The organism is Streptomyces sp. NPDC050988 (assembly GCF_044456225.1).
In the GTDB taxonomy this organism is placed as follows: Bacteria; Actinomycetota; Actinomycetes; order Streptomycetales; family Streptomycetaceae; genus Streptomyces.
In genome coordinates, this window is sequence record NZ_JBITFQ010000001.1 from 557,922 (window position 1) to 672,514 (window position 114,593).

Sequence of the window (114,593 nt, forward strand, 5' to 3'; positions counted from 1 at the left end):
GCTCGCGGTGGTGTGGGCGGACGAGCCCGTGGTTGCCGGGGGCTCAGCCCTTCACCGCGCCCTCACCGACACCGCGGAAGAAGTACCGCTGGAGGCAGGCGAAGAGGGCGATCAGCGGTGCCACGGCGATGATCGTGCCCGCGGCGACGAGCCGTTCGTCGTTGGCGAAGGTGCCGTGAAGGTAGTTGAGGCCGATGGTCAGGGTGAACTTGTCCGGGTCGCTGAGCACGATGAGCGGCCACAGGAAGTCGTCCCAGGCGCCCATGAAGGCGAAGATCGCGACGACGGCGAGGGTGCCCTTCACCGAGGGCAGGGCGATCCGTAGGAACCGCTGCCAGACGTTCGCCCCGTCCACGTAGGCCGCCTCCTCGATCTCGTAGGGAAGGTTGAGGAACGCGTTGCGCATCAGCAGGACGTTCATCGCGCCGATGCAGCCGGGCAGGACGACCCCGACGAGGGTGTTGTTCAGACCGAGCTCACGCATCGTCGTGAACTGGGCGATGATGATGCCTTCCACGGGCACGAGCATCGCGAGGATGAACACGAGCGTGGTCACCTTGCGGCCGCGGTAGCGCAGCCGGGCGAGCGCGTAGCCCGCGAGCGCCGAACCGACGCAGTTCGTCACGACGTTGGCGGTGGCGACCTTCAGCGAGTTGAACGCGTAGTCCCATACGGGGATGGTCTGGGCCACCCGGTCGTAGTTGTGCAGGGTCGGTTCGCTCGGCAGGAACCTGGGCGGCGAGCTGAAGATGTCCTCGGTCGGGCCCTTCAGCGAGGTGGACAGCTGCCACACGAACGGGCCGACGGTGAGCGCGAGGACGGCGATCAACAGCAGGTAGCGCAGGGCGAGTTCCCACACCCGGACGCTCCGGCCGTGCTCGTCGGTGACGCGCTTGCGGCGGGGCGCCGCCTCGGCGACGGTCGGTTCCTCGCGCACCTTCTCGGCGATGCTCACGCGTCCTCCTTCCGGTCGGCGCGCAGCACGAGCAGCATCAGCGCGACGGTGACGACGAAGACGACGACCGAGATGGCGGAGGCATAGCCGACGCGGCCGGTCAGGCCGGTGCCGGTGCGCTGCACGAGCATCACGAGCGTGGTGTCCTCGCCCGCGGGGCCGCCGTCCGGGCCGGCCATCAGGTAGACCTCGGAGAACACCTTGAAGGCGGCGACCGAGGAGAGCGCGCCGACCAGCACCATGGTGGAGCGGACGGCGGGCACGGTGACCGTGAGGAAGCGGCGGATCGCGCCCGCGCCGTCCACCGCAGCGGCCTCGTGCAGCTCGCGCGGCACGTTGGCGAGCGCGGCCAGATAAATGATCATGTAGTAGCCGAGGCCCTTCCAGACCGTGACGGCCATGGCGCTCAGCAGGAGCAGCCACTGGTCGCTGAGGAAGCCGACCCTGCCGACGCCGATCGTCTCCAACAGCGAGTTCACCAGGCCGCGTTCGTCGAGCAGCCACACCCAGATGAGTCCCACCACGACGATCGACGCGACGACCGGGGTGTAGAAGGCCGACCGGAAGAAGGCGATGCCGGGGATGTTCTTCTGGACCAGGAGCGCGAGCAGCAGGGGCAGCAGGACGAGCGCGGGGACCACCCCGAGGACGTACAGCGTGCTGTTGCGCAGGCCGATCCAGAACATCTCGTCGTGCAGCAGCTCCCGGAAGTTGGCCAGGCCCACGAACTCGCCGGGGATCAGGGTCCGGCGGTCGGTGAAAGCGTTGACCAGCGTCGAGACGAAGGGGTACAGGATGAAGATGCCGACGACCAGCAGCCCCGGGGCAGCGAACAGCCAAGGGCTGGTGGGCAGTTGGCGCCGCACCCGCGCGATCTCGGAAGAGGCGGCACGGTGAGGGGCTGCGCCGGAGGACGCGGTACTGGAGGAACTCGCCATGTCTGTCAGCCCTGCTGCTTGAGCAGCCGGTCGCACGCCTTGACAGCGTTGTCGAGGGCTTCCTTGGGGCTCACCTTGCCCTGGAGCGCCTTGGCGACGGAGTTCCGCAGCTCGGTCTTCATCTGTTCGCTGAACAGGACCGGCGTGTAATTGACCGCGTTCTTCAGGGACTTGGCGGCGGCGATCCGGACGCGGGTCTCGTCCGTGCCGTCCCCCTCCGTGAAGTACGGGTCGTCCAGCGAACCGGCGGTACTCGGGAAGATCGCGACCTTCTTGGCGAACGACATCTGGTTCTGCGCGTCCGTGACGAAGTGCGCGAAGGCGACCGCGGCGGGCGTCCGCTTGGTCCGGGCGTTGACCATCACGCCCATCACATACATGTTGACCTTGCCGGTGCTGGTGATCTGGTCGGTGATGCCGATGTTCTTGTAGAGGTTCGGCGCCTGCTTCTTGAAGTTGCCGAGGTCCAGGGCGCTGCCCGGGTTCATGGCGACGGCCCCGGTCAGGAACTTCTTGCCGGACGACTCGGGGGTCGCGGTCAGCGCCTGCGAGTCGAGCGCCTTGGCGTCGTACAACTCCTTGTACTTGGTGAGGAGTTCGACCCCCTTGGCGTCGTTGAACGCGAAGGCGGTGCCCTCCTTGTTCATCAGCTCGACGCCGTAGCGGCCGAAGTCCTCGACGGTGGGCACGTTCGCGAGCGTGGCGACCTTGCCGTCGCTCTTGTCGGCCAACTCCAGTGCGTCGTCGAAGAGTTCGTCATACGTCTTCGGAGGCTTCGACGCGTCCAGGCCGGCCTCCTTGAACAGCGACTTGTTGTAGAAGAGCGGGCCGGTGTTCAGATACCAGGGGAAGGCGTACGTGCCCTCCATGCCCGGTATCTCGTGGCTCGCCCAGGCGCCCGGCAGGTACTCCTTCTTGTACTTCGCGGCGGACTTGTCGAGGTCGAGCGCGAGGCCGGCCTTGGCGAGCGGGGCGACGAGGTCCGGCGAGACGTTCACGACGTCGGGCAGGGTGCCGCCGGCCGCGTCCGCGCTGATCTTGTCGGCGTAACCCTCGGCGGGCTGGTCGACCCACTTCACCTTCGTGCCGGGGTACTTCTTCTCGAAGTCGGCGATCAGGCCCTCGAAGTACGGCTTGAAGTTGGCCCTCAGGTTCCAGGTCTGGAAGGTGATGTCGCCCTCGACCTTGCCGGAGGCGTCCGTGGAACCTCCCTCGTCACCTCCGGAGCCGCAGGCGCTGAGCGGCAGGGCTAGGGCGACGACAGCGGCGGCGAGTGCTCTGCGAGGCATGCGCACGGTGACCGGGCTCCTTTGCGACGGTGTGGGTCGGAGGTGACGGGCAGACCTTGCATCCATCCCGGTGGGGAAGTCAATGGATTCCGCCTCGCTAAATTCATTAGCTGGATATCAGCCCAGGTCATAGGCTTTCAGATCGCCTCTTGCAACCGATCACTAATGCGCTTTAGAGTGACCTGACTCAAGCGCATTAGTGCGGAGCCCCATTGAGCAGGGCTTCATTGAGCAAGGCTTCATGAAATGGGGAGCAAGGTTGCCAGCCAAGCGGTCTCCCGCGCGCCGGCCGACGATGAAGGACATCGCGCAGCGCGCCGGGGTCTCCGAGAGCGCGGTCTCTTTCGCGCTCAACGACCGGCCGGGGGTCTCCGAGATCACCCGCGACCGGGTGCGCCGGGTCGCCGAGCAACTGGGCTGGCGGCCCAGCACGGCGGCACGCCAGCTGTCGGGAGAGGGCGCGGCGACGGTCGGTCTCGTCCTCGCCAGGCCCGCGGACACCTTGGGCGTGGACTCGTTCTTCCTGCAGCTCATCTCCGGCATCCAGGAGGTCCTGGCCGAGCGTCATCTCGGCCTGCTCTTCCAGGTGGTCGAGGACGTCGACGACGAGTGCGCGGTGTACCGGCGCTGGTGGGCGGAGCACCGCGTGGACGGGGTGCTGGTCGTCGACCCCCGGACGGACGACGCGCGCCCGGACCTGCTGGACGAACTGGGTCTGCCCGCGGTGGTCATCGGCGGTGCGCCGGACGCGCGGCACCCGGGTCTGTCCACCGTCTGGGCGGACGACGCGGGCGCGATGGCCGCCGTCGTGGACGAGCTGTCCGCGCTCGGGCACCGCCGGATCGTGCACATCGCGGGCCTGCCCGGCCTCGCGCACACCGAGCGCCGGATCCGTACGCTGCGTGCCGAGGCCGATCGGCGCGGGCTCGCCGAGGTGCGCTCGGTGACCACGGACTACTCGGACGCGGAGGGGGCCGCCGTCACACGGCGGGTTCTGGCAGGCGGGGTTCTGGGGGGCGCGGTTCAGGGGGGCGCGGTTCAGGGGGGTGGCGCTGTGGAAGGCGGCGTCGCGGAGGGCGGTTCGCGGCCGACCGCGCTCATCTACGACAACGACGTGATGGCCGTCGCCGGAGTCGCCGCGGCGACGGAGCTGGGCTTCTCCGTGCCGGGTGACGTCTCGGTCGTCGCCTGGGAGGACTCGGCACTGTGCCGCATGGTCAAGCCGTGGCTGTCGGCGTTGTCCCGGGACACGGTGGAGTTCGGGCGGATCGCCGCGAAGGAGCTGACCTCGCTGCTGGACGGGGGGCCGGCGCGGGCTGTGCGGGTGCCGGTGCCGCGGTTGATCTCTCGGGAGAGTACGGGGCCCTGCGGGGCTTGAGCGGGAGGGTGTTGGAGTGGTCGTCGCTGGGCGGCGGCCACCCCCTATCCGCGGGGGCGGGGCGGTGGGCGTGGTGTGGTCTCTGCGGGCCGGTGGGGGCTGGTCGCGCAGTTCCCCGCGCCCCTAGAAGGGGCGCGGGGCCACCCCAGCACCCCTGTCAGAGGCGCGAGCGGTGCAGCTCGAACTTGGACAGGTGTGGCGTCCGGCGTGAGCTCGTTACCCGTATGCGCCATCGGCGGGCCCGTACGGGGGCCAGCAGGAGCAGGATGCGGCTCGCGCCGAGCGTGCCCGCTTCGGCCACCCGTGTCCAGACACCGCCGGACTGGGCCTCGACCACGAAGCCCTCCACCTGTTGCCCGTGCCGGATGTCCTCGGCGAGGCGGATGCGGTTCACCTCGCGGGCGCGGCCGAGGTCGACCGTGATCGTGCCCGGGGAGGTGGTGACCCGGGCGCCGTGGGCCAGGTCCTCGGGCAGTTCGCGGTCGATGCGTTCGCGGAACTCCCGTAGGCGCGTGACGTCGGCGGCCGGGAGGAGGCCCTGTTTGTCCGGGGGCACGTTGAGCAGAAGTACCGAGTTGCGGCCCACCGAGCCGAAGTAGATGTCCGTCAACTGCTGTACGGACTTGGGCTGTTGGTCGGCGTGGTAGAACCAGCCGTCCCGGATGGAGACGTCGGCCTCGGCCGGCCACCACTGCAGGTAGTCGGCCACGGGCTGTGCGGCGACCAGGGCGTCCCGGCCGCCCATGTCGGGCGCGTCGTACGAGAGCGCGAAGTCCATGCGTCCGTTGTCCTTCTCCTGGACGGGGACGACGCTCCACTCGTTCTCGCGGGCGAACCCGCCCTCGTTGCCGACCCAGCGCACGTCGGGTCCGGACACGGCGACCGTGGCGTCCGGAACGAGGGTCCGGATCAGCGTGTACCAGCTGTCCCAGTCGTACTTCTCGACCTTGTCCGGCGGGATCCGGCCCTGGGCACCGTCGAACCAGACCTCGTCGACGGGCCCGTACTCGGTGAGGACCTCGTAGAGCTGGTCGAGCATATGGGCGCCGTAGTCGGTGGCCGGGAGAGTGAAGGTGGGCCCGTCCGGGCGGTCGTCACCCGGGACCGGGGTGGGGATGGTGCGCTGGGAGCGGGCGCTGCCGTTGGCGTACACGCCGTGCAGGTACTGGTTCTCGTCGGCCGGTGAGATGTAGACGCCGACCTTGAGACCGTGGCGCCGCATCGAGTCGGCGAACGAACGCAGGACATCACCCTGGCCGCCCTGCCAACTGCTCGACGCCACCGAGTGGTTGGTGTAGCGGGACTGGTAGAGCACGAAGCCGTCGTGGTGCTTGACGGTGAGGATGGCGAGCTTGAAGCCGCCGTCGCGCAGGGCGCGGGCCCACTGGTCGGTGTCGAGGCCGGTCGGCTGGAAGACGTCGGGGTCCTCGTCCCCGGTGCCCCATTCGAGGCCGGTGAAGGTGTTCACGCCGAAGTGCAGGAAGGCGGTGCGTTCGAGGGCCTGCCAGGCGATCTGCCGTTCCGTGGGCCGGACTTGGGAGGCCTTGCGGACCAGTTCCTCCGGGGTGTCGTCGGGGCTCACGGGGATCCGGTACCACGGTTCTTCGGGAGCAGCTGTGGATGCGAAGGCGGAGGACGCGAGGGCCAGGGACGTACCGCTGGACGCGACGAAAGCGGCGGCGGCCGTGACGAAGAGACGTCTGGAGACTGGCATGCGGGTCGGACTCCTCAGGTCGGCAGGTCAACGGGCTTACGGGCTACGGCTCTGTGGGTCATCCGGAGGTCAACCGCCATACGGTGGGCGGTTGTTGGTCCGGCGGGAACTGCGCCAGCCGACCGTCGTCGGTCACGTGCACTGCCATCTGCGTGATCGCGTTGACGAGCCGGTAGCCGTCCTGCACGGGCGCCAACTGCCAGCGCTGCACGGTATTCGCGGGGTCACAGGTCTGCCGGGACACCTCGACACCGGGCTGGAGCGGTACGTTGAGGGTGAGCTTGCCGCCGCGTACTTCGAGGCAGCCGTTCGCGGTCTTCAAGGTCGCGTAGCCGTCCGGGGTGCGCTTCACCTCGGCCGTCACGGTCGTGCTCCCCGTGCGGAAGGTGTACGTCCCGTCCGCGACCGGCACACGGGTGAGGTCCCGCCATCCGGGCGCGTGGCCCACGGCCGCCGCGCGAGCGGTGAACTGCGCGTACGTGGCGTCCGGGTGGGGGCTGCCCCACGTTGCCTGCGCGACGTGCCGCAGTGCCGGATCCGTGTCGACCGCGACCTCGTTCTCGGTCTCGCCGCGACCGTTGTCGGGCCAGAGGCTGATCTTCGCCCCGGTGATGCCCTGGCGCGAGGCGAGCTTCTCGCCCTCGAAGCTGCGCGGGTCCCAACTCTGGTCGTACAGGCCCTTGGTGTCCGAGTGGAAGCCGCCGCGGACCAGGTAGAGGGCGTAGGCCGCGTTCATCAACGGGTAGCCCTGGGCGCGAAGTTGGCTGGGCTTCATCGCCACGTTCAGCCAGTGCTCGACCGTCGTCCCGGCCGTGACGGGCACGGTGTTGGCGCCAGTGAGGCCGTCGTTCCAGATGCGCAGCTTCCTGCCCTTGTCCGCCGCGTAGGCGTGGACGCGGTTGACGAAGTCGATGAACGCGTCCTGCGGGGTGGCGTTCGCACCGTACTTCGCCCGGGCGTACTCCAGGACCTGCGGGTACTTGGCGAAGTCCGAGCCCAGCATGTACTCGTCGGCGCCCATGTGCCACGAGTCGGCCTTGAAGACCTCCGCGTACTCGTCCATCAGGCTCGTGTAGTAGGCGAAGGCCTCAGGACGCGTGATGTCGAGCCGGGACGGCTGCTTGTTGCCGTCGGAATCGGTGAGCTGGAGATCCGGGCGGTTCTCGATCCAAGGGTCCATGTGCCCCGGGGAGTTGATCTCCGGAATGATCGTGACGTGGTACTTCTCGCCGAGGGAGACGAGACGTCGTATCTCGTCCTTGGTGTAGTAGCCCCAGGTGTTGGCCTCGGGGTGCGCGTCGCTCTTCACCTTCAGTTCGAGCAGCAGTTGGTTGAGCTTGTTGTACGCCATGTCGCGTACGAGGTTCTCCAGCCAGGCCGTCGTGATGTGGATGTAGCAGGCGCAGACGCCGACGCCGCGCTCCTCGTACTGCGGTACGTCGACGGTGCGTCCGGCGGGCAACCGGTCACCCTGGGCGAGGAGTTGGAGAATGGTCCGGGTGCCGTAGAAGGCGCCGGTCTCGGTGGCACCCGTCACGGACAGGCGTTTGCCCGCGCGGAGTTCGTACCCCTCCTTGCCGAGCCCCTCCTTGCCGAGCGCGGCCCGCTCGGGCGCGACATCGACAACGATGTCCCCCGTACGCGCTCCCCCGCCGACGACGGGGACGCTGCCGTGGCCCGCCGCGCGCAGGTCGTCGGCGAGGGTGTCGGCGACGCGGCGCTCGGCCTTGCCGTCCGCCACGAGGCGCGTGCCTCGCCCGTAGACGTACTGTCCGGATTCCGGCGCCCAGTCGGACAGCGCGGGAACGGTGACCGGGGTCGCCGGGCCCGCCTTCTCGTCCCCGCCTGCCGCCTGGGCCACCGGGACCGGGGCCACGAGCAGCAGCAGCGCCGCCATCACGCCGACCAGCCGGGACCGTCTTGGATACGTACTCCTGGCATCCGTACGCACGGGCACCTCCCAATCATCGGAGGTGTGATGATTGAGCTGGCTTCAGGGCCTGTCAATGGGGTCTGAAGTCAGCCAAGTTGACCCAGTGGTCGGATGACCTGCCACTCCACGCGAACAGCGGGACAGCCTCGGCGCGAAAAGTCCAAGAGGACCGGAGCGAATGTCCAAGCGCGGTGGCTCTCGACGGGATGGCTCGCGCCGGGGCACAGTGCTCCTCGTAACTCGCTCGTACTCACCGGTAATCACACGCCCCCGAGGAGCCACCGTGACCAGCTGGGCCGGCCGGACCGCCGCCGAGATCGCCGCCGCCGTACGGGAGAAGCGGGTCACGCCCCGCGAGGTGGTGGCCGAGCACCTCGCCCGGATCGAGCTGCTCGACGCCCGCGTGGGTGCCTTCCGCACGCTGCGCGCGACGGCGGCGCTCGCCGAGGCGGACGAGGTGGCGGCCCGCGCCGACCTGGCCGAACTGCCCCTCGCGGGCGTGCCGGTTGCAGTCAAGGACAATCTGGCGGTACGCGGCGAGTCCACCCGCAACGGCACCGCCGCGAGCCCGGACACTCCGGCCGCCGAGGACCATGTCACCGTGGCGCGGCTGCGCGCGGCGGGCGCGGTCGTGGTGGGGCTGACGAACTGCCCGGAACTCTGCGTCTTCGGCACCACGGAGGGCGTGCACGGCACGGCCCGCAATCCGTGGGACACCACGCGCACCGCGGGCGGCTCGTCCGGCGGCAGCGCGGCCGCGGTCGCCGCCGGCATGGTGCCCATCGCGCTCGGCAACGACGGCATGGGGTCGCTGCGCATACCCGCCGCCAACTGTGGGCTGGTCGGGCTGAAGCCGGGGCACGGCGTCGTCCCGGCGGGCATCGGCCACGGTGACTGGTTCGGGATGTCCGAGAACGGGCCGCTCGCGACGACGGTCGAGGACGCGCGGCTGATGTTCTCGGTCCTGGCCGGGACGGAGGCCACGACTGCGGGTTCGGCGGAGGGCTCCGCGGTGGCCGCGACCGACGTCGTACGGGCCGGGGAGCCCGTCACCCGGACGGTCGCCGTCTCCGTGCGGAGTCCCCTGGTGGGGGTTACCGTCAGCCGGCCCTACGCCGACGCGGCCCGTGCGGCGGGCGAGTTGCTGGCGGGTGCGGGACATCGGGTCCGGCGGGCGGATCCGCCGTATCCCGTGTGGCTGGGGACGACCTCGCTCGCGCACTGGACCGCGGGGACGGCGGTGGATGCGGAGGGGCTCGATCCGCGGCGGCTGGCTCGGCGGACTCGGGTGCACGCGGCCCTGGGGCGACGGTTTGTGGGGTCGGTGCGGGGTGGGGTGCGGCGGGAGCAGTTGCGGGAGCGGTTCGAGCCGTTCTTCGCGGAGCACGAGGTGCTGCTCACGCCTGCCCTTGCCCGGCGGGGGCCCGCCGCCGCGGAGTGGCACCGGCGGGGGTGGCTGCGGAATGTGTTGGTCAACACGAACTATTCGCCGTTGACGCCGCCGTGGAATCTGACGGGGTGGCCGGCTGTGGCTGTGCCTTTTGGGACGCTGGCGTCGGGGGTGCCGGGGGCTGTCCAGCTGGTGGGGCGGCCCGGGAGTGAGGCTGTGTTGTTGGAGTTGGCGGGGCAGTTGGAGGAGCTGCGGCCTTGGAAGCGGACGGCTCCGCTGGGGGGTTCGGGGGATTTGGGGGATTTGGGGGAAGGGTTGTAGGTCGGCTGTGGCTGGTCGCGCAGTTCCCCGCGCCCCTAAAAGATGGGGGTTGCCCGTAACCCTCGTAAGAAGTGTGCCGCCCGCGATCCTCGAAGTAGGGCCCTGACCCGTCAGAGGACCCGGTGCATCACATGCAAGCCCACGCTGCCCTTGGTCGGGTGGGCGTAGGCGTCCGGGATCGTGCCCACGATGGTGAAGCCCAGGGAGAGCCAGAGGTTGACGGCGGGGTTGGTTTCGACGACGGCGTTGAAGACCATCGCCCGGTAGCCGTCGGCCTTGGCCGTTTCGAGGACGTGGTTGGCCAGGGCCCGCCCGATGCCCCGGCCCGAGTGGTCCGGGTCGACCATGAAGCCGGCGTTGGCGATGCGGTCGGCGGGGCCGCCGTAGTTGGGCGTGACGTAGGCGGAGCCGACCACCGCTCCGGTGGCGTCCTCGGCGACGTACACGCGCTTGCCCGGGGCCATCCACAGGGCGCGGGCGTCCTCTTCGGACGTGTCCGGGGCCCAGGCGTAGGTCTCGGCGGCGGCGACGATGCGGTGCCAGAAAGGCCAGATCCGCGGCCAGTCACCGGCCGCGGCTTCTCTGATCAGCATGGACGTGAGTCTGGCACGCCCATGCCGATCAGCGATCGTGAGGGTCCTGCGGATCCTGCCGTGGACCTGGGCGGTCAGTCCACGCTGGGCAGGATGTGGGGCTCGGCGAGGTCGTCCTCGTAGCCCGCCAGGCGGATGGGTGCGGACCTGGCCCAGACGTCCAGACTGCCGAGCTTCTCCGCCCGGCCTGCTTGCTCTGTACGTTCCTTGGGGCCCTGATCGAGATTCGTCTTCTCCGGTGTCACCGCGCACTCCTTATGTGTCGGTCACCCTCGGGGCGTGCAGGACCACTCTGCTACCGGTCGCCTGACGCCCGCTCGGGTCTGAGTAGAGGCCGTTCGGACGCGGTGGCGCCGGTCAACTCGTATGAGAGCAGGCCGTGGTGACCGGCTTGTCCCGGGACGGACCGTGGGTGTGGGTGGGACCCAAATAAGCTGTCCGTCCCGTACAGGGTAACCAAATGAGCGGGCGTCCGCTCGATGGGGCTGAAAACTAGGTGTAACCGTCTGAAGTCTTTCAGGGTCCGTTCAGGCCCCGGTCGGGCGTGTTTCACTCGGTTGTCCACAGGCTCGGATCCACTCGACCGGCCCTGTGCCAACATGATCAACGCCCCATTGTCCACGCGAAGGAGCCCGACATGGCCGCCCAGCAGGTACGCGGTGTCATCGCCCCCGGTAAGAACGAACCGGTGGAGATCCGGACGATTCTCATCCCGGACCCGGGTCCCGGCGAGGCCGTCGTGAAGGTGCAGGCCTGCGGGGTCTGTCATACCGACCTGCACTACAAGCAGGGCGGCATCAGCGACGACTACCCCTTCCTTCTCGGCCACGAGGCGGCCGGTGTGGTGGAGGCGGTCGGCGAGGGCGTCACCGACGTGGCGCCCGGTGACTTCGTCGTCCTCAACTGGCGTGCGGTGTGCGGCCAGTGCCGTGCCTGTCTGCGCGGCCGCCCCTGGTACTGCTTCAACACGCACAACGCCAAGCAGAAGATGACCCTGGAGGACGGCACGGAGCTCTCCCCCGCCCTGGGCATCGGCGCCTTCGCCGAGAAGACCCTGGTCGCGGCCGGCCAGTGCACCAAGGTCGACCCGTCCGTGTCCCCCGCGGTCGCGGGCCTCCTCGGCTGCGGCGTGATGGCCGGCATCGGCGCCGCCATCAACACCGGCAACGTGGGCCGTGGGGACTCGGTGGCCGTCATCGGCTGCGGCGGCGTCGGGGACGCGGCGATCGCCGGCGCGAACCTCGCCGGCGCCGCGCGGATCATCGCCGTCGACATCGACGACCGGAAGCTGGAGAAGGCCCGCACGATGGGCGCCACCCACACGGTCAACTCCAAGGAGACGGACCCCGTCGAGGCGATCCGCGAGCTGACCGGCGGCTTCGGCGCCGATGTCGTCATCGAGGCGGTTGGCCGCCCCGAGACGTACAAGCAGGCGTTCTACGCCCGGGATCTCGCGGGCACGGTGGTCCTGGTCGGTGTGCCGACGCCCGAGATGAAGCTGGAGCTGCCCCTGCTGGACGTCTTCGGCCGCGGCGGCGCCCTCAAGTCGTCCTGGTACGGCGACTGCCTGCCCTCGCGCGACTTCCCGATGCTGATCGACCTGCACCAGCAGGGGCGCCTCGACCTGGCGGCCTTCGTGACGGAGACGATCGAACTGGACGCGGTGGAGCAGGCCTTCGACCGCATGCATCAGGGCGACGTACTGCGCTCGGTGGTGATGCTGTGATGGCCGCCCGTATCGAGCATCTGGTCACGTCGGGCACCTTCAGCCTGGACGGCGGCACCTGGGACGTCGACAACAACGTCTGGATCGTGGGTGACGACTCCGAGGCGGTGGTCATCGACGCGGCGCACGACGCCGACGCCATCGCCGAGGCGCTCGGCGACCGCACGCTGCGGGCCATCGTCTGCACCCACGCCCACAACGACCACATCGACGCGGCCCCCGCCCTCGCGGCCCGCACGGGCGCTCCGATCCTGCTCCACCCGGACGACCTCCCCCTGTGGCAGCAGACCCACCCGGACCGTCTGCCGGACGGCGAGCTCACCGACGGGCAGCAGCTCTCCGTGGCGGGCGTGGAGCTGACCGTCCTGCACACGCCGGGCCACGCGCCGGGCGCCGTGTGCCTGTACGCCCCGGAGCTGGGCACGGTCTTCACCGGGGACACCCTGTTCCAGGGCGGCCCGGGCGCGACGGGCCGGTCGTTCTCCCACTTCCCGACGATCGTCGAGTCGATCCGGAAGCGGCTGCTCGCCCTGCCCCCGGAGACGGTGGTCCGTACGGGTCACGGCGACTCGACGACGGTCGGCGCCGAGGCCCCGCACCTTCAGGAGTGGATCGACCGGGGGCACTGAGCCGAGGCCGCCGAGAGACAGCACTGCCCGTCCCGGGAACCGCGGCCCGGGGCAGGCGGTGCGGGGTGGAGCCGGGCGGGGCGGGGCATCCCGGGCATTCCACGGCTCGCAGTTCAGTTCCCGTTGGCTCGGTCGAAAGCTGGCCATGATCTGCTGACGCGTGGCAACGGCCTTTCTCGCCCGCAGGGAGGACTGGCGCATGGAGCTGCGCAGTGTCGAAGAGCTGATGGATCTGCTGCACGCCTGCCGAGGTTCCCGGAACTCCGCCGGTCACGGCGGCGCTCCGGTCGATCTCCACGATCACGCGCTGCAGACCGCGGCGCTACTGCGCCGAAGTCGCCCCGCCGACAAGGAACTCCAGGTGGCGGGCCTGGTGCATGTCATCGGGCAGCTGTTGCGGCCCGGTGATGTCGCGGCGCACGCCGACCACGCGGCCGACACGGTTCGCCCGCTGCTCGGCGAGCGCGTCTCCCGTCTCGTCCGCCTCCACAGGGACGGGTGGGAGGACGACCCGGTCATGGAGGACGTCCAGATCCTGCGACAGGCGGACGAGGCCTCGTGGGCGTCCGGCCTCGATGCCGGGGTCCTGGAGGACTGGCGCACGGTGCTGGAGCTGGTCGCGGCACGTCACGCACGACCCAGGACAGTCGGCTGACGCCCACACGCCCGCGCCCGCCACTCAAGCACGGTCCAGCGGAGGTCTGTTGACTGACGATCCGTCATGAGACCGTACGCGGATGACGTCGCCGTACGGACTTCAGGGCAGGGTCGCCGTCGTCACCGGGGCCTCGCGCGGGATCGGGCTGGCCGTCGCCGAGGGGCTCGTGGCCGCGGGGGCACGGGTGTGTGTCACGGGTCGGGACGCCGAGGGGGTACGCCGGGCCGCCGCGAAGCTGGGTGCCGTGGGGCTGGCAGGCACCGTGGCCGATCCGGCGCATCTGCGGGAGCTGACCGAGCTGGCGATGGACGAGTTCGGCCGTATCGACATCGTGGTGAACAACGCGGCGACCAACCAGCCGTACGGCCCGCTCATGGACGCCGACCCGGACCTCTGGCGCGAGGCGTTCACGGTCAACGTCGAGGCACCACTGCGGCTGGTCCAGTACGCGTGGCGGGCCTGGATGGCCGACCACGGCGGCTCGGTGATCAACATCTGCACCGAGGGCGCGACACACGTGGGCCCGAACGTGGGCGCCTACGGCACAAGCAAGGCAGCCCTCCTCCACCTCACCCAGCAACTCGCGGGCGAACTGGCCCCCGGGGTCCGGGTCAACTCCGTCTCCCCCGGCCTCGTCCGCACCGAGATGGCCCGCTTCGTATGGGAACAGGCCGAGAACGAACTCGCGGCCGCACTCCCCCTGGGCCGCATCGGCGAACCGGAGGACATCGCCCGCGCGGTGGCCTGGCTGGCCTCGGACGCGGCGGAGTGGATCACGGGGACGGACTTGCTGGTGGACGGCGGCACGAGGGTGCGCGCGGCAGCGACGACCACGCCGTACACCGTCCACGACCAGCTGCGGGCACGGGCCCCAGGGGCCTCGCCCCGATAGGGGCGCGGGGAACTGCGCGACCAGCCCCCACACACCCGCAGACTCACCACTTACCGGGCGCGTAGTCCTTCAAGAACACCCCGAACAGGTCCTCACCCTGTTCCCCCCGAACGATCGGGTCGTACACCCGAGCCGCCCCGTCGATCAGATCGAGCGGCGCGTGAAAGCCCGCGTCAGCGAGCCGCATCTTGTCCGGATGCGGCCGCTCATCGGTGATCCACCCGGTGTCGACGGCGGTCATCAGGATGCGGTCCTTCTCGAACATCTCCTGGGCACTGGTGCGCGTGAGCATGTTGAGCGCGGCCTTGGCCATGTTGGTGTGCGGGTGGCCCGCACCCTTGTAGCCGCGGTTGAAGACGCCCTCCATGGCGGAGACGTTCACGATGTACGTGCGGTCGGCCCCGGCGGCCGACATCGCCGCCCGCAACCGGCTGATGAGGATGAACGGCGCGGTGGAGTTGCAGAGCTGGACCTCAAGCAGCTCGACCGGCGTGACCTCCTCGACGGCCTGGATCCAGCTGTTGGTGTCGTGCAGGTCGGGCACGAGGCCGCCCGCGTCGATCGCCGTACCGGCCGCGATCCGCTCAAGGGACGCCGAGCCGGAGACGAGGGCCAGGCCAGTGACGTCGTCGGCGGTCAGCGCGCCACCCCCGGCGACCGGAAGCGCGGACACCGCTCCGGAGCCGAACGTGCCGATCACCTCGGCGGGCGGCAGTTCACCGGCGGGCAGCGGCCCCGACTCGGCGGCGAGCAGCTCGCTGTAGGCCCCCGGGGAGCGGCGTACGGTCTGGGCGGCGTTGTTGATCAGGATGTCGAGCGGGCCCTCGGCGGAGACCGAGTCGGCGAGCGCGACGACCTGGGCGGGGTCGCGCAGGTCGATGCCGACGATCTTCAGGCGGCCGATCCACTCGTCGCTGTCGGGCATGGCCTTGAAGCGGCGAATGGCGTCGTTCGGGAAGCGCGTGGTGATCGTGGTGTGCGCGCCGTCCCGGAGCAGCCGGAGGGCGATGTACATGCCGATCTTGGCGCGGCCGCCGGTGAGCAGCGCCCGCTTGCCGGTGAGGTCGGCGCGGGCGTCGCGGCGGGCGCGGTTCTCGGCGGCGCAGTTCTGGCAGAGCTGGTGGTAGAAGTAGTCGACCTCGACGTACCGCGCCTTGCAGATGTAGCAGGAGCGGGGACGTTGGAGTATCCCCGCGATCTGGCCCTCGTCCGTCACCGATGACGGCAGGATGCCCTCGGTCTCGTCGTCGATGCGCTGGGCGGAGCCGGTGGCCGTGGACTCGGTGACCGCCTTGTCGTGGGCGGTCTTGGCGGCCCGGCGTTCCTGGCGGCGGCGCTGCTTGACCGTGCGGTAGACGCCGGCGGTGGCGCGGCGCACGGCGATGGCGTCGGGGTGGTCGACCTCGATCTTCTCGAGTTCGTCGAGCACGCTGAGGCAGACGGCCAGCCGCTCCGGGTCGATGCCGGGACCGTACGAGCCCTCCGGAGCCTTAGCCGTGTCCACGGCGGGGGCCGCCTGGCTGTCCTCTGTCACCGTCATCGCCGTTGCCGTTCCTAAGGTTCCGCGCCGCGCTCGAACCGCGCTCGCTTTCGAAGGCGGAATTTTACGGAGCCCAGGGCAAAGGCACCAAACCCGAGATGATCACCGGTCTCTTCCGGGCCCGTGGCGGGTGGTCCACGGGACCCGGAAACGGCGCTTCAGGGCGTGCAGGCGGCGAGCAGTTCCTCCACCTCGGCGGTGAGCGACTTGGCGAACCGGTCGAGGTCCGGCACGGCCTCCGCGTCGGCGACGAGACCGTAGTGGACCCGTCCGCGGAAGGTGGAGACCGCGACCGCGAGGGACTGTCCGCGGGCCAGCGGCGCGAGCGGATAGACCTCGGTGAGCGGGCAGCCGCCGAGCTTCATGCCGAGGCTGGGCAGCGGCACGCTGGTGACCAGGATGTCGAAGAGCAGCCGGGCGGCCTGGCCGACGACGGGCCCGCCGATGCGGTGGCCGAGCGCGGGCACGTGGTCGGCGAGCAGTGCGACGGCGCCCGCGCCCCGGTTGGGGCCCGCGTCCTTGTTGCGGTTCATGGCCGTTCGGACCGTGTCGAGCCGTCCGAGCGGGTCCGGGTCGTCGACGGGAAGCCTTATCAAGTAGCCGGAGAGCCGGTTGCCCTGCGGGTGGGCGGTGCGCGGGCGGCGCCGTGAGACGGGGATGAGGGCGCGGGGCGCCACGCCGTCGCTGCCGTCGCCGCGCTCGTCCAGCCAGCGGCGCAGGGCTCCGGCGACGACGGCGATCAGCACATCGTTGACGGTGCCGCCCGCGCTCTTGCGGATCTTGTGGATCTCGTCGAGGTCCACGTTCACGCCCGCGACGCGGCGGGTGCCGGTCGGCTCGGAGACCAGGGCGGCACAGGAGCGTACGCCCCAGGTGGCGCGGGCGACGGAGGCGCCGATGTCGAGGGCCCGGCCCACGTCGGAGAGCGTGCCGCGGACGAGTCCGGGCAGCTTGCGCACGTCGGGGAGTAAGCCGCGCGAGGCCTCCTTGGGGCGGGGGCGGGGCGTCGGCATGTCCATGGGGTCCATGAGCGCCGCGGCGAGCGTCAGTGCCCGCAGTCCGTCGGCCAGGGCGTGGTGGAACTTGAAGAGCACGGCGAACGAGGTGCCGTCCACGCCGGGCACCACATGGGCCTCCCACGGGGGCTTTCCGCGCTCCAGGGGGCGTTGCATGATCGCGCCCGCGGCGGCGTGGAAGTCCGCGACGGGTGCGTGCAGTCGGATGTGGTCGAAGGGTTCGAAGTCGTTCGCGGGTTCGCGGGCCGCGCCACCGAAGGCGAAGGCCAGCGGCTGCCGCGGGTCGAACGGCTGCCAGATGTCGCGGATCCGCATCCGCAGCCCGGGGACGCCGGCCGCGCGGGCCGCGAGGAGGTCGGCGGCGTGCGCGGCCGCAGCGGGCGAGTTGGCCGCGAAGATCCCGAGGGCCCCGAGGTGCATCGGATGCTCCGCGGACTCGATGTTCCAGAACGCCAGGTCGAGAGGTGCGAGAAGGTCAGAGGTCAAGGGCTTGGCTCTCGCGTCGACGACGGGTGAGCAAGCAGTCAATCCCGGGCAGGCGATTACGGTCAAGTACGATCAAGCTACGCTCAGTTAACAGCAGATTAAGTCCCGCCACCGGTGGCGGTGGCGGGACTCGTGTGGTCTATGGGGTCAGCTCAGTGGGCGATGTCACTTCAGGACGGGCGGCGCGGCGTCCGGGGCCGTGCCCCAGTCGGACGGTTTACCGCCCACGGTGAAGGCCAACTCGCGGATGCCCCGCAGCTCGCCGGTCGTCAGGTACGTACGGTCGTGTGCGGCCCCGTCACCACGTACCGACCGGATGTACCGGCGCCCGTCGGAGACGTCCGGCCCGGCTGTCACGGTCAGCGCGCCTAGCGGGTGGTAGCGGCGGTCGAGCGTGATGTCCACCCGTTCGAAGACCGGTGTGGACAGGCCCCAGGTGTCGAATCCGGGCTGCACCGGGAAGATCCCGATCGACGACAGGACGTGCCAGGCGGACATGGTCCCCAGGTCGTCGTTGCCGGTCATGCCGGTCGGCGCGTCCGTGAAGAGGGTCAGCGCGGCGTGCACCACGTCGGTGGTCTTCCAGGGCGTACCGGTCGACAGATAGGTGTAGGGGGCGATCAGGTCGGGCTCGTTCTGGGGGTTGTACTTGTCGGCGTTGTAGTAGGCGTAGGGCCCGTTGACCCACACCTCGCGGGCGGTCTTCGCGGGGTCCTTCATCATCTGGTCGTAGGCGAAGAACGCGTCGAGCCGGTCGTTCGCCGCCTGCCTTCCGCCGATCAGGTCGATCATCCCGGGCAGGTCCTGCGGAACGAGCCACTGGTACTGCCAGGACGTGCCCTCGTGGAATCCCTCGGTCCTGGCCGGATCGGCCGCGCCGGTGAAGGCGCCCGAGCCGTCCCGTGCCCGGAAGAAGCCGGTCGAGGGGTCGAAGATCCGCCGGTAGTTCTGGGCGCGGGCGGCGTACCGCTCGGCGTCCGCCTCGTGTCCGAGATCCCGTGCCATCTGCGCGAGCATCGCGTCGGACAGGGCGTACTCCAGCGTCGCGGACGCCCCGTGGTCGTAGTCCGAATCACCCGGCTTGGCGTGCGGGCGGCCCTTGAGGCGGGGCACGAATCCGTCGGCGATGTACTCCTTGTTGCCCTCCCGGCCCAGCGCGGGCGAGCCCGCGGGCGGCACCCCGTCGGCGTTCTTCTTCAGCGCCCTGTAGGTCTCCTCCTCGTGCCCGTCCAGCAGGCCCTGCTGGTAGGCGTTGGTGAGGAACGGGGTGACCGGATCGCCGGTCATGATGTTGGTCTCGATCGTCCCGTAGCCCCACTTGGGCAGCCAGCCGCCCTCCTCGTCGATCTTCAGGACGGAGAGCGCCATGTCACGCGACTCGCGCGGCGCGAGCAGGGCCAGGAGCTGCGCCTGGGTGCGGTACGTGTCCCACAGCGACCAGTTCTGGTAGTAGGTGAAGCCCTTCTCGCGGTGGACCTTCCCGTCCCAGCCGGTGTAGCGGCCGTCCGCGTCGCTGCCGATGTTCGGGGCGAGGAAGGACCGGTAGAGAGAGGAGTAGAAGGTGCGCCGTTGCGTGTCCGAGCCTCCTCGCACCCGTACGTCGTCGAGCCGGGCCTCCCAGGCCCGCCGCGCCGAGTCCCGGACGCTGTCGAAGGAGCGGCCTCCTTCGGAGCGGAGGTTCACGGCCGCGCCCCGCGCGTCCACGTACGACAGCGCGGTGGTCGCCTCGACCGTGCGGTCCTTCGTCGTGTCGAAGCGGAGGTACGCGCCGTTGCGGCCCGTGCCGGCCGAGCGCGTCGAGCCCTCGGTGACCGTGTCGCCCTGCCACGTGCCGGACGTGGTGAACGGCCGGTCGAAGCGGGTGAGGGTGTGGACGGTGTACGGCCCGGTGGCGCGGCAGAAGCCGCTGCCGGTGATCGAGCTGCGTACCGTGCGGTCGTCGAGGATCTCGATCGTCGTGGAGACCGTCTTGTGCAGCGACTGGCCGGCGTTCAGGAGGACGTTCGCCTTGTCCGTGGCCGGAAAGGTGTAGCGCTGCACACCGGTACGCGCGGTGGCGGTCAGCTCGGCGTCGATGCCGCTCTTCAGGCCGACATTGTAGTGGCCGGGGCTCGCCTTCTCCGAGTCGTGGCCGAACTCGGCGGCGTACTTCGCGTAGTCGGTCTGTGTGACGTCACCCGTGGTCGGCAGGACCGGCAGATCCCCGCCCAGGCGGCAGCCGACACCGGACAGGTGGACGAGGGAGAAGCCGCGGATGTGGCGCTGCGAGTAGTCGTAGCCGGTGTTGTGCCCGGTGTCCGGGGACAGCTGCACCATGCCGAAGGGCACGGCGGCGCCCGGGAAGGTGTTGCCCTCGTTCTGGGTGCCGATGAACGGGTTGACCAGCTCGGTGAGCCGGTCCTCCCCCGGCTCGGCGGCCCGGACGGCGGGAGCGGTGAGGCCGCCGACCAGCCCGAGCAGGGCGGCAGCGATCACCGCCGCCGTACGCGGGCGCGGGCGTCCGGTCCATCTCATACGCGGGTCCTCCGTGTCGGGCTTGATCACCGTGCGGTCGTACTTATGAGACCGCTCGGCCCGCCCGTCACCTCGGACCCGCCGGGGTGGGCCGCGCCATTGCCACCCCGGCAGCCCAACGTGCCCGGCCGCTACGACACGTGCTGGCCCTTCCCGAGCCCGATCACACCGCCCTTGGAGACCGTGTAGAGCTCCTGGTCCCGCTCCGGGTTGACGCCGATCGTGGCTCCCGGGGGCACCTGTACGTTCTTGTCGAGGACCGCGCCGCGCACGACCGCGCCCCGCCCCACGTGCACGTTGTCGTGCAGCACCGAGCCCTGGACGACCGCGCCCGGGTCGACGACGACGCCCGGCGAGAGGACCGAACGGGTGACCTGGCCGCGGATCAGGCAGCCCGCGCTGATGATGGACTCGCTCGCCATTCCACCTGCGTTGAAGCGGGCCGGCGACAGCTGGCCGGAGTGGGTGTAGATGGGCCAGCTTCGGTTGTAGAGGTTGAAGGCCGGCCGCTCGGCGATCAGGTCCATGTGGGCGTCGTAGTACGCGTCGAGGGTCCCGACGTCCCGCCAGTAGCCCTGATCGCGGACCGTCTCGCCGGGCACGTGGTTCTGGCTGAAGTCGTACAGCTGGGCCTCGCCGCGGTCGGTGAGGGTCGGCAGGATCGAGCCGCCCATGTCGTGCACGGAGTTCTCGTCCTCGGCGTCCCGGTGCAGCGCCTCCACCAGGGTCTTGGTGGTGAAGATGTAGTTGCCCATGGAGGCGAAGACGCACTCCGGGTCGTCCGGGAGGCCGGGCGGGTCGGCGGGCTTCTCCAGGAAGCCCCGCACGCTCTGGCCGTCCGTCCCGGGAGAGATGACCCCGAAGGCCGACGACTCGCTCCGGGGCACGCGGATGCCCGCGACGGTCACTCCCGCACCGCTGTCGATGTGCTGGGTCAGCATCTGCCGCGGGTCCATGCGGTAGACGTGGTCGGCGCCGAACACCGCGATGTAGTCGGGCTGTTCGTCGTGCACGAGGTTCAGCGACTGCAGGAGCGCGTCGGCGCTGCCCAGGTACCAGCGGGGGCCGAGCCGCTGCTGGGCCGGGACCGGCGTCACGTAGTTCCCGAGCAGGCTGGACATCCGCCAGGTCGTGGTGATGTGCCGGTCGAGCGAGTGCGACTTGTACTGCGTCAGGACGCAGATGCGCAGGATGTCGGCGTTGACGAGGTTGGAGAGTACGAAGTCCACGAGGCGGTACGTGCCGCCGAAAGTCACCGCGGGTTTCGCCCGGTCCGCGGTCAGGGGCATCAGCCTCTTGCCCTCGCCGCCCGCCAATACGATTCCCAGTACCGAAGGTCCACCGCGTCGCATGCCGCCGCCCCTCTACCGCCCGGTTCGGGCCACGTTCTTGAACTACACCTGCCAGAGGACTACCCCCGTGAGAGGGCGATCCGCGCCCGCGGACTACCCCTGTTTGAGGATTTCCTCGTACAACTGGACGGTTCGCCGGGCCACGGCGTCCCAGCCGAACTCCCGCACCGCCCGTTCCCGTCCCGCCTCGCCCATACGCCGGGCGGCCCCCGGGTCGGCGAGCAGCGAGTCGAGGGCACGCGCGAGCTGCGCCTCGAAATCGTCCTCGACGGACACCAGCAGCCCGGTCTCGCCGTCCGCGACGACCTCGGGAATCCCGCCCACCCGCGAGGCCACGACGGCCGTGCCGCAGGCCATCGCCTCCAGGTTGACGATGCCCAGAGGCTCGTACACGGAGGGGCAGACGAACACGGCGGCGTGCGTGAGCAGTTGGATCACGTCCGGACGCGGCAGCATCTGCGGGATCCAGTGCACGCCCTCGCGGACGCCGCTGAGCTCCTGGAACAGGTCGCGGAACTCCTGGTCGATCTCCGGTGTGTCGGGGGCTCCCGCGCACAGGACGACCTGGGCGGCCGGGTCGATGTCCCGGACCGCGCGCAGCAGATGGGGCACGCCCTTCTGGCGGGTGATGCGGCCGACGAACAGGACGTACGGGCGGCCGAGGTCGAGGCCGATGCGGTCGATCACGTCCGTGCCGTGGTCCGGCGCGTAGAGGGAGGTGTCGATGCCGTTGTGCACGACGCGCACCTTCGCCGGGTCCAGGGAGGGGTAGCAGCCGAGGATGTCCTCGCGCATGGCCGTGGAGACGGCTATCACGGCGTCGGCGGCCTCGATGGCGGTCCGCTCGGCCCAGCTGGAGAGGGCGTAGCCGCCGCCGAGCTGCTCGGCCTTCCAGGGGCGCAGTGGCTCCAGGGAGTGTGCGGTCATCACATGCGGGATGCCGTACAGCAGCTTCGCCATGTGGCCCGCGAGGTTGGCGTACCAGGTGTGCGAGTGGACGAGCTCGCGGCCTTCGAGGGCGGCGGCGATGGCGAGGTCCACGGAGAAGGTGCGCAGCGCGTCGTTCGCGCCGTCGAGCGTGGGCCAGGGCCGGTGGCGTACGACTCCGCCCGCGGCGCCCTCGCCCCAGCAGTGCACGTCCAGGTCGGTGAGGGGCCTCAACTCCCGGGCGAGGAACTCGACATGAACCCCCGCACCGCCGTACACATCCGGCGGGTACTCCCGGGAAAGCAGTCCCACACGCACCCGGAACCCCCTGTCTCAGCGGTTGGTTCCCACATGGTCACCCAGAAGTGGCCCTTGGGGAAGACCGCGAGGCAAGGCATGCCGCACGGCTCGGCACCTCGCTGCTCAGAGCGGCACCGTCGCGCTCAGAGCGGCACCATCGTGCTCAGGGTCGGCGAGGAGGCCGTACGAAGCAGCAGTCGCCGCACACGCCCCCGCCGGGGACCCGGTAGTAGAGGCAGCAGCTGCGCCGGCGGAACGCCGTGCCGTTCAGGGTGCCGGTGTCCCGCAGGTCGGGGTGGTCGAGGAGTTCGGCGGCGAGTGAGCGGGCCCGGTCGCCCACCTCGGGGTGGCCGTTGGCGCGGGCCCAGCGGTCGAGTTCGCGTGCGGCACCGGCGAGCGCCGAGGCCGCGTTGCCCCACAGCAGTCCCGCGGAAACGGGCTGCCGGGCCCGCAGGGCCGCCGCGAGGGGTTCGAGATGGCCGTCCTGTACGACCCGCCGGACGGTGGCCGCGTCGCCGGGCAGGGCGCGCGTCTCGGCCAGCCACAGGTCGTCGGGCGCGCTGCCGTCCGCGTCCCAGCGCACCAGCCGGGGATCGAGGTCCGGAATCTGTCCGTAGAGGGCTGCCGACCCCAGGGCCACCGACCACAGCCGGGCGGCGAGTCCCTGCTGCGTCACCGAGACCCCGATACGCGTCTCGGGCGCGTCCAGCAGCCGCACGACCTTACGGACACGGAAAGTGAGCGGATCCGACTCTCCGGTGACACTCCGTATCCCATACGCCTCCGCGAGGGTCGGCAGCGACGGCCGTCCCGTACGCAGGGCGAAGAAACCTTCGAGAGAGGCGAGTCGATTGAGATCCGGATCGAGGTTCACGGAGACCAAGTACACCAAGGGGGCATAACGGAGCCACTAGGGGGGTTGTACCCGGTGTCACCCGACCTGGGGAGGACTAGGCCCAAGACGTACTCCATCGGCAGTAGGACCCAATGACTGCTCAGGTACGACGACACGGGCGCTTTCAAAAGGGATCGTATTAACCATGGAAGCCGACCGATCGCCGCACCGGACTCCCCGCCTTCGGGAGAACGTCCGTCACATGCAGAGGAGGAGCGACACATGAACGCACTCGTGCTGTCTGTGCTGCTCTCTCTCGTCTCCGCCGTCGCGTACGCCGGCGGTGCGATCGTGCAGGAACGGGTCGCGGCCAACACGCCCGGCACGACGTACGCACCCATGCGCCAGCTCGCCTGGTGGATCGCGGTCGGCCTCAACGCCCTCGGCGGGCTGCTGCACGTCGTGGCGCTCGCCTACGGACCGCTCAGCCTGGTCCAGCCGCTGGGCGCGCTGACCATCGTCTTCGCGCTGCCGATGGCTGCCGTCTTCGTACGCCGCAAGGCCGGTGCGACGGCCTGGCGCGGCGCCATCATGGCGACGGTCGGTCTGGCCGGTCTGCTCGCCCTGGTCGGCACGGCCGACTCGCAGTCCCTGAACAGCACCCAGCGCGTGGTGGTGGCCCTTGTCACCGGCGGTGCCGTGGTGGCCCTGATGATGGCCGCCCGCGCCGTGCACCGGCACCCGGCCGTGCGCAGCGTGCTGCTCGCGACCGCGGCGGGTGTCGCCTTCGGTATGTCGTCGGTGTTCACGAAGACGGTCGCGGTCGACTGGACGGGCGGCGTCTCGCTCGCCGATGTGCCGAGCCTCGCCGTGATCGGTGTCCTGGCGACCGCCGGAATGCTCCTGTCGCAGGCCTCCTACCGGGGCGCCGGACTCGCCGCGCCGCTGGCCACGCTGACGGTCATCAACCCCATCGTGGCCGCGGCTGTCGGTATCACGATGTTCGGCGAGACGTTCCGCTACGGCGAGACGGGCACCGCCCTCGCGCTGGGCTGCGGGGTCGTCGCCGCGGGCGGCCTGATCCTGCTCACGACGGAACGTATCAGCGGTTCGGAGCGTACGACTCCGGTGTCCGTACCCGCACCTGCACCCGTGCCTGTCCAGGCAGTGGCCGGAGCGATGGCGGACGCGGCCGTCAGGACCGAGCCGGGACCGGCGGCCGCCGAGCCGAGCCGCGTCGAGGAGCCCGCCGCCGTTCCCGACCGCGCTCTACCGGAGCAGCTTGTCCCGGCGGAGCGGCTGGTGGTCTCGGCGGGGGTACGGGACGAGACGCGCACCCGGGAGGAGACGCTCGCGCACGCCGGGATGTTCGCCTCCGCCTCGGCGCGGCAGGACTCGCTCCTGCCGCCGCCGGGGTCCAACGGCCCCCCGCCGCCCGGCGACACGCCGGACGACATCGAGGGCATCGACGAACCGTCCTGGCCCCGCGGCGGGTACTACGGCCTTCCCTTCCTGCCGTTGCTCCCCGCCCCGGTCGTGGTCCGCTCCAGCGTCAAATCGTGACGCCACCCGCGCGCAGATAGGCGACCGGATCTACGTCGCTGCCGAAACCGGGCCCCGTCCGCACCTCGAAGTGCAGATGCGGGCCCGTGCTGTTGCCCGTGGACCCGGAGCGGCCGATGCGCTGGCCGGTCACCACGCTCTGCCCGGCCTTCACGGAGATCGCCGACAGATGGGCGTACTGGGTGTAGCGGCCGTCGCCGTGCCGGATCACCACCTGGTAGCCGAAGGAACCGCCCCAGCCCGCGGTCACGACGCTGCCCGCGCCTACCGACTTGACGGACGTGCCGGTGGGCACCGGGAAGTCGACGCCCGTGTGGTAGCCCTTCGACCAGGAGGAACCCGCCGCGTGATACGGCGTTCCCGTACCGGCGCTCACCGGGGCGGTGAGGCCGCGCGTGGTCGACTGGGTCCTCTTCTCCGACTTCTCCTCGACCTTCGCCTTGGCCTGGGCCTTTTCCTTGGCCTTGGGCTTCTTCTCCGTCTTCTCCGACGTGTCGGAGGTGGATCCCGCGTCCGGCGACGCCTTCGGCTTCAGGCTCAGCCGCTGACCGGGAACGATCATGTCCGGGTCGGCGCCGACCATCCTGCGGTTGGCGTCGTACAACTGCCGCCAGCCGCCTGGGACCTCGCGTGCGCCCGCGATGCCCGAGAGCGTGTCGCCACGGACGACCGTGTACATCTCGGCGGTACCGGCCTGCGACTGGGGCGTGGTCTGCGGCTGTACGTCGCGGACGGTGCGCTTGGGCGTTTGCGTGGACTTGCCCGAGGGGTTGATGTCGGGGGTGTCGCCGCCGCGGGTGAGGCCCGCCCGTACCGAGCAGGTCGGCCAGGCGCCGGGGCCCTGGCCCTTGAGGACCTTCTCGGCGACGGCTATCTGCTGGTCCTTGGTGGCGAGGTCGGCGCGTGCCGCGTAGGCCCTGCCGCCGTACGCCTCCCAGGTGGACTGGGTGAACTGCAGCCCGCCGTAGTAGCCGTTGCCCGTGTTGATCTTCCAGTTGTTGGTGGACTCACAGGCGGCCACCTTGTTCCAGGTGTCCACGTCTGCCGCGTTCGCGACGCCGGTACCGATGAGCGGTATCGCCATCCCGGCGCCGCCCACCGTGACGGTGAGTGAGGCGCGGTTGATCCTGTTCGGCTGATACCGGCGGTGCCGGCCGCGTACGGCCATGAAGGTGCCCCCTCGACAAGCGTCAGGAGCCGCAAAAGTAAACGCTCCTAACAGGCCGTGACAAGGGGGCAATCGGCCGCCCTATCCCGCCAAGTGACCAGGAATCGACCTTCGTTGGCGGCTGTCGACGCGTATGCCCGGGGCAGATGTGACGGCGAAGTTCGGCGGGGCACTGAGGCAGGGGCGGCTCCGCTGCGTACACACCGTCGGAAAGTCAGGATGTGCGGTCGGCGAACCTGCAAGTCAGGATGGTCGGTGGGGCAAACTGGCAGGCAGGACCGGCACTACCGATTCAGCACCTCTAGGAGCCAACCGTATGAGCACTTCAGCCCAGATCGGCGTCACGGGACTCGCGGTCATGGGGCGCAATCTCGCCCGTAACTTCGCGCGCAACGGATACGCGGTCGCCCTGCACAACCGGACGGCGGCGCGTACGCACGCGCTGGTGGAGGAGTTCGGCAGCGAGGGCACCTTTGTCGCGACGGAGACCGCCAAGGAGTTCGTGGCCGCGCTGGAACGCCCGCGGCGCCTTGTGATCATGGTGAAGGCCGGCGAGCCGACCGACGCGGTCATCCAGGAGTTCGCCCCGCTCCTGGAGCCCGGTGACATGATCATCGACGGTGGCAACGCCCACTTCGCGGACACCCGGCGCCGGGAGCGCGAACTGCGCGAGCAGGGCATCCACTTCGTCGGCGCGGGCATCTCCGGCGGCGAGGAGGGCGCGCTGCACGGCCCGAGCATCATGCCCGGCGGTCCGGTGGAGTCGTACGAGTCGCTCGGCCCGATGCTGGAGAAGATCTCCGCGAAGGCCGCCGACGGCGCCCCGTGTGTCACGCACGTCGGCCCCGACGGCGCCGGACACTTCGTGAAGATGGTGCACAACGGCATCGAGTACGCCGACATGCAGCTGATCGGCGAGGCGTACCAGCTGCTGCGTGACGTGGCCGGCTACTCCCCCGCGCAGATCGCGGACATCTTCCGCACCTGGAACACCGGGCGGCTGGACTCCTACCTGATCGAGATCACCGCCGAGGTCCTGTCCCACGTGGACGCGGCGACGGGCAAGGCCTTCGTGGACGTGGTGCAGGACCAGGCGGAGCAGAAGGGCACGGGGCGGTGGACCGTGCAGATCGCCCTCGACCTGGGCGTTCCCGTGTCGGGCATCGCCGAGGCGGTCTTCGCGCGGTCCCTGTCGGGTCACACCGAGCTGCGTGAGGCCTCGCGGGACCTGGCCGGGCCCAAGGCCACGGCGCTGAGCGAGGCCGAGGCCGCGGCCTTCGCCGACCAGGTGGAGCAGGCGCTGTACGCGTCGAAGATCGTGTCCTACACGCAGGGCTTCCACGAGATCGCGGCCGGCAGCGCCGAGTACGACTGGAACGTCGACCTGGGCGCGGTCTCCGCGATCTGGCGTGGCGGGTGCATCATCCGCGCGGCCTTCCTCGACCGGATCCGCGCCGCGTACGACACGCGCTCCGATCTGCCCAGCCTGCTGGCCGACGAGACCTTCGCGCAGGAGATCGCGGCCGCGCAGGACGACTGGCGGGCCGTGCTCGTCTCCGCCGTGCAGCAGGGGGTGCCCACGCCCGGGTTCGCGGCGGCACTGGCGTACTACGACGCGCTGCGTGCGGAGCGGTTGCCTGCGGCGCTTACTCAGGGGCAGCGGGACTTCTTCGGGGCGCACACCTATCGGCGGACCGACCGGGAGGGGTCGTTCCACACGCTGTGGGGCGGGGACCGGTCCGAGGTTGCGGGCTGAGGTTCGGGTTCGGGCTGCGGGTGTGTGGGGGCTGGTGGCGCAGTTCCCCGCGCCCCTGAAAGATCGGGTTGGCCCGGGGGGGTTTTCCCCACCGCGGCACCCCCTAGTTTTTGGGGGGGGAGCCCCCATGTTACCGCCGGGGGGGCCGCGCGGGGGGCGGGGGCGGCTGGGGGGGGGGGGGGGGGGGGGGGGGGGGGGGGGGGCCCCCCCCCCCCCCCCCCCTGGCGGGGGGGGGGGGGGGGGCGCCCCCCCCCCCCCCCCCAACCCGATCTTTTGTGGCGGCTCAGCCCAGAGGATCCGGCTGGGGCTCCGGCGATGGGGCCGGGGACGGATCGGGGGGCTGAGGCACGGGGGACGGGGACGGTTCTGGGACCGGGTGGGGTTTGGGGGACGGGACCGGGTCCGGTTCCGGGAAGGGTTGGGGGTGGTCGGGGCCCGGGCCCGGTGTGGGGCCCGGCTTCACGGGGTCGGGGTACGGGTGCGTCATGGCGTCCTCCAGCCAGTCGGTACGTCGGCCCTGGACTTCTCCCACGCGTACCCGTGCCCCGCGCGCCCACTCACCCCGTCGCGGGACGAACGAGGGACCAGGTGGGCCTACGCCCCGCCGGCCGCCACCGCTCCCGCGGCCAGGCCGGGGCGCGGGCTGGACAGCACCGGTACGGCTGTCGTGGTGAGGTGCTGGGCCGGGGTCATCGAGGCCTGGGCGAGGACGATCGCGTCGGCGTCCGTGACGCTGTCGGCGGCGGACGCGACGGCCCGGGCGTACGCGTCCATGTCGCCCGCCGCGAAGTGGTCCCAGGCGTCGGCGGCCAGCAGGGTGCGTACGGCGGTCGGGGATCCCGCGCGGGCGGCCTCCTCCTCGACGAGGGCCACCGTCGGGCCGAGGGTGCTCTCCACCGTGGCGAGCACGACGACGCGCGGGCCGGTCGCCACCGCCGCGGCCGCCATCGGACGGTCCACCCGGAGCACGGGCACACCGGGGCGGGCGGCCTCGGCGACCGCGCCGATGGTGGAACAGGTGCAGAGGACCGCCACCGCCCCGTCGGCGACGGCCCGGTCCAGCATCGCGCGCACCTCGACGGCCACCGCCTCCGGTCCTTCCGCCCGGGCCCGCTCCAGGAGCTCCTCAGACACGAAGTGCCGTAGTTCCAGGGCCGGGTGGTCCTCGTCGCGGAGCGCGTCGAAGACGGGGATGTGGACGGGCGAGGTGTGCAGCAGGGCGAGCCGGCTCATCAGAAGCGGCCCGGGTGGGCGGCCAGCCATGCCTTCGCCGCGCTCAGCAGCTCGGGGTCGGCCGACGGGGCCTCGTCGGGGTGGCGTGCGGCCCACTTGACGACGTACGGGCAGAGCGGGGCGACCGGGACTCCCTCGCGGGCCGACATGACGTACAGCTCGCGGGCGAGGGAGCCCGCGATGCCCTTGCCCTCGTGGGCGGGCTCCACGATCGTGTGGACCGGGACGAGCGCGCGACCCGGGCTTTCGAGGACGAAGTACTCGATGTGGCCGACGACTTCGTCACCGGCGTACGCCTCCAGACGGCCGGCCGCCCGGTCGTCGCGGATCGCGATCTCGCTCATGGTCTCTCCTTGCGGATGCCGATGCGGATGGCGGTCAGGCCGGGACGGCCTGCGGGCTGCGCTCCTGGTCCGAGCCCGGCACCGGCTCGGACGGGTCCGCGCCGAGGGCCACGATCCGGTTCCCGGCGTCCACGTGCACGACCCGCGGGCCCAGCGTCCGGGCCTCGGCGTCGGAGACCTGAGCGTAACTGATGATGATCACCAGGTCTCCGGGGTGCACGAGATGTGCCGCAGCTCCGTTGATGCCGATGACTCCGGACCCGCGCTCCCCCTCGATGACGTACGTCTCCAGGCGTGCGCCGTTGTCGATGTCGACGATGTGCACCAGCTCTCCCGGCAGCAGATCTGCGGCGTCGAGGAGCTCGGCGTCGATGGTCACGGATCCCACGTAGTGCAGATCGGCCTGGGTGACCGTGGCACGGTGGATCTTGGACTTGAACATGGTGCGCAGCATGGACAGACTCCCGGACCTAGGCTCCCTGCCTGCGTTTTTGCAGGTCAAGGGCTGTTTCCTTACCTTACGAAGAGTCGCGCGCACGGGCAGCGTTCGCTCTCTCAGACCCGTGCCCGACGACGGTTCGACCAGCCTACGCATCGGGCTTGACCGACAGTCGTGACCTTCGCCACTGCGAGCACCGGTTCTTCGTGCGGCTCGAAACGGGCCCGGCCGGGAGAATTCCCGCCGGGCCCCCTTCCGTGATCATCGTCCGGCGTTCCGGACCGCCGGGCGAGGTGCTACCGCCTCATCGCGACGTCAGGCCGGAGATCCGCCACAGTCCGTCGTGGCCGGCACCGCTGGTGTACGCGTCCCCGGACGCCGCCAGCGAGAAGCTGAAGGAGTTGATCCCGACGATGTTGGTGACGTGGGACTGCACCCCGGTGGCGGCGTTCACCCGCTTCACCTCGCCGGCGACCATGAAGTAGACCAGACCGTCGCCGCCGACCGAGATCGACGTGGGTTCGTAGGCCTGGCCGGCCAGCACACGCGTCGCGCCGGTGGCCACGTTCGTCTGCAGGATGCGGCCGGCCATCATGTCCGCGGTGTAGGCGAGCCCCGCCTTGTCGAACGCGAGGCCGTAGGAGAAACCGAGCCCCGTGGCCACCACGCGTGCGGTACCGCCGTCCGGGACGGCGACGATCTCTCCCTTGCCGTCGGTGACATAGGTGGTGGTGCCGACACGGGCCACGCCGAAGAGCGAGGGCAGACCGGACGCCAGGGTACGGCGACTGCCGGTGGCGAGGTCGACCTGCTGAAGCATGCCGTCGAAGTTGGTGATGTACGCGCTGCCGCCGTCGACGGCCACCCCGCGGAGGTTGCCCAGACCGGTGGTGACCGTGGTGAGCGCTCCGCTGGCCAGGTCGAGCTTGAGCAGATCGCCGCCCGAGTACGCCAGATACACAGCGCCCGCGTTGTCGGGGGCGATGGCAACCGGGGAGCCGGCCGCCGGCGCGATACTCACGCAGTCCGCGGACGGGCAGCGGACGTCACCCGCCGCAGCAACCGCCGGAGCGGCAAGGGTCATTGTCGCGCCCGACGCCAGTAACGCACCGAGAGCCAGCGCCACGCCCAGCGAACGCCCGCGTCTGCTGAGCGAGCGGGCGGGACGGTCGAGCGGGAGTCGCGTCGCGGTCCTAGATCTCATCATTGAGTCCATCCGTTCCTGTCCGTCGACGATGGGTGGCCCACGGGATCGCCGCGGGCACTGCACGGGCTACGTACGGGGGAATGGAGAGGTTCACCAAGTGGGACCCGGACTTTCGAGGCGGGCGATACCGGCCGGCACCGAGGCGTCACCATCACCGCCCGGTCGCCGACGCCACGAAGCGTGGCGCGGGCCACCCCCTGCGGGCTGATGCGGGGGAGTTGGAGGCGTACGACCGGCCCGGTTTCGCCGACCGGCCGCGGGGCGCGGGGCGGAGGCCGCGGGCGCGACGCTGAGGCGACCGAGAACTGCCCGCCGGCCACTACCGGTCGGCGGGCACTGCCATGAGCGTTGCTCCTGGGGTGAGGAGGGGGCGCGTCCCGGCAAGCGGGTACGCGCCCACGCCGTCAGGTAAGGCGGCCGTCGTGCGCGATGCCTATGCCACCGCCTCCTCCGTCACATGGATCTCCGTCACGCCGTCCTCGGTCGTAACCTCCTCGGTCGTGCCGTTCGAGGACACGTTCTCCTCTGGCCCGTCGGCGCGTGCCGGTTTCTCGAACTGCGTCCGGTACAGCTCCGCGTACCGTCCGTTCGCCGCGAGGAGTTCCTCGTGGGTGCCGCGTTCCACGATGCGGCCCGCCTCGACGACGAGGATCTGGTCGGCGGCCCGTACCGTCGAGAGCCGGTGGGCGATGACGAGTGCGGTGCGTCCTTGGAGGGCCTCGGCGAGAGCCTCCTGGACCGCGGCCTCGGAGGTGTTGTCCAGGTGGGCCGTCGCCTCGTCGAGGACGACCACCCGCTGACGGGCCAGCAGCAGCCGGGCGATGGTCATGCGCTGGCGTTCGCCGCCGGAGAGGCGGTAGCCGCGCTCGCCGACGACCGTGTCGAGGCCGTCGGGCAGGGAGCGTACGAGGTCGTCGAGGCGGGCCCGGCGCAGGACGTCCCACAGTTCGTTCTCGTCGGCGTCGGGCCGGGCGAGGAGCAGGTTGGCGCGGACCGAGTCGTGGAAGAGGTGGCCGTCCTGGGTGACCATGCCGAGAGTGGCCCGCATCGACTCGGCGCTCAGGTCACGGACGTCGACGCCGCCGATGCGTACGGAGCCCTCGTCGGTGTCGTACAGCCGTGGCAGCAGTGACGCGACCGTGGACTTGCCCGCCCCGGACGAGCCGACCAGGGCGACGGTCTGGCCGGGTTCGGCTCGGAAGGAGACGCCGTGCAGGACCTCGGCGCCGCCGCGGGTGTCGAGTGCGGCGACCTCCTCCAGGGAGGCGAGGGAGACCTTGTCGGCGGACGGGTAGGCGAAGCGGACGTCGGTGAACTCGACGGAGGCCGGGCCCTCGGGGACCGCGCGGGCGTCCGGCTTCTCGTCGATCAGCGGCTTCAGGTCGAGGACCTCGAAGACCCGCTCGAAGCTGACCAGGGCGCTCATGACCTCGACGCGGGCGCCGGCGAGGGAGGTCAGCGGCGCGTACAGGCGGGTCAGGAGCAGGGCGAGCGAGACGACCGCGCCCGGTTCCAGGCTGCCGCGCAGGGCGTGCCAGCCGCCGAGTCCGTAGACGAGGGCGAGCGCGAGGGCGGAGACGAGGGTCAGGGCCGTGATGAACGCGGTCTGCGCCATCGCCGTGCGCACGCCGATGTCCCGCACCCGCCGGGCCCGCACCGCGAACTCCGCGGACTCCTGGCCCGGTCGGCCGAAGAGCTTGATCAGGGTGGCGCCGGGCGCGGAGAAGCGCTCGGTCATCCGGGTGCCCATGGACGCGTTGAGGTCGGCCGCCTCGCGCTGGAGCTTCGCCATCCGGCTGCCCATCCGGCGGGCGGGCACCACGAACACCGGGAGGAGTACGAGCGCGAGCAGGGTGATCTGCCAGGACAGGGTGAGCATCACGGCGAGGGTGAGCAGCAGGGTCACCAGATTGCTCACCACTCCGGAGAGGGTGTTGCTGAACGCCCGCTGGGCGCCGATCACGTCGTTGTTGAGTCGACTGACGAGCGCGCCCGTACGAGTGCGTGTGAAGAACGCGACCGGCATGCGCTGTACATGATCGAAGACCGCTGTCCGCAGATCCAGGATGAGTCCCTCGCCGAGGTTCGCCGAGAGCCAGCGGCCCACCAGTCCGATCGCGGCCTCCGCGAACGCGATCAGGGCGATGAGCAGGGCGAGTCGTACGACCGTGCTCTCGTCGCCGCCGGACACGATCGCGTCCACGACGCGTCCGGCGAGGACCGGGGTGGCCACGGCGAGCAGCGCCGTCACCACGCTGAGGACCACGAACTGGGCGATTCGGCGGCGGTGCGGGCGGGCGAATCCGGCGATGCGACGGAGGGTCGCCCGGGCGAAGGGGCGGCGTTCCTGCTCGGCGTTCATGACGCTGTGGAGCTGCGTCCAGGCTGTGGTCTCCATACTCATGGGACCGACCGTAGAACCTCAAGCAATCTTGAGGTCAAGGGGTGATCGATGACATTGACCGAGCCCACTCCCCTCACCGGGACAGTGGATCCCACCGGGACAGCCGCGCCCACCGGCACCAAGTCCCTCACCGGGCCCGGCGACCCTCTGCCGTGCCCCGCGTGTCAGCCGCTGTCCCCGTGCCCGCAACCCCACGTTGGTGCGGTGTGGAAACCCTCTCCCGATGTGACGGTCGAACGCTTTCCCCAGGGCTTCGCCAGACGCCTTCCGGTCCGGCAGATCCTGTGCCTGCTCCCGCTCGCCCTCGTGGCCGTGGTGGCGGTGCAGCACCGGTCCGTGCTCGCGGAGGGCTTCGGGCATCTGGCGTCGGCGAAGTGGCCGTGGCTGCTCGCCGCGGTCGCCGCGACCTGCCTGACCTGGGTGGCTGCCGCCGTCACCCGGCAGGGCGCACTCGTCGAACGGCTGCCCAAACGGCGGTTGCTGGCCACGCAGTTCGCTGCTGGCGCCGCCAACCATCTGCTGCCGACCGGTCTTGGCGCGAGTGCCGTGAATCTGCGGTTCATGACGGTGTGCGGGGTGCCGCTGGCCCGTTCGTCGGCCGCGCTCGCGCTCTATCTCCTGGCGGAGTCCATCGCCCGGGTCGGGCTGCTGCTGGCCCTGTTGATCGCCTTCCCCGACGCACTGCGGGTCGGCGCGCTCCTGCCGGACGGGGCGGTCGGCCCGCTGCTGCTCGTGGTCGGAGCGGTGGTGTGCGTCGCGGTGACGGTGCTTCTGCTCGTCCGACGGGTGCGTACGGTCGTGTTCACCTTCCTGCGGACCGCGCTGGGCGAGGCCCGGTCCGTGCACACGCGGCCGGCCCGCGCGCTCGCGCTGTGGGGCGGCTCGCTCTCCTTCCCGATGTTCCAGGCGGCCGGGCTGGCCGCGGTGGGGCAGGCGCTCGGCCTGCCGGTGCCGCCGCTGCACATGGCGCTCGCGTATCTGGCGGCCACGGTGGCGGTCGCCCTGGTGCCGACGCCGGGCGGGATCGGCTCGGTGGAGGCCGCGCTGATCCTGGCGCTGGTGGCGGCGGGCGGTCCGGTGGCGGTGGCGACGGCGGTGGTGCTCGCCTACCGCATCATCACGGTGTGGCTGCCGCTGCTGCCGGGGGCGTTGACGCTCGGTGCGCTCGTGCGGCTGAAGATGATCTGAGCGCGTCGGCCGCCGGGCCGGAAACCACCCTTCCCATACCGCCCGAAAGTTGACGGGGGCGGCCTGAACCCGCCCGTGTGACTGGGGAGTAACCTGCTGGCGTCGCCACACGAGGTCGCCACACCAGGTCGCCACACGAAGGGGTCCGAGCGATGCCGGTCCGGATCGAGCGTCAGGAACACGTCACCACCGTCGTCCTCTCCCGCCCCGAGGTCCGCAACGCGGTGGACGGTCCCACGGCGGCCGACCTCGCCGACGCGTTCCGCGCGTTCGAGAGCGACGAGACGGCCCGGGTGGCGGTGCTGTGGGGTGAGGGCGGCACCTTCTGCGCGGGCGCGGACCTCAAGGCGCTCGGCACGGAACGCGGCAGCCATGTGGCGGAGGACGGCGACGGCCCGATGGGCCCCACGCGGATGCGGCTGTCGAAGCCGGTGATCGCCGCGGTCGCGGGCCACGCCGTGGCGGGTGGTCTGGAGCTGGCCCTCTGGTGCGATCTGCGGGTCGCCGAGGAGGACGCGGTCTTCGGGGTCTTCTGCCGCCGCTGGGGTGTGCCTCTCATCGACGGCGGCACGGTACGACTCCCCCGTCTCATCGGCACCGGCCGGGCGATGGACATGATCCTGACCGGCCGCCCGGTGGCGGCACCCGAGGCGTACGAGATGGGCCTCGCGAACCGGGTCGTCCCGTCGGGCCGGGCCCGTGCGGAGGCGGAGGCCCTGGCCGCGTCGATCGCCCGCTTCCCGCAGGCCTGTCTCCGCGGCGACCGCGCTTCCGTCCTCGACCAGGAGGGGCTGAACGAGCGCGCCGCCATGCGGGGTGAATTCCGTCACGGGACAGGTGTGTTGGAGGAGAGCCTTGAGGGGGCGGCGCGGTTCTCGGCGGGTGCGGGGCGGCACGGTTCGTTCGGCGAGAACTGAGCGTCCCCGACGACGTATCCAGGCCAAGTTGGGGCGGGATCCTCAACGGGCCGGGGGCCGCCCGCCGGGCCGGAGGACGAGGGGGCCTCGGCACTCGTCCGAGGAGGGGAAGAGGCGAGGAAGACGCCAACATGCCTGCGGGCATGGCGAGTTGGCGGCGGTACTGGTGGGAGATGGCCTGACCCGAGCGGTCCTGGCACGGAACACCTGTGCGCATGTAGCAAGATGAGCGAACCCGCCGGTCAACGACTTGACGTTCCCGGTGGGGTCGTACATCCAGGAATCGAGCAGCAGGTGGCAACAAGGTGACGACACATCACATACCGGGCGTGAACGCCCTTCGTGGCACGACGGGAGGCAGTTGGTGAACCGGGACCTCACTGTGCACGACTGGATCGTCGCGGGTGTCTGGCTGGCCGTCGGGCTCGCGGCGGGCGTCCTGCTGCGCCTCCTCCTGCGCTGGCTGGGCAAGCACGCGACCCGCACCAGCTGGAGCGGCGACGACGTCCTCGTCGACGCGCTGCGCGCGCTGATACCGGTCGCGGCCCTCACGGGCGGCATCGCGGCCGCCGCGGCGGCGCTGCCGCTGACCGGCAAGGTCAACCACACCGTCAACCAGATCCTGACGGTCCTGCTCATCCTCGCCGCCACCATCACGGCGGCCCGCGTGATCACCGGGCTGGTGCGGGCCGTCACCCAGTCCCGCTCCGGGGTCGCGGGATCGGCCTCGATCTTCGTCAACATCACCCGGGTCGTCGTGCTGGCCATGGGCTGCCTGGTCGTCCTGCAGACCCTGGGCATCTCCATCGCGCCGCTGCTCACTGCCCTCGGCGTCGGCGGTCTCGCGGTCGCCCTGGCCCTCCAGGACACCCTCGCCAACCTCTTCGCGGGCATCCACATCCTCGCCTCGAAGACGATCCAGCCCGGCGACTACATCCGCCTCACCAGCGGGGAGGAGGGGTACGTCGTCGACATCAACTGGCGCAACACCGTCGTACGCAACCTCTCCAACAACCTCGTCATCATCCCGAACGCCCAGCTCTCCAGCACCAACATGACCAACTTCAGCCGTCCGGAACAGGAGATGACGCTCACCGTGCAGGTCGGCGTCGGCTACGACAGTGACCTCGACCATGTCGAGCGCGTCACCTCCGAGGTCGTCACCGAGGTCATGACGGAGATCGAGGGCGCGGTTCCGGAGCACGAACCCGCCATCCGCTTCCACACGTTCGGGGACTCGCGGATCAGCTTCACCGTCATCCTGGGTGTCGGGGAGTTCAGCGACCAGTACCGGATCAAGCACGAGTTCGTGAAGCGGCTGCACAAGCGGTACCACGTGGAGGGCATCCGCATCCCCTCTCCCGCGCGCACCGTCGCCCTCCAGCAGAACGGCGTGGCGATTCCGCCCCAGCGCGACGGATCCCTGTCGATCCCGTAGAACATCGGGGTGGGGCGGTCCGTGAAGGCCGCCCCATACCGGGCCGGGTCGGGCGTCCTGAGCCGGGCCGGTTGGCTAGTGAGCGGGGAGACTTGAGCGTATGACGGTGATCGGGGTCGACATCGGTACGTCCAGCAGCAAGGGCGTGCTGGTGGGCGAGGACGGAACCGTCCTCGCGACGGCTGTCCGCCCGCACACGGTCGACCGTCCGCACCCCGGGCACGTCGAGATGGACGCACGGGTGTGGTGGGACGAGTTCGCCTCCATCACCCGGGAGTTGCTGAAGTCCGCGCCGGACGGCACCTCCGTCACGGCGGTCGGCGTCAGTGGTATGGGCCCGTGTGTCGCCCTCACCGACGGGACGGACACACCGCTGCGCCCGGCGATCCTGTACGGCGTCGACACCCGGGCCACCGAGCAGATCACCCGCCTGGACGACGAGTTGGGCCGTGACGCCGTGCTGCGGCGCTGCGGATCGCTGCTCTCCACCCAGGCCGTCGGCCCCAAGATCGCCTGGCTGGCGGAGCACGAGCCCGATGTGACCGCCCGGGCCCGGCGGCTCCACATGCCCAGCTCGTACCTGGTGGTCCGGCTCACCGGGACCTGCGTACTCGACCACCACTCGGCGAGCCAGGCCGTCCCGCTGTACGACTCCGTGACCCAGGAGTGGTACGAGCCATGGACGCGCCACATCGCGCCCTGGCTCGAACTGCCCCGCCTGCTCTGGCCCGGAGACATCGCCGGCCAGGTCACGGCCGAGGCCGCCGATGCCACCGGTCTGCCCGCCGGGATCCCGGTGATCGCCGGCACGATCGACGCCTGGTCGGAGGCGCTGAGCGTGGGGGCGCAGCACACCGGTGACCTGATGCTCATGTACGGCAGCACCATGTTCCTGATCAACACCCTGTCCGAGCGTCTGCTGGTGCCCCAACTGTGGAGCACCGTCGGCGCGTTGCCCGGAACACGCAGTCTCGCGGGCGGCATGGCCACCTCCGGCATGATCACCGACTGGCTGCGGGAGCTGTTCGGCACGCCCGAGCACACCGAGCTGCTCGCCGGGGCGGAGGCGTCCGGGCCCGGTGCGCGCGGGCTGCTGATGCTGCCGTACTTCGCGGGCGAGCGGACACCGGTGGCCGATCCGCACGCCCGCGGGGTGATCGCCGGGCTGACGGTGGAGCACACCCGCGGCGACCTCTACCGTGCCGCCCTGGAGGCGACGGCCTTCGGCGTACGGCACAACGTCGAGGCGATGCGCGCCGCCGGCGCGGACATCCGCCGTGTCGTCGCCGTGGGCGGCGGCACCCGGGGCGGCCTGTGGACCCGGATCGTCTCGGCCGTGACGGGCATGGAGCAGGAGATCAGGACCGTCACCCTCGGGGCGAGCTACGGCGCGGCGTTCCTCGCGACGAGCGCGGTCGGCCGCCCGCTCATCGACGAGTGGAACCCGGTACGCGAACGCGTCGTCCCGGACCCTCAACTACGGTCCGGCTACGACGAGTTGTACGAGCTGTACCTCCGGCTCTACCCGGCGACGCGTGACATCGCCCATGAACTGGCCGCACGGCAACGGGGCTAGACCGAGGCTGCCTGCCCCGGCCCCACCCACAAAACCACCGGTGGCTCAGTTGCCCCGTGCCGAACGGCAGTCCAGTCCAGTCCCACCTCGTCCCATCAGGTCAGACGATCGGCGTCGGCGGAGTGATCCCGAACCGCTCCGCGCTCTCCGTCAGTTCGCGCCACACCTTCGGTGCCACCGGCACTCCCTTCTCGGCCCGCTCCGCGGCCACGGCGGCGCTGCGCTCACCCGGGTAGAACACACCTGCCGCGCCGTCCGCCGACGGCAGTCCCTTCAGGGTGCTCAGGGTGGTGTCGACGTCCGCGGTGAAGCGGTCCGGGTCGCCGAAGGCCGCCGGGTCCAGGGCGATGAGCAGGGCGTTCTGCCGGTGCTTGCGAGCCTTCGGGGCGTCCGAGTGGAAGGCGGAGAAGATCGGCGCACCGACGAGGACACTCGTGAGCAGCTCGAACGCGAGTGACATGCCGGACCCCTTGGCGCCCCCCAGCGGCAGCGGCATGACGGCCTTCTCCGGATCGGTGGTCGGGGTGCCGTCCTCGGTGGCGGCGGCACCCGCGGGCAGCGGAGTGCCGCTCGCCCTGGCCTGACGGATCCTGCCGAGGGCGATGGTGGCGGTGGCCATGTCGAGCAGCAGCGGTGCGTGCCCCGACGACGCGGCCGTGGGTACGGCGATGGCGAGCGGGCTGGTCGCCACGGCGGCGCCCTGCACCCCCGTATAGCCCATGTTCGGCATGCCGGCGACGAACCCGAGGCCGACCAGGCCCTGTTCGGCGATCTTCGCGACGTAGTAGCCGATGGCGCCGGTGTGGACGGTGCCGCGTACGCCGACGGAGGCGATGCCGGTGGTCCTCGCCCGGCTCACGGCCTCCTCGGCGGCGGTGGTGAGGGCCACCGGGCCGGGGGCGCGGTCGGCGTCCAGGACGGCGGCGGACGGCGTGGTCGACGCCACCGTGATCTCGGCCCGGGCGTTGGCCACGCCCTTGGCGAGCAGTTCCAGGTAGGCGGGGACGCGGGCGATGCCGTGCGAGTCGACGCCGCGCAGGGCGGCCCAGACGAACACGTCGGCGGTGGTGGCGGCGTGCTCGGCGCTGAGCCCTCCCTTCTCCAGGAGGGCGGCGGAGAAGGTGCGCAGGTCCTCGGCTCGGACGCGGACCTTGCCCGGCTTGGCGGTCGGGGTGTCGGTCATGGTGGCGGGAGCCTCCTGGGTCAGCGGGTGACGAGGACGTCGACGACGGCGGTGGTGCCCTGGGACACGGCCTTGAGGGCACGCTCCAGCGCGGAAGCGAGCGCGTCCGGCGTGTCGACGGTCTCGGTGTGCATGCCGAACGGCTCGGCGAACGCGGCGAGTCGGGGCAGCCGCCGCAGATCGGTGCCGAGCCACTCCCCCGTCTCGGCGGCGGCGCCCTCGGGGTAGAACCTGCGATGGTTGAGGTTCATCGACTTGTAGACGCGGTTGTTGAACACCACGATCAGCAGCGGGAGTTCGTACGACTTGGACGCGTCGTACGACGGGATGACCGGGTTGTAGGCGAAGGCGCCGTCGCCGATCGTGAGCACCACCGGGCGCTCCTGGGCGGCGAGTTTGACACCGAGCGCGACGGCGATGCCCTGGCCGAGGCCGCCCTGCACGTAGAAGTACGAGTCGGGTGCGTCGGTCCGCAGGTGGCGCCTGACGATCCGGCTGTGGGTGATGGTCTCGTCGACGACGATCCCGTCCCGGCCGTCGAGCAGCTTGCGCAGGGTGGCTGCGAGGAGGACCGGGTCGATGCCCTCGGCCTGTTGCTCCGCCCTCGCCTCCGCGGTGGCCACGGCAGTTCGCTCGGCGGTGGACCGCGCCTCCTGTGCCGCGCGGCGCTCCGCGACCGCCGTCCCGTCGAGGCCCTTCGCCCGTTTGGTGAGCTGGCGCAGGGTGTTGGCGACGTTGCCTTCCAAGTAGGCGTCGGCGAACAGGACTTGGTAGACGACGTGCGGGCGTTGTGGCACCTCGTCGATGACGACGATCCGCGCCTTGGACGGCCGGCGCGAAGGCGGGTAGAAGGGCGCACGGCAGTTGACGAGGAGGATCAGGTCCGCCTCGTCCATCCAGGGCCCGATGTCCGAGCCCGCGTGCAGCGGGTGGGTGCGCGGGAAGTTGCCGCACACCGCCGAGTCCGGCTCGACGACCGGGATGTGCCAGGCCTCGGCGAAGGCGACCAGGGCCTCGAAGCCGCCCGCCTCGCGGCCGGACGTCTCGGTCACGATCACGGGATTGCGGGCCTCCCGGATCGACTGCGCCACGGAGTCGGCCTCTTCGGGCGAGCTGTGTGTGGAGCCCGGCGGCACGACGGGCTTGGCCTCGCGGCCGTCCCACTCCTCCAGGAGGATCTCCAGCGGGATGTTGAGGTACGCCGGTCCGGCCGGGGCGCGCCAGGACAGTTCCGCCGCCCTCGTGATCATCGTGGGCAGGGTGTGGACGCCGGCGGCCTCGTTGGACCACTTGGTGAACGGCTGCGCGATGCCGTGCGGGCCGCCCACGATCGACAGGTTGCGGTACCACTGGCCGCCCGGGTCCTGGCCGGGCCCGTCGCCGTACGTGGTCGACTCCGATGAAGCCACAACCATCGGCACACCGGCGAGCAGCGCCCCGTGCACGGCCATGGAGCCCTGCAGCAGGCCCGGTGCCGCGTGCAGCAGCACACCCTGCGGGCGGCGTCTGACGAGTCCGTAGCCGGTGGCCATGCCGACGGCGACGGTCTCGTGCGTCAGGTCGAGGTACGCCGGGCAGGGCAGCCCGTCACGGTGGCGCCGGGCGAGGGACTCCCACACCGGGGCCCACTCGGAACCGGAAGAACAGAAGAGGTAGTCGGCGCCGGCGGCCTGGAAGGCCGATACGAAGGCGTCACCGCCGTGGGTACCCGAGTTTTTCTGGGTGTCCGTCATCTCCGGCGCTTCCTCAGCCCTCGATCGGCCAGTCGAGGACCTCGGAGATTCCGCGGCCCATGATCCACTCAAGCTCCTCGGGCGTGAAGTCCCAGTGCTTGGTGAACTGCTCGATCGTGTCGGTGTAGGTGATGCCGTGGCCGAGCAGCCGGGTGATGTCGGTGCCGTAGAAGCAGCGCCGGGGGCCCATCCTGTCGACCATCTCGCGCACGTACTTCTCGATGTTCTTGTTCGGGAAGGGCTGCGTCGAGTAGCCGGGCAGGGCCGAGACCTTGACGTAGATGTTGGGGTGCTCGGCGAGGTCTGCGGTCTCCTGGACCCAGTAGCCGATCGCGTCGTCCACGCAGCGGGCCATGATGCCCATGTGATCGATGATGATCTTCAGCCCGGGATGCTTGGCGGCGATCTGGCCGAGCTCGCGCTTCCAGATCGGGGCGTGGACCATGGTCGGGATACCGAGTTCCTCGGCTATCGGCCAGTACCAGTCGTTGGTTCCGTCGATCATCCAGTTGCGGTCCTGCGGGCGGTGGAAGGTGAGCCGGGTGCCCTTGATGTACGGGTTCCCGGCGAAGTCCTTCAGCAGGGCGGTGCCCTCGACCGGGTCGTCCTGGGGGACGCGGGCCATGATGCCGAAGCGGTCCGGGTACGCCTCGCAGGCCTCCAGGGCGTAGTCGATGCGGTTGCCCTCCCATGAAGGGGGCAGGATCAGCGCCCGGTTGACGCCCGCCTCGTCCATCAGCTCCAGGGCCTCCTCGTACGAGAAGGGGTCCTCGCGGTGGCCGTTGAGGCGGATGCGCTCCCGCGCCCCCGGGACCCAGGGGCGGTCCGGGGTCTCTTCCTTCCAGATGTGGATCTGCGTGTCGACGACGAACATGTCTTCAACTCTTCCTCTGGGACGGCGTATTGGGGTGGTGCGGAAGGAACGCTAGGCGGGACGTGAGGTCTTGCAGAGCGCTGGGAGCGCAAGCTGTTGTTGCGCGGAAGTGCGGTGTGAGCAGGGCATTTTCAGGGTGCGGAGGCGTCGTCGAGGACGGCGTCGACGATGTGCTCGGCGATCGCCATGGAGGCGGTGGCGGCCGGCGAGGGCGCGTTGCGGACAGCGGTGATCCGGCCAAGACGGTGGATGCGGAAGTCGTCCACGAGCGTGCCGTCCCGGTCCAGGGCCTGGGCGCGTACGCCGGCCCCGCCGCGCACCACGTCCTGGACGCCGACGCCGGGCACGTACAACTGGGCGTCCTTCATGAAGGCCGCCCTGGACAGTGAGCCCCGGTACTCCTTGATGCCCGTCCGCCAGTGCCGGGCGGCCATCCTCCAGGTGCCGGGGTAACCGGCGAGTCCGGCGAGGTCCCTGGGCGAGACGCTGCCCAGCCGGTAGCCCTCCCTGGCCAGGGCCAGGACGGCGTTCGGACCGACCTCGACGGAGCCGTCGACCCGCGGGGTGAAGTGCACGCCGAGGAAGGGGTAGCGCGGGTCGGGCACCGGGTAGACGAGCCCGCGGACCAGGTTCCTCGACTCCGGTCTGAGCAGCAGGTACTCGCCCCGGAAGGGCACGATCCGCGGCTCCCGGCTGTCCTGGGCCAGCTTGGCGACGGAGTCCGAGTGGAGCCCCGAGCAGAGGATCAGCCGGTCGACGCGGACCCTCCGCCGGTCTTCGTCCCGGGAGCCCTGCCGCTGCCCGGAGGTCACCTCGATGCCGCCCGGGACGTCGGTGATCGCGGCGACCGGGAAGCCGAGCCGCACCTCGCCGCCCGAGGCCTCGACGTCCTTGGCGAACTCCCCGGCGATCGCCGGGTAGTCGGTGATCGCGGTACGCGGGGAGTACAGGGCCGCGATGCCCCCGGCGTGGGGCTCGATCTCCTTGATCTCCTCCCTGGAGATCCGCCGGAGGTCGGGCACGTGGTTGCCTGCGGCCCGTCGGTAGAGGTTCTCCATCCGGTCCAGCTCGTCCTCGCGCACCGCCATGACGAGCTTGCCGGTCTCCTTGTACGGCAGGGACCGTTCCTGGCAGTACTCGCGGAGCATGGACACGCCCCGGACGCACAGGTCCGCCTTGAGGCTGCCGGGGGCGTAGTAGATCCCGGCGTGCACGACGCCCGAGTTGTGGCCGGTCTGGTGGACGGCGATCCGCTGTTCCTTCTCCAGCACCACGACCCGGGTGCCGGGGCGGCGCAGGGCGATCTCGCGGCCGGTGGCGAGGCCGATGATGCCTGCGCCGACGATGCCGATCGTCTCGTCAGCCATCGGCGTCCTCCTCTCTGCCTTTTCCCCTTCTGCCGCTCGCCACCGTCACGCCCGTCACGCCCGTCACGCGCCGAAGTGGACGGCGACGGTCTTGACGCGGGTGGAGAAGCGCAGGACCTCGTCGCCCTGCTCCTTGTAGGCCGTGCCGGAGTCCCGGAACCCGCCGAAGGGCAGGTGGACGTCCCAGCCGGTCGTCGTGGTGTTCACCGCGACCTGCCCGCACTCGGCCTCGTCGACGAAGCGGTACGCGGCCGTGAGGTCCCGGGTGAAGACGGCGGCGGCGAGCCCGAAGCCGGAGTCGTTGACCGCGTCGACGGCCCGGTCGAAGTCCTCGACCACCCGGACGGCGAGGACCGGGCCGAAGACCTCCTCGCGCCAGATCGCCGTCTCGGGGGTGATGTCGGCGAGGACCGTCGGCTGTACGTAGCAGCCGTGGGCGCGGTCGCCCTCGATGTCCGCGCCGCCGCCGGTGAGGACGGTGGCGCCCTGGTCGATCGCCTTGTTCAGGTCGGCGAGGACTCCGTCCCGCTGCTGTGGGCTGGACAGCGGGCACAGGGTGGTGGCCGGGTCGCTGCCCGGACCCGTCGTCAGCGCCTCGACCTCCGTGACGAGGAGCCTGGCGAACTCCTCGTACACCGGCCGCTCGACGACGACCCGGCTGGTGGCGGTGCAGCGCTGTCCGGCCTGGCCGAAGGAGGCCGCGACGACGGCCCTCGCGGCGGCCGGCAGATCGGCGTCCCGCAGGACGACGGAGGCGTTCTTGCCGCCGAGTTCGCCCTGGAAGCGGACGTTGCGGTCGGCGAGGCGGCGGCGGATCCGGTTGCCCACCGCGTTGGAGCCGGTGAAGGTGATGCCCGCGATCCGCGGGTCGTCGAGCAGTGCCTCCTCGATCTCGGGCGTACGGCCCGTCACCACGTTCAGGACACCGGCCGGCAGGCCCGCGTCGTGCAGGGCTCGGGCGAAGTGCAGACCGGAGAGCGGTGTCCCGGTGGCCGGTTTGAAGACGGCCGCGTTGCCGGTCGCGAGGAGCGGGGCGAGCTTGCGGGCCGGGGTGATCAGCGGGTCGTTCCAGGGGCTGATCACGAGGATCACGCCGATCGGTTCCCGTTGGGTGTGCGTACGGGTGTCGGGGCGGGCGTCGTGCAGCAGTGTGCCGTAGCCCTGGCGGGCCAGGCCCGCGTAGTAGTCAAGGAAGTCGGCTGCCTTCAGGGTCTCGCCGTGTGCCTCGGCGCGGGTCTTGCCGTTCTCGGCGGTGACGTCGGCCGCGATCGCGTCGGCCCGCTCCCGGATCAGCCGCGCCGCGTCGGTGAGGATCCGGGCGCGTTCGAAGGGGCTGGTGCGTTTCCAGGCGGCGAACCCGCGCTCGGCGTGGTCGTAGGCACGGGTGACGTCCTTGGCGGCGAGGGCGGGGACGCGTGCGAACGGGGTGCGGACGTCGGCGGGGTCGTGGACGTCGATCCACTCGCCGGTCGCCGCCCACTCCCCACCGGAGAGGGTTTCCAGGGTTCGCATGAAGATCACTTCCTTCGTCCGCCGCGGAGCGGGTCCGCGGTCTGCACAGGGAGCACCCGTACGGGCCGGATGCGACAACACACCATGTGGGAGCGGGCCACCAGTCCCGCGGCGGCAGTCATTGGTTGCGCCGCGCGCAGGTCGGCGTGCGGTTGATCCGTGCTGGAATCTGCTGGCCGGAGGCCTGTTGCGGGCCGCCGGGAGCCGAGATTCCGCTGAGGAGAGACAGACATGGCCTACGCAGTCATCGCCCGCTACCACTGCGAGCCCGCCGACGAGGCCTCGGTGCGTGCCGCGCTCCTGAAGGCGCGCGAACACACCCGTGCCGAGCCGGCGAACCTGGCGTACGAGGTGCACGCCGAGGCGGACCGTCCGGGGAGCTTCGTCCTGTACGAGCAGTACACCGACCGGGCGGGTTTCGACGCTCACAAGGCCGCCGGGCACTTCGACGAACTGATCGTGGGGACGGTGTGGCCGCTGCTGACGGAGCGGACGGTGACCTTCGCCGAGGTCCTGTAAGGCCCTGCCCCCGCCGGGAAGCGCGGGCGCGCTTCCCGGCCGTTTCCGGACCGCATAGGGGCTGCATAGGGGCCGCATCGGGGTCATCGGCTCAGAACTCGTTGCCCCAGCAGTAGCGGGCGACGGTCTCCACCAGGACCAGTTTGCGGCGCTGATCCTCGGCGCTCAGCAGCGGTCGGGCGGCCGAGTCGGCGAAGCCGCGCGACGGTGCGACGGCCATGTCCTCGATGTCCTTGACCTCGGCGCCGGCGTCGATGCGGGCCAACACCGTGTCGATGTCCTCCAGTTCGGGCACGGCCGGGTCCACGACGCCCAGGCAGGCGTCCCGGTCCTCGGGCAACGCCCTGAGCAGGTCCAGCTCGGCGGCGGTGCCTTTGTCGTACGGCAGGATCCAGCGGTCGGCCGGGACCTCGCCGTAGAGGCTCTCGGCCCCGGCCCGGTCCACCACCGCGGGCGCCGCCCAGCCCGGGCAGACGCCGATGCGCACGCCTGCCGGTCGCACGTCGAGGCGTACGGCCTGTGCCTCCACGGCCAGCGCGTCCACGAAGGAGAGCGGGCCGGGCTCGGCCGGGTCGGCGGCGACCTGGCCGAGGAGGAGCGGGTTGTTGAGCTGGATCAGCCGGACGCCCCGGGAGACCAGCAGCTCGATCTCCGCGTGGATGATCTCCGCGAGGGCCTCGCCGAGTTCGCGGGCCGAGGCCGGGCCTCCGGAGCCGGCCAGCTCCGGGGCGAAGGTGGTCGCGGCCAGGTAGGCCGGTGACGGCAGGGTGACCTTGGGCGCGATCACCGTCAGGTCCGCGATCCGCCCGGCCCAGTCGGCGAGCAGCGGGCCACTGGCCTTGGGCAGGGCCTCCGCCACCCAGCGGGTCAGCCCGTCGGCGGTCCGCTCCTCCGTACGCCGGAAGCCGGAGACCGCGTCGAGGACTGCCCCGCGGAAGTCCTCGCGTGGGAAGTCGCCGTCGGTGACGACCGTGGAGCGCAGCCTGCGCTGGTAGGCCACCGCCTCCTCTACCGCGGTGAGTTCGGCCTTGTGCAGGGCCTCGGGGTCGGCGGCCGCCCTGGCCGCGAGGAGTTCGGCGGGGCGGACCAGGCTGCCGTGGTGGTCGATGCGGTAGTTGAAGGTGTCCGCCATGGCTCAGGCCCCCCTTTCCGTGGTCCGGTTTTCCGAGGTCCCGTTTTCCGAGGGCGCGGCGGTCCCGTTATCCGTAGGCCCGGCGGTCCCGTTTCCCGTGGACCCGGCCTGCGTGCCCGCGACACCCCAGGCCGCGAACTCCAGCTCGTAGCCGAGGGATTGGAGTACGTCGTCGGCGACCTGCTGGTCCTCTTCGGCGGTGCCGCCCGCGATGCCGAGGCCGCCGATGATCTCGCCGTCCTTCTTGATGGTGACGCTGCCCTCGGTGGCCATGATCGGCAGGGCCGCGCCCGGGAGTTGGGAGAGCTGGGCGAAGAAGACCGGCTGGCTCTCCTGCCACTTCTTCAGCATCTTTCCGGGGCGCTGCATGACGGCCGCGGTGTACGCCTTGGCGCGGGCGATGTCCGGGGTCAGCGGGCGGGCGCCGTCCGAGCGGCGGACGCTGATGACGAAGCCGCCCGCGTCCACCACCGCGACGCTCACCGCCTTTCCCAGGGACTGGGCGCGCTTCAGTGCGGCGTCGACCATCTCGTCGGCGGCGTCGAGCGTGAGGCTGCTCATGCTGCTTCCTTCGATACGGGGGTCATACGGCTTCCTTGGAGGTGGTGCTCATGCGGTTTCCTTCGGTGCGGTGAGGGTGCGGCGCAGACGGGCGACGGCCGCGTTGTACTTGTCGGGCGTCTCCCAGTACATGGAGTGCGGGGCGTCCGGGACGATCTCCAGGTGGGAGCCGGGCAGCAGTTCGTGGGCCCGGGTCACGGTCTTCACGCCGAGCACCGCGTCCCGCTCGCCGGCCAGGAAGGCGACCGCGACTCCCGAGGCCCGGATGTCGCCAAGAGACGGTCCGTCGGTGTCGAGGTTGCGCAGGTCGGCCATCTTCGCGACGTTGAAGGTGCCCATCTGCTGGAAGAGGAAGGTGAGGTCGGGGCGCTCCTCCTGGAACCGCTTGGTCAACAGGCGGTCGATGACGGGGAGTTTGACGGCCTCGGCGCGGTCGGCGGCGGCCAGTTCCCTGAGTTCGGGGTGGCTGATGCCGCCGAGGGAGTGCCCGAGGGCGACGGAGGAGACGCGTTCCGGGCGCAGGAGGGCGGCACGCAGGGCGGCGACGGAGCCGATGGACTGGCCGACGAGCATGACGTCGGTGAGGTCCTCGGCGTCCAGTACGGCGACCACGTCGCCGGGGAAGTCCTGGCCGTCGAACTCGGACATGGAGGAGTCGGACTTGCCGAAGCCGCGCAGGTCCACGGTGACGACCGTGAACTCCTCGCGCAGTGCGGTGACTTGCTGCCACCAGGCGGCATGGTGACCGCCGCTGCCGTGTACGAACAGGATCGCCGGGCCGCTGCCGTGGCGTTCGTAGTAGATGGAGGTGCCGTCGGAGTCGGCGAGAGGCATGTGGGTGAACTCCCGGTCTCGCGCTGTCAGTTGGGGCGCTTGCTGTGCCAGACCAGCTCGATCATGGTGTGGTCGGGGTCGTGGATGTAGCAGAACTTGGACTGGTTCTCCGGGCGTTGGATCGGGCGGGTGTGCCGGATCCCCAGGTCCTTGAGGTGGTCGAGGAATTCGTCCCAGTCGTCGACCTCGACGGCGAAGTGATAGGGCGCCATGCGCTCCATCTCCTCGACCGGCGTGAAGTGCAGATCGAAGTTGCCCCGGGTCATCAGCACCACACGGGTGTTGGACTTGGGCATGATCCGCTTCATTCCGAAGACCTTGGTGTACCAGTCGGCGGTCCGGTCGGCGTCGGTGGTGGGGAAGTTGACGTGGTGGATGTAGCGGGGTGCGTTGCTCATGACGGAATCCCTTCGCTGTGTACGGGGTTGGACAGGACGCCGATGCCGCTGATCTCGATGTCCACGGTGTCCCCGGGTTCGAGTTGGCAGGTGGACTCGGCGCCCATCCACAGCACGTCGCCCGGGTGCATAGTGATGTGTCTGGTGATCTCGACGATGTGATCGAAGGGGTCGAAGACCATGTCGCCGGTGGCGAACGAGGCGCGGACCTCCCCGTTCACACGGAGCGTGGTGGTCTGTGCGAGGGCGTCGACGTCGGTCTCGATCCAGGGCCCCATCGGCTTGAACGTGTCGCTGTTCTTGCTGCGCCAGAACGTGCGGTCCTGGTGCTGCCAGGTCCGGGCGCTGACGTCGTTGCCGATCGTCCAGCCGAAGACCGACGTACGTGCTTCCTCGTGTGTGGCGTGCCGCAGGGTGCGGCCGATGACCGCGACGAGTTCCGGCTCGGCCTCGAACCTGCCCTCGACACCGGCGGGTTTGACGATGGGCTGCCCATGGCCGGTGAGCGCGTTGTTGGCTCGGTAGCCCACCTCGGGGCGGGCCGGTATCTCGGCGCGCGCGTGCTCGATGTGCCGCCGGTAGTTCAGGCCGACCGCGTAGAACACGGGCGGGACGACCGCCGGCAGCCAGGTCGCGGCGGCGCGCGGCACAGCGCCGATCACGACGGGGGTGCCCTCGAGCGGAGACTCGGACAGCAGCTCGATGTCCTCCTCCCCCACGCGTCCCCACACCGCCCGGCCGTCGACCGAGACCCGGGTGTACCTCATGGCACCTCAGCCCGCCAGCAGATGGGAGACACGCTTGGTGACCAGGTAGGCGTCCAGTGCCTCCGGCCCGCCCTCCCTGCCGTAGCCGCTCTCCTTGACTCCCCCGGAGGGCGCCTCGCTGACGGAGCCGCCGCAGTGGTTGAGAGACAGGATCCCGGCCTCCAGTTCGCGCACGAGCCGCTCGGCGGTGGCGGCGGACTCCGTGAATCCGTACGCCGCCAGTCCGTACGGCAGTTCGTTCGCGGTGGCGAGCGCCTCGTCGAGGTCGGAGAACGGCACGACGGGTGCGATCGGCCCGAACGGCTCCTCGCGCATCAGGTCCGCGTCCGCCGGTACGTCGGTGAGGACGGTCGGCGCGTAGAAGTACCCGGCGCGGTCGAGCCGTTCGCCGCCCGTGCGCACGGTGGCGCCACGGTTGACGGCGTCCGCGGTAAGGCGCCGCATCGCGCGCAGCCGGCGCTCGTTGGCGAGCGGCCCCATCGTCGTGCCCTCAGCCAGGCCGTCGCCGACGACGACGGCTTCGGCGGCCTTCACGAACTCGGCGGTGAAGTCCTCGACGAGGCTCTCGTGGACGAGGAACCGGCTCGGCGAGGTGCACACCTGGCCCGCGTTGGCGAACTTCGCCCGGGCCGCGCGGCGGGCGGCCACGGCCGGGTCGGCGTCGGAGCACACGATCACCGGGGCGTGCCCGCCCAGCTCCATCAGGGAGGGCTTCATGACCTGCCCGGCCGCGGCGGCCAGCAGCTTGCCCACGGGGACCGAGCCGGTGAAGGCGACAAGGCGGGTGACCGGGGAGGCGATCAAGTGGGCGGACACCTCGGCCGGTTCGCCGAAGACGAGGTTCAGCACCCCGGCCGGCAGACCCGCGTCCTCGAAGCAGCCCACCAGGGCCGCGGCGGTGGCCGGCGTCTCCTCCGAGGCCTTGATGACGATCGAGCAGCCGGCGGAGAGCGCGGAGGAGATCTTCCGCATCGGGCCGCCGGCCGGGAAGTTCCACGGGACGAACGCGGCCACGGGGCCTATCGGTTCGCGCCGTACGGAGAGCATGGTGCCGGGGGCGGACGGGATGATGCGGCCGTACGCGCGGCGGGCGTCGTCGGCGTGCCAGCGCAGGGTGTCCGCGACGCGGCGGGCCTCGCCGGTCGCCTCCGCGAGGGGCTTGCCCTGTTCCAGGGTCATGATCCGGCCGACGGCGACGGCCCGCTCGGTGAGCAGGTCTGCGGCCGCGTGAAGGATCTCGGTACGCCTGTCGACGGGCGTGTCCCGCCAGGTCCCGAAGCCCACGGCCGCCGCGTGAAGGGCGTGGTCGAGATCCGCGGTGGTGGCGAGCGGTACGTCTCCGATCACCTCCTCGGTGGCCGGGTTGACGATCGGGGCGGTCCGTCCGGTGCCGCCCTGGCACCACTCGCCCGCGATGTACATACGGACGGCGGGGTAGCCGTGGTCGGTGGTCATCAGTGGGTGCCCTCTCAGGGTCAGGTCTGGGCCGGGGCTTCCTGGTCACGGTTGGTGCGCAGCGCCCAGATGTGGTGGGGCGGTGTGGTCTCGTGGACACGGGTCTCATAGGTGTCGTCGACCCGGTCCATGTCGGCGGCGTACTCGACCCGGCCGCCGCACGGCGCGTGCAGGAAGCGGAAGACGTTGGACCCGATGGTGTGGCGGCCGAGCTTGCGGGCCTCCCGCCAGCCCTGGTCGATCATGTGATTGCCGCCCTCGACGACGTCGTCGAAGCCCGGGACCTCGTACGCGATGTGGTTGACGCCGGGCCGGTCGGGGCGGTGGCAGAGCAGCATGGTGTGCTGGTCGTCGTCGCCCGGTGCCTGGAGGAAGACGCCCATGGGTTCGACGACGTCGGTGGGCCGGAAGCCGAGGCGCTCCACGTAGAAGGCGACGGCTTCCTCCCGGCCCTGCTTGGCGATGTTCAGGGCGACGTGGCACATGCGCAGCGGGCGTACGCGGGTGATCGGTTCCAGGGCGGTGTTCCAGCGGTTGACGCTGCCCGTTGCGTTGGCGGGCCGGGGTGTGACGGGCACGGCCTTCGGTCGGGCGAGGGCCAGTCCCACTCCGAAGCCGGTCTCGTCCACGGTGTGGTGGACGCCGTCGGCGCTCTCGTGGGCCTTGCGGTCACGGCTTGCCGCGGCGACCAGCCGCTGCAGTTCCCGTGGGGTGTCGACGCCCCACACCACCTCGCGCAGGGTGGGGCCGGCCTCCACCGGTGGCGGCAGTCGCGGGCCGGGGCGGGAGTCCAGGTGGAGGGTCTGGCCGGTGAGCGTCTCGAAGACCGCGTGTTCGTCGGTCCGCTCGACCGGGAACAGCCCGAAGTCGTCGAAGAATCGGACGCATTCGTCGACATCGTCGATACCGTAGGTGACCGATTCGATTCGCTGGATTCCCATGGATGCCTCGTTTCGCTGGTCGCCCGGCGAGCGTAGATTTCGGATCGTGGGGCCCTCAATGACCTGGGCTCTGCTGAATTCGCAATCGTTTCTTGCGGCTTGCGACTACGACCGGATCGCGGCTATGACCGGATCGCCGGAATCGGATTCTGTGAGAACCATTCGGCGAGGAAGGCCAGGAACACGCTGACCTTGCGGGGCGTCGCCTGTCCGGGGCCGTAGATCGCGTACAAGGGGCGGTCGGGCACGGCCAGTTCGGGCAGCAGGACCTGGAGCGCGCCGGACACGAGGTCGTCGTACGCCGGCCGCTGCGGCAGCAGGGCGATGCCACGACCGTGAACGGCCGCTTTCTGCAGGGCGATGTACGAGTTGGACGAGAAGGCGATGTTGCGGATCTTGTGGAGGGTGCTCGCGTGTCCGTGCCCGATGCGCCAGACGGGGTCGTTGACGTGCACGAGGCAGTCGTGGTGGGCGAGGGCGTTCGGTTCGGTGAGCGGGCCCTCACGGTCCAGATAATCCTTGGCTGCGCAGAGCACGAAGGGCAGCGAGGCGATCTTCTTCAGACGGACGCTCGAATCGCGCAGGTCCCGGGTGTGGAAGGCGATGTCGAATCCGCTGTCCAGGAAGTCGTAGGTGCGGTCGGACATACCGCCGAGCTCGAAGCGGATGCTGATTTTCGGATGGGCGGCGGAAAAGGCGGCTATCGCGTCTCCGAGGTCCAGGCTTCCTATCCACTTCGGGCAGATGATGCTGAGCGAACCCTCGGCGCGGTCGTGGAGGTGGGAGAGGCTGGCGTCCTCGGCGTCAATCTCGTCGAGGATGCGCGCGGCGAACTCGGCGTACCGCCGGCCGGGTTCGGTGAGGCTCACCGAGCGGGCCGTGCGGTTGACCAGGCGGACACCCACCTGTCGTTCCAGTTCGGCGACGTGCCGTGACACCAGGGAGCCCGAGGAGCCCAGCTTCTTGGCGGCTCCGCTGAAGCTGCCGGCCTGCGCGACGGTGACGAAGCTGTGCATGAGCAGCAGGCGATCCATGATTCCTCCGGGGGACGCGTGGGACGGACATCGCGTCCCGTCGGGGCTCGCTCACTTGGGGCAGTACTGAGGTGCCTCGCCCACGTTGTCCTTGGTCACCAAGACAAGAGGAATGTTGGCAATCTTGTCAACACCTTGTTCGTCGTCGAGCAGCCCGATCGTGTTCTTGACCGCCGTCCGGCCGATCTCCATGGCCGAGTTGGCCACGGTGGCGGCGAGATCCCCGCTCTGGACGGCCGCCAGGCCCTCCTCCGTGCCGTTCACGCTGACGATCTTCACGTCGTCGGCGCCGGCCGCGTCGAACGCCTTGCGCACGGCGAAGGCCATCTCCTCGTTGGCCACGAAGGCGTAGTCGAGGTCGGGGTGGGCCTGGATCATGTTCTCGGCGACGTCCTGCGCCTTGGCCGGGTTGAACATGCCGGGCTGGTTCGCCACGACCTCGGCGTTCGACGGCAGGGCGTCCTTGAATCCGCCCACGAGCAGCTCGGAGGCGGCGCCGGGGGCACCCGCGACGATCCCGACGTTCACGTCCTTGCCTGCCGCGTCCTTCTCGATCCAGCCCGCGTCCAGCTCGCCGACCTTCTTGAGGTCGACCACGGCGGCGCCCAGGACGTCGGACATGTCGGAGGTGGCGACGGAGGTCAGATAGATCGGGATACCGGCGCTCTTCGCCTTGGCTATGTCGCCTTCCAGGGCGTCGACGTTGACCGTCTGGACGATCAGCGCGTCCACGCTGCGGGAGATCATGTCCTCGATGTTGGACAGCTCGGTCCCCGCGTCCTGCTTGGAGTTGGCCGAGTAGACCTTGGCCCCGTCCGCCTTCGCGGTCTCTTCCACCGACTTGAGGAGACAGGTGTGGAAGTGGGTGTTGGCGCCGTTGACGAACCCTAGGGAGACCGAGCCGTCGGCAGCGCCCCCGGCGTCGTTCTCCGAGCCGCATCCGGAGAGGACGAGCGCGGCGGCGCCGACGAACGAGACCGCGGCGGCGCGGCCGGAGTGGACCTTGGGCTTCATGGGGTTGGCCTTTCCTGCGTCATCGAAGAATCGAAGAGAGGTACGTGGTGGAGTGCGGGAGACAGCGCGCGGACGGCGGAGGGCGCGCGGAGGTCGTGCGGCCTGTTCGGACGACGTCCGATCCGGGATCCGGAGTCGGACGACATCCGGCGTGGGGCCGCGCGACCGAGACGTGTGTTCCTGAGCTGAACGGCTCGGGGTCAGTGGCCCGGCGGGGACTTGCGCTGGAACTCGTTGATGATCGCCGCGACGAGCAACACCCCGCCGGTGACGACGAATTGGTAGTAGCTGTTGACCTGGAGCAGGTTGAGCGCGTTGGCGACGACGCCGAGCAGCATCACGCCGAGGACCGTGCCCACGACGGTGCCGTGGCCGCCCGCGAGTGAGGTGCCGCCGATGACCACCGCGGCGACGGCGGTCAACTGCAGTTGCAGGCCACCGGTGTTGGGGGCGGCGGCACCGAGCCGCGAGAGCAGCATCAGTCCGGCCAGGCCCGCGAGGGCGCCGGCGAGGGCGTAGAGGGCGAGTTTGCGTCCGGACACGTTGATGCCGCTCAGCCGGGCCACGTGTTCGTTGCCGCCCATCGCGAAGGCGTCGCGGCCGAAGGTGGTGAACCGCATGGCCAGACCGACCGCCGTGAGCACGAGGAGCGCCACGACCAACAGGTAGGGGATGCCGAGGAGTTCGGAGTTGCCCAGCGCGGACATCCTGTCGCCGATGGTGACGCTCATACCGTTGAGTACCAGCAGCGCCACACCGTCGAGCAGCATCGCGGAGGCGAGGGTGGCGACGAACGGGGCGACCCGGGTGAAGGTCACGACCAGTCCGTTGACCAGGCCCACCACCGTGGCGAGGAGCAGGCTGATCACCACGGTCAGGGGCGTGGACCAGCCGTCGTGCAGCAGTTGGGCCGCCACGGCCACGGTGACGGCCGCGTTGCTGCCCATGGAGAAGTCCATGCCGCCCGCGGTCATCAGCAGGGTCAGCCCGGCCGCGATGACGGCGGTCACGCTGATCTGTCGCAGTACGTTGAGCAGGTTCTGCGAGCTGGTGAAGGAGTCCGCCTGCAGTGCGGTGAACAGTGCCACCAGGACGAGCACGGCGATCAGTCCGGCGTGCGGGATCCTGAGCAGCGCCCGGGGTGTCGGGCGGGAGGCTGTGTGCTCGGGCGGCGGGCTGTCCACGACGTCCGGGGAGGCGGAGGAGGTGGCGGGGGTCTTGAGGCTCACTGGGGTTGACCTCCGAGAGCGGTGGCGACGAGCTCGTCGCGGGTGATGGCGGTGATGTCGTGCTCGGCGACCGTGCGGCCGGCGCTGACGACGACGACACGGTCGGCGAGGCGCATCACCTCCTCGGCGGAGGAGGAGGCGAGCAGCACGGCGACACCACTCGATGCGAGGTCGTCCACGAGGGCGTGGATGTCGGCCATGGCCGCCACGTCCACCCCGTTGGTCGGGTCCTCCAGGAAGCAGGCGACCGGATCGGTCTCCAGCCACTTGCCCAGCAGGACCTTCTGCTGGTTGCCGCCGGACAGCGCGCCCACCGGTGGATTCCCGGCGAGGGCGACCACTCCGTAGCTGCTGCGCAAAGGGGCTGCCCGGCGGGCGAGTTCGGTACGGCGGTGGAGTCGGCGTCCTGCCAGGCGGTCGCCCGCGAGCATCAGGTTCTCGTCCAGGGACAGCCCCTGGACCAGGCCCAGACTCCGGCGGTCGCCCGTGACGCAGCGCAGTCCGGCGGCGAGCGGGGCCGCGACCCGGCCGAAGGGGACGGACCTGCCGTCGATGCGCAGTTCGCCGGTGTCCGGGCGCCGGCGTCCGGACAGCAGGTCGAACAGCCGGGACTGCGCGTCGCCCGCGGGGCCGAGCACGGCGACGATCTCGCCCTTGCGCACCTCGACGGTGAAGTCCCGCACGGCCCGCCCGTGGCTCAGTCCGTGTACGGCGAGTCCGCTCTCGTCCTTCGGCGCGGGACGCTCGGGGCGCCGGGAGACCACGTCCCGGCCGACCATGCTGCGGACGAGTCCGGCGCGGTCCATCTCGACGGCCGGTGCGGTGGCCACCACTCCCCCGTCACGCAGGACGGTGAGTCGGTCCGCCACGGCCATGACCTCGTCGATGTAGTGCGAGATGTAGACGACGGCGACGCCCTCGTCGCGCAGGGTCCGCACCAACTCCCGTATGCGGTCGGCGTCCTTGGCGCTCAGACAGGCGGTCGGCTCGTCGAGGATCAGGATCCGTCCGCCGCGGCGGACCTCCCGGGCCACCTCGACCATGGTCTGTTCGGCGACGGTGAGGGATCCCGCGACGCGCCGGCCGTCGATGTCGATGCCGAGTGCGGACAGCGCCTTCCCCGCCTCGTCCCTGACCGCCTTCCAGTGCACGGTGCCGCGCCGGGTGGGCAGATCGCCGAGCATGACGTTCTCGGCCACGGTCAGGCCCGTGGCGAGTTCGCGGCGCTGCGGCACCGAGGCGATGCCGAGCCGGCGGGCCCTGCGCACGGTGAGTGCGGTGTGCGGCCGGCCGTCGACCTCGATGGTGCCCGCGTCGGCCTGGTGGACCCCGGAGAGGATCTGCACCAGCGTCGACTTGCCCGCGCCGTTCATGCCCATCAGCGCGTGGATCTCGCCGGGGTACAGGTCCAGGTCCACGCCCTTCAGCGCGGCCGCGCCGCCGAAGCTCTTGGTGACGCCCCGTACGCGAAGGAGGGGATTCACGGCCGCGGCCGGTCGGCGCCGGGTACGACCCGCTGGTAGCCGCGGATGTCCGGGAAGGGGGGCTCGCGGTCGGCCTGCAGATCCACCTGGAAGGTGTTGAGGCACATGCCGAGCATCGTGAAGTTGCCGAGCGCGCCGATGGTGTCGACCAGCCCCTTGGCTCCGAAGTGGTCCAGTGCGCGGGCGAAGGTCTCGTCGGAGACGAAGTGCTCGTCGAGGATCTCCCGGCAGAACTGGTAGAAGGCCTGGTCCGATTCGGTGTCGAAGACCGCCTCGCGCCTCTCGGCGACGGCCTTGACCGCGGCCTCCGGGATGCCTGCCTCGATCGCCTGGCGCACATGCGCGTTCCAGGAGTACTGCGCGTCCCAGTTGCGGGCGGCCATCAGCAGGGCGAGTTCGCGCAGGTGCTCGGGCAGGCCGCAGTCGAAGCGGGCGAACGCTCCGAGGGACTCGGCGCGTTCGCACATCTCCGGACTGTGCAGCCAGACGCGGAACGGACCGCGGACGGCACCGCGGCGGCCGGCGATACGGGCGGCCAGCTCCTGCTGCCGCGGAGTCATTTCCTCTTCACTGAGAACGGGGAGCCTCATGTGGCCGATACCTGCCTTTTCTTTCCGGCGCGTTTCCGGCACGGATCGAGAAGCCGTGCGATGGCAGCCGACGGTACAACCGGGTTCGAGAAGCTCACCCCTCCCGGAGCGCAACGTAAAACTGCACGCCGGAGGGCACCCATTCACGGGCACGCGACCTAACGTCGTTCGACGCAGCTCCGAGTAACCCGAGAGACCCCAGAGAACGGTGAGGAACCCCGGATGACCACCATCGTCAAAGTCGCGTCCGTGCCCCCGCTCAGCCGGGGCGGTGCCGTCGTGAGCACACCGCTCATCACGACGACGTCGGCGGGCGGGGAGAACCGGATCACCAGCGGGATGAGCGTGTATCCGGTCGGCTCCGGGGCGCCGATGCACTCGCACAACTGCGACGAGCACGTGACCATCCTCGACGGGGAGGCGGAGGTGGTGGTGGACGGTGAGGTGACGAAGCTGGAGCGGTTCGACACGACGTATGTCCCCTCGCCCCTCCCGCATCTCTTCCGGAACATCGGCGACACACCGCTGCGCATTCTGTGGGTCTACACGTCGGGGACGGTGACCCGCACGTTCACCGAGACCGGGGTGACGGTGGAGCACCTGTCGGCGCAGGATCAGATGGCGTGAGACGGCATGTCCCGGGTTCAAGGGGCGAGGCTCCTCCAGAACGCCGTGTTGTGCTCGGTGCCGAACCGGTCGGTGACCCTGGAGCACGCGGCCGGGGGCCGGTCGGTGGACGGTGAGGTGTCGCAGGCCGACAGCGACATCATCTCCTCGGCCCTGGGGTCGTACTTCGGCCACCTCGGGGTGTGTTCGCCGTTCGGGTCGCCCTTCGCCGTGAACACGCCCCAGTACCGGATCATCTGGTCGGACAGTTCCATCTGGTCGTCGCTGTACGGCAGGGTCTGCCCGAGGTAGTCCCAGATGTAGCCGAGATCGTCGACGTGAGTGGCGCCGAACGGGAAGTTCCGGGCGACCTCGCTCTTCTGCTGGATCAGGTGGATGGACGTGAACTGCGGTGTGTCGCTCTCGGTGAACTCGTAGGCGTACGTGGGCACATACCGCGCGAGCTGTCCCATGACCCGCTGACGGGTGTACGAGGTCGAGTCGTTCTGCACGGTGGTCCACGCCACCCCTGGGGAGTCGAACCCGGTGACGGGATATTCGGCGAGGACCCGGTCCGCGTCGGTGCCGTACGTCGACCTCACCAGTGCCTCGTACTGCGGTGCGGTCAGTGGTTTGCCCAGGTAGTCGTAGTTCTGGAAGGTGGACAGCGCCCGTTCGTTGTTGACCTGTCCCAGCATGACCGGAACGCGGTTGAACTTCCCGGCGGGGACGGCGACCGCGGGATCGGCAGGGAAGGCGGCGCCCCCGAGCGAGGGCCTGACGCCCGCCTTCTGCTGGGCGGTGACGATCTCGGCGGCGGGCTTTCCGCGCAGACAGTCGAGGACGTCCGAGGCCGTCGAGCAGCCGACCTCCTTGACGAACGCGAGACTTGACGTCTCCCCCGCGCCGGTGGACTGCACACTGCAGCCGCCGCTCATGATGACGGCCCGGGAGAAAAGTCCCTTGGCGGTCGGTGAGGCCAGCTGTGCGCAGACCGAGGACCCGCCTGCGGACTGACCGGCGATGGTGACGTTCCGTGCGTCACCGCCGAAGTGGCCGATGTTGGCCCGTACCCAGCGCAGGGCCGCCTGCTGGTCGAGCAGCCCGAAGGTGCCGGGGCCGTCGGCGTTCTCCTTCCGCAGCTGAGGCAGGTTGAGGTATCCGAGAGCGCCCAGGCGGTAGTTGACGGTGACGACGACCGCGTTCGCCTGCTGTGCGAACCTGCGGGGGTTGGTGTCCTGCCCCGCGCCGCCGGTGAAGCCACCGCCGTGGATCCACACGAGTACCGGCAGCCGCCCCCGCGCTCCGTCCGGCGTGTAGACGTTGAGCGACAGGCAGTCCTCGGTGAGCGTCGGGTCCTCGTAGCCGGGGTCCCAGCCACTCGCCTGGGCACAGCGGTCGCTGAACCGCGTGGCGTCGCGCACCCCGGCCCATCGCGCGGCGGGCCTGGGGGCGGTCCACCGCAGCTTCCCGGCCGGGTCGGCCGCGTACGGGATGCCGAGCCACTGGTCGTACCCGGTCTGGCTACGGCCGCGCACCTTGCCGTTCGTGGTCTCCACCAGCGTGGACGTGGGCCGGGCCGAGTCCTCCGCGGACCGTGTCTGCGCCACCCCCGGGGACAGGAGCCCGAGGCCGATCAGGCTCGCGCTCACCAGGGCGGTCACAGCTGAGCCGAGTGGTCTCATGCGTCGCATCGATCCCTGCTTCCTGTTGGCGTGCCGGGCATGAACAACCAGGAGGGGTGGGCTTGTTGAGGGCGGTCTCGGTGGGCGGCGAGGGGCCGGCTCCGTGGCGGTGAACGTAACCGTGTCACCAATGCGTCGGCAAGATGCGGAACACGATTGTTGACGATTCTTGGGGCGGGTGAGGTGGCCCGGTTCCGTCCGGATGAGTATCGATACGCTCCCGGGCCGCGGTCACCCTCGAACCCGGCCCGGGCACATGTTCCGTGGTGGGTCAGCCGCTGGTGATCAGCTCCTGCCGCGTGCTGCTCTGCGGCGTCCGTCGCGGGCCGCGCAGTGCCGCGATGCCGATGAAGACCATCGACGACAGGCCCGCGATCGCGAAGGCGGTGAAGCCCCAGTCCCCGTTGCCTGCGGCGAGCAGCTGGCCGCCGAGCCACGGGCCGAACACGGCGCCGAAGCGGCCCATGCCGGAGGTCCAGCCGACGGCGGTGGCGCGGTTGTCGGGGGTGGAGCGGATCGAGACCGTCGCGTAGACCATGGTCTGGGCGCTGTTGAGGAACACGCCGGTGAGGAAGACGACCGTGAAGGTCACCGCGAGCGGCATGTGGACGCTGAGCAGGAAGACCCCGGCGGCGGTCAGCGCGAACCAGATCGACGAGATGCGCGGCGCCCCGAACCGGTCGGCGGCCCGGCCCGCGACCAGCATGCCCACGATGCCGCCGAGGTTGAAGAGGACGACGAAGGTGAGCGCGGAGCCCAGCTCGTAGCCCTCGCTGCGCATCAGGGTGGGCAGCCAGGTGGCGACGCCGTAGACGAGCAGCAGTCCGCCGAAGGAGGCCAGCCAGTACAGCAGGGTCTGGGTCCACTCGCCGCCGCGGAACAGGTGGACGAGGGCGTTCCAGCGGTCGGCGGGGGCCTTCTTCCGGGCCGCGGCGGGCAGTTGGACCTCGAAGCGGCCGGCCAGCTCGCGGGCCTCCTCGGTACGGCCCTTGGCGACCAGGAAGCTGAGTGACTCGGGCATGAACCTGGCGAGCACCGGGACGAAGAGCAGCGGGGTCACACAGACCCAGAAGGCGGCGCGCCAGCCGAGGGGCTCCACGATCCACAGGGCCACGTAGGCGGAGAGGATGCCGCCGGCGTGGTGGGCGGTCATCAGCATGCCGATGGTGAGGGCGGTGCGGCCGCGCGGGGCGTAGTCGGAGACCATGCTGATCGCGGTGGGCAGCAGTCCGCCGAGGCCGACTCCGGCGAGCGTGCGGCCGAGGCCGAAGACCGCGACGCTGCCCGACATCGCGCACAGGCCGGAGGCCAGCGAGAAGAGCGTGACGCAGGCGACCATCAGCTTCTTGCGGCCGATGCGGTCGGCGACCGTCCCCGCGGCCAGTGCGCCGACCAGCATGCCGAAGGTGGCGTAACTGCCCAGGTCACCGGCCTGGTCCGGGGTGATGCCGAGGGACTTCTCCGCCAGCATGTGCGGCAGCACCGAGCCGTAGATGAACATGTCGAGGCCGTCGAAGAGCACGGCCAGCCAGCACAGACCGACGACCAGTGCCGCCAGCCTGCCGCCACGGGCGGACAGGGCGAAGGAGGAGGACATCGTTGTTTCCTCTCGTCCAGGAGTCGCGTGCCTGGAGGGGATCGGGGAGGCGGGGTGCGGCGGCCCGAGCGGTTCGTGCGGCGGCCGGCCCCTGATGCGCATGACGCTAGAAATCCGCCCCGATAATTGTCAACGTTTTTGTCAACAATCACAGGAACCGGGCAGGGCCCCGGGCGGCACACCGCAGAGGTGTGCCGCCCGCGAGGCGAAACGGGGGTACCGGTGTCAGCCGACCGGCGGCGTGCCGTGGGTGTGGAAGGACTCGATGGTCTTCAGACCCCAGGCCTGGCCCTTCTTCCGCTCGTCCTCGGTCCAGGTGATCAGCGGCCAGTCGGGCGCCAGGACGAGACGGGTGAGCGGGTTGCACAGCTCGACGCGGTTGCCGCCGGGCTCGTAGACGTACAGGAAGAACGTCTGCTGGATGGCGTGCTTGTGCGGGCCGGTCTCGATGAACACACCGGTGTCCAGGGCGAGATCGGCCGCCCGCAGGATGTCCTCACGGGTGTCCGTGGCGAACGCGATGTGGTGCAGGCGTCCGTTGGAGCCGGTCCAGTCCTCGGTGTAGACGAGGTCGTACGACTTGCTGCTGAAGGTCAGCCACTGGGCGGCGATCCTCCCGCTGTCGAGCCGGATCTGCTCGGTGGGGCGGGCGCCGAGCACCTCGTGTACGAAGTCTCCGTTGGACGCGACGTCGGCGGCGAGGAAGTTGACGTGGTCCAGGCGGCGTACGCCCACGCCGTGGCCGGGCTTGGCCTGTGGCTGGTTCTTGAGGCCTGGCTTCAGCTCGTCCGGCGCCTGATACCACTCGCTCTCCCAGTAGAGGGCGAGTTCATGGCCGTCGGGGTCGGTGGTGACGTACAGCGGGCCGATGCCCGGCTCGTCCTCGACCCAGCGGCCGGTGCGGCCCGCGTTCTCGGTCTCCTTGACCCGGCGCTGGAGGGCCTCCTCGCTGGAGGCGCGCAGGGCGGTGCGGCGGATCCCGGACGTGGCGTGGGCGGTCAGGGTCACGCTGTGGTGCTCGTAGTCGTCCCAGGTCCGCAGGTATACGGAGTCTCCGGAGCGGCCGTTCTCGGTCAGGCCGAGGTAGTCGGTGAAGAACCGGACACTGGCGTCCAGGTCGGGGGTGAGCAGTTCGACGTGCCCGAGGTGGGCGATGTCGCCGAGCGGCGGGGCCATGGGGCCTCCTCAGGGGTGTGGTGCGGCTCCGGCCGGCCGGGGGAAGACCGTGCCGTCGAAGATCTTGCGTGCGGTGCGGACGACGGCGGTGCGCCGGGCCACCGGGACGGGGCTCGGGGCAGCACCCGAAGCGACACTCGTTGCGGCGCCCGGTTCGGCGCCCGGAGCGTCGTACGCGAGGGTCGTTTCTATGTCGAGGAATCCGGTGGGGTGCTCGATGCGTACGCGGTCCCCGTGAGCCGGCAGACGTGCGACCGCCCGGCCGACACCGCCCTCGATGCGCAGCCCGGCGGCGACGCTCGCGGCGCCCAGGACCCCGATCGAAGTGTGGCAGCGCACCGGGATGAAGGTGCGGGTCATGACCGCGCCACCGTCCAACGGCGGTGCCAGCAGGCTGAGTTTGGGCACGGTGGTGCCTTCGACATCGCCGAGCCCCATCAGCTTTCCGGCCTCCAGCCGGATCTCCCGGAGCCGTTCGGTGAGGGTCTGGTCCGCCTCCAGGTCGGTGGGGGTCTCGTACCCGGTCACGCCGAGCGAGGACGCGGCGATCAGCACGGTCGGCATGCCGTTGTCCACGCAGGTGACCGGCACGTCGGCGACGAGGTCACGTGCCCGGCCGGTCGGCAGCAACGGGCTGCCGCCCTGCGGGAACTCGATGACCACCGGCGCCGCGGACCCCGGCACCCCGGAGATCTCGGCGGAGCCGGTGTAGTCGACGCGCCCCTCCGGGGTGGGGAAGGACGCGACAGCGATGTCCCCGCTGTTGAGCATGCGGATCCGCACCGACGTACGGTCCTCTCCGGCGGCGACCAGTCCGCGTTCGACGGCGAACGGGCCGACCCCGGCGAGGAGGTTCCCGCAGTTCTGACGGTCGCTCACTTCTGGTGTGTCGACCCCGACTTGGAGGAACAGGTAGTCGACACCGGCCTCGGGGTCGGTCGACGCGGAGACCACCGCCACTTTGCTTGTCAGGGGGTGCGCGCCGCCCAGGCCGTCGATCTGGCGCGGGTCGGGGCTGCCCATGACGCGCAGCAACAGGTCGTCGCGCGGGGCGGGTTCGGCGGGCAGGTCCCCGGCGAGGAAGTAGGCACCCTTGGAGGTGCCGCCGCGCATGAGCATGCAGCGCACCTCCTCCGGCCCGGTCACGAGCCCGCTCCGACACCGTCACCCGGGTCCTGCCGCTCCCGCTGGTACTCCTCGTACGACTGGCAGCGCACTCCGAGGCGTACGAGGGTCTCGCGCAACCCGTAGCGGTCCAGGCCGAGTTGGCCCTCGGCGAAGGCGGCGCGTGTCGCCTCCTCCTTCGCTGTGCGCGCGGCGGACGCGTGAACGGCCTCGGCGGACCGCTCGCGCGGGACGACCATCACACCGTCGTCGTCGGCGAGGATCACATCGCCCGGCCGGACACTCTGCCCGCCGAGGACCACGGGTACGTTGACCGATCCTCCGGTGGCCTTCACGGTGCCCTGAGCGGAGACGGCCGCCGCCCAGACGGGGAAGCCCATCGCGCGCAGTTCCTCGGTGTCGCGCACTCCGGCGCCGGTCACCAGACCGCGTACGCCCCGGCGTTGCAGGGCGGTGGCGAAGAGTTCGCCGAACATGCCGTCCGTGGAGGGCGAGGTGGTGGTGACGACGAGGATGTCGCCCTCGCCGCACTGCTCGACCGCCGCGTGGATCATGAGGTTGTCGCCGGGCCAGCTCAGCACGGTGACGGCGGTGCCCGCGACCCGTACGCCCTGTTGGATAGGTCGTAGGCCGCTGCCGAGAAGGCCGGTGCGGCCGAGCGCCTCGTGGACGGTCGCCACGCCGTAACCGGCCAGCGCCTCGACGTCCTTCTCGGGCGCCTTCGGGGGGTTGGTGACGATCAGGCCGCTCATGCCAGGTCTCCTGTCACCTGCGGGTACGGGCGCATGTACGCCTCGGCGTAAGTGGTGTGCGGCAGACCGAGGTTGGGGCCCGCGTTGCGCTTGAGCTGCACACCTCGGCGGACGGCGAGATCGGTGTAGTAGTCCCAGAGATGCCGCTGGGCGGCCAGGCACTCCATGGCCTTGCGCTTGGTCTCCCACACCTCGGAGATGTCGAGGAGCACCTCCGGCCTGAAGCCGCACATCTCCGGCTGGTGCGGCTCGAAGAAGAACACCGGCGGAGCACCGATGATCTCCCCCTCGGCCGGGTAGCCGATGGCCTGGGCGAGCACGCGAGCGTCCAAGGCCATCCGGGCCGCCGCCGGGTGGTCACCGTTGTACGGATCGTCCAGCGGGTGGGTGAGGACGACGTCCGGCTGCGCCGCGCGGTAGACGGCCACCAGCCGGTCCGTCAGCTCGGGGGTAATGGTCAGGGGGTAGTCGCCGGCGTCGAAGAAGACGACCTCGGCGCCGAGAGTGGCGGCGGCCGCCTCGGCCTCCGCGCGGCGCATCTCCTTGATCTCCTCCAGCGACCTGCCCTCACGCCATGCCTTCGCGGACTCGCCGCGCTCGCCGTAGGTCAGGCACGCGATGGTGACCTTCCCACCGCGCGAGGCGGCGAGGGCGATGGCCCCACCCGCCCGCCACACGAAGTCCCCGGCGTGCGCGGTGATGACGAGCGTGGATCGTGGGGTGGCGGGCGTCGACGGTGGTGAGGTACCGGCCGCATTGCCATGCGTCATTGTTGCAATCTCCTTGGTGGACAAGCCGGTTGGCCCACCCCCGCGGTGTCACTCGCGCAACGCGTCGATCACACCCGAAAGGTGGGCGCGGACGGCCGCTTCGGCCGCCTGCGGGTCCCGGGCCCTGATCGCCTCGATCATGGCCAGATGCTCACCCAGGGACTTCTGGGGCCGCCCCGGCCGCAGCGCGAGCTGGAAACGGTGGCGCACCAGCTGCCCGTTGAGCCGCTCCAGCAGTTCCACGGCCGTCTGCTGGCCGGAGAACTGCCTGATGAGGGCGTGCAGTTCGTGGTTGAGGTCGGAGTAGGTCACCGGCTCGCCGTCGGCGACGGCCTTGGACATCGCCGCGCCCACGTCGACCAGCCGGGTCAGCTGCTCGTCGGTGACCGCGATGGCCGCCTTGGCCGCGCACAGCCCTTCGAGGGCCATGCGGCACTCGGTGATGGCGACCGCTTCCTCCACGGTCACCACCCGCACCCGCGAACCGCGGTTGCGGATCCGCTCGACCAGACCCTCCGACTCCAACTCGATCAGCGCCGCCCGCACACTGGCCCGTGTCACACCGAACTGCTCGGCGAGTTCGTTCTCCACCAGCCGCTGGGCCGGTGCCATCTCGCCACGCAGGATCGCCTGCCGCAGCTGCGCGAGCGCGTGCCGCCTGGCCTGCTCCCCAGTGCTCGGACGGGCTTGTTTCGGCATGTGTGCTCTCCCTGGGTGAGTGCCTGTCGAACCTAAATCTAGACGAACAAGATTGTCAACAATTTTGTTCTCTATGTGGTACGGCCACATACCAACGAGGGCCCTGATATCCGCAGTTGCGGATATCAGGGCCCTCAGGAGTTCGTACGAGCGGTTCCCGCGATCAGGCGGCGACGGGGAACCCCGACGTGCGGAACACACGGCGCTCGGCGTCCACGGCGAACACCTCGCAGCCTTCGCGCGCGGCGGCCCAGTCGATCCCGTCCGCGCCCATCGCGAACGCCGCGGTCGCCGTCGCGTCCGCCTCGGTCAGGGAAGAGGCCACGACGGTCAGACTGAGCAGTCCGGTCGCCGGACGGCCGGTGCGGCCGTCGAGGATGTGGTCACCCCGCTCGTACCGCCCGGAGGTCGCCACCGCGCCGTCGGTGATCTCCAGGACCGCGCACAGCCGGTCGGCCTGTTCCGGGTGGCGCACACCCACCCGCCACGGCCGGCCGGCCGAGACCACATCGCCGCCGGCGTTCAGACAGAACGTCGTCACGCCCTCGGCGAGCAGCAGCTCGGCGGCCCGTTGCACCGCCCAGCCCTTGACCATGGCGCAGGGGTCGAGGCCGCGGCCGGGCAGCCGCACCTGGAACGCGCCCCCGCTCGCGACCCGGTACTCCTCGCACAGGTCGAGCACCTCGACGAGGTCCGGGCTCAGCTCGTGGGATTCGAGCTCTCCCCGGCCCAGCCGGGACACCTCGCTGTCGGCGATGAACGGGCTGAACCGCGCGTCGACCTCGCGCAGCCACGCGAACACCCGGTCCGCGGCCATTGAAGCGGCCACGGAAGCACCCCCGTCGGGGTCGGCGGTGTCGATCCGCAAGGAGATCGGCAGCCCCATGATGTGCTCGACGCGGCGCACTTCCTCGGCCGTAGACATCGCGATCAGCCCTTCGCGTCGATGGCGGCCTGGAGGGACTCGACGTACCCCTCGCTCGTGATCGTGGCGCCCGAGACGGCGTCGATGTCGGAACTCTGGGCCTCCAGCGTCTCCGCGATCAGCTTCGGCACGGCGGCCTTCGTCTGCGGGTGGTTCGGCTGCTGCAGCATCCGCACCGCGTCGATCTTGTCGCCCTCGAAGGTCACCTCCACCTGCACGGTGCCCTTCTCCGTGCCGACGGCCGAACCCGCGACGACCTGGGAGGCGGCGGCCGAGGCGGACGGCGAGGAGGAGGACGAAGAAGTGGACGACGAGGAAGACGCCGGCTTCGCGTCGATGGCGGCCTGGAGGGACTCGACGTACCCCTCACTGGTGATCGTGGCGCCGGACACCGCGTCGATGTCCGCACTCTGCGCCGTGAGCGTCTCCGCGATCAGCTTCGGGACCGCGGCCTTGGTCTGCGGGTGGTTCGGCTGCTGCAGCATCCGTACGGAGCTGATCTTGTCGCCGTCGAAGGTCACCTCGACCTGGACAGGGCCCTTCTCGGTCTCGATGGTCGAACCGGCGACGACCTGGTTCGAGGTACCGTCCGAGGAGGAGGTGGAAGGTGTCGAGGCGGGTTCGGCGACCTCCGTGGTGGACGACGTGTCGGTCGAGGGCGCGTAGCGCCAGACCGGGATGAGACCCGCGACGGTCAGGACCAGGACAGGAATGGCTCGTTTCACGGTGTCTCTCTCATCCCGCCAGGCTGAAGCGCTCGAAGTGGATCTGCTGCTTGGGCACGTTCAGCTCGCGCAGGCTGCCCAGCACCGCGTTCATCATCGGAGGCGGTCCGCACAGGAAGACGTCCCGGTCGCCGATGTCCGGCACGAGCCGTACGAGCTCGTGCGGCGCCAGCTTGTCGGGGCTGACCGGCCCGGACACCAGGTGCAGCTCGGCGCCCTTGGCCTGGGCGAGTTCCCGCAGCTCGTCGTAGAGGACCGCGTCCCGGTCCGTGGACACCCGGTAGATGACCACCGCGTGCCCCTGCACCTCCTCCAGCAGGGCCCGGATGGGGGTGACGCCCACACCGCCGGCGATGAGCACGGACTCCGGCCGGGTGCGGTGCATCGCGGTGAAGGCGCCGTACGGGCCCTCGGCGAAGACCCGCGTGCCGACCTTCAGGTGCCGCAGGGCCGCGGTGCCGTCGCCCGCCGTCTTGGCGGTGAGCCGCAGTGTCCGGCCGTCGGGCGCCGCCGACAGCGAGAACGGGTTGGCCTGCCACCACCGGTCCTTGGTCAGGAACCGCCAGAGGAAGAACTGTCCCGCGCGCGCAGGCAGCCGGTCCAGGTCGCGCCCCGTCATGTAGATCGACACGACACTGTCGGACTCGGGGACCACGGCCGAGACCCGCAGCTGGTGGCGCATGTTCCGCCACAGCGGCAGCACGAGCCGGCCCAGGACGACCGCGCCGAGCGCCACGCCCCACACGCCGTACCAGTACGCCGTGGCGAAGGACGACGCGGTGAAGGTCGTACCCACCGCGACCTGGTGCGTGAAGGCCAGCACGACCGCGAGGTACGTGTAGAGGTGGATGAAGTGCCAGGTCTCGTAGGCCAGCCTTCGGCGGGCGTACCGGGCCGAGACGCCGCCGATCACGAGGATCAGCACCAGCGCGACGACGGCGCGCAGCACGCCCTCGACGGTCTCGGCGAGGTCCACCAGCTGGCTCACCGGGTCCATGCCGGAGGAGTCGGCGTAGCCGAAGGTGATGAACACGGCGTGGCCCAGCAGCGTCCACAGCAGGCCGAAACCGACCCAGCGATGCCAGGAGGTCAGCCGGTCCATGCCGATGCGGCGGTCGAGCCACGGCAGCCGGGCGACCAGCAACAGCTGGAAGGCCATCAGGAGCGCGCCGTACAGGCCGAGGAGCCGGCCGATGACGATGAGGGCGTTCGAGGCGAACCCGGCCTGGACGAAGAACACGGTCACCACGGCTACGTTCACGGCCAGCACTCCGTACAGGCCGGCGCGGGCCACCACCTTGGGACGCACCGCCGCGGGAGGTGGGGGAACGGTCGTCTGGACAGTAGTCACGGGGTCGGCAACTCCTTGATCGGGTCCTGGGACTCCGAGCCTGCCTGCCTGGTGCTGTCGTTTTCCTGTCGGTCAACTTTCAAGTTTTTATCGATATGAAGTAGACAGGCCCGCGGCTATGGCGTCAGGAGGCGCGTGAAGCACTATGGGCACGTGGAAAAAGTACGACTTCTCGTCGTGGACGACGACCCGCCCATCGCCGACCTGGTCGCGACGGTCGCCCGCTACGAGGGCTGGGAGGCGGTGACCGCGAACTCCGGCGAGGAGGCGCTGCACCGGGCCGCGGACTTCCATCCGGACATCGTGGTGCTCGACCTCATGCTGCCCGGGCTCGACGGCTTCGCCGTGCTCGACCGGCTGCGGCTGTCCGGGACGATGGTGCCCGTGGTGTTCCTGACCGCTCGGGACGGCGTGGCGGACCGGGTCGCGGGCCTGACCAGGGGCGGCGACGACTACCTGGTGAAGCCGTTCGCGGTGGAGGAGCTCATGGCCCGGCTGCGGACCGTGCTGCGCCGCAGCGCGGGACCGGCCTTCCAGCGGTCGGTGCTGAGCGTCGCGGACCTGACCATGGACGAGGACACCCGCGAGGTGCGCCGCGGCGACCGGCTGCTGACGCTCACGCCGACCGAGTACGAGGTGCTCCGCTATCTGATGCGGAAGTCGCCGACCGTGCTCACCAAGGCGCAGATCCTCGACCACGTCTGGGAGTACGGCTTCGGCGGCCGGTCCAACGTGGTGGAGCTGGTCATCAGCCGGCTGCGCCGCAAGCTCGACGGCAACGGCAACGGCAACGACGAGGACGAGGCGCCGCTCATCCACACCGTGCGGGGCGTCGGATACGTGGTGCGGCAGGTCGCCGGGTGATCCGCCGCTTCAAGGAGACCTACGGCAGGCTGCGGCTTGGCACCCGGCTGGCCCTCGGCATGGGCGTGCTCTCGCTGGTCGTGTTCGCCGTCGTCGGGGCGTCGCTGTCGATGTACATGCGGGACTATCTGGAGCGCCAGCTCAACGACCAGATGAAGCTCGTCCAGCTCACCCAGTCCAAGGACGTCGAGGCGTACGGCACCGTGCAGGGCAAGCCGTACTACGGCTGGTACACCGCCTCGTACGAGGTCTCCGCCAACTCGGCCGTACTCCGCGAGCCCGCCGACGTGCCGGCGGACGCCGACGAGCTGGCCGTCGTCGCCCAGGCGGTACGGGACTCGGGCGACGACCCCGTCTTCCGCACCGCGCACATCAAGGGAGAGGGCACGTACCGGCTGCGCGCCTGCGAGCCCGAACCCGGAGTGGTCCTGGTCACCGCGGCGCCCATGGACGACATCGAGGACACCATGGACCAGCTGGCCACGGTCCAGGTCGTCGCGTTCGTGCTGGCGCTGGTGGGGCTCGTGGTCTTCGGCCGTGCGGTGCTGCGGCGGGGTCTGAAGCCGCTCAGCGACATGGCGCACACGGCCCGCGGCATCACCTCGCACGACTTCACCGACTCGGCGCGGCTTCCGGTGCGCGCCGACCGCGGGAACGGCGGCCCGGAGGTCGAGGAGCTGCGGACCGCCTTCAACACCATGCTGGAGCACATCGACGACTCGCTGGCCGTCCGCACGGAGGCGGAACAGCGGCTGCGCCGCTTCGTCGCGGACGCCTCGCACGAACTGCGTACGCCTCTGATGTCGGTACGCGGCTACGCGGACCTCTTCCAGTACGCGGCGGCCAACGAGCCCGAGGAGCGGGAGAAGCACCTGGCCCGGCTGCGTGCCGAGGCGGCCAGGATGGGCGTGCTCCTGGACGACCTGCTGCTGCTCGCCCGCCTGGACGCCGCCGAGGTGGAGGCACCGGTGCGGCTGGAGGACGGGAATCTGGCGGAGCTGGTGCGCCAGGCCGCGGAGGCCTTCCGCGCGGCCCGCCCGGACCATCCGCTGGCCGTGACGACCGGTCACGGTCCGGTGCGGCTGCGCCTCGACGCCCTGCGCATCCGGCAGGTCCTGGACAACCTCCTCACCAACGCCGCCGTGCACACCCCGGCCGGTACGAAGGTGTCCGTCGAGGTGTCGGTCGTGGCCGACGCGGCGGTCGTCCGCGTCACCGACTCCGGTCCCGGCATCCCGGCCGCCGACCAGGAGCGCGTCTTCGACCGCTTCTTCCGCATCGACAAGGCCCGCAGCCGCGACCGCGGAGGCAGCGGCCTGGGCCTCGCGGTCGCCCGCTCCCTGGTCCAGGCCCACGGCGGCACGATCACCCTGACGAGCGGCCCGGGCGCGACAACATTCACGATGAGGCTCCCGCTGACTTCGTAAGGGGCGGCCCCGTCAGGGGCGCGGGGAACTGCGCGACCAGCCACGAACGACCCGCACCCGGCAACCGACAGACAGAACCCCCGCCCACTACTCGGCGTAGAACGTGGCGTCGGCCTTGGCCGTCGCCGTATCGGCCGGCTGCGTCACCAGCAGATAGTTGTAGTGCCGGACATAGCCGCCAGCCACGTTGTACGACTCGAACGAAACCCCCGCGGCCGCGTCGGCCAGCCCCGCCCGCCGATAGAAGCTCGCGTCACCCTTGAAGGCCGTACTCCCGTCGCTCTTGTCCACCCACACCTCACCGTTGCTCCGGTGACGGAGGTAGTACCCCGGGAAGTTCGCCGACTCCAGGGAGACGGTTCCCGTGCCGGCGAGCCCGGTCACGACACGGAACTGGGAGTCCGCGAGGTTGGTGACGTTCGGCTCGATCTTCGCCCGGTACTCCCAGTGCCGGATGAACCGGTCGGGGAAGTTGTACGAGGAGAAGCGGACCGGGGTGACACCGTCGGCCACCGGGATGCCGAGGTTGGGCGTGCCGTCGGCGTTCCAGTACAGCTTCTGGTAGCGCGTACGGCGGTTGGGGTCGTTGAGCGGGTCGCCGCTGATGTCCTTGTAGTTGCGGTCGTGGTAGACGAGGATGTCGGACTTTCCGTCCTCGGACGTGGTGAAGGTGTTGTGGCCCGGGCCGTACTGGCCGGTCGCGTCGTTGCTCTTGAAGACCGGGGTCTGGGTCTTCGTCCAGGAGGCCGGGTTCATCAGGTCGGCGGTGGCGTTGGCGGTCAGCAGGCCGAGGCAGTAGTTGGCGTCGGTGGCGCTGGCCGAGAAGGTCATGAAGACCTTGCCGTTCCGCTGGATGACGGCCGGTCCTTCGTTGACGCGGTGGCCGACGGTCTCCCAGGAGAGCGTCGGAGTGGAGATTCGCGCCGGAGTGCCGCTGATGGTCCAGGGGTTGGACATCGGGGCGAGGTAGACGCTGGTTCCTGTGCCGACCGCCGGGTCGTTCTGCGCCCAGCTCAGATAGCGGGTGCCGCCGACGGTGAAGGTCGTCGCGTCGAGCGAGAAGGTGTCCAGCGGCAGGGCGATACGGCCCTTCTCGGTCCAGGTCCCGGTCAGCGGGTTGGCGGCGCTGGTCTCCAGGACGTACGGCCTGATCTTCCAGATGTCGTTGGAGGAACCGGCGGCGAAGTAGACGTACCACTTGCCGCCGATGAAGTGGATCTCCGGCGCCCAGATGTGCGCGCCCATCTCACCGCTGGCGTGCTTCGTCCAGATCGTCGTCTCGGCGGCGGTGGACAGGCCCTGGAGGGTGGTGGCCCGCCGCATGACGATCCTGTCGTACGCGGGCACGGTGGCGGTGAAGTAGTAGTAGCCGTCGGTGTGTTTGAAGATGTGCGGGTCGGCGCGCTGTTCGGCGATCGGGTTGGTGAAGGTGACGGCGGGCGAGGCGGGGGCGGCGGCCTCGGCGATGCCGGAGGTCAGGGCGGCCAGGGTGACGAGCAGCGCCGTGACCACCCTTGCGATCGTGCGTCTCACTGAGTTCCTCTCGATCACGTCGAACGCGTCGGTCGAGCCGGACGCGGCTCGGTCACATCGGACGCGCCTCGGTCACGTCGTCGGCTTGAACTGCCACTGCTGGCAGGTGTTGTTGAGCCAGGTCCACTGGCGTACGTCGACGCCGTCGCCCGTACCGCAGTTGGCGACATCGGCGACCTTGCCGGTGCTCTCGTTGACGATCCGCACGTAGTCGCCGGTGGCCGTGTACACGAGGCGGTACTTCTGGCAGTTGTTGTTCAGCCAGGACCACTGGGCGATGTCGGTTCCGTCGGCGGCGGCGCAGCCGGCGGTGTCCATGACCTTGCCGGTGGCCACGTTCACCAGCCGGCTGGTGTCGTTGCCCTGGTCCTCGATACGCCACTTCTGGTTGGCACCGCCGGTGCACGTCCACTGGAAGATGTTGGCGCCGTCCGCGGTGCTGCCGCCGGCGACGTCCAGGCACTTGCCGCTGTTGCGGTTCACGAGCGTGTACGCCGTCGGGGTCGCCGCGGTCTCGCCTGCCGGGCCGGGGAGTGTGGTGCCGAGGGCGACCGGGGTGCCGAAGTTCGGCGTGCCGTCCGCGTTCCAGGTGAACTTCTGGGCGCGGGTCGTCCGGCCGTTGCCGCAGCCGCCGTTCGCGGTGTTGTTGCCGTGGTAGACGATCCAGTTCTCGGTGCCGTCCGGCGAGGTGAAGAAGCCGTTGTGGCCGGGGCCGTAGACACCCGCCGCGTCGTTGCGCTGGAAGACGGGGGTCTGCTTCTTGGTCCAGGAGGACGCCGACAGCGGGTTGGTGCCGGTCAGTTCGAGCTGGCCGAGTTTGTAGTCCGCGGTCTGGCAGTAGCTGGCGGAGTAGACGAGGAACGTCCTGCCGTTGCGGTAGAGCGGCTCGGGCCCCTCGTTCACCGGGAGGCCCTGGGTCTCCCAGCTCAGTGTGGGGCTTGAGATGACGCTGAAGGTCGAACTGCTCAGCGTGTACGGGTTACTCATCGGCGCGATGACCAGGCTCTGCGTACTGCCGTTGATGAAGCCGCTGCCGACCAGGTACAGGTTGTTGCCCTGCTTCAGCACACTGGCGTCGATGAGCCAGCCGCCGGGGGTCAGGTTGGAGCCCGTGAGCTGGTTCTTGAAGGTGTACGGGCCCATCGGATCGGTGCCCGCGCTCTCCAGGACGTACGTGCGCTGGGAGTCGCAGCAGGCGACTCCGCCCTGTCCCGCGGAGTAGTACAGGTACCAGTGCCCGTCGAAGAAGTGCAGTTCGGGAGCCCAGAAGTTGGTGTTCCGGGTGGACGTGGTGTCGCTCCACACCTGGACACTGGGCGCCACGGACAGACCGGCCAGGGTCGGCGACTTCCGCATGGTCAGCACACCGGTGAAGGACGTGGTGACCAGGTAGTAGTTGCCGTTGTAGTACTCAAGCCAGGGGTCGGCGCCCTTCTGCGCCTTGACCGGGTTCGTGTACGGCCGCCCCTCCGCGGCCGTGACGGGCTGCGTGGCGACGGAGGCGAGCATCACGAGCAGCGCTGCCACGAGGGTGCACCAGTGACGGGCACGGAACACGGCGGATCCCCTTCCGATGAGCACGATGAACAGCGACACTCGCAATGTTCGAAATCCCGTACGGCGTGCGTAACTTCGACCAGAAGATAGGTACACAGGGGGTACGCGTCAACGCTTCTGACACGTTTGGTTCCGGTCGGCTTTCCGTGACGTAAAACCACGAACGCCACGCGGGCCTACGGGTGTTGCGCGCAATCTCCAACTGTTCGACCCGTCGGACATTGTTCGGAACCTCTTGACGCCCCCGTTCGCACCGCTTCACACTCTCGCAACGCGACGTCACACACGCGAAACGGCACGAGCCCCGCTGCTGAGACCTCGCGGTCCTTTCCTTCCGGCATGTCTCAGCAGAGGAAGTTGAAACGATGCGACTCTCGAGACCCCTTGGCCGTACAAGACGTTGGGCAGGAGGGCTCGCCGGACTGACCGCGGCCTCACTGCTCCTCGGACTCGCCGGGCCCGTCGCCCCCGCCAACGCGGCCGAGAGCGCGGACATCACCGAGGGCCTGGCCCTCTGGTACAAGCTCGACGACGCCTCCGGCACCACGGTGGCCGACGCCTCCGGCAACGGCCGGACCGGCACGGTGAACGGCGCGGCCACCTGGTCCGGCACCGGCGAGGGGCTCTCGTTCAACGGCTCCGACACCTACGTCAAGGTGCCGGACAACATCATGAGCGGCATGAACTCGATCTCCGTCTCGATGGACGTGAAGGTCGACTCCGCGCAGAACACCCCGTACTTCATCTACGGCTTCGGCAACACGAGCGGCTCCGCGGGCAACGGCTACCTCTTCACCACCGGCAGCACCTTCCGGACCTCCATCGCCTCCGGAAACTGGTCGACGGAACAGACCACCCAGCCCTCCCCCGCCCGCGCCATGACCCGTGCCGTGTGGAAGCAGGTCACGTACACCCAGACCGGCAACACCGGTGTCCTGTACGAGGACGGCGTCGAGGTGGCTCGCAACACGGGGGTCACCATCACCCCCGGCTCCATCGGCTCCGGCACCACGACCGCCAACCACATCGGCAAGTCGGTGTACCCGGGTGACAAGCTCTTCAAGGGCAGCATCCGCGACTTCCGGGTCTACGACCGGGCGTTGGCGGGCTCGGAGGTCGAGCAGCTCTCCCTCCCCGTCGCCACCCGGGGCGTCGCCGACGACAAGGCCGCCCTCACCCTCGGCGACACGAGCGCCGTCGTCGCGGACCTGACGCTGCCCACCACCGGCACGGCGGGCGGCTCCTCGATCAGCTGGAAGAGCGACACCCCCTCGGTGGTGTCGGACTCCGGTGCCGTCACCCGCCCCGCCGCAGGTGAGCCGGACGGCCACGCCACGCTCACTGCGACCCTGAAGAAGGGCTCGGTGACGGACACCAGGACCTTCGACATCACGGTCCCGCCCGCGTTCGACGACGCCACGGCCACCGAGCAGGCCGCCGAGGCACTGAAGGTCGACAACCTCGACGACGTGCGCGGCAACATCACTCTGCCGTCGACCGGTTCGTACGGCACGAAGGTCGGCTGGGCCTCCGCGAAGCCGGACGTCGTCTCCGCCGACGGCATCGTCCACCGCCCGGCGCACGGCGACGGCGGCACCACCGTCGAGCTGACCGCGACCGTCACCAAGGGCGACGCGCGGGCGACCCGTGTCCTGACCGCGCAGGTGCCCGAACTCCCCGCCGAGGCGCCCCTCAAGGGCTATATGTTCAGCTACTTCACCGGCGAGGGCACCTCGGACGGCGAGCAGCTCTACGCGGCCCTCAGCAAGGGCAACGACCCTTTGAAATGGCGGGAGTTGAACGACGGCAAGCCCGTCCTGACCTCCACGCTCGGCGAGAAGGGCCTGCGCGACCCGTTCATCATCCGCTCCCCCGAGGGCGACAAGTTCTACCAGATAGCCACCGACCTGCGGATCTACGGCAACGGCAACTGGGACGCGTCCCAGCGCACCGGCAGCAGGTCCATCATGGTCTGGGAGTCCACCGACCTGGTCCACTGGACCGACCAGCGACTGGTCAGGGTCTCGCCCGACTCGGCCGGCAACACCTGGGCGCCGGAGGCGTTCTACGACGAGAAGCTCGGCTCGTACGTCGTCTTCTGGGCGTCGAAGCTGTACGACAACCCCGAGCACTCGGGCGACACGTACAACCGCATGATGTACGCGACCACCCGTGACTTCCGCACCTTCAGTGAGCCCAAGGTGTGGATCGACCGCGGCTACTCGGTCATCGACTCCACGATGATCAAGCAGGGCGACACCTACCACAGGCTTTCGAAGGACGAGCGGAACAACTCGTCGTCGACCCCCAACAGCAAGTTCATCTTCCAGGAGAAGAGCGACTCGATCCTCGACGAGTCCTGGGACTTCGTGGCCGAGGGCATCGGCAAGGGCGCGATGAGCGCCGCCGAGGGACCACTGGTGTTCAAGTCCAACACCGAGGAGAAGTGGTACGCGTTCCTCGACGAGTTCGGCGGGCGCGGCTACATCCCCTTCGAGACGACGAACCTCGCCTCCGGCAACTGGACGCCGTCCACGGGATATGACCTTCCGTCAAGGCCCCGCCACGGCACGGTACTTCCGGTCACACAGGCCGAGTACGACCGGCTGCTGAAGGCCTACCAGCCGGACCAGATCGTCGAGTCGATCGAGGACGTCAAGGTGACGACGGGCATCGGTGAGGCCCCCGTCCTGCCGGGCACGGTCATCGCCGAGTACGCGGACGGCGTCAAGCGGCCCGTCTCCGTCACCTGGGACGACGTCCCCGCCTCGGAGTACGCGCAGGCCGGCACCTTCACCGTGAAGGGCAGCCTGCCCGACGGCGCCGCGCTCCAGGCCGAGGCCGAGGTCACCGTCACGGCGGAGGGCCCCGACGTGCCCGCGGACCTACTCCTGCACTACGGCTTCGACGAGACGGGCGGCAGCATCGCCCGTGACTCCAGCGGCCACGGCTACCACGGCACGTACGTCCGCACTCCCGACTTCGGGACCGGCGTGGACGGCGGCTCGTTCAAGATGTCCGGCGGTTCGAGTACCTCGACCACCTCCCCGTACGTCAGGATCCCCAACGGCGTGCTGAAGGGCGCCGACAGCGTGACCGTCTCCACGTACGCCAAGTGGAAGGGCGGGGACAACTTCCAGTGGCTCTTCGGTCTTGGCCCGGACAGCGACAAGTACCTCTTCGCCACTCCGTCCAACGGCGGCGGCAAGCTCTTCTCCGCGATCACCAAGGCCACTTGGTCGGGCGAGAAGCAGATGACCGGCGGCTCGCAGCTCACCCCCGGGAAGTGGCAGCACGTCACCGTGACCGTGAACGGCGCGACCGAGACGGCGGTCCTCTACGTGGACGGCGTCGAGGCGGCCCGGGCGACGGGCGTCACCATCAGGCCGTCCGAGTTGTACGACGCGTCGAAAGGCTACTCCGGCTACATCGGCAGGTCGCTCTACTCCCCCGACCCGTACTTCGGCGGCGAGGTCGACGACTTCCGGATCTACAACCGGGCGCTGTCGCCCGCCGAGGTCCTGGAACTGAGCGGGAACACGACGGGAATCGCCACGGCGACCCACCCCGCGCTCAAGGTCGACGCGATCATCGACGACGCGGACAGCAGGATCACGCTCCCGCTCGCGGAGGGCAGTGATGTCACGGCCCTGGCACCGGAGTTCGAACTCGCCCATGGAGCGTCCATCAGCCCCGCGTCCGGCTCGCTGCACGACTTCACCGAGCCGGTGACGTACGAGGTGACCGGCTCGGACGGCAGGAAGCGCACCTGGACGGTCCGGGCCGTGGAGATGAAGAGCCCGGTGCTGCCGGGCCTCAACGCCGACCCGAACATCACGAGGTTCGGCGACACCTTCTACATCTACCCGACCACCGACGGCTTCCCCGGCTGGAGCGGCACCCAGTTCAAGGCGTACTCCTCCAAGGACCTGGTCCACTGGAAGGACCACGGCGTCATCCTCGACCTCGGTCCGGACGTCAGCTGGGCCGACAGCAGGGCCTGGGCGCCGGCGATCGAGGAGCGGAACGGCAAGTACTACTTCTACTTCTGCGCCGACGCGAACATCGGTGTCGCGGTGTCCGACTCACCCACCGGCCCGTTCAAGGACGCGCTGGGCAAGCCACTGCTGAAGGCGGGCCTGTACCCGGGCCAGATGATCGACCCGGCGGTCTTCACCGACGACGACGGCACGCCGTACCTCTACTGGGGCAACGGCAGGGCGTACGCCGTCCCGTTGAACGACGACATGGTCTCCTTCGACGCGTCGAAGGTCACCGACATGACTCCCAGCGGCTACAACGAGGGCACCTTCGTCATCAAGCGCAAGGGCACCTACTACTTCATGTGGTCGGAGAACGACACCCGGGACGAGAACTACCGCGTCGCCTACGCGACCGGCTCCTCGCCCACGGGCCCCTGGACCAAGCGGGGCGTGATCCTGGAGAAGGACCTGTCCCTGGGCATCAAGGGTCCCGGCCACCACTCGGTGGTCAAGGTGCCGAACACCGACGACTGGTACATCGCCTACCACCGCTTCGCCATCCCGGGCGGTGACGGCACGAACCGCGAAACGACCATCGACAAGCTGGAGTTCGACGCCGACGGCCTGATCAGGAAAGTCGTCCCGACACTGTCGAGCATCGACCCGGTCACCATCGTCCGGGCCGGTCCGGACGCGATGGGCACGGAGGGCGGCGCGATCCCCGTCACGGGCACGATCTCCGGGGCGGGCAAGCCCAGGTGGACGGTCTCGGGCTCGGGCGGAGCGCCCTGCACGTTCGCCGACCCCGAGGCCATCCTCACGTCGATCACCTGCGCCGACGACGGTACGTACGAGGTGACGCTGACGGGGGGCCGCAGCAGTGACACGCTCACCGTGACCGTGGACAACGCGGCGCCGGTGATCACGTCGGCCACGGGTCCGAGCACTCCGGTGTCGGTCGGCAGGAGCGCATCCGTGAAGGCCGCGTTCACCGACCTCGGGTCCGACGACACCCAGACGTGCGAGGTCGACTGGAAGGACGGCTCCGAGCCGACCACGGGCAAGGTCACCTCCACCGGCTGCGAGGCCACGCACACGTACAAGAAGGCGGGCATCCACCGTCCGGTGATCACCGTCACCGACGACGACGGCGGCAAGGACAGCACCCAACTGCCCGAACTGGTCGTCTACGACCGCGGCGCCGGTCCGATCGCCGGCGTCGGAGTCATCTCCTCCCCGGCGGGCGCCTACCCGGCGAAGCCCTCGCTGACCGGTCTTGCGGGCTTCTCCTTCGGCGCCGCGTACAAGAAGGCGAAGGACACCGTGCCGAGCGGCAACGCGACCTTCGACTTCGCGGCCGCCAAGGTCAAGTTCCGCTCCACCGCCTCGGACTGGCTGGTCGTCACCCGCTCCGAAGCCCAGTACCAGGGCTCGGGCACGGTCAACGGCACCGCCGGCTACGCGTTCCGCATCACCATCACCGACTCCCCTGACACCTACCGCATCAGGATCTGGAAGAAGTCCACCGGCGACGTGGTCTACGACAACCGCACGGGCTCGAAGGCGTACGGCATCGTGTTCGGCTGAGCACTACCGCTGAGGACTCACGGCTGACACACCACTGGCAGCGCGGCGCCCGGGGCCACGGTCCCGGGCGCCGCTCCGTCGCGGGGTCAGCTCGCGCGTTGTTCGGCCAGGTCGAGCCAGTGCTCCACATCGGCCGGGGTGAAGTGTCTGATGGCCCAGTCGACCATGCGAAGGCTCATGTGGGCCCACGCGGGCCGCAGGATCTCCTCGGGGAACGAGTCGAGGACGGCGTCGAGACGCTGTGTCACCCCCGGGTCGGCTTCCTTGGTGTGGATACCGAAACGCAGGGTGACCAGGTCGAATCGCCGGTCACCGCGGGCGGCACCGTCCCAGTCGATGACCCCCGTGATGGCGCCATCCATCGCCAGCAGGTTGCCCGGGTGGAAATCCATGTGCACGGCGTCATGCCCGGCCAGTTGAGCCGAGGAGTCCGCGCCTACAGCGGTGATCCAGTGTTCCAGCGCGGCGCTTCGGCGGTCGTGCTCACGCAAGGGCTGGTGCAGGCAGTAGCCAGGACCGTCCTCCAACAGGTGAAGTTCCACCGCTGGGACATCGGGGCGGTCGGCAAGCCGGTCCGCCTGCAACTGGTTGAGTTCCAGAGCCTGCTCCAGGACTCGCTGGTCGAGGTGGTCGATCGTCGTGCCCGGCAGGAGCTCTTGGACCGTGACCACCGCATCGTCGACCTGGGCGACCAGTTCGGTGGCCGGTGCCGGATAGCCTGCCGACCGCAGCGCTTCGGTGACGGCGAGTGGTCCGGCCCGCATGTCCGCCGCCCGGCTGTGCGGCCGCCACTTGAGGACGGAGCGGTGACCGTCGGGCCAGCACACAAAGGCTGCCCCGACCTGCCCGCCCGGGCAGGGGCCGTCCAGCGTCAGGCGGACGCCCGTCCGGGTGTGAAGGGCGTCGACCGTCCGGGCGGCATCGAGACGCTCGGCACGCGCCCAGCTCTGCGGTGGAGAAGTCATTGGACCGATTATCGCTGGGCCGCGGAGGCGGAGGACTCATGCCGAAGGCCCGCCCCCGAGTTCAGGGCGGGCCAACGGCCGGGATCGCGCGGCGAGTCAGGTCTTGCGGCGAGACGTCATCGCCCGCTGGATCAGGATGAACGCGCACAGAAGCACACCCGTCGCGATCTTCGTCCACCACGAGCTCAGCGTGCCCTCGAACTGGATGAGGCTCTTGATGAGGCCGAGGACGAGGACGCCGAACAGCGTGCCGATCACGTAGCCGGAGCCGCCCGTGAGGAGCGTGCCGCCGATGACGACCGCGGCGATCGCGTCGAGCTCCATGCCGGTGGCGTGCAGGGGGTCGCCGGACTGGATGTAGAGGGTGAAGAGGAGACCCGCGAGCGCCGAGCAGAAACCGCTCATCGTGTACACGGCGATCTTGGTGCCGCCCTGCGGAAGCCCCATCAGCAGGGCCGACTGCTCGTTGCCGCCGATGGCGTACACCCGGCGTCCGAAGCGCGTGTAGTGCAGGACGTAGAACGCCGCGGCCAGTACCACCAGCGCCACGATGGCCCCGATGGAGAGGAAGGCCCCGCCCAGTGACACCTGTGTCTGGGCCATGCTGCTCACGGAGGAGTCGCCGATGGAGATGGACTCCTTGCTGATGACCAGGCACAGGCCCCGGAAGAGGAAGAGGCCGGCGAGGGTCACGATGAAGGGCTGGATCTCGAAGTTCTGGATCACGTAGCCCATCAGGAAGCCGCCGAAGGCTCCCACGGCGAGCGCCATGGGGATGACGACCACGATCGGCAGTCCCTGACGTTCCACCAGCCATGCCGTGAACATGGTCGTGAAGCCGATCACCGACCCGACCGACAGGTCGATGCCGCCGGAGAGGATGACGAACGTCGCGCCGACGGCGGCCACCAGCAGATAGCTGTTGTCGATGAACAGGTTCAGGAAGACCTGCGTTTCGGCGAACCCGTAGTTCTGGTACCGGCTCAGTCCGACGCCGTACATCACGAGGAAGAGACCGGCCGTCACCAGGACGGGCAGCCGCCGGTCGCCGAGTACGCGCGCGGCCTTGCCGGTCGTACGGCTGTCCGCCGCCGTCGGCCGCTGGGTGGTCGTGCTCATCACGACACCTCCATCTTGGGAGAGGCCTCGGCCGCCGGGGCGGTCTCCGCCGGTGCCGGTGCCGCGGTCTGCTTGCCGCCGAGCTTCGCGCCGAACACCTTGGCGCGGAACTTCGGCGACTGCATCAGGCAGACGATGATGACGACGGCGGCCTTGAAGACCAGGTTGGTCTGGGTCGGCACGCCGATGGTGTAGATCGTGGTGGTCAGGGTCTGGATGACGAGGGCGCCGACGACCGTGCCGCCAATCGAGAACCGGCCGCCGAGGAGTGACGTGCCGCCGATGACGACCGCCAGGATCGCGTCCAGCTCGATCCACAGGCCGGCGTTGTTGCCGTCCGCCGCAGAGGTGTTGGAGCTGATCATCAGGCCCGCGATTCCGGCGCACAGCGCGCAGAACACGTACACCATGATCTTGATGCGCATGGACCTGATGCCGACCAGGCGGCTGGCCTCGGCGTTGCCGCCGACGGACTCGACGAGCAGGCCCAGGGCCGTGCGGCGGGTGAGTACGACGGTGACGGCCACGACGGCGGCCACGATGAAGATGGAGAAGGGCAGCGTCAGCCAGTAGCCGCCGCCGATCAGCTTGTACGGCTCGCTGTTGACGGTGATGATCTGCCCGTCGGTGATGAGCTGGGCGACACCGCGGCCGGCGACCATGATGATCAGCGTGGCGATGATCGGCTGGATGCCCATCCTGGCGACCAGGAAGCCGTTCCAGAGGCCGCAGACGATGGCGGCCCCCAGTCCGATGCCCAGGGCCAGGAACACCCCGGACAGGGCGCTCTGGTCGGCCTGGTCGCTGATGTACGAACAGGTGAGGGCGCCGGTGATGGCGACCACGGCGCCGACGGAGAGGTCGATGCCGCCGGTGGCGATGACCAGGGTCATGCCGACCGCGACCAGGATGAGGGGCGAGCCGAACAGCACGATCGAGACGAGGCTGCCGTAGAGGTGGCCGTCCGTCATCTTGATGGCGAAGAAGTCTGGTGTGAAGGGAACGTTGACGAGCAGCAGGATGACCAGCACGGCGACCGGCCAGAACAGGTGATGGTGCGTCAGCGCTCGCCATCGGGGAGTGGTGGTCACTGGTGCTCTCCGCTCGCGATGGTCTCCAGGATCCTGGTGGTGGTGATCTCGGGCCCGTTGGCGAGCTGCGCCACCAGCTTGCGGTCGCGCAGCACTCCGATGGTGTGGCTGAGCCGCAGGACCTCCTCCAGCTCGGCCGCGATGTACAGCACGGCCATGCCCTCCTCGGAGAGCGAGACCACGAGTTTCTGGATCTCGGCCTTCGCGCCGATGTCGATGCCGCGCGTCGGCTCGTCCAGGATCAGCAGTTTGGGCTGGGTGATCAGCCAGCGGGCGAGCAGCACCTTCTGCTGGTTGCCGCCGCTGAGCTGGCCGACCCTGGCCTCGGGGTTGGCGGGCCGGATGTCCAGGGCCTTGATGTACTTGGCGACGAGTTCGTCGCGCTGCGCGACCGGGATGGGCCGGGTCCAGCCGCGCGAGGCCTGGAGGGCGAGGATGATGTTCTCACGCACCGTCAGGTCCGGTACGAGGCCCTCGGTCTTGCGGTTCTCCGAGCAGAACGCGACGCCCGCGGCGATCGCGTCGTTCGGGGCGCTCATCGAGACCTGCTTGCCACCGATGGTCAGCCTGCCGCTGTCGGGGTGGTCGGCGCCGAAGAGCAGCCGTGCGAGTTCGGTGCGGCCCGATCCGAGGAGTCCGGCGAGTCCGATGACCTCGCCCTTCTTGATCTCCAGGTCGAAGGGGGCGATGCCACCGACGCGGCCCAGGCCGTCCGCCTGGAGCAGCAACTCCCCCACGTCTGAGTGGAGTTGCTGGTCGTGCAGCTCCTCCAGCTGGTCCAGGGCCTTGCCGATCATCAGCTGGACGAGGCCGACCTGGTCGAGGTCACGGACCATGTACTCGCCGACCAGGGTGCCGTTGCGCAGAACGGTCATCCGGTCGCAGACCTCGTAGATCTGGTCGAGGAAGTGCGACACGAAGAGGATCGCGACGCCCTCGTCCTTCAACCGCCGCATCAGGGCGAAGAGTTCGAGGACCTCGTCGCGGTCGAGGCTGGAGGTCGGCTCGTCGAGGATGAGCACCTTGGTGCCCGCCCCCTGGCCGTCGGCGTCTCCGGTGCCCACCGACCTTACGATCGCGACCAGTTGCTGCACTGCCAGCGGGTACGAGGACAGGGGCGCGGTGACGTCGATGTCGAGGCCGAGCCGGTCGACCAGTTCGGCGGCCTCACGGCGCAGCCGCTTCCACTGGATGCGGCCGAAGCGGGTGGGTTCGCGTCCGATGAAGATGTTCTCCGCCACCGACAGGTTGGGGCAGAGGTTGACCTCCTGGTAGACCGTGCTGACGCCTGCCTGCTGCGCCTGCGACGGGCTGGCGAACCGTACGTTCGTGCCGTTGAGGGTGATGGTGCCGCCGTCCAGGGAGTGGACCCCGGTCAGCACCTTGATGAGGGTGGACTTGCCGGCGCCGTTCTCGCCGAGCAGTGCGTGGATCTCGCCGGGGAAGAGCCGGAAGTCGACACCCGACAGAGCCCGTACCCCCGGAAACTCTTTGACTATGCCCGTCATCTCCAGGACGGGCAGCGGCTCTGCCATGGCAGCGCTCCTCATGGATTTCGTTCAGTCCCGCAGGGAGCCCCCTGGGCCGAGGTCTTCGGCCGGAGGGAGGCTCCCTGGCTGGCGGTGGGTGCGGTCGGTGAGTACGTGCGGGCCGACACCCGCGGATCGGTACGTGCGGACCGGCACCCGAGGGTCAGTACCTGCGGGTCGGTCACCCGCAGGTCAGTACCTGCGGGCCGCCACCCGTAGGTCAGTACTTGCGGGTCGGGAGCGCGTCCTTGGCCTGCTCCTGCAGGAAGTCGCCCTCCTTGGTCTTGATACGGCGCTCGACCGTCTCGCCGTCGTTGACCTTCTTCACGAGCTCCATCAGCTGGGGGCCGAGCAGCGGGTTGCACTCGACGATGCCGTTGATCTTGCCCTCGGACATCGCGACGAAGCCGTCCTTCACACCGTCGACCGAGATGATCAGGATGTCCTTGCCGGCCTTCTTGCCGGCCGCCTCGATGGACTGGATGGCGCCCAGGGCCATGTCGTCGTTGTGCGCGTAGAGCACGTTGATGTCCGGGTTGGACTGCAGGAAGGCCGCCATGACCTGCTTGCCGCCGGCCCTGGTGAAGTCACCGGTCTGGCTGACGACGATCTTCCAGTCGTCCTTGTGGTCGGCGTCCATGATTTCCTTGAAGCCCTTGGCGCGTTCGAGCGCGGGGGCGGCGCCGGTGGTGCCCTCCAGCTGGGCGATCTTCACCGCACCCTTGTGGCCGGCCTTCTCAAGAACCGTCTCCAGCATCTTGCCCGCGCGTCGGCCCTCGTCGGTGAAGTCGGAGCCTATGAAGGAGACGTACAGGGAGTCGTCGGACGTCTCGATCGAGCGGTCGGTGAGGATGACCGGGATCTTCGCGGTCTTGGCCTCCTTGAGCACCGCGTCCCAGCCGGTGACGACCACCGGCGAGAAGGCGATGACGTTCACCTTCTGCGCGATGTAGCTGCGGATCGCCGAGATCTGGTTCTCCTGCTTCTGCTGGGCGTCGGAGAACTTGAGGGTGTAACCGGCGTCCTTGGCCGCCGCCTTGACCGACTTGGTGTTGGCGGTGCGCCAGCCGCTCTCCGAGCCGACCTGTGCAAAGCCGAGGGTGATCTTCTTGCCACCGCTGCCGCCGGCGGAGGAACTCGAGCCGCCCTCGTCCTCCTTGGCACAGGCCGCCAGGCCGCCCGCCGCCGCCACGCCGACCGCCGCGGTGAGGAAGTTCCTTCTGTTGAGCATGTGTCTTCTCCTTTGAAGAGCCGGTCCCTGGGGGACCCGCTGGTACGCCTTGCTACTCGCCGGGACAGGCTGCCCTCGTCCAGCCTGTCGATCATTGTTCGACATATCGGCCATACGGATGCGGTGAAAATCGGCCGTCATGCGCTGTACGCGGTGTCAGGTGGGTGCTGCGCCCGGGTCCGCGGTGTACGGGAAAGTGCTTGCGCGGACCACGAGTTGGGGCTCGATGGCGAACCGGGGTGTCCCGGCCGGGTCACGGCCCTCGATCAGGTCCAGGAGCAGGGCGATGCTCCGTTTGCCCACCGCCGAGAAGTCCTGCCGGACGGTGGTGAGCGGTGGGGCGAAGAACTCCGACTCCGGTATGTCATCGAAGCCGACCACCGCGACATCCTGGGGAGTTCGCACGCCCGCTTCCCGAAGGGCCCGCAACACCCCCAGCGCCATCTGGTCGTTGGCGACGAACACCGCCGTCAGCCCCCGGCCCACCCAGCCTGCCAGTTCCTGGCCCGCCCGGTAGCCCGACAGCGGACTCCAGTCCCCGCGCAGGAACATCGGCGGCTCGACACCGGCCTCTTCGAGGGTCGCCCGCCAGCCGGCGGCCCGGTCGGCCGCCTCCTGCCAGTCCTCGGGTCCGGCGAGGTGCCAGACCGTACGGTGGCCGGCGGCCAGCAGATGACCGGTGGCCAGCCGTGCGCCCATGTGCTGGTCCACGTTGACGCAGGGGATGCCCACACCCGGTCCGCTGCCCACGGTCACCACCGGGAAGGGGTGCCGGAGTTCGGCGAGGGCCTCGACCGCCGACCGCTGCGGGGCGATGGCGACCACTCCCTCCACCCCGCCCTCACTGAGGTGGTCAAGGGCTTCGGACACCGTCTCGACGGTCAGCTTGCGCAGGCTGACCGTGGACACGAGGTACCCCTCGGCACGCGCGGCCTCTTCGAGTGCGAAGAGGGTGCTGGCCGGACCGTAGAGCGTCGTGTCGGAGGCGACAACACCCAGGGTCCGAGTGCGTCGGGTGACCAGGGCTCGTGCGGAGGAGTTGCGGCGGTAGCCCATTTCCTCGATCGCGTGCAGCACCCTGGCCCGTGTCTCGTCCCGCACGTTGGGGTGATCCCCCAGCACACGGGAAACGGTCTGGTGGGACACGCCCGCCAGTCGCGCGACATCGGCCATGGTGGGCGGCCGAAGCTGCGATTGTGCCATGGCCGCACCTCCTTGGCGGTCGTATACCGGAAGAATCCTGTGACACCCGTGGACGCCGTAGACGCCGCCGCGCGGCGGGGCCCGGCCCGCATCGACGGCAACAGGTCCGCCGGACGGCCGGGTAACTCTCCGGGCGAGAGCCCCACGACCACGACAGTTGCCACGGAGGCGAGTTGGGGCGTCGCGAACGCCATGGTCGTCGTCCCTCCCTGGAAGTCGGCCGGTGATTGCGGAGGTCATTGTGAGCGCTAACAATTCATGCCGGTCAAGGGGTGCAACAGCAGGAGGACGTCACGTTTGAGTAACGCGGCGGAAGCATGCGGTGTCGGGCCGGCGGCCCACAAGGCGGGTTCACAGCAAGGGTCTTGACGCGCTTCGGGCACGGCTCTATTTTCGGCACCGAAACCTCGAACCGCGAACGAAATATCGGACGTTGATGATGATCGGTTCCAGCCAGAGGCACGCGTCTCTCCCCCGTCGATGCTGAGCATCGGCACAACACCCGCACGCGAAAAGGGCCCTCACAGGCTCACGACGTCGGCATGATCCGCCGGACAGGCCCTGGCCTTCAACGACCCGGCGGGACACGCTCATGGCAGTTCCTGATGAGAACAGGGGAGGGTGGGCCACGGCCCGGGGACGTCCACCCCGCGGGCCGTGGTCGTGTGTAAGACAGTCACGGCCACAGCGGCCGGGGTTTGTCGGTGAAGGCCGACGCCATCTGCCAGGCGTCGAACCGCTCCAGGGCCACGTCGCCGTCAGCACCGATACCGACGCCGACGGCCGCGTCCGCGCGGGTGGGGTAGATGCGGGCGGTCAGGGGCCGCCCGTTGGCGAAGATCTCCAGTGCGGAGTGGTCGACGAGGACGCGCAGGTCGACCCGTCCGTCGGAGCCCAACGGCAGCTCCCCGTACCGGGGTTCGGTGTCGACCGTCGGGTCGAGGCTGCTGGTCTCGCGGTGCAGGCGGAGGGTACCGCTCGCTCCGTCGGACGCCCTGCTCACCTCCACGACCGTGCGTTCCGCGCCGTCCGGTGTCTCGCGGAGCACGAGCCGGGCGGTCGCTCCGGGAGCGAGACTCAGGGTCGTCTCGATGTCCAGCTGGTCCCCGCGCACGGCGGGCAGCCGGGTGTACGGGTCGGCCAGCCGGCCCGGAGAGACTTCTACGCGCTCCCGCCGCAGCTCGGTCAGCTCCGGCACCGGGGCCTGGTGCAGGCGGCCGTCGGTGGCGAGCGTGACGGCCCTGGGCAGGGACATCACACCGCACCAGCCGGCCCGCGCGTTCGCGTCGTCCGTCCGGCCCTCCTGGAGCCAGCCGAACATGATGCGTCGGCCGTGCTCGTCGCGGGTGGACTGGGGGGCGTAGAAGTAGCGGCCGCCGTAGTCGAGGCGGTGGAGGACGGTCGGGGTGAAGGTGTCACCCTCGTAGCGGCCGGTCCAGTACAGGGGGTGGTGGGTGGTGCCCTCGTCCCAGGCGGAGAAAGCCAGCACGTCGGTGCCGCCGCCCTCCTCGTCCTCGCCGAGCCGGAAGAGGTCGACGCACTCCCACATCGTGCCCGTCCAGTCGAGGGCGCCCTGGTTCTGCGAGGCGTCGCCGGTCAGCAGGGGGCCGACGTAGCGCCAGGTTCGTAGGTCCTCGGACTCGTAGAGGAAAGCCGTCCCACCCACGCCCCGCACGCCCGAGCCGACCAGCTGCCGCCACACCGTGTTCTCGCCGGAGCCCTCCCGCCAGACGCAGTGGTCGCGGAAGGCCGTGATGTCGATGCCCTCCGGCGGGGCGGCGATGACCGGGTTGGCCGGGTCTTTCGTCCAGTACCTCAGATCCGCCGATCCCCTGGCCACGCAGGGGAGTTCGTGCTCGCCGTGCCTGCCCGAGTAGACGAGCGTGGGCACACCGCCGTCGTCGACCAGGACACCCGACCAGCAGCCGTCGCGGTCCGGGCCGTCCGAGCCCGGCACCAGGGCGACCGGCTCATCGGCCCAGTGGATGAGGTCGGTGCTGGTGGCGTGGCCCCAGTGGATGCGGTGGTGGGCGGCGGCGAGCGGGTTGTACTGGTAGAAGAGGTGGAAGACGCCGTTCCAGTGACTCAGCCCGTTGGGGTCGTTGAGCCAGCCGCCGGGCGAGGTGAAGTGGAAGCGGGGGCGGTGGGGGTCGCGCAGGGCGCGTTCGGCCAGCCCCTCGGCGGTATGGCTGCCGGAGGGGAGGGTGAGGTCGTGGGTCATGCGGCGGTGGTCTCCGCTTTCTCAGTGGCGTCAGTGGCGTAGGTGACGTCGGTGGCCTCGCCGTCCGGCCGGTCCGTGGCCTTCAGGACGCGGCGGGCGATGTCGGAGGCGGGTGCGCGCAGATGGCAGCGCACCCAGTGGGGCTGTCCGTCGTCTTCGCCGACGATGTGGCGGACAGGCTCGGTGCGGCTGCACGTGCCGTCGTCGCCGTAGGGGCAGGACGTGGGGTTGAGGATCGCCTCGCGCAGGCGGGCGCGCTCGACGGGGTCGTAGCTGCCGACTCGTTCAGGGTCGGGTACGGCGGACAGCAGCAGGCGGGTGTAGGGGTGGGCGGGGGCGTCCATCACCGCCAACGCGTCGCCGCCCTCGACGAGTTCGCCGGCGAACATGACCATCGTGGTGTCGGCGAGGTAGCGGGCGGAGCCCAGGTCGTGCGTGATGTAGAGCATGGCGATGTTCCGCTCGTCGCGCAGGCGCCGCATCAGGTTGAGTACGCCGACGCGCACGGAGACGTCCAGCATGGACGTCGGTTCGTCGGCCAGGATGAGGCGCGGTTCCACCGCCAGCGCGCGGGCGATGGAGACGCGTTGACGCTGGCCGCCGGAGAGTTCGTGCGGGTAGGACTGGAGCATGTCCTCGGTCAGGCCGACCGTTTTCATCAGCTCGCGCAGCGCCTCCGGTGTGGCGGGGTGGCCGTGCAGGACGAGCGCCCGGGTGAGGAAGTGCTCGATCCGGTGTACGGGGTTGAGTGAGCCGAAGGGGTCCTGGAAGACCATCTGGACCTTGCGGCGGTACGCCCGTGACACCCGGCGCCGCTCGGTGCGCAGGATGTTCTCGCCGTCCAGCAACACCTCACCTGACGTGGGCTGTTCGAGGCGGGCGAGACAGCGGGCGATGGTGGACTTGCCGCTGCCGGACTCGCCGACCAGGGCGGTGATCCGACCGGCGGGGAGATCGAAGGAGACGTCGTTGACGGCTCGGACACGGCGCCGGGAGAAGACGGTGCCGACCTGGAAGTCCTTGCTCAAACCGCGTACGGACAGCAGGGGTTCGGTCATCGGGAGGCTCCTTCCGGATTGCGGGCCGCGCTGCGGGCCACCCAGCGGCCCGGCGCGATCTCGCGCAGGTCGGGGATGTTCATGGAGCAGTCCGAGCGGTCCTCCGGACAGCGGACGTGGAAGCCGCAGCTGTCGGCGGTGCGCGGGGCGTCGAAGAGGCCGGTGAGCTCTTGGCGCGGGCCGGTCAGCGGCGGGAAGGCGTTCATCAGCGCCTCGGTGTAGGGGTGGAGCGGATGGGCGAACAGGTCCTTGGCGTCGGCCAGTTCGACGATCCGTCCGCCGTACATCACGCCCATGCGGTCCGACAGCTCGATCATCAGGGACATGTCGTGGGTGATGAAGAGGATGGAGAAGCCCAGCTCCCGCTGGAGTTCGCGGATCTGCGCCATGATCTCCTGCTGCACGACCACGTCGAGCGCGGTGGTCGGCTCGTCCATGATCAGCAGCCGGGGACGGAGCGCGACGGCCATGGCGATGACCACGCGCTGGCGCATACCGCCGGAGAGCTGGTGCGGGTACGCCTTCAGCCGCCCCGGGTCGATGCCGACCAGCTCCAGCAGCTCACCCGCCCGCTCCCGCGCGACCCGCTTCTTCATCCGCTCGTGGGTGGTGAAGATGTCGACGATCTGCTCGCCGATGGTCAGGACGGGGTTGAGCGAGTTCATCGCCGACTGGAAGACCATGGCGATCTCCCGCCACCGGAAGGCGCGCAGCTCCCGTGCGTCCAGGGCGAGGACGTCCCGGCCCTGGAAGCGGATGCTGCCCGCGGTGATCTCCGCCGGGGGCTTCAGCAGTCGCATCACCGCGTTGGCGATGGTCGACTTGCCGCAGCCGGACTCCCCGGCGAGGCCGAAGACCTCTCCGGCGCCGATGGAGAAGGAGACGTCGTCGGCGCCTACGACGGTGCGTCCGTCGCTGCGGTATTCGACGCGGAGGCCGTTCACCTCAAGTACGGGTTCCATGGCTCAGCCCCTCCTCTCACGGCGGGCACGGCGGACACGGCGGTTGCGCAGCCTCGGGTTGGTGATCTCATCGACCGCGTAGTTGACCAGCGCGAGCGCGAAGGCGACGAGCGCGATGCACAGGCCGGAGGGGACGAAGGCCCACCACGTGCCGGTCATCAGCGCGCCGTCGTTGCTGGCCCAGTACAGGTTGGTGCCCCAGCTGACGACACTGCTGTCGCCGAGGCCGAGGAACTCCAGGCCGGCCTGGGCGCCGATGCCGAAGATCACGCAGCCGAGCAGCGTGGTCATCACCACGGACGCCATGTTGGGCAGGATCTCGCGGAACATGATCCGTAGCGGGCGTTCTCCGGTGACGACGGCGGCGGCCACGAAGTCCTTGCCGCGGATCGACTTGGCCTGCGCGCGCAGGACCCGGGCCGAGCCCGCCCAGCCGGTGACGACGAGGACCAGGATCACGGTGGAGGTCCCGGGCGGCAGGAACGCGGCCAGGATGATGAGCAGCGGCAGGCCGGGCAGCAGCAGGAAGATGTTGGTGACCAGGGTCAGCGCGTCATCGACGACGCGGCCGAAGTATGCGGACGCCAGGCCGACGAGGATGGCGACGCCGGTCGCCACAAGGCCCACGGTGAAGCCGACGAAGAGGGAACTGCGCGCACCCCACAGGGTGAGGGCGAGCACGTCCTGTCCCTTGGCGGTCGTACCGAACCAGTCCGCGCCCGAAGGAGCCCGGCTGCCCGTGGAGTTGATGAGCGACGGGTCGCCCGGGGCGAGGGCGGGTGCGAGCAGGGCCAGCAGCGCGAAGAGAGCGAGCAGGACCAGCCCGGTCAACGCCTTCTTGCTGTCGATGAGCTGGCGCAGCAGTCCGCGCCGGCGGGAAGGGCTCGCGGGGGCGGTCGGCGTGGTGGCCGTCGCGATGTCGATGGTGTCGATGGCGGTCATGTCGGCAGCCTCCTCAGCGGACGCGGACGCGCGGGTCGAGGCGGACATAGACGAGGTCGACGAGGAAGTTCGCGATCAGTACCGCCGCCGTGATCGTCAGGAAGATGCCCTGCATCAGCGGGTAGTCCAGGCCCTGGACGGCCATCAGCAGCTGGTAGCCGATGCCGGGGTAGGCGAACACGACCTCGGTGAGCAGGGCACCGCCGACGACGAAGCCGAGTGCCATGCCGAAGTTGGTGACGGAGGGCAGCAGCGCGTTGCGGGCGGCGTAGCGGAACATGATCCGCGAGGGGCTGAGCCCCTTGGCCTCGGCCATGGTGATGTAGTCCTCGGCCGCTGTGGCGATCATGGTGTTGCGCATGCCGAGCATCCAGCCGCCGATGGAGACCAGCACGATGGTCAGCGCGGGCAGCACCAGGTGGGTGGCGACGTTGGAGAGGAACTCGCCGTGGAAGCCGGGAGTCAGACCGACGTCGTAGGCGTGCCGCATGGGGAACCAGCCGAGGCTCACCCCGAACAGGTACAGCGCGCCCATGGCCAGCCAGAAGTACGGGAACGAGCCGACGAAGATCAGCAGGGGCGGGAAGGCGGAGTCGAGGACGCCGCCGCGCCGCCAGGCGGCGACGATGCCGAGCAGGTTGCCGAGCACGGCCGCGATGACGAGCGCGACGCCGCCGAGGAGCAGGGTCCAGCCGATCTGCGAGCCGATCACGTCGGAGACCGGGGTCGGGAAGCGGGAGATGGAGATGCCGAGGTCGCCGGTGAAGACGCTCTGGACGTAGGAGACGTACTGCTCCCAGAGGGGCCGGTTGTCGAGGCCGAAGAGTTTCCGCAGCTGGGCTATCTGGTCGGGCTGCATAGTGCCCTGGGCCTGCGCGAACATCCGGGAGACCGGGTCGCCCGGCATGAAGCGCGGGAGAACGAAGTTCAGGGTGATGGAGGCCCAGAAGGCGAGCAGATAGAACCCCAGGTTGCGCAGGATCAGACGCACGGGTCGTGCTCCCTGTCGGTGGGGGTGTGAACGTGTGGCTCGGTGCGCGGGGGCGGCCGTCCGGGGAGGAGGGCGGCCGCCGGTCCGCGGGCGGCGTCAGCCCTTGACGGGCTTCAGCGACGTGAGCACGAGGATCGTGCTGCCGTTGCGGTTGCCGAGGGTGGCGTACGGATTCTTCTCGGTGGGCCAGCCGGTGAAGCGGGCGTCCGTGTACGCGCCCCACTCGGGGCCGGTGAACAGCGGGACGACGGGCGCGTCCTCGTTGTACAGCGCCTGCAGACCGTTCATCTGCTCGGCTTGCGTCTTCTCGTCCGTGGCGGCGGCGAAGGCGTCGATGAGCTTGTCGGCCTTCTCGTCGCCGAAGCGGTGGTAATTCTCCGTGGCCTGCTTGCCGACCGGCTGGAGCATCTTGGTCGACATCACACCGCGGAAGTACTCGTACGGGGTGGCGCCGTTGTTGCTCCACACAATGCCGGTGTCGAAGGTGCCTGTGTTGTACGACGACTGCACGGCCGCCCAGTCGGGCGTCTTCACAATGGCGGTGATGCCGACCTTCGCGAGGTCCTGCTTGATGATGTTGGCGACCGAGATCCAGTCGGAGGAGGCGGAGCCGACGGAGATGTCGAGCGTGAAGTCCTTGCCGTTCTTCAGCTTCCGCTTGCCGCCGCTCTCCTCGTAGCCGGCCGCGTCGAGGGCCTTGGCCGCCGCGATGCTGTCGTACTTCGTCCAGCTGCAGGACGCGGCGAGCGAGGTGTCGCGCCACGTGTCGTATGTACGGGCCAGACCCGTGCAGTCGGCGGGTTCGGCGTAGCCGTTCATCGCGACCTTGGTGATCTGGTCGCGGTCTACGGCCATGCTGAGCGCCTTGCGCACGGCCGGGTCGTCGAAGGGCGCCTTGGTGGTGTTCAGCTGCCAGTTGATCATGGCACCGGTGGCCGGGAACCAGTAGTGGTTGTGCTTCTTGTCCTTGGCGACGAAGGACTTCTCGATGTCCGGGATGAACGACTGCGTCCAGTCCACCTCGCCGCTGGTGAAGGCGATGTTGGCGCTGTCGTTGCCGGAGAAGGCGAGCATCTGGATGCCGGCGATCTGCTGCTTGTCGGGCTGCCAGTAGTCGGGGTTCTTGCGCAGCTCGTACGACTGGCTCTGGAACTTCTCGATCTTGGTGTACGGGCCGGTGGCGACCGGGTTCGGGTTGGTGAACTTCGCCGGGTCCTTCACCTTGGACCAGATGTGCTTCGGCAGGATGTAGTGGTTGCTGATCTCGTAGAAGGCGGTCGAGAACGCCTTGTTGAAGGAGAACTTCACCGTGTGGGCGTCGACCGCGGTGACCTTGTCCAGGTAGTCGAAGCCGCCGAGCACCTTCTTCTGGAGCTCGAAGGTGTAGACGACGTCGTCGGCGGTGAGCGCCTGGCCGTCCGACCACTTGACGCCGTCGCGCAGCGTGAAGGTGAGGGACTTGGCGTCCTTGGCCTGCTCCCACTTGGTGGCCAGCCAGGGCGTGTCCTTGGCGTCCGCCATGCTGTGGACGACCAGCGGCTCGTAGATCGCCTGGAGGGTCATGGGGGCGGCCTGCGGGGAGAGCGGGTTGAAGTTGCGCGTGAACGTCGCCAGATCCTCGCGCGGGATGGTGAGCAGCTGGTTCCCGGAGGTGTCACCGGCACCGGAGGTGCCCGAGCCACCCGTACAACCGGACAGGACCAGGGCTGCGGCGGCGATCGCGGTGACCGCTCTCAGGACGGCTCGGGGCCGCCGTGAAGGAAAGCGGGAGGGTATGCCGGAGGGTGCCATAATGGAGACTCTTTTCCTCTCTTCAACACACAGGGCGAAGACGGGATGGGATTCCTCGGCGGACTGATTAGCGGTCAGACCGACGAGCGTTCGAGCAGCGGGCAGTCGATCGTCACCCTGCGGGTGTCGAGCGGCTGCCCCGCTGCGAGAGCGGCGAGCATGTCGATGCCCTTGGTGCCCATGGCCTCGAAGGGCAGGGCGAGCGTCGTCAGCTTCGGCCGCAGATAGGCGGCGATGAGTTCCTGGTTGTCGAACCCCACGACGGCCACGTCGTGCGGGATGCGCAGCCCCCGTTCCTTGATCGCGTCGTACGCGCCCATCGCCATCCGGTCGTTTCCGCAGAACAGCGCGGTCGGCCGGTCGCCGGCCGGGCGGTCGAGCAGTTCGCCGGCGGCGGTGTAGGCGCTGTCGGCGGTCGCCCAGCCGGGGACGACGAGGGAGGGGTCGGGGGTGATCCCGGCCTCGCGCAGGGCACGTTCGTACCCTTCGCGCCTGCCGACGGCGGCCGGGATCGCCGGATCGAGGTTGATGAACCCGATGCGGGTGTGACCGGCGTCCAGGAGCCGGCGGGTCGCCTTGTATCCGCCCGACACCTCGTCGGGCAGGATGCACGGCAGTTCACCTTCCGCGTCGTAGCAGTTGACGAGCACCGTCGGCACCTCCCGGACGGCCTTGGGGAGCGTGACGGCGCGGTGCCAGGTCGTGGCGTACAGGAGCCCTTCCACCCGGTGCTCCAGCATCTGGTCGAGCGCGGCGGCCTCCTGGGCGGGGTCGCCCTCGCTCGCGGCGATCAGCAGGAACCTCCGGTCACCCCAGGCGCGGCTCTGCGCGCCCGTGATCACCTCCCCCGCGAAGGGGCCGGTCACGATCTCGGTGATCAGCCCGTACCACCCGCTGCGGTTCGCGGCCAGCGCCCGCGCCCCGGCGTTGGGCCGGTAGCCGAGCTCGTCGATCGCCTCCAGGATCCGCCGACGGGTCTCGTCGGGGATGGCTGCGCCGGGCTTGTCATTCAGGACGAAGGAGACCGTGGTCCGTGAGACACCCGCGTGGCGGGCCACATCGCTCATGGTCACGCGATGCGACTTGTTCGTGGCCACTTCCAGTCCCTCTCGGCCGGCCGGAGGCGAGACACCGTCTCCGGTTTCGCGCTTTAATAACGCGCGTTACTTCCTTGTGGCAGGGAAGTTACGTCCGTCTTGAGTGGCATGTCAATACCTGCGCAATGGGCTGTATCAGGCCACCGTCCCGGCGCCCTTCCCCGCCCGCGCTCTTCCTGAGAGAGGCAGACAGTCACCATGGCCCGACCCCAGGCCCCCCGTCAGTGTCACCGTCCTCGGCGAGTGCGTGGCCGACGCCTTCACCGACCCCGCCCGGTCCAGCTCCGACGAACTCGCGCTGCGCGCCCTGCCCGGTGGCGGCCCCGCCAACACCGCCGTCGCCCTCGCCCGGCTCGGCACCCCCACCCGCTTCCTCGGGCGCTTCTCCGCAGATGTCTTCGGCACCCACTTCCGTGCCCGCCTCAGCGCCTCCGGCGTCCACCTGACCGGCAGCGTGACCGCCCCCGAGCCCAGCACCCTCGCCGTCGCCGTCGCCGTCGCCGACCTCGACGAGACCGGCCAGGCCACCTACACGTTCTATGCCCGACAGCGCCGCCGGCTGGCAGTGGACCGACTACAAACTCGTCGGCGCCCGGCTGGACGGTGCGGCCTGCCTGCAGACCGGCTCCCTGGCGAACCAATCCCGGCTCGGGCGCGCAACCACAGTGCGACCACCACACCCCCGGACGCATGAAAAGCCGCCCTCCCATGGATGAGAGAACGGCCTCCGACCTGCATCAAAGCTGGTCGGGACGACAGGATTTGAACCTGCGACCCCTTGACCCCCAGTCAAGTGCGCTACCAAGCTGCGCCACGTCCCGATGCGCTTCGTCGCGGAGTTCCGCGTGAACACGCAGGTGAACCTTACCGTACGCGCCTGGTGACCGAGGCCGGTCCGGCGCCGGTGACCGGTGACCAGGCACCGGTGTCGGGGCGGCATCCGTCGCGCGGCGCTCGCGCGAGCCGGTCAGTCGACGAACAGGCCCCGCGCGGCCGCCCGTGCGTCGAACTCCTCCAGGCGGGCCTGGGCGTCGGGCAGGGCGTCGCACATCGCCTCCAGCAGGACCTGGCCGAGGAGCATGGGGGCGCTGACCGTGTCGAAGACCAGGTCGGTGCCGACGGCGGCCGGGAGAAGCAGATCGCTGTGGGCGGCGACCGGGGCGAAGGTGCCGTCGGCGATCGTCACCACGGTCAGTCCCGTCGCGCGGGCGTGGTCGAGTGCGTCGAGGAGTTCGGCCGGGTGGCGCGGCAGGGCGAAGCACATGAGGGCGCTCGCGCCGGCGCTCCTGGCCATGTCGATGCGGTCGGCGAGCCGTGAGCCTCCCTCGTCGAGGAGACGTACGTCCGGGTGGACCTTGGCCGCGAAGTAGGCGAAGCCGCGGGCCTGGGCCGCGGAGGCGCGCAGCCCGAGCACCGGCAGCGGACGGGAGGCGGCGAGCAGCCGTCCCGCGCGTTCCACGGGCCCGGGATCGGCCAGCAGGGACGCGAGTTGGAGCAGATGGTGGATCTCGGCCCGTACCGCCTGCTGGTACGGGTTGGCCGGCCGCGCGTCCACCGCCGGCCCGGCGGGTGCCACGTCCCGCAGGTGCTTGCGCAGGGCCGGGTAGCCGTCGAAGCCGAGGGCGACCGCGAAGCGGGTCACCGACGGCTGGCTCACGCCTGCCAGTTGGGCCAGTTCGACGCTCGACAGGAAGGGTGCGGCCGCGGTCTGCCGGACCAGACAGTGGGCGATACGGCGCTGCGTGGGCGTCAGCCGGCGCCCCTCGAACAGCTGGTGCAGCCGTGCGGGCTCGACGGCCCCCTGGGGCCCGTCGGCACTGACGCCGGTCCCGTCCGTGTCGGTCACCTTGGTCCCCCTCTCTGCCGCGCGTACCGGACTCGTTGCCGGGCCTGCCTGACTTCTTGCCGGGCACGCCGGACTCCTCGGCCGTCCTGCCTGACTGCGTGTGGTCCTGCCCGACGCCGTGCCGGACTATCGAACTCCCCTGCCATCCCGCCCGACTCCGTGCCGTACTGCCCGAGTCAGTGCGGTCCTGCCCAACTCCGTGCGGCCCTGCCTGACCGTGCCGGGCGTACCGGACCTTCGCCAGGCGTACCGGCTCTTCGCCAGGCGTACCGGACCTTCCGCAACCGGTGCGGAAGGTCCGGACGACGGTCGGCGTCAGCCGGTGAGACCGGCGTTCGTCAGCCACTCCTTGGCGACGTCGGAGGCGTCCTCCTTGTCGTTGACGAGCTTCTTCATCATCTCCAGCAGGTCCTCGGTGGTGAGCTTGGCCGAGAGGGCGTTGAGGGCCGCCTTGGCCTTGTCGTCGACCGCGGACTTGTAGACGAGGGGTGTGACGTTCTGCGAGGAGAAGAGGTTCTTCGGGTCCTCCAGGACGACCAGCTTGTCCTCGACGATCGCGGGGTCGGTCGTGTACAGGTTGGCGGCCTGCACCTTGTCGTCCTTCAGCAGCTTCAGCAGGGTGCTCTGGGCGCCCGCGTCCAGCGGCTGGAACTTCCCGAACTCGACGCCGTAGACCGTCTTCAGACCGACACCGCCCTGCGTACGGGTCTTGAACTCCGAGCCTGCGCCGATCGTCATGTCCTTCGCGACCGGCTTCAGGTCGGCCAGGGTCTTGAGCTTGTACTTGGCGGCGGTCTCGGAGGTGACCGTGACCGAGTCCTTGTCCTCGGCCGCGGCGGAGTCGAGTATCTCCACGGACTTCGGGAGCTTCGCCTTCAGCTCCGCGTTGATCTCCTCCGTGCTGGTGGCGGTGCTCTTCTTGTCGACCGCGACGGACAGCAGCGCGCCGTTGTACTCGGGGAAGACACCGATGCCGCCCTTGACCACCTGGTCGTAGTACACCTCGCGGGCACCGATGTCGAACTTGCGGGTCACTTTCAGGCCCTTGTCCTCCAGGGCCTGGGCGTAGATCTCGGCGAGGAGCTGGTTCTCGGGGAAGTTGGCCGAGCCGACGACGATGGACTTGCCGCCTCCGCTGTCCCCGCTGCTGCCGGTCAGCGGGTTGTCGTCGCTGTCGTCGCCTCCTCCGCAGGCGGTCAGGGCGAACGCGGTGACGAGGCCGAACGCGGTGGCGCGGGCGATGGCTTTGGCATTCATGGGTGTTTCCTTTCTTGGGGCCCTCAGGAGCCCTCAGGAGCTCTCGGAGCCTTCAGGAGCGTGGGAGCGTGGGAAATCAGGAACTCGGGAACTCGGGAACTCGGGACATCAGGACTTGGTCGGCGAAGGCTGCAGCCCCGGCGAGACGACGACGCGCCGCAGCGCGGTGAAGACGGCCTGGACGACGAGCGCCAGCATGACGACGACGGCGGAGCCGCCGATGACCAGTTCGTAGTTGTTGCGGGCGAGTCCGTCGACGATGAAGCGCCCCAGACCGCCGAGACCGGGGTACGCGGCGACGGTCGCCGTGGCCACGACCTGGATCGCGGCGACCCGCAGCCCGAGCAGGATCAGCGGCAGCGCCATCGGCACCTCGACCTTCAGCAGGACCTCCCAGCCGGTCATGCCCATCCCTCGTGCCGCGTCCCTGGTGTCGGGGTCGACTCCGCGTACGCCCTCGAAGGTGTTGATGAGGATCGGCGGGACCGCCAGCGCGACCAGGGCCACCAGCACCGGCGTGGTGCTCAGCCCGGCGACCGTGACGACGAGGACGACCAGGCCGAAGGTGGGGATGGCCCGCGCGAGGTTCGCCACGCTCGCGACGGCGAACGCGCCCCGGCCGGTGTGCCCGACCAGCAGTCCGAAGGTCAGCCCGATCAGGGTGGCGAACACCAGCGATATGCCGCTGTAGGTCAGATGCTCCGCGAGCCGGTGGGGGATGCCGTCGTCACCGCTCCACTGCTGGGACGACGTCAGCCAGTCGCCCACGAGCTCGATCTGGTTCAGGAAGTCGTTCACGCCCTCGCCCCCTTGCCGCGCGCCCATGGTGTGAGCAGCCGCTGTGCCAGCACGAGCAGTGCGTCGGTGACGAGGGCCAGCAGCATGATCAGTACGGTCGCGGTGATGATCGGGGTCGGGAAGTCGAGCTGGAGTCCGCGGGTGATGTAGTAGCCGAGGCCGCCCTGTCCGATCAGCTGCCCCACGGCGACGAGGCTGATGGACGAGACGGCGGCGACCCGGACGCCGGCCACGACGACGGGCACGGCGATCGGCAGTTCGACCTGGACGACACGACGGACCGTGCTGAATCCCATGGCGGTGGCCGCCTGCCGTACCGGTTCGGGGACCGAGGCCAGTCCGTCCACGACGTTGGGTATGAGCACCGACAGTGTGTAGAGCGTCAGCGGGATCATCACCGTGCGTTCGGTCAGACCCGTGTAGCGCACGAAGATCATGAACAGGGCCAGCGACGGGATCGAGTACAACACGTTGGCCGCGGTCAGGGTCGGCGGGTAGATCCACCGCCAGCGGTGACAGAGGATGCCGAGCGGCACGGAGATGAGCAGTCCGAACAGCACCGGCAGGAGTCCGAGCCGCAGATGGACACTGGTGTAGTCGGCCAGCTCGCCGATGTGATCGCCGATCCAGTCCCAGCGTATGAGGGGTTCGCCGTCTCTCATCGCCCGTCACCGCCCGCGCCCGCGCCGTCGGCGGAGTCGCTGCCGCTTCCCTTGTCCCCCTTGGCGACCTGCACCTTGGACACCGCGTCCTCGGCGGTCGCCGTGTCGGCCGACTCGGCGCCGGAGGTCTCCGCGCCGACCGTCCCCACGTCGGTCACCGCCGCCTCGGCAGTCTCCGCTTCAGCCGTCGCCTCCTGGGCCGTCCCGGGTGCGGCCGTCGCCTCCTCGGCCGCCGCGTCACCGACAGCCCCGTCCTCGGTCATCGCCGCGGACAGCTCGTACGCGTCCGCGACCCCGACGACCGCGCCCTGGGAGTCGACCCCCACCGCGAGCCGCGACGGCGACAGCAGGGCCGCGTCGAGGGCGGCCCGTGCCGAGTCGCCGGCCAGGCTGAACGTGTGGCCGAGCGGGGTCAGCGCGGCGTCCGCGAGTGTGCCGCCGGCCGGCAGGTCGGCGACCGCGGCCCAGCCGAGCGGCCGCCGGTCCCCGTCGACGACGAGCACCCAGGGCTCGTCCGCCGCCCGGGCCCGCGCCACCGGGGAGTCGGCCGGCAGGACCAGCCCCTCCCGCAGCGGCAGATCGGCGGCCTTGACGAAGGACAGGCGGCGGATGCCACGGTCCTGGCCCACGAAATCGGCCACGAAGTCGTCGGCGGGATGCGCGAGCAGCCGCTCCGGGGCGTCGAACTGCGCGAGCCTGCCCCCGGTGCGGAGCACCGCGATGTGGTCGCCGAGCTTGATCGCCTCGTCGATGTCATGGGTGACGAAGACGATCGTCTTGTTCAGTTCCTTCTGCAGCCGGATGAACTCCGCCTGCAGCTCCCCCCGGACGATGGGGTCGACCGCGCTGAACGGTTCGTCCATCAGCAGCACCGGCGGGTCCGCGCCCAGTGCCCTGGCCACCCCGACGCGCTGCTGCTGTCCGCCGGAGAGCTGGTACGGATAGCGCTTGGCCATGGAGGCGGGCAGCCCCACGAGCTCCAGCAGCTCCGCCGCCCGCGAGCGCGCCTTCTTCTTGCCCCAGCCGAGCAGCAGCGGCACGGTCGCTATGTTGTCCAGCACCGTGCGGTGCGGGAACAGCCCCGCGTGCTGGATCACGTATCCGATACCCCGGCGCAGCTCCGGGGCGGCGATCTCCCGGATGTCCTGGCCTCGCAGGCTCACCGTGCCGGCCGTCGGCTCGACCATGCGGTTGACCATGCGCAGGGTCGTGGTCTTGCCGCAGCCGGAAGGGCCGACCAGGACCGTGATGCCGCCCTCCGCCAACTCCAGCGACAGCTCGTCCACGGCTGTCGTGCCGTTGGGATAGTTTTTGCTCACCGCATCGAATCTGATCAAAGCTGCCCCTTACCCGACTGCATATGGTCATGCAGAGTTGTGTGTGGCTGAATTACAGTCAATCCCCTTTTGTAAACGGGACGTTACGTTCGCCCGAAGAAAGTGAAAGGGTGCCCGAAATGCAGGCGTTTGACCCGGTTTGGTTCACGTTTCTGAACGGCTCGGACATCGAACAGCTCGAACTTGACGACACCGAGGTGCTCGACGCCGTCGAGCAGGGGCTGCGTGCTCAGGGCCGCGGGGAGACGGTCATCGAACCACGGGTCCACCTCACGCCCGATCCCTCGTTCAACGGCCACTTCAACGTCCTGCGCGGCTACATCGCGCCACTGGGGCTGGCCGGAGTCAAGATTGTGGGCGACTACGTCGGCAACTACAAGGCCGGGCTGCCCTCCGAGATGGCGCTGCTCAACCTCTTCGACCCGCGTACGGGAATGCCGGTGGCCGTGGTCGACGCCACCGCCATCACCGAGATGCGCACCGGCGCGCTCACCGCGCTCGGGGCGCGGCACCTGGCCCGCCGCGACTCCAAGGTGCTCGGTCACATCGGCGCCCGCGCCACCTCGTACTGGAACGTCCGCCTGCTCGACCGGATCTTCGACTTCGACGAGATACGCGTCCACTCGCGCCGCCCGGAGAGCCGTGAGGCCTTCGCCGAGCGGCTGGAGAACGACCTCGGCAAGCCCGTCATCGTCACCGACGACTGGAAGTCGTGCGTCGAGGGCGCGGACATCGTCGTGGAGGCGTCCCGGCTGGAGCGGCCCGAGCCGCTGCTGAGGACGGAGTGGATCGCGCCGGGAGCGCTTGTCGTACCGTACGGAACGATGAGCGCGGTCGAAATCACCCTCACCGACATCATGGACAAGGTCGTCGTCGACGACTGGGGCCAGTGCCGGTCCGGGCCGTTCGGTGCGCTGCGCGCGCATGTCGAGTCGGGGCGGCTCAGCGAGGAGACCCTGCACGGTGAGCTGTGCGAGATCGTCGTCGGCGACAAGCCCGGCCGCGAGCGCGACGACGAGACCATCCTGTTCTGGCATCGCGGCCTCTCGTTGTCCGACATCGCGCTGGGCGCGGCCATGCTCAAGAAGGCCGAAGAGCGTGGCCTCGGGCAGAACCTGCGGTTCTCATGACCGGTACGTTTTCCGCTCCTACCCCGGCAGTCGCTGCTGACGCCGTGGTCCTCGACGGGCGCGCCCTCACCTGCGACGACGTCGCCGCGGTCGCACTCCGCGGCGCCCAGGTCGCCCTGGCCGAGGATGTCCTGCCCCGGCTCGCGCGCGACCGCGCGGTCGTCGACGACGTGGTCGACCGCGAGGTGCCGACGTACGGTCTGACGACAGGGCTCGGCAGCCGCTCGTCGTACGCGCTGCCACGGGCCGAACTCGGCGAGTTCAGCGTGCGCACGGTCCGGGGCCGGGCCAACGCGGTGGGCGATCCGCTGCCGGTCCCCGTCGTACGCGCCGCCCTGCTCGCCCGGGTGAACGGCATCGCGGGCGGTGGCAGCGGAGTGCGGCCGGAGATCGTGCCGCTGCTGGTCTCGATGCTCAACTCCCGGGTGCACCCTGTGATCCCCGAGGTGGGGTCGATCGGCGCCTCCGATCTGTGTCAGATGGCCCATGTCGGCCTGGTCGTCATCGGCGAGGGCCGTGCCGAGGTCTCCGGTGAGGTGCTCGACGGGGCGGAAGCACTGCGACGGGCCGGGCTGGCCCCCGCCGAGCTGGGGCCGAAGGACGGGCACGTGCTGTGCAGCGCGAGCCCGCTGGCCGCCGGAGTCGGCGCCCTCGCCCTCCACGAGGCGGCTGCCGTACTCACCCTGGCCCAGGCGGTCACGGCGCTCACCTTCGAGGGGTTCCGGGCGAACACGAGCCCGCTCGACAGCCGCGTACTGGGCCTGCGTCCGGCCCCCGGTCAGGCCCGGGCGGCGGGCGAACTGCTCGCGCTGCTGGACGGCGGCGAGCTGGCCGATCCCCGGCACGCGAGGCGCGTCCAGGACCCCGTGAGCCTGCGCTGTGCCGCCCAGGTGCACGGGGCGCTGCACGCCGCCCTGGACTTCGCCCTCGCCGCACTCGAACCCGAGCTCAACGGCTGCGGCGACAACCCGGTGGTCCTGGCCGACACCGGGGAGATCCTCTCGTCCGGCAACTTCCACACGCCGGCCCTGGCCCTCGGCTTCGACACCGTCGCGCTGGCCCTGACGCAGGCCGCGGCGATCTCGGCCGAGCGCATGCGGCGGCTGCTGAATCCCGCTGTCAGCGGACTGCCCGCGAACCTCTCGCCGTACGGTCCGGAGCGTTCGGGCTTCGCGCCGCTGGCCAAGACGGCGCAGGCGCTCGTCGCGGAGATCCGTGCCCTGTCCGCGCCCGTGTGCACCGACCCCCGGCACGGCGCGGACGCGGTCGAGGACGACTCGACCAACGCGGCGCTCGGGGCGCGCCGGCTGACGACGATGCTGGGCAGGCTGCGGCAACTGCTCGCCGTGGAGGCCCTGGCCGCGGCACAGGCCGTGGACCTGGCGGCCCCTGCCACCATGGGACGCGGCCCCGGTCTCCTGCACCGCGCGATCCGCGAGCTGGTCCCGCCCCTGGACGACGACCGGCCCAGTGGAGTGGACGTGGACCTGGTGAGCCGGGACGTCCTGGGGTCCGACGAGGTACGGAACGCTCTGTGCGCTCTGGTGGAAGGACCTTCGTGACCAACGTCGACGTACACCAGCATCTGTGGACCGCCTCGTTCCTCGCGGCCCTTCGCGCGCGTGACAAGCCGCCGTTCCTGGACGGCTGGACCCTGCACACCGCCGGTGAGCCGCCCTACGAGGTCCCGGCCGCCCAGCACGATGTCGCCGCGCGCGCCGAACTGGCCGCCGCCGACGGGCTCGGCAGGGCGCTCGTCTCACTGTCCGCCCCGCTCGGCATCGAGTGGCTGCCGTCCGACGAAGCACGCCCGCTGCTCGACGCCTACCACGAGGACGCGGCGGGCCTGCCCGAACCGTTCGGGGCCTGGGCCGCCGCCTGCGTCCGGGACATCGACGCCGACTCGACCGCCGCGGACCTGGACCGGGGGTTCGCCGGGCTCCAGCTCCCGGCCAACGCCCTGACCGACGAGGCCGGTTACGCGCGCTGCGCCCCGCTGCTCGATCTGCTCGAAGCGCGCGGCCTCCCGCTGTTCGTCCACCCCGGCCCGGCGCCCGGCGCGTCACCGGGGCCCGGCTGGTGGCCTGCGATGGTTCCGTACGTGCAGCAGATGCACTCCGCGTGGTTCGCCTTCCGGGCGTTCGGCCGGCCTCGGCACCCGCGACTTCGGGTGTGCTTCGCGCTGCTGGCCGGGCTCGCCCCGCTGCACGGGGAGCGCTTCGCCGCCCGTGGCGGGGACGAGGGCCGGGCAGGTGTCGATCCCGATGTGTTCGTCGAGACGTCCTCATACGGTCCGCGTGCCGTGGACTCCGTCGTCCGCGTTCTCGGAACCGACGTCGTCGTGATGGGCTCGGACCGGCCCTACGCGGAACCGCCGCAGCAGCCCGGCTTCGGTCTGGGCGGGGCCACCGCCTACGCCTTCCGCATCACCAATCCACGCCGCCTGCTCACCGGAGAGGACTGACCGCACCCGACGGCCTCATGCGACGGCCACCCGTGACCGTCGTCCAACACGCAACCGGCACAAGGGGGATGACCATGAATCCGACCCCGTTCGACGCGACCGCGCTCGCCGAACTCGGCGCGTCCGACCGGCCGTTCACGGCAGAGGAGTGCGCGGACCGGGCCCGCCGGGCGGCGGCGTTCGTCGACACCGACGCGCTCGACCGCTCCGGTCCCGGCTCGTATCTGCTGCTGTGGCGGAACGACAACTCCGAGGCGTGGCTGAACACTTGGTGGCAGTCGCGCGACACCGGCTACCACGACCACCAGGGGTCCTGCGTCGGGGTGCACGTGATCGAGGGGGCCGCCTGGCAGGAGGGGCTGCCTGTGGGCGGCCCGCGGCGCGCCCGCCGGTACGGGGCCGGCGAGTCGTTCTCGTTCCCGGGTTCGGGCGTCCACCGGATGGACCACGACGCCGGCGCCGTGACCGTCCACGTCTACTCGCCGCCGATCGAGGCCATCGGGCACTACGAGATCGTCGACGGCGAACTCCATCGCACGGCCGGGCCGCCCGACGAGGGCTCCCCGGCGAGTCCCCGACTGCTCGACGCCCTCGACTCGATCGGGCGGTGAGTGGGTTCGGAGTGGGTTCGGAGAGAGCCCGCTACTCCGGCGGGGTGGGTGTGTCGTGCGTGCGGTACATCGCCTGTACGTCCAGTTCGAGCTGGATCGTCGGGCCGACCACCGCGATACCGCGGGCCAGCATGTTCCGCCAGTTGAGCGTGTAGTCCTCGCGGTGCAGTTCGGCCTTGGCCAGGGCCGCACAGCGCAGTTCCTCGCCGTAACCGCCATTCACCATACCGAGGTACGTCGTGTCCAGGGCCACCGAGCGGCTCACCCCGTGCATCGTCAGCGAGCCCTGCAGCGTCCACTTGCTGCCGCCGCGGTAGGCGAACCGCGTGCTGTGGAAGTCGATGAAGGGGAAGCGCTTGACGTCCAGGAAGTCCGCCGACCGGAGGTGGTTGTCGCGGGTCGTGTTGCCCGTCGTGATGCTCGCCGCGTCGATCCGGACATGGACCCGGGACTCGGTGATGTCCTGAACGATCTGGATGCCGCCGTCGAAACGCTCGAAGCGGCCGTGCACATGGGCCATTCCGACGTGCTTGGCGATGAAGCGGATCGCCGTGTGGGGCGGGTCGAAGAGCCAGGTGCCGGTCGGCGGCAGGTCGAGCTGACGGGCCGGTTCCAGGCGGGCGTACAGGGTGGGGAGGGTGACGCCGGCGACGATCTCGACGGTCTCGCGGACCGGGGAGAGCCCCTCGGCCATGACCATCATGCTGTAACCGCCCGGCGGCAGCACGGCCATGAAGAAGCCGTACGGGTCGGTGGTGCCGCGGGCCGCGACGCGATGCGAGTCGAGCGCGGTGATCGTGACGTCGGCGCCGCCCATGGGCTGTCCCATGGGGTCCGCGACCTCGCAGCCGACCGCGCCCGCGCCGGGCGGCAGGGGCATTGTGAGGCCCGAGGCGGCGGCGGAGGCGTCCCTGGAACGCCGACGCCGAAGCAGTCCGAGGGCCATGATGTTCACCTGTCTTCTCAATTCCGTTGCGTGCCACGGCTCGACGCCCTCCCACACGCCCGGCAGGCCCGTGGGCCGCACGGACACGGGCACGGCGGACCGGGACGTGAGCCACTCATGATCGTGATCCAGCCGTCCCCGACGTGGGTGTCTCAATACGAGACAGTGGGTCGGCGTACGAGGCAGTGGATCGCCGTACGAGAAGTGACTCGCCGTACGAGAAGTGGCTGGACGGCACCACGTCCGGTCACCGCGAGCCCGCCCAGGCCTCACCGCGAGGGCACGGGCCCCGTGGAGTCGCGTACCACCAGCTCATGGCCGGTGGATTTCCGGCGGGGCCGGGAGGCGGGCGGTTTCAGGGCCATCGAGAGGGCCTGGCGGCCCATTTCGGCGAGGGGCAGCCGCACGGTGGTGAGGCCGGGGGCGAGGTCCGCCGCGAACGACACGTCGTCGAATCCGGCGACCGACATCCGGTGCGGGACCGGTACGCGGTGGGCGCGGAGCGCGGAGAGGACACCGATGGCCATGGCGTCGTTGAGGGCGACGATCGCGGTGGTGTCCGGGTGGTCGTGCAGGATCCGCTCGGCCGCGTCGCGCCCGCCGTCGCGGGTGAACTCGGCCTGCGCCAATGGTAGTTCGTCGGAGGGCAGGCCGGCCCCCGACAGCGCCGCCGCGACCCCCGCGAACCGGTCGGCGACCGTGGACAGCAGCATCTCCCCCGCCGCCACAGCGATCCGGCGGTGTCCGAGGGACAGCAGATGACCAGTAACTGTCTCGGCGCCCTCCTTGTTGTCGGGCCGCACCGCGTCCGCGTTGAGGAAGTGACGGCCGATCACCGTCAGCCGCCCGCCGGCGTCCTGGAAGGCGGACAGCTCGGCCCTGGACTCGGCCTCCATGCGGGGATCGACGTACCCGGAGCCCGCGATGATGATGACACCGACGCGCTGGGCGATCAGATGGCGGATCTGGCGCAGTTCGTTCTGCGGATTGCGGCCGGAGTGGCAGATCTGGACGATCAGATCGCGTTCGCCCGCCACCTGTACGACCCCGCCCGCGATCTCCGAGAAGTACGGGTCGTCGATCTGATGGACGATCAGCCCCACCGTCGAGGCGGTACCGCCCGCCAGCGTGCGCGCGTGGGGATTGGCGACGTAGCCGAGCTCCCGCGAGATGCGGCGGACCCGCTCGGCCACCTCCTCACGCACCCCGTCCCGTCCGGCGAGCGCCCGGGACGCCGTGGTCAGTGAAACTCCCGCGCGCTCGGCCACATCGGCGAGCCGCAGTCGTGAACGGGGCCTTGGCATTCGTCACCGCCTCCGAACAGGGCCTTGTCAATCGGTCCGTGCACGACGCTTGTCTCAACTCATGTGACGTGGATTACATAGTACGCAAGCGCTCGCGAAAGCGCTTTCGAACGGCGAAGAGAGTGCCTGCGGACAGGGGAGTCCAGCGATGAGCACAACACAGCGCCTTTCATGGAGAGTTGCCGCCCTCGCGTCCGCCACGGCACTCACTGCCGCCGGTTGCGGCTCGGGCGGCGGCTCGGAGGATTCACCCGACGACCCCATCACCATCGGAGTCTCGCTCCCGCTCACCGGGGACTTCTCGGAACCCGGCAAGGGCGTGGAGCGCGGCTACAAGGCATGGGCGAAGATCGTCAACGACAAGGGCGGACTGCTCGGCCGCAAGGTCGAGTTGAAGGTCCTCGACGACCAGTCGAACGCCGACCGGGTGGTCTCCGACTACGAGCAACTGATCGGCAGGGACCAGGTCGACCTGGTCCTCGGCCCGTTCTCCACCCGGCTCGTGGTACCGGCGGCCCGGGTGGCGGAGGAGTACGGTCTGCTCTTCGTCGAGCCGGCCGGCGCGGCTCCGGAGGTCTTCGACCAGGGCTTCAAGAACCTCTTCTACGCGGCCCCGGCGGTCGCCAACGACCACTACAACCACCTCGCCGACTACATCCTGGCGCTGCCCGAGGCGGAGCGTCCCAAGTCCGTGGCGTACGCCGCGATGGACGACCCCTTCGCCCAGGGGACGGCGTACGGGCTCAAGGACAAGCTGGAGAAGGGCGGCATCAAGACCGTCGTCGACGAGGTCTACCCGCCCAACACCACCGACTTCGGCTCGATCGCCGCGCAGATCGCCTCCTCCAAGGCCGACATGGTGGTGGGCGGTTCGCAGTACCAGGACGGGGTGAACCTGATCGTCGCCCTCCAACAGCTGAACTACCAGCCGAAGATGGCCGCCTTCTCCACCGCCCCCACCGAACCGGAGTTCGCCAAGGCCATCGGCGACAAGACCGAGGGCATCCTCGCGCCGACCGGCTACACCCAGCACGCGGACTACCCGAGCAACAAGGAGTTCGTGGAGAAGTACACCGAGCAGTTCGGCAAGGCCCCGGAGGAGGACGAGGCCAACGCCTACACCACGGGACAGGTCGTCGCGGCGGCCGTCGAGGCCGCCAAGTGCGCCTCCCAGGACGAGGAGTGCCAGCAGAAGCTCGTGAAGTGGCTGCGCGGCAACGAGGTGGAGACCGTCGTCGGGCCCCTCAAGTGGGACGACAAGGGGCGCCCGCAGAGCGCGCACATGATCCAGCAGTGGGTGGACGGCGAGATCCAGATCGTCCTGCCCGAGGAACAGAAGGAAGCCGACCTGGTCCACCCCAAGCCGAAGTGGTGATGCCTGCGTGCCCTCCGCGAGCCTCGTCTTCCAGAGCATCGTCCTCGGCGTGCTGCTGGGAGGGCTCTACGCCCTCCTGGCGGCCGGCCTGACCCTCTACTTCGGCGTCATGCGCGTCGTGATGATCGCCCACTCGGCGTTCCTTATCCTCGCCGCCTACCTCGCCTGGTACGCGCACCGGGAGACCGGTGTCGACCCGCTGCTCACCCTGCTCGTCACCGTGCCGCTGTTCTTCGTCGCGGGCGTGGCCATGCAACGGCTGCTCCTGACCCGGCTGCGCCCGGCGACGCTGACCATGATGTCGGTGCTGCTGACGTTCTCCGTCGCCCTCGTCATCGAAGGGCTCCTCGGGTACGCCTTCTCCGGCACCCAGCGCCGGATCCGGCTCGGCTACTCGTCCGCGAGCCTGGAGTTCTTCGGCGCGCGCGTCGCGGTGGTCAAGCTCATCGCGTTCGGCCTGGCGGCCGCGGCCCTGCTCGGGCTGTATCTCCTGATGCGGCACAGCAGGTTCGGCCAGGCGCTGCGGGCGACGATCCAGCACCGAGAGGCCGCCGCGCTGGTCGGCATCGACACCGACCGGATCGCCGGGTACGGCTTCGGGCTCGGTCTCGCAACGGCGGCGGTCGGCGGTACGGCACTCTCGCTCGACACGACCATCTACCCGTCTCTGCACTGGCACTGGATCGGTCCGCTGATGGCGATCATCGTGGTCGGCGGCCTCGGCAGCGTGCCGGGTGCGGCGATCGCCGCCATGGCCCTCGGCATGACGCAGAGCCTGCTCCAGCTGGAACTCAGCACGACCTGGGCGCAGACGGTCTTCTATGTCGCGCTCTTCGCCACCTTGGCCGTCCGGCCGCAGGGATTCTTCGGGGGTCGGCTTGCCCAGAGATTCTGAACGCCCGCACCACACAGCCACGTTGCTGCGGCTGGGAGCACTGCTCGCCGGGCTCGCCGTCGCGCTGTCCTTCCCGTCCATGGCCCCGAGTCCGTACGAGCTGACCGTGGGTATCGCCATCCTCAACTTCGCGGTGCTCTCCACCTCCTGGAACTTCGTCGGCGGTTTCACCGGCTACATCTCCCTGGGGCACGGCGCGTTCGCCGGGCTCGGCGCGTACGCGACCGGGCTGCTCGTCACCAAGGGCGAACTGCCGTCGTTCGTCGCGCTGTTCGTGGCAGCCGCGTTGGTCGCCGTGCTCGCGATACCCGTCGGCTACGCCGCGCTGCGGGTGCGCGGCGCGTCCTTCGTCATCGTCTCGATCGCACTGGTCCTGATCATGCTGCTGGTCTTCCAGAGCTGGGCCTCGTTCACCGGCGGCTCGCGCGGTCTGGTGGTCCCGCGGCCGTTCCCGGGCAAGCTGCGCTCCGAGCACCACGAGATCTTCTACTTCCTGTTCCTCGGGCTGCTGGCGCTGGCGTTGCTGGCCTGGTGGATCATCGACCGCTCCCGGTTCGGCATGGGCCTGAAGGCGATCCGGGAGGACGAGGACAAGGCCCAGTCGCTGGGCACCCCCACCTACACGTACAAGCTCGTCGTCTTCGTGGTCTCGGCGGCCTTCACCGCCCTGGCGGGAGGGCTCTACGGGCTGTGGTTCGGCGACCTCGACCCCGTCTTCCAGTTCTCGATCCTGAGCGGGGCCTACATGGTCCTGATGGCGCTCCTCGGGGGCGTACGCCATCTGTACGGGCCGCTGCTCGGGGCGGTCGTCGTCGGGTACGGCCTCGAGTACTCCAAGCTCGAGTACGGGGACACCCCACTGCACCTGGTCTTCGCGGGCCTGCTGCTGGGGGTCGTCGTGATGTTCATGCCGGACGGTGTCATCCCGGCGGTCACCGGACTGGCCGCCCATGTCCTCGGGACCGGCGAGACGTCGATCCGCGAGGTCACCGCTGCCGAACTGCGCGACGAACGCGACGAGCAGGAGGCGGACGTCCGGCCGGACCACCGGCCGGACGGGAAAAGACCGGACGGGAAGAGAGAGGTGAGGCAGTGAGCGCGGAGGAGGATGAGCAGAGCCTGGCGGCCGTCGGACTCACCAAGACCTTCGGCGGGGTAGCCGCCCTGGACGGCGCCACCGTGTCGTTCCGGCACGGCAGGGTCAACGCCCTGATCGGGCCGAACGGCTCGGGCAAGACCACGTTCTTCAACTGCGTCACCGGCATGATCCGTCCCGACGCGGGCCGCACGACGTACCGGGGCCGAGACATCACCGCCAGGCCGCCGCACCGCATCGCCCGGGCGGGGATCGGCCGCTCCTTCCAGCTCTGCCGTGTCTTCCCCCGGATGACGGTCCTGGACAACCTGCTCGTCGCCGTACGCCCGCCGAAACTGCTGGCCCAACTCGCCGGCGCCCGAAAGCGGGAGGAGACGGAGCGGGCCCGGTACTGGCTGACCCGCATGGGCATCGACCACCTGGAGAGGGCGGAGGCGCGGAATCTGTCCTGGGGGCAGCAGAAGCTGCTGGAGCTCGCGGGCGTCCTGATGAGCGAGCCCGAGCTGATCCTGCTCGACGAACCGGCGGGCGGGGTCAACCCGGCACTGATCGACCGCATCTGTGACCTGGTGCGCGAACTCAACGCCGAGGGGAGGACGTTCCTGATCGTCGAGCACAACATGGACCTGGTCATGTCCCTCAGCGACCACGTCGTGGTCTTCGACCGCGGGCGGCCGATCGCGGAGGGCCCGCCCTCGGTGATCCAGTCCGACGAACGAGTCCTGGAGGCCTACCTTGGCGTCTGACTCCGGCTCCTCCACCGTCTCCCCGTCCCCCTCCGGCCCCTCCTCCCAGTCCGGGTCCGGATTCTTGCTCGAACTCGACGACATCCGCGCCGGATACGGACGGGCGGCCCTGGTGCTGCGCGGTCTGACGGTCCGGGTGCCCGCCGGGGGCGTGGTGTGCCTGGTCGGCCCGAACGGCGCGGGCAAGTCCACCGTGCTGAAGGTGGCCAGCGGACTGCTCGCGCCGCGCTCCGGCCGGGTCGTGGTCGACGGCGAGGACGTCACCGGCCGCGGACCGCAGCAACTGCTCGCCGCCGGGGTCGCCCATGTCCTTCAAGGGCACAGCGTCTTCCGGGAGATGACAGTCGCCGAGAACGTCCTGCTCGGCGGCTACACCATCAAGGACAAGGCGGTCGTCGCCGAGCGCGCCGACTTCGTACGCGACCTCTTCCCGCTCGTCGCCGAACGCTGGACGAGCCTGGCCGGACTGCTCTCCGGCGGCCAGCAGAAGCAGGTGGAGTTCGCCCGCTCCCTGATGGTCAGGCCCCGGGTGGTGCTCCTAGACGAACCGTCCATGGGACTCGACCCGAAGACGACGGGCGTGGTCTTCGAGCAGATCGTACGGATGCGGGAGGCGGGCACGGCCGTACTGCTGGTCGAGCAGAACGCCCGCCGCGCGCTGGAGACCGCCGACATCGGCTGCGTACTCGACCTCGGGCGGGTCCATGTCTCGGGCCCGGCACGGGAGTTGCTGGCCGATCCACAGCTGGGCGAGCTGTACCTCGGAGGCAGGCCGGCGCAGCCACCGGCCACGCCCAAGAGGTGACCAGCCGGGGAAAACGGTGCCCCCTATGGGAAAGCGATGACAGGCAAGGACATCGATGTCATGACACGCCTCGCAAAGGAGCGAGCGACATGGTCAGACGCAGACGGTACGCGGGAGTGGCCCTCGCCGCTCTCCTGACAGCCCTCACGGCCCTGGCGGCGGCGCCACCGGCCGGGGCACACGACGACGGTCGGCGGCCAACTGCCGTGCATCCGGGGCTCAGACCCGACCTCGCCGCCTACTACGACTTCGAGCATCCGGTACGCGGCAATCCCGCCAGGGAACGCGACCGGGGCTTCTCCGGCACCGACATCGATCTCGTGGGCGGTGGTGCGCGGATGCGGACACCGGACGGCGCGCACCACGGCAGCCGGAGTTCGCTCCAGGTGCGGCAGGTCGATCCGGACGCGGCGGGCAACGACGACTGGAAGGCGGGCGTGTACTCCGCGTACGGCGTGCCGACGCTGAACGCCTTCAACGGGGTCAACGGAGCCACCGTCATGGGGTGGTTCAAGATGACCGGGCAGAACCCGAGCCCCAACACCAACACGGCCGCCCCCGACGACCTTTACGGCGCGATCGGTCTTGCCGGAGTGCTCTCCGGCGACTCCGACGGACATGGTGTGCGCGCCCTGCTGGAACTCATCAACGTGAACGGCGAACTCCGGCTGGTCGCCCTCGGCCGGCGGATCGACGGGGCCGCCTCCCAGACCTTCGCGGCCTCCCAGGACTGGCGGACCCTGCTGCCGCCCGGCAAGTGGGTGTTCCTCGCCGCGACCTTCGACTTCGACAGCGGCGAGATGGCGCTCTACCGCAACGGCAGGCCGCTGGACGGCTTCTACACCGTGCCCGGCGACCCCTGGGACCTCTCGGGCCCCGGCCCGCACCGCACCTCGGCCACCGATCCGCGAGGCATCAAGATCGGCGGCAGCTTCCCGCAGAACACCCGGGAAGGCAACCCCTGCAACTGCCGGATGGACAGCCTGATGTTCCTCGACCGCGCGGTGGACGCCGCGCTGGTCCGAGCGCAGTACCGACTGGTCACGCACAAGGCCGCAGAGGAGTGACAGCCATGACCGGATCCCCCGGCACCAGACCCACACCCAGACCCAGACTCGGGCCCAGCCCCATGCCAGCCACCAGGCCCATCCTCCTGACACCGTTACTCGTTCTCGCCCTGCTGCTGTCCGTCCTCGTCGCCCTGCCCGGTGCCACGGCCCACGCGGCCGAACCGATCACCGACCCGGTCCCCGAGCGGCCCACCACGTCCGGCATCGGGCTCACGGTCGAGGAGTTCGCCGCCTTCCCGAAGAGCGTGCCGCCGGACGGTCCCGTCACCGATCCACGGCTGGTGCGGCACGCCCGTATCAACTATCTGAGCGAACTGCCCGACGGCTCGGGCCGGATGGCCGTGCCGGACCTCAACGGCAAGCTGTATCTCGTCGAGAACGGCACCCCGCGCGTCTATCTCGACGTCGCCGGCACCTTCTCCCCCGCGTTCTTCGGCAGCCAG

Annotated in this window: 96 protein-coding genes, 1 tRNA gene and 1 pseudogene (1 of these 98 only partly in view); 29 read left to right on the forward strand and 69 right to left on the reverse strand. The window is 70.0% G+C overall.

The window, feature by feature from the left end; all coding sequences use genetic code 11:
• Positions 1 to 43: 43 nt before the first annotated feature.
• Genes ACIBEI_RS02460 through ACIBEI_RS02470 form a run of 3 tightly spaced genes read right to left on the reverse strand, consistent with a single transcriptional unit; the run spans position 44 to position 3,182 of the window.
• The gene (locus ACIBEI_RS02460; protein WP_398884238.1) at positions 44 to 955 is read right to left on the reverse strand and encodes a carbohydrate ABC transporter permease; all 912 of its coding nucleotides are present in this window, start codon (positions 953 to 955) and stop codon (positions 44 to 46) included.
• Complete coding sequence (locus ACIBEI_RS02465; protein ID WP_398884240.1) at positions 952 to 1,893, reverse strand: carbohydrate ABC transporter permease; 942 nt, start codon at positions 1,891 to 1,893, stop codon at positions 952 to 954. The genes ACIBEI_RS02460 and ACIBEI_RS02465 overlap by 4 nt, the downstream gene beginning before the upstream one ends.
• 5 nt (positions 1,894 to 1,898) lie before the next feature.
• Positions 1,899 to 3,182, reverse strand: a complete 1,284-nt coding sequence (locus tag ACIBEI_RS02470) for an ABC transporter substrate-binding protein (protein WP_398884241.1) — start codon at positions 3,180 to 3,182, stop codon at positions 1,899 to 1,901.
• 259 nt (positions 3,183 to 3,441) lie between these two features.
• Between ACIBEI_RS02470 and ACIBEI_RS02475 the strand changes: the two genes are divergently transcribed.
• Positions 3,442 to 4,560 carry a LacI family DNA-binding transcriptional regulator gene (locus ACIBEI_RS02475; protein WP_398884243.1) on the forward strand — a complete coding sequence of 373 codons (1,119 nt, stop codon included), beginning with the start codon at positions 3,442 to 3,444 and terminating at the stop codon, positions 4,558 to 4,560.
• Positions 4,561 to 4,717: 157 nt separating this feature from the next.
• On the opposite strand, the gene ACIBEI_RS02480 is transcribed toward ACIBEI_RS02475, so the two are convergent.
• On the reverse strand, positions 4,718 to 6,274 hold the full coding sequence (locus ACIBEI_RS02480) for an alpha-L-fucosidase (RefSeq protein ID WP_398884244.1): 1,557 nt from the start codon (positions 6,272 to 6,274) through the stop codon (positions 4,718 to 4,720).
• A gap of 58 nt (positions 6,275 to 6,332) precedes the next feature.
• Entirely contained in the window at positions 6,333 to 8,171 is a 1,839-nt protein-coding gene (locus ACIBEI_RS02485; RefSeq protein ID WP_398885079.1) for a family 20 glycosylhydrolase, read from the reverse strand.
• 319 nt (positions 8,172 to 8,490) lie between these two features.
• Here ACIBEI_RS02485 and ACIBEI_RS02490 point away from each other — a divergent pair, with 319 nt between their 5' ends.
• Complete coding sequence (locus tag ACIBEI_RS02490) at positions 8,491 to 9,918, forward strand: amidase (RefSeq protein ID WP_398884246.1); 1,428 nt, start codon at positions 8,491 to 8,493, stop codon at positions 9,916 to 9,918.
• A 110-nt stretch (positions 9,919 to 10,028) separates the two neighbouring features.
• On the opposite strand, the gene ACIBEI_RS02495 is transcribed toward ACIBEI_RS02490, so the two are convergent.
• Both ACIBEI_RS02495 and ACIBEI_RS02500 read right to left on the reverse strand, forming a co-directional pair.
• Entirely contained in the window at positions 10,029 to 10,511 is a 483-nt protein-coding gene (locus ACIBEI_RS02495; RefSeq protein ID WP_398884248.1) for a GNAT family N-acetyltransferase, read from the reverse strand.
• A gap of 74 nt (positions 10,512 to 10,585) precedes the next feature.
• Entirely contained in the window at positions 10,586 to 10,756 is a 171-nt protein-coding gene (locus ACIBEI_RS02500) for a hypothetical protein (RefSeq protein ID WP_398884250.1), read from the reverse strand.
• A 392-nt stretch (positions 10,757 to 11,148) separates the two neighbouring features.
• Here ACIBEI_RS02500 and ACIBEI_RS02505 point away from each other — a divergent pair, with 392 nt between their 5' ends.
• From ACIBEI_RS02505 to ACIBEI_RS02520, 4 genes are all read left to right on the forward strand, one after another.
• Positions 11,149 to 12,237, forward strand: a complete 1,089-nt coding sequence (locus ACIBEI_RS02505; protein ID WP_143634622.1) for an S-(hydroxymethyl)mycothiol dehydrogenase — start codon at positions 11,149 to 11,151, stop codon at positions 12,235 to 12,237.
• A complete protein-coding gene (locus ACIBEI_RS02510) occupies positions 12,237 to 12,866 on the forward strand; it encodes an MBL fold metallo-hydrolase (protein WP_398884252.1) in 630 nt (209 codons plus the stop codon). Before ACIBEI_RS02505 ends, ACIBEI_RS02510 begins: the two co-directional genes overlap by 1 nt.
• A 199-nt stretch (positions 12,867 to 13,065) precedes the next feature.
• The gene (locus ACIBEI_RS02515; protein WP_398885081.1) at positions 13,066 to 13,521 is read left to right on the forward strand and encodes an HD domain-containing protein; all 456 of its coding nucleotides are present in this window, start codon (positions 13,066 to 13,068) and stop codon (positions 13,519 to 13,521) included.
• Positions 13,522 to 13,603: 82 nt separating this feature from the next.
• On the forward strand, positions 13,604 to 14,416 hold the full coding sequence (locus ACIBEI_RS02520; RefSeq protein WP_398884254.1) for an SDR family oxidoreductase: 813 nt from the start codon (positions 13,604 to 13,606) through the stop codon (positions 14,414 to 14,416).
• Positions 14,417 to 14,459: 43 nt separating this feature from the next.
• Here the strand turns inward: ACIBEI_RS02520 and ACIBEI_RS02525 are convergent, their stop codons facing one another.
• The 6 genes from ACIBEI_RS02525 to ACIBEI_RS02550 form a co-directional block, all read right to left on the reverse strand.
• The gene (locus ACIBEI_RS02525) at positions 14,460 to 15,956 is read right to left on the reverse strand and encodes an SDR family NAD(P)-dependent oxidoreductase (RefSeq protein WP_398884256.1); all 1,497 of its coding nucleotides are present in this window, start codon (positions 15,954 to 15,956) and stop codon (positions 14,460 to 14,462) included.
• A 158-nt stretch (positions 15,957 to 16,114) separates the two neighbouring features.
• On the reverse strand, positions 16,115 to 17,458 hold the full coding sequence (locus tag ACIBEI_RS02530; RefSeq protein ID WP_398884258.1) for a wax ester/triacylglycerol synthase family O-acyltransferase: 1,344 nt from the start codon (positions 17,456 to 17,458) through the stop codon (positions 16,115 to 16,117).
• Positions 17,459 to 17,623: 165 nt separating this feature from the next.
• Entirely contained in the window at positions 17,624 to 19,972 is a 2,349-nt protein-coding gene (locus ACIBEI_RS02535) for a GH92 family glycosyl hydrolase (RefSeq protein ID WP_398884260.1), read from the reverse strand.
• 131 nt (positions 19,973 to 20,103) lie between these two features.
• A complete protein-coding gene (gene glgC / locus ACIBEI_RS02540; RefSeq protein ID WP_398884262.1) occupies positions 20,104 to 21,324 on the reverse strand; it encodes a glucose-1-phosphate adenylyltransferase in 1,221 nt (406 codons plus the stop codon).
• A gap of 93 nt (positions 21,325 to 21,417) precedes the next feature.
• Positions 21,418 to 22,569 (reverse strand): glycogen synthase, encoded by a 1,152-nt coding sequence (glgA, locus tag ACIBEI_RS02545; RefSeq protein WP_398884264.1) that lies wholly within the window; start codon positions 22,567 to 22,569, stop codon positions 21,418 to 21,420.
• Between the two features lie 145 nt (positions 22,570 to 22,714).
• On the reverse strand, positions 22,715 to 23,443 hold the full coding sequence (locus ACIBEI_RS02550) for a (2Fe-2S)-binding protein (RefSeq protein ID WP_398884266.1): 729 nt from the start codon (positions 23,441 to 23,443) through the stop codon (positions 22,715 to 22,717).
• A 225-nt stretch (positions 23,444 to 23,668) separates the two neighbouring features.
• On the opposite strand from ACIBEI_RS02550, the gene ACIBEI_RS02555 reads away from it, so the two are divergent.
• Positions 23,669 to 24,949 (forward strand): DMT family transporter, encoded by a 1,281-nt coding sequence (locus ACIBEI_RS02555; RefSeq protein WP_398884268.1) that lies wholly within the window; start codon positions 23,669 to 23,671, stop codon positions 24,947 to 24,949.
• Here ACIBEI_RS02555 and ACIBEI_RS02560 read toward each other — a convergent pair.
• The gene (locus ACIBEI_RS02560) at positions 24,939 to 26,117 is read right to left on the reverse strand and encodes a transglycosylase family protein (protein WP_398884270.1); all 1,179 of its coding nucleotides are present in this window, start codon (positions 26,115 to 26,117) and stop codon (positions 24,939 to 24,941) included. The genes ACIBEI_RS02555 and ACIBEI_RS02560 overlap by 11 nt on opposite strands.
• 316 nt (positions 26,118 to 26,433) lie before the next feature.
• On the opposite strand from ACIBEI_RS02560, the gene gndA reads away from it, so the two are divergent.
• Complete coding sequence (gene gndA / locus ACIBEI_RS02565; protein WP_398884272.1) at positions 26,434 to 27,873, forward strand: NADP-dependent phosphogluconate dehydrogenase; 1,440 nt, start codon at positions 26,434 to 26,436, stop codon at positions 27,871 to 27,873.
• Positions 27,874 to 28,467: 594 nt separating this feature from the next.
• Here gndA and ACIBEI_RS02570 read toward each other — a convergent pair.
• From ACIBEI_RS02570 to ACIBEI_RS02590, 5 genes are all read right to left on the reverse strand, one after another.
• Positions 28,468 to 29,106, reverse strand: a complete 639-nt coding sequence (locus ACIBEI_RS02570; protein WP_398884274.1) for an aspartate/glutamate racemase family protein — start codon at positions 29,104 to 29,106, stop codon at positions 28,468 to 28,470.
• Complete coding sequence (locus ACIBEI_RS02575) at positions 29,106 to 29,450, reverse strand: GNAT family N-acetyltransferase (RefSeq protein ID WP_398884276.1); 345 nt, start codon at positions 29,448 to 29,450, stop codon at positions 29,106 to 29,108. Before ACIBEI_RS02575 ends, ACIBEI_RS02570 begins: the two co-directional genes overlap by 1 nt.
• 34 nt (positions 29,451 to 29,484) lie before the next feature.
• Positions 29,485 to 29,904, reverse strand: coding sequence for an aspartate 1-decarboxylase (gene panD / locus ACIBEI_RS02580; RefSeq protein ID WP_398884278.1), 420 nt, complete (start codon positions 29,902 to 29,904; stop codon positions 29,485 to 29,487).
• A gap of 289 nt (positions 29,905 to 30,193) precedes the next feature.
• Positions 30,194 to 31,093 carry a hypothetical protein gene (locus ACIBEI_RS02585; protein ID WP_398884280.1) on the reverse strand — a complete coding sequence of 300 codons (900 nt, stop codon included), beginning with the start codon at positions 31,091 to 31,093 and terminating at the stop codon, positions 30,194 to 30,196.
• A 436-nt stretch (positions 31,094 to 31,529) separates the two neighbouring features.
• The gene (locus tag ACIBEI_RS02590) at positions 31,530 to 33,494 is read right to left on the reverse strand and encodes an ABC transporter ATP-binding protein (RefSeq protein WP_398885083.1); all 1,965 of its coding nucleotides are present in this window, start codon (positions 33,492 to 33,494) and stop codon (positions 31,530 to 31,532) included.
• A 231-nt stretch (positions 33,495 to 33,725) separates the two neighbouring features.
• On the opposite strand from ACIBEI_RS02590, the gene ACIBEI_RS02595 reads away from it, so the two are divergent.
• From ACIBEI_RS02595 to ACIBEI_RS02610, 4 genes are all read left to right on the forward strand, one after another.
• Positions 33,726 to 34,688, forward strand: coding sequence for a YbhN family protein (locus ACIBEI_RS02595; RefSeq protein ID WP_398884282.1), 963 nt, complete (start codon positions 33,726 to 33,728; stop codon positions 34,686 to 34,688).
• Positions 34,689 to 34,840: 152 nt separating this feature from the next.
• Entirely contained in the window at positions 34,841 to 35,605 is a 765-nt protein-coding gene (locus tag ACIBEI_RS02600) for a crotonase/enoyl-CoA hydratase family protein (RefSeq protein WP_398884284.1), read from the forward strand.
• A 364-nt stretch (positions 35,606 to 35,969) separates the two neighbouring features.
• Positions 35,970 to 37,043 carry a mechanosensitive ion channel family protein gene (locus tag ACIBEI_RS02605; RefSeq protein ID WP_398884286.1) on the forward strand — a complete coding sequence of 358 codons (1,074 nt, stop codon included), beginning with the start codon at positions 35,970 to 35,972 and terminating at the stop codon, positions 37,041 to 37,043.
• A 100-nt stretch (positions 37,044 to 37,143) separates the two neighbouring features.
• Positions 37,144 to 38,619 (forward strand): FGGY-family carbohydrate kinase, encoded by a 1,476-nt coding sequence (locus ACIBEI_RS02610; RefSeq protein ID WP_398884288.1) that lies wholly within the window; start codon positions 37,144 to 37,146, stop codon positions 38,617 to 38,619.
• Positions 38,620 to 38,719: 100 nt separating this feature from the next.
• Here ACIBEI_RS02610 and ACIBEI_RS02615 read toward each other — a convergent pair whose 3' ends face one another.
• The 5 genes from ACIBEI_RS02615 to ACIBEI_RS02635 all read right to left on the reverse strand — a co-directional run bounded on the left by ACIBEI_RS02615 (position 38,720) and on the right by ACIBEI_RS02635 (position 45,288).
• A complete protein-coding gene (locus ACIBEI_RS02615) occupies positions 38,720 to 39,802 on the reverse strand; it encodes an Ldh family oxidoreductase (protein ID WP_398884290.1) in 1,083 nt (360 codons plus the stop codon).
• 20 nt (positions 39,803 to 39,822) lie between these two features.
• A complete protein-coding gene (locus ACIBEI_RS02620; RefSeq protein ID WP_398884292.1) occupies positions 39,823 to 41,535 on the reverse strand; it encodes a thiamine pyrophosphate-dependent enzyme in 1,713 nt (570 codons plus the stop codon).
• A 13-nt stretch (positions 41,536 to 41,548) separates the two neighbouring features.
• Positions 41,549 to 42,409 carry an amidohydrolase family protein gene (locus ACIBEI_RS02625; RefSeq protein ID WP_398884294.1) on the reverse strand — a complete coding sequence of 287 codons (861 nt, stop codon included), beginning with the start codon at positions 42,407 to 42,409 and terminating at the stop codon, positions 41,549 to 41,551.
• 131 nt (positions 42,410 to 42,540) lie between these two features.
• A complete protein-coding gene (gene lhgO, locus ACIBEI_RS02630) occupies positions 42,541 to 43,776 on the reverse strand; it encodes an L-2-hydroxyglutarate oxidase (protein ID WP_398884296.1) in 1,236 nt (411 codons plus the stop codon).
• A gap of 63 nt (positions 43,777 to 43,839) precedes the next feature.
• Entirely contained in the window at positions 43,840 to 45,288 is a 1,449-nt protein-coding gene (locus ACIBEI_RS02635; protein WP_398884298.1) for an aldehyde dehydrogenase family protein, read from the reverse strand.
• A gap of 231 nt (positions 45,289 to 45,519) precedes the next feature.
• Here ACIBEI_RS02635 and ACIBEI_RS02640 point away from each other — a divergent pair, with 231 nt between their 5' ends.
• Positions 45,520 to 45,807: a putative quinol monooxygenase gene (locus tag ACIBEI_RS02640; protein ID WP_359848507.1), complete on the forward strand. Its 288-nt coding sequence runs from the start codon at positions 45,520 to 45,522 to the stop codon at positions 45,805 to 45,807.
• A 91-nt stretch (positions 45,808 to 45,898) separates the two neighbouring features.
• On the opposite strand, the gene ACIBEI_RS02645 is transcribed toward ACIBEI_RS02640, so the two are convergent.
• The 12 genes from ACIBEI_RS02645 to ACIBEI_RS02700 form a co-directional block, all read right to left on the reverse strand.
• Complete coding sequence (locus ACIBEI_RS02645; RefSeq protein WP_398884300.1) at positions 45,899 to 46,939, reverse strand: methionine synthase II (cobalamin-independent)-like protein; 1,041 nt, start codon at positions 46,937 to 46,939, stop codon at positions 45,899 to 45,901.
• Between the two features lie 3 nt (positions 46,940 to 46,942).
• Entirely contained in the window at positions 46,943 to 47,500 is a 558-nt protein-coding gene (locus ACIBEI_RS02650; RefSeq protein ID WP_398884302.1) for a heme-binding protein, read from the reverse strand.
• 48 nt (positions 47,501 to 47,548) lie between these two features.
• Positions 47,549 to 48,334: an alpha/beta fold hydrolase gene (locus ACIBEI_RS02655; protein ID WP_398884304.1), complete on the reverse strand. Its 786-nt coding sequence runs from the start codon at positions 48,332 to 48,334 to the stop codon at positions 47,549 to 47,551.
• A 26-nt stretch (positions 48,335 to 48,360) separates the two neighbouring features.
• Positions 48,361 to 48,732, reverse strand: a complete 372-nt coding sequence (locus ACIBEI_RS02660) for a VOC family protein (RefSeq protein WP_398884306.1) — start codon at positions 48,730 to 48,732, stop codon at positions 48,361 to 48,363.
• Positions 48,729 to 49,499, reverse strand: coding sequence for a fumarylacetoacetate hydrolase family protein (locus ACIBEI_RS02665; protein WP_398884308.1), 771 nt, complete (start codon positions 49,497 to 49,499; stop codon positions 48,729 to 48,731). Before ACIBEI_RS02665 ends, ACIBEI_RS02660 begins: the two co-directional genes overlap by 4 nt.
• A gap of 6 nt (positions 49,500 to 49,505) precedes the next feature.
• Positions 49,506 to 50,954, reverse strand: a complete 1,449-nt coding sequence (locus tag ACIBEI_RS02670; protein ID WP_398884310.1) for an NAD-dependent succinate-semialdehyde dehydrogenase — start codon at positions 50,952 to 50,954, stop codon at positions 49,506 to 49,508.
• 20 nt (positions 50,955 to 50,974) lie between these two features.
• Positions 50,975 to 51,895: a VOC family protein gene (locus tag ACIBEI_RS02675; protein WP_398884312.1), complete on the reverse strand. Its 921-nt coding sequence runs from the start codon at positions 51,893 to 51,895 to the stop codon at positions 50,975 to 50,977.
• A 122-nt stretch (positions 51,896 to 52,017) separates the two neighbouring features.
• A complete protein-coding gene (locus ACIBEI_RS02680) occupies positions 52,018 to 52,929 on the reverse strand; it encodes a LysR family transcriptional regulator (RefSeq protein WP_398884314.1) in 912 nt (303 codons plus the stop codon).
• 51 nt (positions 52,930 to 52,980) lie between these two features.
• Complete coding sequence (locus ACIBEI_RS02685) at positions 52,981 to 53,943, reverse strand: sugar ABC transporter substrate-binding protein (protein WP_398884316.1); 963 nt, start codon at positions 53,941 to 53,943, stop codon at positions 52,981 to 52,983.
• 200 nt (positions 53,944 to 54,143) lie between these two features.
• On the reverse strand, positions 54,144 to 55,172 hold the full coding sequence (locus ACIBEI_RS02690; RefSeq protein WP_398884318.1) for an ABC transporter permease: 1,029 nt from the start codon (positions 55,170 to 55,172) through the stop codon (positions 54,144 to 54,146).
• Positions 55,169 to 56,656: a sugar ABC transporter ATP-binding protein gene (locus ACIBEI_RS02695; protein WP_398884320.1), complete on the reverse strand. Its 1,488-nt coding sequence runs from the start codon at positions 56,654 to 56,656 to the stop codon at positions 55,169 to 55,171. The genes ACIBEI_RS02690 and ACIBEI_RS02695 overlap by 4 nt, the downstream gene beginning before the upstream one ends.
• The gene (locus ACIBEI_RS02700; protein WP_398884322.1) at positions 56,653 to 57,216 is read right to left on the reverse strand and encodes a carboxymuconolactone decarboxylase family protein; all 564 of its coding nucleotides are present in this window, start codon (positions 57,214 to 57,216) and stop codon (positions 56,653 to 56,655) included. Before ACIBEI_RS02700 ends, ACIBEI_RS02695 begins: the two co-directional genes overlap by 4 nt.
• A gap of 252 nt (positions 57,217 to 57,468) precedes the next feature.
• On the opposite strand from ACIBEI_RS02700, the gene ACIBEI_RS02705 reads away from it, so the two are divergent.
• A complete protein-coding gene (locus ACIBEI_RS02705; RefSeq protein ID WP_398884324.1) occupies positions 57,469 to 57,873 on the forward strand; it encodes a cupin domain-containing protein in 405 nt (134 codons plus the stop codon).
• Positions 57,874 to 57,890: 17 nt separating this feature from the next.
• On the opposite strand, the gene ACIBEI_RS02710 is transcribed toward ACIBEI_RS02705, so the two are convergent.
• From ACIBEI_RS02710 to ACIBEI_RS02755, 10 genes are all read right to left on the reverse strand, one after another.
• Positions 57,891 to 59,537, reverse strand: coding sequence for a carboxylesterase/lipase family protein (locus tag ACIBEI_RS02710; RefSeq protein WP_398884326.1), 1,647 nt, complete (start codon positions 59,535 to 59,537; stop codon positions 57,891 to 57,893).
• A gap of 271 nt (positions 59,538 to 59,808) precedes the next feature.
• Positions 59,809 to 61,134: an MFS transporter gene (locus ACIBEI_RS02715; RefSeq protein WP_398884328.1), complete on the reverse strand. Its 1,326-nt coding sequence runs from the start codon at positions 61,132 to 61,134 to the stop codon at positions 59,809 to 59,811.
• Positions 61,135 to 61,359: 225 nt separating this feature from the next.
• Complete coding sequence (locus ACIBEI_RS02720; protein WP_398884330.1) at positions 61,360 to 62,310, reverse strand: catechol 2,3-dioxygenase; 951 nt, start codon at positions 62,308 to 62,310, stop codon at positions 61,360 to 61,362.
• 9 nt (positions 62,311 to 62,319) lie between these two features.
• Positions 62,320 to 63,456: a 4-oxalomesaconate tautomerase gene (locus ACIBEI_RS02725; RefSeq protein WP_398884332.1), complete on the reverse strand. Its 1,137-nt coding sequence runs from the start codon at positions 63,454 to 63,456 to the stop codon at positions 62,320 to 62,322.
• Positions 63,453 to 64,187, reverse strand: a complete 735-nt coding sequence (locus ACIBEI_RS02730; protein WP_398884334.1) for a 4-carboxy-4-hydroxy-2-oxoadipate aldolase/oxaloacetate decarboxylase — start codon at positions 64,185 to 64,187, stop codon at positions 63,453 to 63,455. The genes ACIBEI_RS02725 and ACIBEI_RS02730 overlap by 4 nt, the downstream gene beginning before the upstream one ends.
• Positions 64,184 to 64,957: a PIG-L deacetylase family protein gene (locus ACIBEI_RS02735; protein WP_398884336.1), complete on the reverse strand. Its 774-nt coding sequence runs from the start codon at positions 64,955 to 64,957 to the stop codon at positions 64,184 to 64,186. The genes ACIBEI_RS02730 and ACIBEI_RS02735 overlap by 4 nt, the downstream gene beginning before the upstream one ends.
• 48 nt (positions 64,958 to 65,005) lie before the next feature.
• A complete protein-coding gene (locus ACIBEI_RS02740; protein ID WP_398884338.1) occupies positions 65,006 to 65,656 on the reverse strand; it encodes a GntR family transcriptional regulator in 651 nt (216 codons plus the stop codon).
• Positions 65,657 to 65,819: 163 nt separating this feature from the next.
• The gene (locus ACIBEI_RS02745; protein ID WP_398884340.1) at positions 65,820 to 66,581 is read right to left on the reverse strand and encodes an FAD:protein FMN transferase; all 762 of its coding nucleotides are present in this window, start codon (positions 66,579 to 66,581) and stop codon (positions 65,820 to 65,822) included.
• 5 nt (positions 66,582 to 66,586) lie between these two features.
• A complete protein-coding gene (locus tag ACIBEI_RS02750) occupies positions 66,587 to 67,306 on the reverse strand; it encodes an FMN-binding protein (RefSeq protein ID WP_398884342.1) in 720 nt (239 codons plus the stop codon).
• A 10-nt stretch (positions 67,307 to 67,316) separates the two neighbouring features.
• Positions 67,317 to 68,657, reverse strand: coding sequence for a ferric reductase-like transmembrane domain-containing protein (locus ACIBEI_RS02755; protein WP_398884344.1), 1,341 nt, complete (start codon positions 68,655 to 68,657; stop codon positions 67,317 to 67,319).
• Between the two features lie 153 nt (positions 68,658 to 68,810).
• Here ACIBEI_RS02755 and ACIBEI_RS02760 point away from each other — a divergent pair, with 153 nt between their 5' ends.
• Together ACIBEI_RS02760 and ACIBEI_RS02765 are read left to right on the forward strand one after the other, a co-directional pair.
• The gene (locus ACIBEI_RS02760) at positions 68,811 to 69,521 is read left to right on the forward strand and encodes a response regulator transcription factor (protein WP_398884346.1); all 711 of its coding nucleotides are present in this window, start codon (positions 68,811 to 68,813) and stop codon (positions 69,519 to 69,521) included.
• Positions 69,518 to 70,948, forward strand: coding sequence for an ATP-binding protein (locus ACIBEI_RS02765; protein ID WP_398884348.1), 1,431 nt, complete (start codon positions 69,518 to 69,520; stop codon positions 70,946 to 70,948). Before ACIBEI_RS02760 ends, ACIBEI_RS02765 begins: the two co-directional genes overlap by 4 nt.
• Positions 70,949 to 71,035: 87 nt before the next feature.
• Here the strand turns inward: ACIBEI_RS02765 and ACIBEI_RS02770 are convergent, their stop codons facing one another.
• Together ACIBEI_RS02770 and ACIBEI_RS02775 are read right to left on the reverse strand one after the other, a co-directional pair.
• Positions 71,036 to 72,460, reverse strand: coding sequence for a family 43 glycosylhydrolase (locus ACIBEI_RS02770; RefSeq protein ID WP_398885085.1), 1,425 nt, complete (start codon positions 72,458 to 72,460; stop codon positions 71,036 to 71,038).
• A 93-nt stretch (positions 72,461 to 72,553) separates the two neighbouring features.
• Positions 72,554 to 73,990: a family 43 glycosylhydrolase gene (locus tag ACIBEI_RS02775; protein ID WP_398885087.1), complete on the reverse strand. Its 1,437-nt coding sequence runs from the start codon at positions 73,988 to 73,990 to the stop codon at positions 72,554 to 72,556.
• Positions 73,991 to 74,403: 413 nt separating this feature from the next.
• Between ACIBEI_RS02775 and ACIBEI_RS02780 the strand changes: the two genes are divergently transcribed.
• A complete protein-coding gene (locus ACIBEI_RS02780) occupies positions 74,404 to 79,608 on the forward strand; it encodes a family 43 glycosylhydrolase (RefSeq protein ID WP_398884350.1) in 5,205 nt (1,734 codons plus the stop codon).
• 86 nt (positions 79,609 to 79,694) lie between these two features.
• Here ACIBEI_RS02780 and ACIBEI_RS02785 read toward each other — a convergent pair whose 3' ends face one another.
• From ACIBEI_RS02785 to ACIBEI_RS02845, 13 genes are all read right to left on the reverse strand, one after another.
• Entirely contained in the window at positions 79,695 to 80,573 is an 879-nt protein-coding gene (locus ACIBEI_RS02785; RefSeq protein WP_398884352.1) for a phosphotransferase, read from the reverse strand.
• Positions 80,574 to 80,669: 96 nt separating this feature from the next.
• Positions 80,670 to 81,692 carry a galactofuranose ABC transporter, permease protein YjfF gene (gene yjfF / locus ACIBEI_RS02790; protein ID WP_398884354.1) on the reverse strand — a complete coding sequence of 341 codons (1,023 nt, stop codon included), beginning with the start codon at positions 81,690 to 81,692 and terminating at the stop codon, positions 80,670 to 80,672.
• Positions 81,692 to 82,783 (reverse strand): ABC transporter permease, encoded by a 1,092-nt coding sequence (locus ACIBEI_RS02795; RefSeq protein WP_398884356.1) that lies wholly within the window; start codon positions 82,781 to 82,783, stop codon positions 81,692 to 81,694. Before ACIBEI_RS02795 ends, yjfF begins: the two co-directional genes overlap by 1 nt.
• Complete coding sequence (locus ACIBEI_RS02800; RefSeq protein WP_398884358.1) at positions 82,780 to 84,318, reverse strand: sugar ABC transporter ATP-binding protein; 1,539 nt, start codon at positions 84,316 to 84,318, stop codon at positions 82,780 to 82,782. The genes ACIBEI_RS02795 and ACIBEI_RS02800 overlap by 4 nt, the downstream gene beginning before the upstream one ends.
• Positions 84,319 to 84,532: 214 nt before the next feature.
• Positions 84,533 to 85,543: an ABC transporter substrate-binding protein gene (locus ACIBEI_RS02805; RefSeq protein ID WP_398884360.1), complete on the reverse strand. Its 1,011-nt coding sequence runs from the start codon at positions 85,541 to 85,543 to the stop codon at positions 84,533 to 84,535.
• A gap of 156 nt (positions 85,544 to 85,699) precedes the next feature.
• Complete coding sequence (locus tag ACIBEI_RS02810) at positions 85,700 to 86,746, reverse strand: LacI family DNA-binding transcriptional regulator (RefSeq protein ID WP_398884362.1); 1,047 nt, start codon at positions 86,744 to 86,746, stop codon at positions 85,700 to 85,702.
• Between the two features lie 676 nt (positions 86,747 to 87,422).
• On the reverse strand, positions 87,423 to 88,967 hold the full coding sequence (locus tag ACIBEI_RS02815; protein ID WP_398884364.1) for a glycoside hydrolase family 32 protein: 1,545 nt from the start codon (positions 88,965 to 88,967) through the stop codon (positions 87,423 to 87,425).
• Positions 88,964 to 90,025, reverse strand: a complete 1,062-nt coding sequence (locus ACIBEI_RS02820; RefSeq protein WP_398884366.1) for an ABC transporter ATP-binding protein — start codon at positions 90,023 to 90,025, stop codon at positions 88,964 to 88,966. The genes ACIBEI_RS02815 and ACIBEI_RS02820 overlap by 4 nt, the downstream gene beginning before the upstream one ends.
• Positions 90,022 to 90,987 (reverse strand): ABC transporter ATP-binding protein, encoded by a 966-nt coding sequence (locus tag ACIBEI_RS02825; protein WP_398884368.1) that lies wholly within the window; start codon positions 90,985 to 90,987, stop codon positions 90,022 to 90,024. The genes ACIBEI_RS02820 and ACIBEI_RS02825 overlap by 4 nt, the downstream gene beginning before the upstream one ends.
• Positions 90,988 to 90,990: 3 nt before the next feature.
• A complete protein-coding gene (locus tag ACIBEI_RS02830) occupies positions 90,991 to 91,929 on the reverse strand; it encodes an ABC transporter permease (RefSeq protein ID WP_398884370.1) in 939 nt (312 codons plus the stop codon).
• A gap of 13 nt (positions 91,930 to 91,942) precedes the next feature.
• A complete protein-coding gene (locus ACIBEI_RS02835) occupies positions 91,943 to 92,920 on the reverse strand; it encodes an ABC transporter permease (protein WP_398884372.1) in 978 nt (325 codons plus the stop codon).
• Between the two features lie 96 nt (positions 92,921 to 93,016).
• A complete protein-coding gene (locus tag ACIBEI_RS02840) occupies positions 93,017 to 94,711 on the reverse strand; it encodes an ABC transporter substrate-binding protein (protein ID WP_398884374.1) in 1,695 nt (564 codons plus the stop codon).
• Between the two features lie 74 nt (positions 94,712 to 94,785).
• Positions 94,786 to 95,808: a LacI family DNA-binding transcriptional regulator gene (locus ACIBEI_RS02845; RefSeq protein ID WP_398884376.1), complete on the reverse strand. Its 1,023-nt coding sequence runs from the start codon at positions 95,806 to 95,808 to the stop codon at positions 94,786 to 94,788.
• Between the two features lie 198 nt (positions 95,809 to 96,006).
• Between ACIBEI_RS02845 and ACIBEI_RS02850 the strand changes: the two are divergent.
• Positions 96,007 to 96,443 (forward strand): annotated as a pseudogene (locus ACIBEI_RS02850) (PfkB family carbohydrate kinase); the annotation flags it as partial.
• A gap of 109 nt (positions 96,444 to 96,552) precedes the next feature.
• Here ACIBEI_RS02850 and ACIBEI_RS02855 read toward each other — a convergent pair.
• The 6 genes from ACIBEI_RS02855 to ACIBEI_RS02880 all read right to left on the reverse strand — a co-directional run bounded on the left by ACIBEI_RS02855 (position 96,553) and on the right by ACIBEI_RS02880 (position 101,708).
• Positions 96,553 to 96,629 (reverse strand) — tRNA-Pro (locus tag ACIBEI_RS02855).
• 146 nt (positions 96,630 to 96,775) lie between these two features.
• Positions 96,776 to 97,588 (reverse strand): MurR/RpiR family transcriptional regulator, encoded by an 813-nt coding sequence (locus ACIBEI_RS02860; protein WP_398885089.1) that lies wholly within the window; start codon positions 97,586 to 97,588, stop codon positions 96,776 to 96,778.
• A gap of 381 nt (positions 97,589 to 97,969) precedes the next feature.
• Positions 97,970 to 98,911, reverse strand: a complete 942-nt coding sequence (locus ACIBEI_RS02865; protein WP_398884378.1) for an ABC transporter substrate-binding protein — start codon at positions 98,909 to 98,911, stop codon at positions 97,970 to 97,972.
• Between the two features lie 108 nt (positions 98,912 to 99,019).
• On the reverse strand, positions 99,020 to 99,709 hold the full coding sequence (locus ACIBEI_RS02870; protein WP_398884380.1) for an ABC transporter permease: 690 nt from the start codon (positions 99,707 to 99,709) through the stop codon (positions 99,020 to 99,022).
• A complete protein-coding gene (locus ACIBEI_RS02875; protein ID WP_398884382.1) occupies positions 99,706 to 100,371 on the reverse strand; it encodes an ABC transporter permease in 666 nt (221 codons plus the stop codon). Before ACIBEI_RS02875 ends, ACIBEI_RS02870 begins: the two co-directional genes overlap by 4 nt.
• Positions 100,368 to 101,708, reverse strand: a complete 1,341-nt coding sequence (locus tag ACIBEI_RS02880; protein WP_398884384.1) for an ABC transporter ATP-binding protein — start codon at positions 101,706 to 101,708, stop codon at positions 100,368 to 100,370. Before ACIBEI_RS02880 ends, ACIBEI_RS02875 begins: the two co-directional genes overlap by 4 nt.
• Before the next feature lie 119 nt (positions 101,709 to 101,827).
• Here ACIBEI_RS02880 and ACIBEI_RS02885 point away from each other — a divergent pair, with 119 nt between their 5' ends.
• The 4 genes from ACIBEI_RS02885 to ACIBEI_RS02900 all read left to right on the forward strand — a co-directional run bounded on the left by ACIBEI_RS02885 (position 101,828) and on the right by ACIBEI_RS02900 (position 105,913).
• On the forward strand, positions 101,828 to 102,838 hold the full coding sequence (locus ACIBEI_RS02885) for an ornithine cyclodeaminase family protein (protein ID WP_398884386.1): 1,011 nt from the start codon (positions 101,828 to 101,830) through the stop codon (positions 102,836 to 102,838).
• Entirely contained in the window at positions 102,835 to 104,400 is a 1,566-nt protein-coding gene (gene hutH, locus ACIBEI_RS02890) for a histidine ammonia-lyase (RefSeq protein ID WP_398884388.1), read from the forward strand. Before ACIBEI_RS02885 ends, hutH begins: the two co-directional genes overlap by 4 nt.
• Positions 104,397 to 105,302 (forward strand): amidohydrolase family protein, encoded by a 906-nt coding sequence (locus tag ACIBEI_RS02895; RefSeq protein WP_398884390.1) that lies wholly within the window; start codon positions 104,397 to 104,399, stop codon positions 105,300 to 105,302. The genes hutH and ACIBEI_RS02895 overlap by 4 nt, the downstream gene beginning before the upstream one ends.
• Before the next feature lie 74 nt (positions 105,303 to 105,376).
• Entirely contained in the window at positions 105,377 to 105,913 is a 537-nt protein-coding gene (locus ACIBEI_RS02900; RefSeq protein WP_398884392.1) for a hypothetical protein, read from the forward strand.
• A gap of 31 nt (positions 105,914 to 105,944) precedes the next feature.
• Here ACIBEI_RS02900 and ACIBEI_RS02905 read toward each other — a convergent pair whose 3' ends face one another.
• Positions 105,945 to 106,859 (reverse strand): YceI family protein, encoded by a 915-nt coding sequence (locus ACIBEI_RS02905; protein ID WP_190227540.1) that lies wholly within the window; start codon positions 106,857 to 106,859, stop codon positions 105,945 to 105,947.
• A gap of 269 nt (positions 106,860 to 107,128) precedes the next feature.
• The gene (locus ACIBEI_RS02910; RefSeq protein ID WP_398884395.1) at positions 107,129 to 108,163 is read right to left on the reverse strand and encodes a LacI family DNA-binding transcriptional regulator; all 1,035 of its coding nucleotides are present in this window, start codon (positions 108,161 to 108,163) and stop codon (positions 107,129 to 107,131) included.
• A gap of 148 nt (positions 108,164 to 108,311) precedes the next feature.
• Between ACIBEI_RS02910 and ACIBEI_RS02915 the strand changes: the two genes are divergently transcribed.
• From ACIBEI_RS02915 to ACIBEI_RS02945, 7 genes are all read left to right on the forward strand, one after another.
• Positions 108,312 to 109,538 carry an amino acid ABC transporter substrate-binding protein gene (locus ACIBEI_RS02915; RefSeq protein ID WP_398884397.1) on the forward strand — a complete coding sequence of 409 codons (1,227 nt, stop codon included), beginning with the start codon at positions 108,312 to 108,314 and terminating at the stop codon, positions 109,536 to 109,538.
• A gap of 7 nt (positions 109,539 to 109,545) precedes the next feature.
• Positions 109,546 to 110,433 (forward strand): branched-chain amino acid ABC transporter permease, encoded by an 888-nt coding sequence (locus ACIBEI_RS02920; RefSeq protein WP_307519427.1) that lies wholly within the window; start codon positions 109,546 to 109,548, stop codon positions 110,431 to 110,433.
• On the forward strand, positions 110,417 to 111,529 hold the full coding sequence (locus ACIBEI_RS02925) for a branched-chain amino acid ABC transporter permease (protein WP_398884399.1): 1,113 nt from the start codon (positions 110,417 to 110,419) through the stop codon (positions 111,527 to 111,529). Before ACIBEI_RS02920 ends, ACIBEI_RS02925 begins: the two co-directional genes overlap by 17 nt.
• On the forward strand, positions 111,526 to 112,275 hold the full coding sequence (locus ACIBEI_RS02930; RefSeq protein ID WP_398884401.1) for an ABC transporter ATP-binding protein: 750 nt from the start codon (positions 111,526 to 111,528) through the stop codon (positions 112,273 to 112,275). The genes ACIBEI_RS02925 and ACIBEI_RS02930 overlap by 4 nt, the downstream gene beginning before the upstream one ends.
• Positions 112,265 to 113,080: an ABC transporter ATP-binding protein gene (locus ACIBEI_RS02935; protein ID WP_398884403.1), complete on the forward strand. Its 816-nt coding sequence runs from the start codon at positions 112,265 to 112,267 to the stop codon at positions 113,078 to 113,080. The genes ACIBEI_RS02930 and ACIBEI_RS02935 overlap by 11 nt, the downstream gene beginning before the upstream one ends.
• An 89-nt stretch (positions 113,081 to 113,169) precedes the next feature.
• Entirely contained in the window at positions 113,170 to 114,147 is a 978-nt protein-coding gene (locus ACIBEI_RS02940) for a hypothetical protein (RefSeq protein WP_398884405.1), read from the forward strand.
• 62 nt (positions 114,148 to 114,209) lie between these two features.
• Positions 114,210 to 114,593 carry the 5' portion of a PQQ-dependent sugar dehydrogenase gene (locus tag ACIBEI_RS02945; protein ID WP_398884407.1) on the forward strand. The gene runs 1,722 nt beyond the window's last position, so 384 of the gene's 2,106 nt are visible here — the first part of the coding sequence; it begins with the start codon at positions 114,210 to 114,212; the stop codon falls past the right edge of the window.

What these genes read in the sequence shown, in the direction of transcription:
- ACIBEI_RS02465 (WP_398884240.1), bottom strand. Translation starts at nt 1,893, where the DNA reads ATGGCGAGTTCCTCCAGTACCGCGTCCTCCGGCGCAGCCCCTCACCGT.
- ACIBEI_RS02470 (WP_398884241.1), bottom strand. Translation starts at nt 3,182, where the DNA reads ATGCCTCGCAGAGCACTCGCCGCCGCTGTCGTCGCCCTAGCCCTGCCG.
- ACIBEI_RS02480 (WP_398884244.1), bottom strand. Translation starts at nt 6,274, where the DNA reads ATGCCAGTCTCCAGACGTCTCTTCGTCACGGCCGCCGCCGCTTTCGTC.
- ACIBEI_RS02485 (WP_398885079.1), bottom strand. Translation starts at nt 8,171, where the DNA reads ATGGCGGCGCTGCTGCTGCTCGTGGCCCCGGTCCCGGTGGCCCAGGCG.
- ACIBEI_RS02495 (WP_398884248.1), bottom strand. Translation starts at nt 10,511, where the DNA reads ATGCTGATCAGAGAAGCCGCGGCCGGTGACTGGCCGCGGATCTGGCCT.
- ACIBEI_RS02505 (WP_143634622.1), top strand. Translation starts at nt 11,149, where the DNA reads ATGGCCGCCCAGCAGGTACGCGGTGTCATCGCCCCCGGTAAGAACGAA.
- ACIBEI_RS02510 (WP_398884252.1), top strand. Translation starts at nt 12,237, where the DNA reads ATGGCCGCCCGTATCGAGCATCTGGTCACGTCGGGCACCTTCAGCCTG.
- ACIBEI_RS02515 (WP_398885081.1), top strand. Translation starts at nt 13,066, where the DNA reads ATGGAGCTGCGCAGTGTCGAAGAGCTGATGGATCTGCTGCACGCCTGC.
- ACIBEI_RS02520 (WP_398884254.1), top strand. Translation starts at nt 13,604, where the DNA reads ATGACGTCGCCGTACGGACTTCAGGGCAGGGTCGCCGTCGTCACCGGG.
- ACIBEI_RS02525 (WP_398884256.1), bottom strand. Translation starts at nt 15,956, where the DNA reads ATGACGGTGACAGAGGACAGCCAGGCGGCCCCCGCCGTGGACACGGCT.
- ACIBEI_RS02535 (WP_398884260.1), bottom strand. Translation starts at nt 19,972, where the DNA reads ATGAGATGGACCGGACGCCCGCGCCCGCGTACGGCGGCGGTGATCGCT.
- glgC (WP_398884262.1), bottom strand. Translation starts at nt 21,324, where the DNA reads ATGCGACGCGGTGGACCTTCGGTACTGGGAATCGTATTGGCGGGCGGC.
- ACIBEI_RS02555 (WP_398884268.1), top strand. Translation starts at nt 23,669, where the DNA reads ATGAACGCACTCGTGCTGTCTGTGCTGCTCTCTCTCGTCTCCGCCGTC.
- ACIBEI_RS02560 (WP_398884270.1), bottom strand. Translation starts at nt 26,117, where the DNA reads ATGGCCGTACGCGGCCGGCACCGCCGGTATCAGCCGAACAGGATCAAC.
- gndA (WP_398884272.1), top strand. Translation starts at nt 26,434, where the DNA reads ATGAGCACTTCAGCCCAGATCGGCGTCACGGGACTCGCGGTCATGGGG.
- ACIBEI_RS02570 (WP_398884274.1), bottom strand. Translation starts at nt 29,106, where the DNA reads ATGAGCCGGCTCGCCCTGCTGCACACCTCGCCCGTCCACATCCCCGTC.
- ACIBEI_RS02575 (WP_398884276.1), bottom strand. Translation starts at nt 29,450, where the DNA reads ATGAGCGAGATCGCGATCCGCGACGACCGGGCGGCCGGCCGTCTGGAG.
- panD (WP_398884278.1), bottom strand. Translation starts at nt 29,904, where the DNA reads ATGCTGCGCACCATGTTCAAGTCCAAGATCCACCGTGCCACGGTCACC.
- ACIBEI_RS02585 (WP_398884280.1), bottom strand. Translation starts at nt 31,093, where the DNA reads ATGAGATCTAGGACCGCGACGCGACTCCCGCTCGACCGTCCCGCCCGC.
- ACIBEI_RS02590 (WP_398885083.1), bottom strand. Translation starts at nt 33,494, where the DNA reads ATGGAGACCACAGCCTGGACGCAGCTCCACAGCGTCATGAACGCCGAG.
- ACIBEI_RS02600 (WP_398884284.1), top strand. Translation starts at nt 34,841, where the DNA reads ATGCCGGTCCGGATCGAGCGTCAGGAACACGTCACCACCGTCGTCCTC.
- ACIBEI_RS02610 (WP_398884288.1), top strand. Translation starts at nt 37,144, where the DNA reads ATGACGGTGATCGGGGTCGACATCGGTACGTCCAGCAGCAAGGGCGTG.
- ACIBEI_RS02615 (WP_398884290.1), bottom strand. Translation starts at nt 39,802, where the DNA reads ATGACCGACACCCCGACCGCCAAGCCGGGCAAGGTCCGCGTCCGAGCC.
- ACIBEI_RS02620 (WP_398884292.1), bottom strand. Translation starts at nt 41,535, where the DNA reads ATGACGGACACCCAGAAAAACTCGGGTACCCACGGCGGTGACGCCTTC.
- ACIBEI_RS02625 (WP_398884294.1), bottom strand. Translation starts at nt 42,409, where the DNA reads ATGTTCGTCGTCGACACGCAGATCCACATCTGGAAGGAAGAGACCCCG.
- lhgO (WP_398884296.1), bottom strand. Translation starts at nt 43,776, where the DNA reads ATGGCTGACGAGACGATCGGCATCGTCGGCGCAGGCATCATCGGCCTC.
- ACIBEI_RS02635 (WP_398884298.1), bottom strand. Translation starts at nt 45,288, where the DNA reads ATGCGAACCCTGGAAACCCTCTCCGGTGGGGAGTGGGCGGCGACCGGC.
- ACIBEI_RS02640 (WP_359848507.1), top strand. Translation starts at nt 45,520, where the DNA reads ATGGCCTACGCAGTCATCGCCCGCTACCACTGCGAGCCCGCCGACGAG.
- ACIBEI_RS02645 (WP_398884300.1), bottom strand. Translation starts at nt 46,939, where the DNA reads ATGGCGGACACCTTCAACTACCGCATCGACCACCACGGCAGCCTGGTC.
- ACIBEI_RS02650 (WP_398884302.1), bottom strand. Translation starts at nt 47,500, where the DNA reads ATGAGCAGCCTCACGCTCGACGCCGCCGACGAGATGGTCGACGCCGCA.
- ACIBEI_RS02655 (WP_398884304.1), bottom strand. Translation starts at nt 48,334, where the DNA reads ATGCCTCTCGCCGACTCCGACGGCACCTCCATCTACTACGAACGCCAC.
- ACIBEI_RS02660 (WP_398884306.1), bottom strand. Translation starts at nt 48,732, where the DNA reads ATGAGCAACGCACCCCGCTACATCCACCACGTCAACTTCCCCACCACC.
- ACIBEI_RS02665 (WP_398884308.1), bottom strand. Translation starts at nt 49,499, where the DNA reads ATGAGGTACACCCGGGTCTCGGTCGACGGCCGGGCGGTGTGGGGACGC.
- ACIBEI_RS02670 (WP_398884310.1), bottom strand. Translation starts at nt 50,954, where the DNA reads ATGACCACCGACCACGGCTACCCCGCCGTCCGTATGTACATCGCGGGC.
- ACIBEI_RS02675 (WP_398884312.1), bottom strand. Translation starts at nt 51,895, where the DNA reads ATGGGAATCCAGCGAATCGAATCGGTCACCTACGGTATCGACGATGTC.
- ACIBEI_RS02680 (WP_398884314.1), bottom strand. Translation starts at nt 52,929, where the DNA reads ATGGATCGCCTGCTGCTCATGCACAGCTTCGTCACCGTCGCGCAGGCC.
- ACIBEI_RS02685 (WP_398884316.1), bottom strand. Translation starts at nt 53,943, where the DNA reads ATGAAGCCCAAGGTCCACTCCGGCCGCGCCGCCGCGGTCTCGTTCGTC.
- ACIBEI_RS02700 (WP_398884322.1), bottom strand. Translation starts at nt 57,216, where the DNA reads ATGACTCCGCGGCAGCAGGAGCTGGCCGCCCGTATCGCCGGCCGCCGC.
- ACIBEI_RS02705 (WP_398884324.1), top strand. Translation starts at nt 57,469, where the DNA reads ATGACCACCATCGTCAAAGTCGCGTCCGTGCCCCCGCTCAGCCGGGGC.
- ACIBEI_RS02710 (WP_398884326.1), bottom strand. Translation starts at nt 59,537, where the DNA reads ATGAGACCACTCGGCTCAGCTGTGACCGCCCTGGTGAGCGCGAGCCTG.
- ACIBEI_RS02715 (WP_398884328.1), bottom strand. Translation starts at nt 61,134, where the DNA reads ATGTCCTCCTCCTTCGCCCTGTCCGCCCGTGGCGGCAGGCTGGCGGCA.
- ACIBEI_RS02720 (WP_398884330.1), bottom strand. Translation starts at nt 62,310, where the DNA reads ATGGCCCCGCCGCTCGGCGACATCGCCCACCTCGGGCACGTCGAACTG.
- ACIBEI_RS02730 (WP_398884334.1), bottom strand. Translation starts at nt 64,187, where the DNA reads ATGAGCGGCCTGATCGTCACCAACCCCCCGAAGGCGCCCGAGAAGGAC.
- ACIBEI_RS02735 (WP_398884336.1), bottom strand. Translation starts at nt 64,957, where the DNA reads ATGACGCATGGCAATGCGGCCGGTACCTCACCACCGTCGACGCCCGCC.
- ACIBEI_RS02740 (WP_398884338.1), bottom strand. Translation starts at nt 65,656, where the DNA reads ATGCCGAAACAAGCCCGTCCGAGCACTGGGGAGCAGGCCAGGCGGCAC.
- ACIBEI_RS02745 (WP_398884340.1), bottom strand. Translation starts at nt 66,581, where the DNA reads ATGTCTACGGCCGAGGAAGTGCGCCGCGTCGAGCACATCATGGGGCTG.
- ACIBEI_RS02775 (WP_398885087.1), bottom strand. Translation starts at nt 73,990, where the DNA reads ATGCTCGCCTCCGTCGCCACGCAGCCCGTCACGGCCGCGGAGGGGCGG.
- ACIBEI_RS02780 (WP_398884350.1), top strand. Translation starts at nt 74,404, where the DNA reads ATGCGACTCTCGAGACCCCTTGGCCGTACAAGACGTTGGGCAGGAGGG.
- ACIBEI_RS02785 (WP_398884352.1), bottom strand. Translation starts at nt 80,573, where the DNA reads ATGACTTCTCCACCGCAGAGCTGGGCGCGTGCCGAGCGTCTCGATGCC.
- yjfF (WP_398884354.1), bottom strand. Translation starts at nt 81,692, where the DNA reads ATGAGCACGACCACCCAGCGGCCGACGGCGGCGGACAGCCGTACGACC.
- ACIBEI_RS02800 (WP_398884358.1), bottom strand. Translation starts at nt 84,318, where the DNA reads ATGGCAGAGCCGCTGCCCGTCCTGGAGATGACGGGCATAGTCAAAGAG.
- ACIBEI_RS02805 (WP_398884360.1), bottom strand. Translation starts at nt 85,543, where the DNA reads ATGCTCAACAGAAGGAACTTCCTCACCGCGGCGGTCGGCGTGGCGGCG.
- ACIBEI_RS02810 (WP_398884362.1), bottom strand. Translation starts at nt 86,746, where the DNA reads ATGGCACAATCGCAGCTTCGGCCGCCCACCATGGCCGATGTCGCGCGA.
- ACIBEI_RS02815 (WP_398884364.1), bottom strand. Translation starts at nt 88,967, where the DNA reads ATGACCCACGACCTCACCCTCCCCTCCGGCAGCCATACCGCCGAGGGG.
- ACIBEI_RS02820 (WP_398884366.1), bottom strand. Translation starts at nt 90,025, where the DNA reads ATGACCGAACCCCTGCTGTCCGTACGCGGTTTGAGCAAGGACTTCCAG.
- ACIBEI_RS02825 (WP_398884368.1), bottom strand. Translation starts at nt 90,987, where the DNA reads ATGGAACCCGTACTTGAGGTGAACGGCCTCCGCGTCGAATACCGCAGC.
- ACIBEI_RS02830 (WP_398884370.1), bottom strand. Translation starts at nt 91,929, where the DNA reads ATGACCGCCATCGACACCATCGACATCGCGACGGCCACCACGCCGACC.
- ACIBEI_RS02840 (WP_398884374.1), bottom strand. Translation starts at nt 94,711, where the DNA reads ATGGCACCCTCCGGCATACCCTCCCGCTTTCCTTCACGGCGGCCCCGA.
- ACIBEI_RS02865 (WP_398884378.1), bottom strand. Translation starts at nt 98,911, where the DNA reads ATGAATGCCAAAGCCATCGCCCGCGCCACCGCGTTCGGCCTCGTCACC.
- ACIBEI_RS02875 (WP_398884382.1), bottom strand. Translation starts at nt 100,371, where the DNA reads ATGAGAGACGGCGAACCCCTCATACGCTGGGACTGGATCGGCGATCAC.
- ACIBEI_RS02885 (WP_398884386.1), top strand. Translation starts at nt 101,828, where the DNA reads ATGCAGGCGTTTGACCCGGTTTGGTTCACGTTTCTGAACGGCTCGGAC.
- hutH (WP_398884388.1), top strand. Translation starts at nt 102,835, where the DNA reads ATGACCGGTACGTTTTCCGCTCCTACCCCGGCAGTCGCTGCTGACGCC.
- ACIBEI_RS02900 (WP_398884392.1), top strand. Translation starts at nt 105,377, where the DNA reads ATGAATCCGACCCCGTTCGACGCGACCGCGCTCGCCGAACTCGGCGCG.
- ACIBEI_RS02905 (WP_190227540.1), bottom strand. Translation starts at nt 106,859, where the DNA reads ATGGCCCTCGGACTGCTTCGGCGTCGGCGTTCCAGGGACGCCTCCGCC.
- ACIBEI_RS02910 (WP_398884395.1), bottom strand. Translation starts at nt 108,163, where the DNA reads ATGCCAAGGCCCCGTTCACGACTGCGGCTCGCCGATGTGGCCGAGCGC.
- ACIBEI_RS02915 (WP_398884397.1), top strand. Translation starts at nt 108,312, where the DNA reads ATGAGCACAACACAGCGCCTTTCATGGAGAGTTGCCGCCCTCGCGTCC.
- ACIBEI_RS02940 (WP_398884405.1), top strand. Translation starts at nt 113,170, where the DNA reads ATGGTCAGACGCAGACGGTACGCGGGAGTGGCCCTCGCCGCTCTCCTG.